This window comes from Pandoraea sp. XY-2 (assembly GCF_004193915.1).
In the GTDB taxonomy this organism is placed as follows: Bacteria; Pseudomonadota; Gammaproteobacteria; order Burkholderiales; family Burkholderiaceae; genus Pandoraea; species Pandoraea cepalis.
Genome location: NZ_CP030849.1, coordinates 4,837,452 through 4,952,794, shown reverse-complemented (window position 1 = coordinate 4,952,794; position 115,343 = coordinate 4,837,452). Strand labels below are relative to the sequence as shown.

The 115,343-nt window shown below is 65.0% G+C and carries 95 protein-coding genes, 1 tRNA gene, 11 pseudogenes and 2 riboswitches (2 of these 109 cut by a window edge); of the genes and pseudogenes, 54 read left to right on the top strand and 53 right to left on the bottom strand.

Annotated elements, in window-relative coordinates:
* The 13 genes and pseudogenes from DRB87_RS24055 to DRB87_RS22440 all read left to right on the top strand — a co-directional run.
* Positions 1-553: the final stretch of a methyl-accepting chemotaxis protein gene (locus DRB87_RS24055; RefSeq protein WP_130027580.1), read on the top strand. Its footprint begins 1,787 nt before the window's first position; the window shows 553 of its 2,340 coding nt (coding positions 1,788-2,340); its start codon lies off the left edge, out of view; its stop codon occupies positions 551-553.
* A gap of 71 nt (positions 554-624) precedes the next feature.
* Complete coding sequence (locus DRB87_RS24050; protein WP_130027579.1) at positions 625-2,397, top strand: methyl-accepting chemotaxis protein; 1,773 nt, start codon at positions 625-627, stop codon at positions 2,395-2,397.
* A 94-nt stretch (positions 2,398-2,491) separates the two neighbouring features.
* Entirely contained in the window at positions 2,492-4,114 is a 1,623-nt protein-coding gene (locus DRB87_RS22490) for a methyl-accepting chemotaxis protein (RefSeq protein ID WP_240756111.1), read from the top strand.
* A gap of 35 nt (positions 4,115-4,149) precedes the next feature.
* Complete coding sequence (locus DRB87_RS22485) at positions 4,150-5,091, top strand: CheR family methyltransferase (protein WP_130027577.1); 942 nt, start codon at positions 4,150-4,152, stop codon at positions 5,089-5,091.
* A 1-nt stretch (position 5,092) separates the two neighbouring features.
* A complete protein-coding gene (cheD, locus tag DRB87_RS22480) occupies positions 5,093-5,767 on the top strand; it encodes a chemoreceptor glutamine deamidase CheD (RefSeq protein WP_017233618.1) in 675 nt (224 codons plus the stop codon).
* Positions 5,768-5,820: 53 nt separating this feature from the next.
* On the top strand, positions 5,821-6,843 hold the full coding sequence (locus DRB87_RS22475; protein WP_240756346.1) for a chemotaxis response regulator protein-glutamate methylesterase: 1,023 nt from the start codon (positions 5,821-5,823) through the stop codon (positions 6,841-6,843).
* Between the two features lie 134 nt (positions 6,844-6,977).
* Entirely contained in the window at positions 6,978-7,376 is a 399-nt protein-coding gene (cheY, locus tag DRB87_RS22470; RefSeq protein ID WP_017233620.1) for a chemotaxis response regulator CheY, read from the top strand.
* A gap of 83 nt (positions 7,377-7,459) precedes the next feature.
* The gene (gene cheZ / locus DRB87_RS22465; RefSeq protein WP_051060153.1) at positions 7,460-8,053 is read left to right on the top strand and encodes a protein phosphatase CheZ; all 594 of its coding nucleotides are present in this window, start codon (positions 7,460-7,462) and stop codon (positions 8,051-8,053) included.
* Positions 8,054-8,239: 186 nt separating this feature from the next.
* A pseudogene (gene flhB, locus DRB87_RS22460) lies at positions 8,240-9,216 on the top strand (flagellar type III secretion system protein FlhB); the annotation flags it as partial.
* A gap of 177 nt (positions 9,217-9,393) precedes the next feature.
* Positions 9,394-11,501 (top strand): annotated as a pseudogene (gene flhA, locus DRB87_RS22455) (flagellar biosynthesis protein FlhA).
* The gene (flhF, locus tag DRB87_RS22450; RefSeq protein WP_130027575.1) at positions 11,498-12,772 is read left to right on the top strand and encodes a flagellar biosynthesis protein FlhF; all 1,275 of its coding nucleotides are present in this window, start codon (positions 11,498-11,500) and stop codon (positions 12,770-12,772) included. Before flhA ends, flhF begins: the two are co-directional and overlap by 4 nt.
* The gene (locus DRB87_RS22445; protein WP_130027574.1) at positions 12,765-13,640 is read left to right on the top strand and encodes a hypothetical protein; all 876 of its coding nucleotides are present in this window, start codon (positions 12,765-12,767) and stop codon (positions 13,638-13,640) included. The genes flhF and DRB87_RS22445 overlap by 8 nt, the downstream gene beginning before the upstream one ends.
* Before the next feature lie 37 nt (positions 13,641-13,677).
* Positions 13,678-14,406 carry an RNA polymerase sigma factor FliA gene (locus tag DRB87_RS22440; protein ID WP_017233626.1) on the top strand — a complete coding sequence of 243 codons (729 nt, stop codon included), beginning with the start codon at positions 13,678-13,680 and terminating at the stop codon, positions 14,404-14,406.
* A gap of 73 nt (positions 14,407-14,479) precedes the next feature.
* On the opposite strand, the gene DRB87_RS22435 is transcribed toward DRB87_RS22440, so the two are convergent.
* Together DRB87_RS22435 and DRB87_RS23320 are read right to left on the bottom strand one after the other, a co-directional pair.
* On the bottom strand, positions 14,480-14,758 hold the full coding sequence (locus tag DRB87_RS22435; protein ID WP_130027573.1) for a hypothetical protein: 279 nt from the start codon (positions 14,756-14,758) through the stop codon (positions 14,480-14,482).
* A 414-nt stretch (positions 14,759-15,172) separates the two neighbouring features.
* Positions 15,173-15,409, bottom strand: coding sequence for a hypothetical protein (locus tag DRB87_RS23320; protein WP_206100045.1), 237 nt, complete (start codon positions 15,407-15,409; stop codon positions 15,173-15,175).
* On the opposite strand from DRB87_RS23320, the gene DRB87_RS22425 reads away from it, so the two are divergent.
* The gene (locus tag DRB87_RS22425; RefSeq protein WP_130027572.1) at positions 15,408-15,734 is read left to right on the top strand and encodes a type II toxin-antitoxin system HicB family antitoxin; all 327 of its coding nucleotides are present in this window, start codon (positions 15,408-15,410) and stop codon (positions 15,732-15,734) included. The genes DRB87_RS23320 and DRB87_RS22425 overlap by 2 nt on opposite strands.
* A 17-nt stretch (positions 15,735-15,751) precedes the next feature.
* On the opposite strand, the gene DRB87_RS22420 is transcribed toward DRB87_RS22425, so the two are convergent.
* The 3 genes from DRB87_RS22420 to flgA all read right to left on the bottom strand — a co-directional run bounded on the left by DRB87_RS22420 (position 15,752) and on the right by flgA (position 17,700).
* Positions 15,752-16,210 (bottom strand): flagella synthesis protein FlgN, encoded by a 459-nt coding sequence (locus DRB87_RS22420; RefSeq protein ID WP_130027571.1) that lies wholly within the window; start codon positions 16,208-16,210, stop codon positions 15,752-15,754.
* Entirely contained in the window at positions 16,207-16,545 is a 339-nt protein-coding gene (gene flgM / locus DRB87_RS22415) for a flagellar biosynthesis anti-sigma factor FlgM (RefSeq protein WP_017233630.1), read from the bottom strand. Before flgM ends, DRB87_RS22420 begins: the two co-directional genes overlap by 4 nt.
* A gap of 126 nt (positions 16,546-16,671) precedes the next feature.
* Positions 16,672-17,700 carry a flagellar basal body P-ring formation chaperone FlgA gene (flgA, locus tag DRB87_RS22410; RefSeq protein ID WP_165385393.1) on the bottom strand — a complete coding sequence of 343 codons (1,029 nt, stop codon included), beginning with the start codon at positions 17,698-17,700 and terminating at the stop codon, positions 16,672-16,674.
* 399 nt (positions 17,701-18,099) lie between these two features.
* Here flgA and flgB point away from each other — a divergent pair, with 399 nt between their 5' ends.
* From flgB to flgL, 11 genes and pseudogenes are all read left to right on the top strand, one after another.
* The gene (gene flgB, locus DRB87_RS22405; protein WP_165385461.1) at positions 18,100-18,540 is read left to right on the top strand and encodes a flagellar basal body rod protein FlgB; all 441 of its coding nucleotides are present in this window, start codon (positions 18,100-18,102) and stop codon (positions 18,538-18,540) included.
* A gap of 5 nt (positions 18,541-18,545) precedes the next feature.
* Positions 18,546-18,950, top strand: a complete 405-nt coding sequence (gene flgC / locus DRB87_RS22400; RefSeq protein ID WP_017233633.1) for a flagellar basal body rod protein FlgC — start codon at positions 18,546-18,548, stop codon at positions 18,948-18,950.
* A 22-nt stretch (positions 18,951-18,972) separates the two neighbouring features.
* Positions 18,973-19,698 (top strand): flagellar hook assembly protein FlgD, encoded by a 726-nt coding sequence (gene flgD / locus DRB87_RS22395; protein ID WP_130027568.1) that lies wholly within the window; start codon positions 18,973-18,975, stop codon positions 19,696-19,698.
* A gap of 88 nt (positions 19,699-19,786) precedes the next feature.
* Entirely contained in the window at positions 19,787-21,043 is a 1,257-nt protein-coding gene (gene flgE, locus DRB87_RS22390; protein ID WP_130027567.1) for a flagellar hook protein FlgE, read from the top strand.
* Between the two features lie 41 nt (positions 21,044-21,084).
* Entirely contained in the window at positions 21,085-21,828 is a 744-nt protein-coding gene (locus DRB87_RS22385) for a flagellar basal body rod protein FlgF (protein WP_130027566.1), read from the top strand.
* 67 nt (positions 21,829-21,895) lie between these two features.
* Entirely contained in the window at positions 21,896-22,678 is a 783-nt protein-coding gene (gene flgG / locus DRB87_RS22380; protein ID WP_017233637.1) for a flagellar basal-body rod protein FlgG, read from the top strand.
* A 39-nt stretch (positions 22,679-22,717) separates the two neighbouring features.
* Positions 22,718-23,430 (top strand): annotated as a pseudogene (locus DRB87_RS22375) (flagellar basal body L-ring protein FlgH).
* Positions 23,430-24,605, top strand: a complete 1,176-nt coding sequence (locus DRB87_RS22370; protein WP_130027565.1) for a flagellar basal body P-ring protein FlgI — start codon at positions 23,430-23,432, stop codon at positions 24,603-24,605. The pseudogene DRB87_RS22375 and the gene DRB87_RS22370 overlap by 1 nt, the downstream one beginning before the upstream one ends.
* Before the next feature lies 1 nt (position 24,606).
* The gene (gene flgJ, locus DRB87_RS22365; protein WP_130027564.1) at positions 24,607-25,491 is read left to right on the top strand and encodes a flagellar assembly peptidoglycan hydrolase FlgJ; all 885 of its coding nucleotides are present in this window, start codon (positions 24,607-24,609) and stop codon (positions 25,489-25,491) included.
* A 136-nt stretch (positions 25,492-25,627) separates the two neighbouring features.
* Positions 25,628-27,616: a flagellar hook-associated protein FlgK gene (flgK, locus tag DRB87_RS22360; protein WP_130027563.1), complete on the top strand. Its 1,989-nt coding sequence runs from the start codon at positions 25,628-25,630 to the stop codon at positions 27,614-27,616.
* Positions 27,617-27,650: 34 nt separating this feature from the next.
* The gene (gene flgL / locus DRB87_RS22355) at positions 27,651-28,868 is read left to right on the top strand and encodes a flagellar hook-associated protein FlgL (RefSeq protein ID WP_165385392.1); all 1,218 of its coding nucleotides are present in this window, start codon (positions 27,651-27,653) and stop codon (positions 28,866-28,868) included.
* 126 nt (positions 28,869-28,994) lie between these two features.
* Here flgL and fliR read toward each other — a convergent pair whose 3' ends face one another.
* The 13 genes and pseudogenes from fliR to fliF form a co-directional block, all read right to left on the bottom strand.
* Positions 28,995-29,786, bottom strand: a complete 792-nt coding sequence (fliR, locus tag DRB87_RS22350; RefSeq protein WP_017233643.1) for a flagellar biosynthetic protein FliR — start codon at positions 29,784-29,786, stop codon at positions 28,995-28,997.
* A 12-nt stretch (positions 29,787-29,798) separates the two neighbouring features.
* On the bottom strand, positions 29,799-30,068 hold the full coding sequence (gene fliQ / locus DRB87_RS22345; protein ID WP_026131892.1) for a flagellar biosynthesis protein FliQ: 270 nt from the start codon (positions 30,066-30,068) through the stop codon (positions 29,799-29,801).
* Positions 30,069-30,082: 14 nt separating this feature from the next.
* Positions 30,083-30,877 carry a flagellar type III secretion system pore protein FliP gene (gene fliP, locus DRB87_RS22340; RefSeq protein ID WP_017233645.1) on the bottom strand — a complete coding sequence of 265 codons (795 nt, stop codon included), beginning with the start codon at positions 30,875-30,877 and terminating at the stop codon, positions 30,083-30,085.
* On the bottom strand, positions 30,877-31,368 hold the full coding sequence (gene fliO, locus DRB87_RS22335; RefSeq protein ID WP_130027561.1) for a flagellar biosynthetic protein FliO: 492 nt from the start codon (positions 31,366-31,368) through the stop codon (positions 30,877-30,879). The genes fliP and fliO overlap by 1 nt, the downstream gene beginning before the upstream one ends.
* Positions 31,365-31,793 (bottom strand): flagellar motor switch protein FliN, encoded by a 429-nt coding sequence (gene fliN / locus DRB87_RS22330; RefSeq protein ID WP_017233646.1) that lies wholly within the window; start codon positions 31,791-31,793, stop codon positions 31,365-31,367. The genes fliO and fliN overlap by 4 nt, the downstream gene beginning before the upstream one ends.
* Positions 31,793-32,791 (bottom strand): flagellar motor switch protein FliM, encoded by a 999-nt coding sequence (gene fliM / locus DRB87_RS22325; protein ID WP_017233647.1) that lies wholly within the window; start codon positions 32,789-32,791, stop codon positions 31,793-31,795. The genes fliN and fliM overlap by 1 nt, the downstream gene beginning before the upstream one ends.
* 7 nt (positions 32,792-32,798) lie before the next feature.
* Positions 32,799-33,233, bottom strand: a complete 435-nt coding sequence (fliL, locus tag DRB87_RS22320; protein WP_017233648.1) for a flagellar basal body-associated protein FliL — start codon at positions 33,231-33,233, stop codon at positions 32,799-32,801.
* Positions 33,234-33,445: 212 nt separating this feature from the next.
* Entirely contained in the window at positions 33,446-34,873 is a 1,428-nt protein-coding gene (locus tag DRB87_RS22315) for a flagellar hook-length control protein FliK (protein ID WP_130027560.1), read from the bottom strand.
* A gap of 19 nt (positions 34,874-34,892) precedes the next feature.
* The gene (gene fliJ / locus DRB87_RS22310; protein ID WP_017231687.1) at positions 34,893-35,345 is read right to left on the bottom strand and encodes a flagellar export protein FliJ; all 453 of its coding nucleotides are present in this window, start codon (positions 35,343-35,345) and stop codon (positions 34,893-34,895) included.
* Positions 35,346-35,357: 12 nt separating this feature from the next.
* Positions 35,358-37,115, bottom strand: a complete 1,758-nt coding sequence (gene fliI / locus DRB87_RS22305; protein WP_305037078.1) for a flagellar protein export ATPase FliI — start codon at positions 37,113-37,115, stop codon at positions 35,358-35,360.
* Positions 37,109-37,768 (bottom strand): flagellar assembly protein FliH, encoded by a 660-nt coding sequence (gene fliH / locus DRB87_RS22300; protein WP_130027559.1) that lies wholly within the window; start codon positions 37,766-37,768, stop codon positions 37,109-37,111. The genes fliI and fliH overlap by 7 nt, the downstream gene beginning before the upstream one ends.
* A gap of 21 nt (positions 37,769-37,789) precedes the next feature.
* On the bottom strand, positions 37,790-38,788 hold the full coding sequence (gene fliG, locus DRB87_RS22295; RefSeq protein ID WP_130027558.1) for a flagellar motor switch protein FliG: 999 nt from the start codon (positions 38,786-38,788) through the stop codon (positions 37,790-37,792).
* Positions 38,775-40,459 (bottom strand): annotated as a pseudogene (fliF, locus tag DRB87_RS22290) (flagellar basal-body MS-ring/collar protein FliF). Before fliF ends, fliG begins: the two are co-directional and overlap by 14 nt.
* A 350-nt stretch (positions 40,460-40,809) precedes the next feature.
* On the opposite strand from fliF, the gene fliE reads away from it, so the two are divergent.
* Positions 40,810-41,145, top strand: a complete 336-nt coding sequence (gene fliE, locus DRB87_RS22285; RefSeq protein WP_017235190.1) for a flagellar hook-basal body complex protein FliE — start codon at positions 40,810-40,812, stop codon at positions 41,143-41,145.
* 31 nt (positions 41,146-41,176) lie between these two features.
* Here fliE and DRB87_RS22280 read toward each other — a convergent pair whose 3' ends face one another.
* The 10 genes from DRB87_RS22280 to DRB87_RS22235 all read right to left on the bottom strand — a co-directional run bounded on the left by DRB87_RS22280 (position 41,177) and on the right by DRB87_RS22235 (position 53,430).
* Positions 41,177-42,376, bottom strand: coding sequence for an ATP-binding protein (locus DRB87_RS22280; protein ID WP_130027557.1), 1,200 nt, complete (start codon positions 42,374-42,376; stop codon positions 41,177-41,179).
* A gap of 239 nt (positions 42,377-42,615) precedes the next feature.
* Complete coding sequence (locus DRB87_RS22275; RefSeq protein ID WP_130027556.1) at positions 42,616-44,433, bottom strand: EscU/YscU/HrcU family type III secretion system export apparatus switch protein; 1,818 nt, start codon at positions 44,431-44,433, stop codon at positions 42,616-42,618.
* A 44-nt stretch (positions 44,434-44,477) separates the two neighbouring features.
* The gene (locus DRB87_RS22270) at positions 44,478-44,816 is read right to left on the bottom strand and encodes a flagellar protein FliT (protein ID WP_130027555.1); all 339 of its coding nucleotides are present in this window, start codon (positions 44,814-44,816) and stop codon (positions 44,478-44,480) included.
* Complete coding sequence (gene fliS, locus DRB87_RS22265) at positions 44,809-45,243, bottom strand: flagellar export chaperone FliS (protein ID WP_130027554.1); 435 nt, start codon at positions 45,241-45,243, stop codon at positions 44,809-44,811. Before fliS ends, DRB87_RS22270 begins: the two co-directional genes overlap by 8 nt.
* Before the next feature lie 39 nt (positions 45,244-45,282).
* Positions 45,283-47,388: a flagellar filament capping protein FliD gene (gene fliD / locus DRB87_RS22260; protein WP_130027553.1), complete on the bottom strand. Its 2,106-nt coding sequence runs from the start codon at positions 47,386-47,388 to the stop codon at positions 45,283-45,285.
* Between the two features lie 155 nt (positions 47,389-47,543).
* Positions 47,544-48,956: a flagellin gene (locus DRB87_RS22255; protein WP_130027552.1), complete on the bottom strand. Its 1,413-nt coding sequence runs from the start codon at positions 48,954-48,956 to the stop codon at positions 47,544-47,546.
* A 492-nt stretch (positions 48,957-49,448) separates the two neighbouring features.
* Entirely contained in the window at positions 49,449-50,108 is a 660-nt protein-coding gene (locus DRB87_RS22250; protein WP_017231583.1) for a response regulator transcription factor, read from the bottom strand.
* On the bottom strand, positions 50,105-50,956 hold the full coding sequence (locus tag DRB87_RS22245) for a sensor histidine kinase (RefSeq protein ID WP_165385391.1): 852 nt from the start codon (positions 50,954-50,956) through the stop codon (positions 50,105-50,107). Before DRB87_RS22245 ends, DRB87_RS22250 begins: the two co-directional genes overlap by 4 nt.
* 415 nt (positions 50,957-51,371) lie before the next feature.
* Positions 51,372-52,766: a sensor histidine kinase gene (locus DRB87_RS22240; RefSeq protein ID WP_240756110.1), complete on the bottom strand. Its 1,395-nt coding sequence runs from the start codon at positions 52,764-52,766 to the stop codon at positions 51,372-51,374.
* Positions 52,759-53,430 carry a response regulator gene (locus tag DRB87_RS22235; RefSeq protein ID WP_026131524.1) on the bottom strand — a complete coding sequence of 224 codons (672 nt, stop codon included), beginning with the start codon at positions 53,428-53,430 and terminating at the stop codon, positions 52,759-52,761. The genes DRB87_RS22240 and DRB87_RS22235 overlap by 8 nt, the downstream gene beginning before the upstream one ends.
* Before the next feature lie 284 nt (positions 53,431-53,714).
* Between DRB87_RS22235 and DRB87_RS22230 the strand changes: the two genes are divergently transcribed.
* From DRB87_RS22230 to DRB87_RS22220, 3 genes are all read left to right on the top strand, one after another.
* Positions 53,715-54,764 (top strand): ABC transporter substrate-binding protein, encoded by a 1,050-nt coding sequence (locus tag DRB87_RS22230; protein WP_130027550.1) that lies wholly within the window; start codon positions 53,715-53,717, stop codon positions 54,762-54,764.
* A 170-nt stretch (positions 54,765-54,934) separates the two neighbouring features.
* Positions 54,935-55,768 carry an ABC transporter ATP-binding protein gene (locus tag DRB87_RS22225; protein ID WP_130027549.1) on the top strand — a complete coding sequence of 278 codons (834 nt, stop codon included), beginning with the start codon at positions 54,935-54,937 and terminating at the stop codon, positions 55,766-55,768.
* Positions 55,769-55,850: 82 nt separating this feature from the next.
* On the top strand, positions 55,851-56,720 hold the full coding sequence (locus DRB87_RS22220; protein ID WP_017231589.1) for an ABC transporter permease: 870 nt from the start codon (positions 55,851-55,853) through the stop codon (positions 56,718-56,720).
* A 122-nt stretch (positions 56,721-56,842) separates the two neighbouring features.
* Here DRB87_RS22220 and DRB87_RS22215 read toward each other — a convergent pair whose 3' ends face one another.
* The 4 genes from DRB87_RS22215 to DRB87_RS22200 form a co-directional block, all read right to left on the bottom strand.
* A complete protein-coding gene (locus DRB87_RS22215; protein WP_130027548.1) occupies positions 56,843-57,445 on the bottom strand; it encodes a YSC84-related protein in 603 nt (200 codons plus the stop codon).
* A 282-nt stretch (positions 57,446-57,727) separates the two neighbouring features.
* Complete coding sequence (locus DRB87_RS22210; protein ID WP_130027547.1) at positions 57,728-58,120, bottom strand: hypothetical protein; 393 nt, start codon at positions 58,118-58,120, stop codon at positions 57,728-57,730.
* Positions 58,121-58,267: 147 nt separating this feature from the next.
* Positions 58,268-59,065 (bottom strand): response regulator, encoded by a 798-nt coding sequence (locus DRB87_RS22205; protein ID WP_240756343.1) that lies wholly within the window; start codon positions 59,063-59,065, stop codon positions 58,268-58,270.
* 104 nt (positions 59,066-59,169) lie between these two features.
* On the bottom strand, positions 59,170-60,297 hold the full coding sequence (locus DRB87_RS22200; protein ID WP_240756109.1) for an ATP-binding protein: 1,128 nt from the start codon (positions 60,295-60,297) through the stop codon (positions 59,170-59,172).
* A gap of 278 nt (positions 60,298-60,575) precedes the next feature.
* Between DRB87_RS22200 and DRB87_RS22195 the strand changes: the two genes are divergently transcribed.
* Positions 60,576-61,274 (top strand): flagellar basal body L-ring protein FlgH, encoded by a 699-nt coding sequence (locus DRB87_RS22195; protein WP_130027544.1) that lies wholly within the window; start codon positions 60,576-60,578, stop codon positions 61,272-61,274.
* Positions 61,274-61,807, top strand: a complete 534-nt coding sequence (locus DRB87_RS22190) for a hypothetical protein (RefSeq protein ID WP_130027543.1) — start codon at positions 61,274-61,276, stop codon at positions 61,805-61,807. The genes DRB87_RS22195 and DRB87_RS22190 overlap by 1 nt, the downstream gene beginning before the upstream one ends.
* Before the next feature lie 42 nt (positions 61,808-61,849).
* Here DRB87_RS22190 and DRB87_RS22185 read toward each other — a convergent pair whose 3' ends face one another.
* The 3 genes from DRB87_RS22185 to DRB87_RS22175 all read right to left on the bottom strand — a co-directional run bounded on the left by DRB87_RS22185 (position 61,850) and on the right by DRB87_RS22175 (position 65,991).
* Positions 61,850-62,812: an autotransporter outer membrane beta-barrel domain-containing protein gene (locus DRB87_RS22185; RefSeq protein WP_130027542.1), complete on the bottom strand. Its 963-nt coding sequence runs from the start codon at positions 62,810-62,812 to the stop codon at positions 61,850-61,852.
* A complete protein-coding gene (locus tag DRB87_RS22180; RefSeq protein ID WP_130027541.1) occupies positions 62,809-65,523 on the bottom strand; it encodes an autotransporter-associated beta strand repeat-containing protein in 2,715 nt (904 codons plus the stop codon). The genes DRB87_RS22185 and DRB87_RS22180 overlap by 4 nt, the downstream gene beginning before the upstream one ends.
* 393 nt (positions 65,524-65,916) lie before the next feature.
* Positions 65,917-65,991: transfer RNA gene (locus tag DRB87_RS22175), tRNA-Arg, on the bottom strand.
* Positions 65,992-66,372: 381 nt separating this feature from the next.
* Between DRB87_RS22175 and DRB87_RS22170 the strand changes: the two genes are divergently transcribed.
* Positions 66,373-67,266 (top strand): cytochrome c5 family protein, encoded by an 894-nt coding sequence (locus DRB87_RS22170; protein ID WP_130027540.1) that lies wholly within the window; start codon positions 66,373-66,375, stop codon positions 67,264-67,266.
* Between the two features lie 114 nt (positions 67,267-67,380).
* Here the strand turns inward: DRB87_RS22170 and DRB87_RS22165 are convergent, their stop codons facing one another.
* The gene (locus DRB87_RS22165; protein WP_130027539.1) at positions 67,381-68,157 is read right to left on the bottom strand and encodes a metallophosphoesterase; all 777 of its coding nucleotides are present in this window, start codon (positions 68,155-68,157) and stop codon (positions 67,381-67,383) included.
* Positions 68,158-68,635: 478 nt separating this feature from the next.
* Positions 68,636-70,739: pseudogene (locus tag DRB87_RS22160) on the bottom strand (UvrD-helicase domain-containing protein).
* A 72-nt stretch (positions 70,740-70,811) separates the two neighbouring features.
* Here DRB87_RS22160 and DRB87_RS24375 point away from each other — a divergent pair.
* From DRB87_RS24375 to DRB87_RS22115, 10 genes are all read left to right on the top strand, one after another.
* Positions 70,812-71,219 carry a zinc ribbon domain-containing protein gene (locus DRB87_RS24375; protein WP_130027538.1) on the top strand — a complete coding sequence of 136 codons (408 nt, stop codon included), beginning with the start codon at positions 70,812-70,814 and terminating at the stop codon, positions 71,217-71,219.
* Positions 71,216-71,830 carry a hypothetical protein gene (locus DRB87_RS22150; RefSeq protein ID WP_130027537.1) on the top strand — a complete coding sequence of 205 codons (615 nt, stop codon included), beginning with the start codon at positions 71,216-71,218 and terminating at the stop codon, positions 71,828-71,830. The genes DRB87_RS24375 and DRB87_RS22150 overlap by 4 nt, the downstream gene beginning before the upstream one ends.
* A 151-nt stretch (positions 71,831-71,981) precedes the next feature.
* Positions 71,982-72,078, top strand: a riboswitch (glycine riboswitch).
* Positions 72,079-72,086: 8 nt separating this feature from the next.
* Positions 72,087-72,223: riboswitch (glycine riboswitch) on the top strand.
* A gap of 137 nt (positions 72,224-72,360) precedes the next feature.
* Positions 72,361-73,467: a glycine cleavage system aminomethyltransferase GcvT gene (gene gcvT / locus DRB87_RS22145; RefSeq protein WP_017233614.1), complete on the top strand. Its 1,107-nt coding sequence runs from the start codon at positions 72,361-72,363 to the stop codon at positions 73,465-73,467.
* Between the two features lie 78 nt (positions 73,468-73,545).
* Positions 73,546-73,929 (top strand): glycine cleavage system protein GcvH, encoded by a 384-nt coding sequence (gcvH, locus tag DRB87_RS22140; protein ID WP_130027536.1) that lies wholly within the window; start codon positions 73,546-73,548, stop codon positions 73,927-73,929.
* 97 nt (positions 73,930-74,026) lie between these two features.
* A complete protein-coding gene (locus DRB87_RS24370; protein ID WP_370363200.1) occupies positions 74,027-74,176 on the top strand; it encodes a hypothetical protein in 150 nt (49 codons plus the stop codon).
* The gene (gene gcvP / locus DRB87_RS22135; RefSeq protein ID WP_370363198.1) at positions 74,137-76,953 is read left to right on the top strand and encodes an aminomethyl-transferring glycine dehydrogenase; all 2,817 of its coding nucleotides are present in this window, start codon (positions 74,137-74,139) and stop codon (positions 76,951-76,953) included. Before DRB87_RS24370 ends, gcvP begins: the two co-directional genes overlap by 40 nt.
* 138 nt (positions 76,954-77,091) lie before the next feature.
* Complete coding sequence (locus DRB87_RS22130) at positions 77,092-78,501, top strand: L-serine ammonia-lyase (RefSeq protein ID WP_130027535.1); 1,410 nt, start codon at positions 77,092-77,094, stop codon at positions 78,499-78,501.
* Positions 78,502-78,716: 215 nt separating this feature from the next.
* Complete coding sequence (locus DRB87_RS22125; protein WP_130027534.1) at positions 78,717-80,438, top strand: hypothetical protein; 1,722 nt, start codon at positions 78,717-78,719, stop codon at positions 80,436-80,438.
* A 349-nt stretch (positions 80,439-80,787) separates the two neighbouring features.
* Positions 80,788-82,410, top strand: a complete 1,623-nt coding sequence (locus DRB87_RS22120; protein ID WP_130027533.1) for a hypothetical protein — start codon at positions 80,788-80,790, stop codon at positions 82,408-82,410.
* A gap of 385 nt (positions 82,411-82,795) precedes the next feature.
* Positions 82,796-84,211, top strand: coding sequence for a sodium:alanine symporter family protein (locus DRB87_RS22115; protein ID WP_130027532.1), 1,416 nt, complete (start codon positions 82,796-82,798; stop codon positions 84,209-84,211).
* Between the two features lie 181 nt (positions 84,212-84,392).
* On the opposite strand, the gene DRB87_RS22110 is transcribed toward DRB87_RS22115, so the two are convergent.
* From DRB87_RS22110 to hemE, 7 genes and pseudogenes are all read right to left on the bottom strand, one after another.
* Positions 84,393-85,535 carry a branched-chain amino acid ABC transporter substrate-binding protein gene (locus DRB87_RS22110; RefSeq protein WP_130027531.1) on the bottom strand — a complete coding sequence of 381 codons (1,143 nt, stop codon included), beginning with the start codon at positions 85,533-85,535 and terminating at the stop codon, positions 84,393-84,395.
* A gap of 208 nt (positions 85,536-85,743) precedes the next feature.
* Positions 85,744-87,286: pseudogene (gene putP, locus DRB87_RS22105) on the bottom strand (sodium/proline symporter PutP).
* A 425-nt stretch (positions 87,287-87,711) separates the two neighbouring features.
* A pseudogene (gene putA, locus DRB87_RS22100) lies at positions 87,712-91,634 on the bottom strand (trifunctional transcriptional regulator/proline dehydrogenase/L-glutamate gamma-semialdehyde dehydrogenase).
* 173 nt (positions 91,635-91,807) lie between these two features.
* Entirely contained in the window at positions 91,808-92,146 is a 339-nt protein-coding gene (locus DRB87_RS22095) for a hypothetical protein (RefSeq protein ID WP_165385389.1), read from the bottom strand.
* Between the two features lie 14 nt (positions 92,147-92,160).
* Positions 92,161-93,474: a molybdopterin-dependent oxidoreductase gene (locus tag DRB87_RS22090; protein ID WP_017233605.1), complete on the bottom strand. Its 1,314-nt coding sequence runs from the start codon at positions 93,472-93,474 to the stop codon at positions 92,161-92,163.
* Positions 93,475-93,604: 130 nt separating this feature from the next.
* Positions 93,605-96,074: pseudogene (locus DRB87_RS22085) on the bottom strand (primosomal protein N').
* Between the two features lie 448 nt (positions 96,075-96,522).
* Positions 96,523-97,593, bottom strand: a complete 1,071-nt coding sequence (hemE, locus tag DRB87_RS22080; protein ID WP_305037077.1) for a uroporphyrinogen decarboxylase — start codon at positions 97,591-97,593, stop codon at positions 96,523-96,525.
* Between the two features lie 245 nt (positions 97,594-97,838).
* Here hemE and DRB87_RS22075 point away from each other — a divergent pair, with 245 nt between their 5' ends.
* A complete protein-coding gene (locus DRB87_RS22075; RefSeq protein ID WP_017233602.1) occupies positions 97,839-98,660 on the top strand; it encodes a transporter substrate-binding domain-containing protein in 822 nt (273 codons plus the stop codon).
* 20 nt (positions 98,661-98,680) lie between these two features.
* On the opposite strand, the gene DRB87_RS22070 is transcribed toward DRB87_RS22075, so the two are convergent.
* From DRB87_RS22070 to DRB87_RS22055, 4 genes and pseudogenes are all read right to left on the bottom strand, one after another.
* The gene (locus DRB87_RS22070) at positions 98,681-99,619 is read right to left on the bottom strand and encodes an alpha/beta hydrolase (protein WP_130027528.1); all 939 of its coding nucleotides are present in this window, start codon (positions 99,617-99,619) and stop codon (positions 98,681-98,683) included.
* A gap of 36 nt (positions 99,620-99,655) precedes the next feature.
* Positions 99,656-100,150: a CoA-binding protein gene (locus tag DRB87_RS22065; protein ID WP_240756108.1), complete on the bottom strand. Its 495-nt coding sequence runs from the start codon at positions 100,148-100,150 to the stop codon at positions 99,656-99,658.
* A gap of 730 nt (positions 100,151-100,880) precedes the next feature.
* A pseudogene (otnI, locus tag DRB87_RS22060) lies at positions 100,881-101,668 on the bottom strand (2-oxo-tetronate isomerase).
* Positions 101,669-101,725: 57 nt separating this feature from the next.
* Positions 101,726-102,232 carry an energy transducer TonB gene (locus DRB87_RS22055; RefSeq protein ID WP_130027527.1) on the bottom strand — a complete coding sequence of 169 codons (507 nt, stop codon included), beginning with the start codon at positions 102,230-102,232 and terminating at the stop codon, positions 101,726-101,728.
* A gap of 297 nt (positions 102,233-102,529) precedes the next feature.
* Between DRB87_RS22055 and arsC the strand changes: the two genes are divergently transcribed.
* Complete coding sequence (arsC, locus tag DRB87_RS22050; RefSeq protein WP_130027526.1) at positions 102,530-102,886, top strand: arsenate reductase (glutaredoxin); 357 nt, start codon at positions 102,530-102,532, stop codon at positions 102,884-102,886.
* Positions 102,887-102,956: 70 nt separating this feature from the next.
* On the opposite strand, the pseudogene DRB87_RS22045 reads toward arsC, so the two are convergent.
* Together DRB87_RS22045 and DRB87_RS22040 are read right to left on the bottom strand one after the other, a co-directional pair.
* Positions 102,957-103,717: pseudogene (locus DRB87_RS22045) on the bottom strand (exonuclease).
* Positions 103,714-104,370, bottom strand: a complete 657-nt coding sequence (locus DRB87_RS22040; protein WP_130027525.1) for an MBL fold metallo-hydrolase — start codon at positions 104,368-104,370, stop codon at positions 103,714-103,716. The pseudogene DRB87_RS22045 and the gene DRB87_RS22040 overlap by 4 nt, the downstream one beginning before the upstream one ends.
* Positions 104,371-104,605: 235 nt before the next feature.
* Here DRB87_RS22040 and DRB87_RS22035 point away from each other — a divergent pair, with 235 nt between their 5' ends.
* The 4 genes from DRB87_RS22035 to DRB87_RS22020 all read left to right on the top strand — a co-directional run bounded on the left by DRB87_RS22035 (position 104,606) and on the right by DRB87_RS22020 (position 108,593).
* On the top strand, positions 104,606-105,226 hold the full coding sequence (locus DRB87_RS22035) for a septal ring lytic transglycosylase RlpA family protein (RefSeq protein WP_130027524.1): 621 nt from the start codon (positions 104,606-104,608) through the stop codon (positions 105,224-105,226).
* A gap of 445 nt (positions 105,227-105,671) precedes the next feature.
* Positions 105,672-106,658 carry an ABC transporter substrate-binding protein gene (locus DRB87_RS22030; RefSeq protein WP_130027523.1) on the top strand — a complete coding sequence of 329 codons (987 nt, stop codon included), beginning with the start codon at positions 105,672-105,674 and terminating at the stop codon, positions 106,656-106,658.
* A gap of 232 nt (positions 106,659-106,890) precedes the next feature.
* Complete coding sequence (locus tag DRB87_RS22025) at positions 106,891-107,796, top strand: ABC transporter permease (protein ID WP_130027522.1); 906 nt, start codon at positions 106,891-106,893, stop codon at positions 107,794-107,796.
* Between the two features lie 2 nt (positions 107,797-107,798).
* A complete protein-coding gene (locus DRB87_RS22020) occupies positions 107,799-108,593 on the top strand; it encodes an ABC transporter ATP-binding protein (protein ID WP_130027521.1) in 795 nt (264 codons plus the stop codon).
* A gap of 84 nt (positions 108,594-108,677) precedes the next feature.
* Here DRB87_RS22020 and DRB87_RS22015 read toward each other — a convergent pair whose 3' ends face one another.
* From DRB87_RS22015 to rsmI, 3 genes and pseudogenes are all read right to left on the bottom strand, one after another.
* Positions 108,678-108,968: a type II toxin-antitoxin system RelE/ParE family toxin gene (locus DRB87_RS22015; protein ID WP_130027520.1), complete on the bottom strand. Its 291-nt coding sequence runs from the start codon at positions 108,966-108,968 to the stop codon at positions 108,678-108,680.
* On the bottom strand, positions 108,955-109,101 hold the full coding sequence (locus tag DRB87_RS22010) for a type II toxin-antitoxin system prevent-host-death family antitoxin (protein ID WP_240756342.1): 147 nt from the start codon (positions 109,099-109,101) through the stop codon (positions 108,955-108,957). The genes DRB87_RS22015 and DRB87_RS22010 overlap by 14 nt, the downstream gene beginning before the upstream one ends.
* Before the next feature lie 183 nt (positions 109,102-109,284).
* Positions 109,285-110,168 (bottom strand): annotated as a pseudogene (rsmI, locus tag DRB87_RS22005) (16S rRNA (cytidine(1402)-2'-O)-methyltransferase).
* Positions 110,169-110,263: 95 nt separating this feature from the next.
* Between rsmI and DRB87_RS22000 the strand changes: the two are divergent.
* The 6 genes from DRB87_RS22000 to DRB87_RS21975 all read left to right on the top strand — a co-directional run.
* The gene (locus DRB87_RS22000; protein ID WP_130027519.1) at positions 110,264-110,617 is read left to right on the top strand and encodes a YraN family protein; all 354 of its coding nucleotides are present in this window, start codon (positions 110,264-110,266) and stop codon (positions 110,615-110,617) included.
* A gap of 154 nt (positions 110,618-110,771) precedes the next feature.
* Entirely contained in the window at positions 110,772-111,359 is a 588-nt protein-coding gene (locus DRB87_RS21995; protein WP_017233586.1) for a phosphoheptose isomerase, read from the top strand.
* A gap of 118 nt (positions 111,360-111,477) precedes the next feature.
* Positions 111,478-112,245: a BON domain-containing protein gene (locus DRB87_RS21990; protein WP_130027518.1), complete on the top strand. Its 768-nt coding sequence runs from the start codon at positions 111,478-111,480 to the stop codon at positions 112,243-112,245.
* 33 nt (positions 112,246-112,278) lie between these two features.
* Positions 112,279-112,785: a hypothetical protein gene (locus DRB87_RS21985; RefSeq protein ID WP_130027517.1), complete on the top strand. Its 507-nt coding sequence runs from the start codon at positions 112,279-112,281 to the stop codon at positions 112,783-112,785.
* Positions 112,786-112,795: 10 nt separating this feature from the next.
* Positions 112,796-114,091, top strand: a complete 1,296-nt coding sequence (locus DRB87_RS21980; protein ID WP_130027516.1) for an NAD(P)/FAD-dependent oxidoreductase — start codon at positions 112,796-112,798, stop codon at positions 114,089-114,091.
* Between the two features lie 199 nt (positions 114,092-114,290).
* Positions 114,291-115,343: the 5' portion of a ShlB/FhaC/HecB family hemolysin secretion/activation protein gene (locus DRB87_RS21975; protein ID WP_130027515.1), read on the top strand. Its footprint extends 711 nt past the window's final position; 1,053 of the gene's 1,764 nt are visible here — the first part of the coding sequence; it begins with the start codon at positions 114,291-114,293; the stop codon falls past the right edge of the window.

Here is a 115,343-nt window from a genome sequence, read left to right as displayed (position 1 = left end):
GGAAATCGTGCAGGCGGTGCAGCGCGTGACCGACATCATGGGCGAGATCTCGGCGGCATCGAGCGAACAGTCGAGCGGCATCGAGCAGGTCAATCGCGCCGTGACGCAGATGGACGAAGTCACTCAGCAGAACGCGGCGCTCGTGGAAGAAGCCGCGGCGGCCGCGGGTTCGCTCGAAGATCAGGCGGGTCGCTTGCGCGACGCCGTGGCTGTGTTCCGTGTCGGCGACGCCTTCAAGGCAGCCGCGGCGCACAGCACCACCGTGCATCACAGCGCCTCCGCGCAAGGCCAGCCGGAGGCCGCTACGACGTCGGCCCCGTCGGTCTCGGCGACCCGCGCGGCACCGGCACGGGCCAGCGCAGGCGGCGCCACGCGCACCGTCACGCGACGCCCGCAGTCATCCGCGCCGCCGGCGCCCGCCGCCGCCGGCACGCCGGAGGACGCGCAGGTGCTGCAACTGGCCGCGCGTCGAGGCAAGCCACCGGCGGGCGGATCGGCCGGATCGACGTCGGGTGCAAACGCGAGTGATTCGGGCGAGTGGGAAGAATTTTGACGGGTCGGTAATTCGGATAGTTGAGATGGATACGCCGGCCGCAGGCCGGTCTTCACGAGGTAGAGATCGTTATGTTTAAGAATGTCACCATCCGGGCACGGCTGACGCTGGCGCTGGGACTCTTCATGGTGCTGCTGGCCGTCGGCGCCGCGGCGGGTCTCCTCTCGCTGCAACAAAGCAATGCGTCGCTGCGCGATATCTACAGGAACGACATGGCGTCGTCGCGCTCCCTCGCACAGACGACGATTTCCACCCTGTCGGCTCGCGTGACGCTCTCGCGCATCGAGTTCATTGCCGATCCGACCGAGATCAAGACGGCCATCGACCGCGTGCGTCAGAACCTCAAGGCGGCAGACGACGCGTGGGGCGCTTACGCGGCGAAGCCGATGTCCGACAGCGAAAAGCCATTGGCCGATGCAGTGATCTCCGCCCGTGGCAAGGTGGTCAACGAGGGCATCGTGCCCGCGCTCAAGGCCATTGAGTCGGGCGATATCCCGGACTTTCACGCCAAGACGGTCATGGACGTGCCGCGCCTGTTCTCCGATTACACCAAGGCGATGGTGGCGTTGGCCGACTTCCAGAACAAGATTGCCGAGAACCGTTACCTGGCCGCCCAGGCCCGCTACACGCTGGTGATGTGGCTGGTCGGTATCGGCCTGGTCATCGGCCTGCTCGTGGGCATCATCACGCAGATCACGCTCACGCGCGCCGTCGTCGGCCCCATCGACGACGCCATCAAGCATTTCGAGCGGATCGCGGGCGGCGACCTGACGCAGCGCATCGAAGTGTGGAACGACACCGAAACCGGGCGTCTGTTCAAGGGCGTGAAGCATATGCAGGACAGCCTCGTGCGCACTGTGACGGAGGTCCGCTCGGGCACCGAGTCGATCACCTCGGCCGCGCAGCAGATTGCCGCGGGCAATACCGATCTGTCGGCACGCACCGAACAGCAGGCCGCGTCGCTCGAAGAGACGGCGTCGTCGATGGAGCAGCTCACCGCCACCGTCAAGCAGAACGCGGACAACGCGCGCCAGGCGAGCCAGCTTGCCGTGACCGCCTCGGACATCGCCGCACGCGGTGGCGAAGTGGTGGGCCGCGTGGTCGGCACGATGCAGGGCATCTCGACCAGCTCGAACAAGATCGTCGACATCATCAGCGTGATCGACGGGATTGCCTTTCAGACCAACATTCTGGCGCTGAATGCGGCGGTGGAAGCCGCGCGCGCCGGCGAACAGGGCCGTGGTTTCGCGGTGGTAGCGGGCGAAGTGCGCACACTGGCGCAGCGCAGTGCGGCGGCGGCCAAGGAGATCAAGGAACTGATCGAAGACTCCTCCCACAAGGTCCAGGACGGCTCCTCGCTCGTCGAGCAAGCCGGTCAGACAATGGAAGAGATCGTGCAGGCGGTCAAGCGCGTGACCGACATCATGGGTGAGATCTCGGCGGCATCGAGCGAGCAATCGGGCGGCATCGAACAGGTCAATCGCGCCGTCACGCAGATGGACGAAGTCACGCAGCAGAACGCGGCGCTCGTGGAAGAAGCGGCAGCCGCGGCCGGCTCCCTCGAAGAGCAGGCCAATCGTTTGAAGACGGTCGTCTCGGTGTTCCGTCTGGACGCCAGTCAGGCGGCGCCCAGCCACACGGCGCCGACGCTCGCGGCCGCACCGGTGGCCCGTCCCGTTGCGAAGAAGGTGAAGGCGACGGCGCCCGCTGCGTCCGCACCGACGTCAGCCGTGGCCCCGAAGGCCGCGACCGCCGCACCGCGCAGACCGGCACCGGCGGCGGCTCCGGCGGTAAGCACCCGCACCGGCACAGATGACGCCGGCGGCGACTGGGAGACCTTCTGATCGCGCGCCGCGCGCGCACTCTGGCAGCAATCGGCAAGACGAAAACCGTCGCGCGCATCGCGCACGCGACGTGCAGGTAGTGGAGGGTCACATCATGAAGCAATTGAGTCTCAAGGCAAAACTCTGGTCCGCGCTTGCGCTGATGTGGCTAGGTCTTTTGATTTTCGGCGGCTGGGCCGCCTGGCATGAACGCAGCACGATGGTGTCCGAGCGGCGTGCGGCGGTGCAAAGCGTCGTCACGAGTGCCGACGGTATCGTGCGCGACTACGCGGCACAAGCGGCGGCGGGCAAGATCAGCGTCGACGAAGCGAAGCAACAGGCCATGGCTCGCCTGAAGACAATGCGCTATGGCGACAGCGGCTACCTGGTCGTGTTCGACTCGAAGCCGGTCGTGCTCATGCATCCGACGCTGGCCGATCTGGTGAACAAGGACGTCTCGAACTACAAGGATTCGAACGGCAAGCTGCTGTTCGTCGAGATGGCTCGCGTCGCCAAGGAGAAGGGCTCGGGCTTCGTCGAATACCACGGTCGTGTCGCGGGCAGCGACAAGCGCCTGGAAAAGCTCTCGTTCGTGAAGTACTTCGCGCCGTGGGACTGGAGTGTGATGAGCGGCATGTACATGCAGGACGTCGACGAAGCGTTCTACAGTGCGTTGATTCGCTACGGCATTGCCCTGTTGCTCATCGGTGCCATCGTAACGGCCGCCATGATCGCGATCATTCGCAACGTGCAGCGCAGTCTCGGCGGCGAGCCGGAATACGCGGCCGACATCGCCCATCGCATCGCGAGTGGCGATCTGCAAAGCCACGTGATGCTGGCGCCGGGCGACAACAGCAGCCTGCTCCATGCGATGCAACGCATGCAGCGCACGCTGGCCGAGACCATCGGGCAGATCCGCGAGGGCACCGAATCGATCACGACGGCGGCGCAGGAAATTGCGGCGGGCAACACGGATCTGTCGGCACGCACCGAACAGCAGGCCGCGTCGCTCGAAGAAACGGCGTCGTCGATGGAGCAACTCACCGCCACCGTCAAGCAGAACGCGGACAACGCCCGCCAGGCGAGCCAGCTTGCCGTGAACGCGTCGGAGATCGCGACCCGTGGCGGTCAGGTCTCCGGAAAGGTGGGCGAGACGATGGACGGCATATCGACCAGCTCGAGCAAGATCGTCGACATTATCGGTGTGATCGACGGGATCGCGTTCCAGACCAACATTCTGGCGCTGAACGCCGCCGTGGAAGCCGCCCGTGCGGGCGAGCAGGGCCGTGGCTTTGCCGTGGTGGCGGGCGAAGTACGCACGCTGGCGCAGCGCAGTGCGGCGGCGGCGAAGGAAATCAAGGCGCTGATCGAAGAGTCGGCGCGCCGCGTGCAGGACGGTACGGCGCTCGTCGCGCAGCAGCGGCAGACCATGGGTGAGATCGTGCAGGCGGTCAAGCGCGTGACGGACATCATGGGGGAGATCTCGGCCGCATCGAACGAGCAGTCGAGCGGTATCGAGCAGGTCAACCGCGCCGTGACGCAGATGGACGAGGTGACGCAGCAGAATGCGGCGCTCGTGGAAGAAGCGGCAGCCGCGGCGGGATCGCTGGAATCGCAGGCGCACGATCTGCGCGCGGCGGTGGCGGTGTTCCAGACGAGCGGTACCGGCGTGGCCGTTCACGCGATGGGCGCGCCGCGTCGCGGGCCGGCGCCGCAACCCCTGGCTCGCGCGGCATAGCGCGAACGATTGCCGCGGTGGCAAAGTGAGACGACATGACTGATTCGCGCACGACCTCACCTACGACACGTCGGGGCGCCGCGGGCATCGACGGCGACGTCGGCTCGCGCAGCGCGGAGTTCGCGCGCGCCAGCGGTGCCGCCCTCTCCGGCGAGCGCGACTTCGCTTTCTCGCTGACCGATTTCGGCCGCATCCGCAATCTGATCTATCAGCGCGCCGGGATCGCCCTGGCGGAGCACAAACGCGAGATGGTGTACAGCCGCATCGCGCGGCGCCTGCGCGCGCTCGGCATGACGAGCTTCACCGAATACCTCGACATGCTCGAGGCCGACACCGGCGAGACCGAATGGGAGTCGTTCACCAATGCGTTGACGACCAACCTGACGTCGTTCTTCCGCGAGTCGCATCATTTCCCGCTGCTGGCCGACTTCGTGCGTCAGCGGGCCAAACCGATCTCGATCTGGTGCTGCGCGGCGTCGACCGGCGAAGAGCCGTATTCGATTGCGATGACGCTCGTCGACACGCTCGGCACGCGGCCCAGCGCGAGCGTGCTCGCCACCGATCTCGATACGCAGGTGCTCGCGCGGGCATCGAGCGCGGTCTACAGCGGCGAGCAGACCGGCAAGCTCTCGCAAGAGCAGTTGCGCCGCCACTTCCTGCGGGGCACGGGGGCCAACGAGGGCAAGATCAAGGTGCGTCCGGAGCTGCAGCAACTGGTGACGTTCGCGCCGCTCAACCTGCTCGCGCCGTCGTGGCAAATCGGCGGGCCGTTCGACGTCATCTTCTGCCGCAATGTGATGATCTATTTCGACAAGGCCACGCAAGCGCGCATTCTCGAGCGCTTCGTGCCTTTGCTCAAGCCGGACGGCTTGCTCTTCGCCGGGCATTCCGAGAACTTCACGTACGTGAGTCAGGCGTTCCGGCTGCGCGGACAGACGGTGTACGAGCTGGCGGGCTCGAGCGCGCGAGGGGCCTGACATGACGCAGCCACTGGCCGAGGCGCTCGCCACCAACCACTACTTCGACAATGCGTTCGACACGCAGGCGGTGAAGCTGCTGCCGTCCGAGTACTACGTCACGACCGAAGACATCATGCTCGTGACGGTGCTCGGGTCGTGCGTGGCCGCGTGTGTGCGCGATACCGTCACGGGTATCGGCGGCATGAATCATTTCATGTTGCCCGACGATGGCGAGAGCGAGCGCAACCGAATACTCTCGGCGTCGATGCGCTACGGCGCTTACGCCATGGAAATGCTCATCAACGAGCTGATCAAGCTCGGCGCACGGCGCGAACGGCTCGAGGCGAAGGTCTTCGGCGGCGGCGCGGTGCTCGCGGGCATGACCACGCTGAACATCGGCGATCGCAATGCGAACTTCGTGTTGCGCTATCTGGAGATGGAGCAGATTCGCGTCACGGCGCAGGATCTTCTCGGACCGCATCCGCGCAAGGTATGCTTCTTGCCGCGCACCGGGCGGGTGATGGTCAGAAAGCTGGGCGACCGGGGCGACCCGGCCATTGCCCAGCGCGAACAGGCGTACGCGCAGCGACTGCGTGCTCGCGAAGTCCGGGGTTCCGTAGAACTCTTTGCGCCACCGGCCAGAAACGCCAAGCCTCGGCCGGGGCCTGACAACCGACAAATGGAGGAGGCTTGAGCGAACCTATCAAAGTCCTGTGCGTGGACGATTCCGCACTCGTGCGCAGCCTGATGACCGAGATCATCAATGCGCAACCGGACATGACCGTTGTGGCGACCGCCCCCGACCCGATCGTGGCGCGCGACCTGATCAAGCAGCACAACCCGGACGTGCTCACGCTCGACGTCGAAATGCCGCGCATGGACGGGCTCGACTTCCTCGAGAAGCTCATGCGTTTGCGTCCGATGCCGGTGCTCATGGTGTCGTCGCTGACCGAGCGCGGCTCGGAAGTCACGCTGCGCGCGCTAGAACTCGGCGCCGTGGACTTCGTGACGAAGCCGCGCCTGGGCATTCGCGACGGCATGCTCGAGTACGGCGAGATGATTGCCGACAAGATTCGTGGCGCCGCGCGTGCCCGCGTGCGCAGCGCCCCGCCCAAGAGCGCGACGCCCGTGCCGGTCGAAGCGGCGCCGCTGCTGCGTAACCCGCTGGTGTCGACGGAGAAGCTGATCATCATCGGCGCGTCGACGGGCGGCACGGAGGCGATCCGTGAGGTGCTCGTGCCGATGCCGCCGGACGCCCCGGCGATTCTGATTACCCAGCATATGCCGGCGGGCTTCACCAAGTCGTTCGCGCAGCGCCTGAACGGCCTGTGCCGCATTACGGTGAAGGAAGCCGAGCATGGCGAGCGGGTGCTGCCGGGCCACGCGTACATCGCGCCGGGCGGCGACACCCACTTGCAGCTCTCGCGCAGCGGCGCGAACTATGTGGCCTTGCTCGACGCGGCGCCGCCGGTGAATCGACATCGTCCGTCAGTCGATGTATTGTTCCGCTCCGCGGCGGTTCACGCCGGCCGCAATGCGATCGGCGTGATTCTCACGGGCATGGGCCGCGACGGCGCGGCCGGACTCGTGGAAATGCGCCGGGCCGGCGCGTACACCTTCGCGCAGGACGAGGCGAGTTGCATCGTGTTCGGCATGCCGCGCGAGGCCATTGCGATGGGTGGGGCGGAAGAAGTGGTGCCGTTGCACGAAATGGCCCGCAAAGTGCTGCATCAGGTTGCGAAATTTGGCGATCGCACCCAGCGGGTATAGTAGGGCGCTTTTTTGGCGTTTTTTCGCCGTATGCGTCGCGTCGATTTGCGGACACACTTGGGGCACCGAGTGGTGGCGAAATCTGCCCATGAATATCGCCGGCCCCGCGGGGCGCCGGCTGAATTGGAGTAATGATGGTAGACAAGAACTTGAAATTCCTGGTCGTCGACGATTTTCCGACGATGCGCCGGATTGTGAGAAACCTGCTCAAGGAGCTAGGCTTCTCCAATGTCGACGAGGCGGAAGACGGTGCGGCGGCGCTGGCCAAGCTGCGTGGCGGCAGCTTCGAATTCGTGGTCTCGGATTGGAACATGCCGAACATGGATGGCCTGACGATGCTTCAGCAGATCCGAGCCGATCCGAACCTCGCAAAGCTGCCGGTGCTCATGGTCACGGCCGAAGCGAAGAAGGAAAACATTATCGCGGCCGCCCAGGCCGGGGCGAGCGGGTATGTGGTCAAGCCGTTTACGGCCGCGACGCTCGATGAAAAGCTGGGCAAGATCTTCGAGAAAATGGTTAAGACAGGGGCGTGAGCGTGACCCACGAGGCGAGCACTGAATGGCCGGGTGAGCCCAACGGCGCTTACGTGACCGGCGAAGCGGACCCGTCCGCGCGCATGCTCATGCGCGTTGGGCAGCTGACGCGCATGCTGCGTGACAACCTGCGCGAACTCGGGCTGGACAAGCAACTCGAGCAGGCGGCCGAGGCGATTCCCGATGCGCGCGACCGCCTGAACTATGTCGCCACCCTGACCGAGCAGGCGGCGGTGCGGGCGCTCACGGCCATCGAGCTGGCCAAGCCCCTTCAGGATCGTCTCGAAGCGGACGCCAACGCACTCGACGAACGCTGGGCCAAGTGGTTCGACGAGCCGCTCGAACTCGACGATGCCCGCAAGCTGGTCGTGGAGACGCGCACGTATCTGCGCCGGGTGCCGGACGACACGCGCGCGACCAACCACCATCTGATGGAAATCATGATGGCGCAGGACTTCCAGGATCTGACCGGGCAGGTCATCAAGAAGATCATGGATGTCGTGCAGGAGATCGAGAAGCACCTGTTGCAGACGCTGCTCGAAAACATGCCGCCCGAGAAGCGCAAGGAAGCCGAAGACTCGCTGCTCAACGGGCCGCAGGTCAAGACCGACGGCCGCACCGATATCGTGTCCGATCAAGGGCAGGTCGACGACCTGCTCGCCAGCCTCGGCTTCTGAGGATTCGCCCCGCCGGCCCGTCGACGGGCTGCCGGGGCGTCGCTTTTTGACGGCGTTTCCGACCTTTGCCGGACGCCGGCGCGAAATACCGCCCAATCCCGCCTCTATTCCCCCCTTTGTGACTTGACGGTTACGGCCATAATCGGTCGCGATAGGGTGGCTTCGTCCGCCCGCAGTGGATAAGGCATGGCTGAGGATAGCGATCTCGAAAAGACGGAACCTGCGTCTCCCCGGCGCCTTGAAAAGGCGCGCGAGGAAGGACAGGTTGCGCGTTCGCGGGAACTGTCCACGTTCGCCTTGCTGGCGGCCGGGGTGGCCGGCCTGTGGATGACGGCTGACCGCATCTCGCAAGGCTTCGCCCAACTGATGCGCCACGGGATGCAGTTCGAGCCGGGCACCGCCCTCGACACCCACCGCATGCTCTCCTATGCCGCCCGCTCGGGCGCCGACGCGCTCATCGCCATTGCCCCGCTGCTCGGTGTGCTGGTGCTCGCGGCGATCGTCGCCCCGATGGCACTGGGCGGTTGGCTCTTCACCACCCAGTCGCTCGCGCCCAACTTCGGCCGCCTGAACCCGCTCAAGGGCTGGGCCGCATGTTTTCCGTGCAGGGGCTGGTCGAACTCGTCAAGGCGGTGGCCAAGACGCTGCTCGTCGGCGCCGTGGCCTACTGGGCGATTGCGCGCGACCGCGACGCAGTCATGGGGCTGATGACGCAGTCGCCCCGCGCGGCCTTGCCGTATGTGGGCGAGTTGATCGCGGTGTGCTGTGCGTTCATCGTGGCATCGCTGATGCTGGTGGCGGCCATCGACGTTCCCTTCCAGCTCTGGCAGCACTACAAGAAGCTGCGCATGACCAAAGAGGAAGTGCGGCAGGAAAACAAGGAAAGCGAAGGCGATCCGCATCTCAAGGCGCACATCCGCCAGTTGCAGCGCCAGACGGCGCGCCGTCGCATGATGCAGGACGTGCCCAAGGCCGACGTGATCGTGACCAACCCGACGCACTTTGCCGTCGCGCTCGAATACAAGGAAAACATGACCGCGCCGCGCGTGCTGGCCAAGGGCACGGATCTCGTCGCGCAGCGCATCCGCGAGATGGGCGCCGAGCACCACATTCCGATTCTCGAAGCTCCGCCGCTGGCACGGGCTCTGCACGCGCACGTGGATATCGGTCAGGAAATTCCAGCGACGCTTTACACGGCCGTGGCCGAAGTGCTGGCGTGGGTCTTCCAGCTTCGCCGCTGGCGCACCGAGGGGGGCGCCGCGCCCGTCACCCCGTCGGATCTGCCGGTGCCGGCCGAACTCGACGCGCCGCGGCGCGCCGGGTCGAAACGAGTGTAACGAATGAACCTCAATCCTCGCGCGAACCAGCTACTGCGCTCGTCGCAACTGCTCCTCGGCGGCAATCTGAAGTCACTCGCCGCGCCGGTGCTGATCATCATGATTCTGGGCATGATGATCCTGCCGTTGCCGCCGTTCATCCTGGATCTGCTCTTCACGTTCAACATCGCGTTGGCGGTGATGGTGCTGCTCGTGAGCATGTACACGCAAAAGCCGCTCGACTTCGCGGCGTTCCCGAGGAGCGTGCTGCTGTTCTCCACGTTGCTGCGTCTGTCGCTGAACGTGGCGTCCACCCGCGTGGTGCTGCTCGAAGGCCATACCGGGCCGGACGCCGCCGGCAAGGTGATCGAGGCGTTCGGCCACTTCCTGGTGGGGGGTAACTACGCGGTCGGTATCGTGGTGTTCATCATCCTCGTGGTCATCAACTTCATGGTGATCACGAAGGGCGCCGGGCGCATCGCCGAAGTCGGCGCGCGCTTCACCCTCGACGCGATGCCGGGCAAGCAAATGGCCATCGACGCCGACCTGAACGCCGGACTGATCGGCGAGGAGGAGGCGCGCAAGCGTCGCTCGGTGATCGCCCAGGAAGCCGACTTCTACGGCTCGATGGACGGCGCATCGAAGTTCGTGCGCGGCGATGCGGTCGCCGGTCTGCTCATCATGATCATCAACATCGTCGGCGGGCTGATCGTCGGCGTGGCCCAGCACGGGCTGGATATCGGCATGGCGGCGAAGAACTACACGCTGCTGACCATTGGCGACGGTCTCGTCGCGCAGATCCCCGCGCTGGTGATCTCGACGGCCGCCGGTGTGGTCGTCTCGCGCGTGGCCACCGATGAAGACATCGGCCAGCAGGTCGTCTCGCAACTGTTCAGCAATCCGCGCGTGCTGGGGATCACGGCGGCGATTCTCGGTCTGATGGGCTTGATTCCGGGCATGCCGCACTTCGCCTTTCTGCTGCTGGCCTTGGGGCTGGGGCGCTCGCTCGCTATCAGTTCCGCCGCGCCGAGGCCGAGAAGCAACAGGCCGCGCGTCCGACCCCCGTGGCGTCCAGCGCGCCGGCCGAAGTGGCCGAAGCGTCGTGGGACGACGTGGCGCTCGTCGACCCGCTCGGACTGGAAGTCGGCTATCGGCTGATTCCGCTCGTCGACCGCAATCAGGACGGCGAATTGCTCAAGCGCATCAAGGGCATCCGCAAGAAATTCGCTCAGGAAATCGGCTTTCTCGCACCGGTGGTGCACATTCGCGACAACCTGGAGCTGCGTCCGAACCAGTACCGCATCACGCTCAAGGGCGTGGTCATCGGCGAAGGCGAAGCGTATCCGGGACAACTGCTCGCCATCGATCCGGGGCAGGTCAGCGCGCCACTGCAGGGCACGCCCACGCGCGATCCGGCCTTCGGCTTGCCGGCGACGTGGATCGATGTCGGTCAGCGCGATCAGGCCCAGGCGTATGGCTACACGGTGGTCGATGCCGGGACGGTGGTCGCCACCCATCTGAACCACCTGATCAACGCCCACGCGCATGAGTTGCTGGGCCGTCAGGAAGTGCAGCAGCTCATCGAGCGCATCGGCAAGGACGCGCCCAAGCTCATCGAAGATCTGGTTCCGAAGACGATCGCGCTCACCACGTTGCAGAAAGTCTTGCAGAACCTGCTCGAGGAGCAGGTGCCGATTCGCGACATGCGCACGATCATCGATACGCTCGCCGAACACGGCGCGCGCGTACAGGACGCCCACGACCTCACGGCGCTGGTGCGCCTGGCGCTCGGCCGCGCGATCACGCAAAGCGTGTTCCCGGGAAGTGGCGATCTCGAGGTGGTGGGGCTCGACGCCAATCTCGAACGAATTCTTACGCAGGCGTTGTCGGCAGGCGGTGGCACGGGGCTGGAGCCGGGTCTCGCGGACACGTTGCTGCGGGAAACGCAGGCCGCCGTGGCACGTCAGGAGCGTCAGGGCCTGCCGTCGGTACTGCTGGTCCAACATCCGCTGCGTTCGCTGCTCTCGCGCTTCTTGCGCCGCAGCCTGCCGCAGCTCAAGGTTTTGTCGTATGCGGAAGTGCCTGATACACGGAATGTGAAAATGACGGCACTCATCGGAGGTCAAGGGTGAAGATTCGGAAATTCTTTGCGGGCACGTGCCGCGATGCACTGCGCCAGATTCGCGAGGAAATCGGACCCGATGCGGTCGTGTTGTCCAATCGCTCGGTCGCCAATGGCGTGGAAATCGTCGCGTTGGCGGAAGAGGATCTTGACGCGCTCGCGGGCGGCGACATGCCGACCCACCGGCCGCGTCCACGCCCGGCGGTGCCTGTCGCCCCGGTCGCTGCCGTCACTGGCGCGCCGATCGCGGCGGCCCACGATGCCGGGGCAACGAGCGCGTTTGCTCAAACCATGATGGATGAACTTCAGAGCATGCGCGGCTTGCTGGAAGAGCAGGTCGCCGGGCTGGTCTGGAACGACAAGCAACGTCGTTCCCCGGCGCAGGGCGAGATTCTGCGCACGCTGCTCGCCGCCGGGTTCTCGGCGCAACTGGGCCGGGCGCTGCTCGAACATCTGCCGGAGGGCGGCGATCTGGAGAGCGGCTTGGCATGGGTGAGGCGCGCGCTGACGCGCAATCTGCCCGTCATGCCGAACGAAGACGAACTGATGGACCGCGGCGGCGTGTATGCGCTGATGGGGCCGACCGGGGTGGGCAAGACCACCACGACGGCCAAGCTTGCGGCGCGCTGCGTGATGCGGCACGGCGCGGAGAAGCTCGCGCTGCTCACGACCGACAGCTATCGTATCGGCGGGCATGAGCAACTGCGCATTTACGGCAAGATTCTCGGCGTGACGGTGCATGCGGTAAAAGATGCCACGGACCTGCGTCTGGCGCTGACCGAATTGCGCAACAAGCACATGGTGCTGATCGACACGGTGGGCATGAGCCAGCGAGACCGTACGGTGCCGGAGCAGGTGGCGATGTTGTGCGGCGCCGAGACGCCGGTGCAGCGTCTGTTGCTGCTCAACGCCACGAGCCATGGCGATACGCTCAACGAGGTGGTACACGCCTACCGCAGCGCGAGCGCGCAAGGCGGTGGCGATCTGGCAGGGTGCATTCTCACGAAACTCGACGAATCGACCAATCTCGGGTCGGTGCTCGATACGGTGATTCGCCACCGATTGCCGGTGCATTATGTGTCCACGGGACAGCGTGTGCCGGAGAACCTGCACGTGGCCGACAAGCCGTTCCTGATCGACACCGCACTTTCCGCGCCGGTCACAGGCTCGCCGTTCGTGCCGGCCGAAGAAGACCTGCCGGCCGTGGTGCGCGGCGTCGACCCCCAATACAGCGGGCTGTTCGCGCCCGCACAACCCTCAGGCGAGGCTTGCTTTGGTTAAGCTCGTACTCGATCAAGCGGAAGGTCTGCGCCGACTCGTGGCGCGTCACGCCACGCGCATCGTCGCGGTGGTGGGGAGTGCGCCTGAAGCGGGTCAGACGAGTGCCGCGCTGAATCTGGCCAGCGCCCTGGCGCATCACGGTCAGGATGTCGTGCTGGCCGACGAGAGTGGCCATGCGGCGCCGGCGCTCGGTCTGCCGCTGCGCGGCGACATTCACGACGTGCTGGCCGGACGCGTGTCGCCCGAAGCGATTCGCGTGCACACGCGCGACAACGTGGTGGTGGTGTCCGTGGCGCATCGGCATCCCGAACGCATTGATCCGTTGCGTGCGCTGCCGCTGTTGACGACCGGCGAGCCCGACGTCGTGGTGATCGATTGCACGCACGCCGGGGCGGTGCTCAGTCCGCTCGCGGCGCACGCGCACGATGTACTGGTGGTGCTGGGGTGCGAGCCGGCGTCGATCACGGGGGCGTATTCGTGGATCAAGCAGGCGCATTTCGAGTATGCGTTGGCGCAGTTCCGGGTGCTGGTGAATCGCGCGGAGGATGTGGAGGCGCGCGTGGTGTGCCGCAATCTGGCCACGACGGCGAGCCGTTATCTGGCGGTGTCGCTGGAGCTGGCGGGCCATGTGCCGATGGATCGGCAGGTCGTGCGCGCGCGGCAATTGACGCGCACCGTGGTCGATGCGTTCCCGATGGCGCCGGCGGCGGTGGCGTATCGGCAATTGGCGGCGCAGGTGATGCATTGGCCATTGGCCGTGCGAGAGACGGGGCTGGCCGCGCTGGGCGCCGGGGTGGGTGACATCGGCGGCGAGCGCGGCAACGACATAACGCTTGGCGTGGGCGCGGTGAGCGCACACACGGCCTGAGCGACACGGCACGCGTCGAGAGGAAGCGGAGGGAAACATGTATACCGCGAGCGGGAAGGTCGACACGAACGACACGCTGACGCAATACGCGCCGTTGGTGCGTCGTTTGGCGCTGCAACTGATGGCGAAGCTGCCGGCGAGCGTGGAATTGGAAGATCTGATTCAGGCGGGCATGCTCGGGCTGCTCGATGCGGCGAACCGGTATCAGGAGACGCAGGGCGCGCAGTTCGAAACCTACGCGAGCCAGCGCATTCGTGGTGCGATGCTCGACGAGTTGCGCGAGCTGGATTGGGCGTCGCGCGGCATTCGCAAGACGGCGCGTCAGATCGAGAAGGCGGTGCAACGACTGGAGCAACGGTTGGGCCGGGGGCCGTCGGAGAGCGAGATCGCGGGCGAGCTGTCGATCGGTCTGGCCGAATATCAGCAGATGCTGCAGGACGTGCATGGTTGCCAGCTGGTCTATTACGAGGATTTCGATTCGGCGGACGAAGAGCCGTTTATCGACCGGATCTGTGCGAATCCGGGCGCCGATCCGCTGACGATGTTGCTCGACGAAGGCCTGCGCGGCGGCGTGATCGATGCGATCGATCGGCTGCCGGAGCGCGAGAAGTTGCTCATGAGCCTGTATTACGACCAGGGCTTGAATCTGCGCGAGATCGGCGCGGTGCTGGAAGTGAGCGAATCGCGCGTCTGCCAGTTGCATAGCCAGGCGATCTCGCGCCTGCGCACAACGTTGCGTGAGAAGGCTTGGACGTCGGCGAGTTAAGGTGCCGGGCGGGTGTCCGATGGGCGGAAGGGGTGCGCTCGACCGACTCGGCTGTGGCTCAATGGCCTCTGGCTTAGCCATTGCGGTGGGCTCGAAGGGCTCGTCGGCGTTCTCTCAATGACTTGAGCAAGCCATAAAGACTGATGGAGACCCAGAAGACCTCGATGAGCAGCGAGGCCGGATTCGGGTTGTACGCGAGCGAGTAGACGATCATCGCCGATCCGCACAGATTCAAGACGGAATAACGATAATCGTTGGTGGGGAGCGTTCCGAGAAGATTCAGGAAATAGGCCGCGACGACGAGGAGCGCACCGGCGATGCCGACCCCATCCGCCATGGCTGCTGTCGTCATGTCAGGCGCCCACGGCGATAGGCTTTCCGACAAATTCGTGGTCTGGGTTCATGGAGTCTCCCTGTTGGATGCGTTGCCAAGACAGGGAAGTGTGACCCGATGAGCCGCGATATTTGGGGAGGTGACGATGGCATCTTCTGCACGGAGCAGCGAGAAAGCGTTCGGCGTGCGACCTTTTCTCGCCGTTTGACGAGACGGGGCGACTCACCGTCTTTCGGATAAGGCCCAGGCAATCTGGCCGTTGTGTGCGACGGTGCGGACTTCGAAGCGTTAAGCCACACTCATTTAGCCAAGCCCTCGGGAGTTCGTTTTCGAGGGCTTTTTTGCATTTGGGCGCGGCAAGGTTCCAACTTTTCAGACAAATCGGCCTTGAATGAATGGTGCTATTATTGGCACCGTTCTGGCATGCCGTCCTCATCCAAACTTCTCGCCAAGATAGCTCGCGAACCCGCCAATGTGTGATTTGTCGAGTTGGTGTTTCTCTGCGAAGCCTACTTTGGTGCGCCGCGTCGGTCGGGCAGTCACACCCTCTTCAAAACGCCATGGCATGGGAATCCTCGCATCAATTTGCAGAATTCGGGAGGCATGGCGAAGGTTTATCAGGTGCGCCAGGTCTTGAATGCCATCTGCAAATTCGAGGGCCGAGATCATGAACATTAATCATTACACCTACCGTCTGACCTGGTCGCCGGAAGATGGTGAACACGTCGGGCTGTGTGCCGAATTCCCATCGTTGTCCTGGCTCGATGCGACGCCGGAAGGGGCGTTGGACGGTATCCGGAAGGTGGTGACGGAGGTAGTCGCCGATTTGCAGGCGAATGGGGAAACGGTGCCGGAACCACTGGCCGAGCATCGTTACAGCGGTGAATTTCGCGTGCGCATCCCGCCAACGCTACATCGCGCATTGGTCATCGAAGCGGCAGAACTGGGGGTCAGCCTGAATCGGCTGGCGAGTCTTAAGCTTGCGGCGAATTAGATCGCGTCAAGCCGTAGTCAGGCCGTAACGCTGCCGCCGCTCGATCGCGGGGCGGTGCGGCCATCGGGGCCGTAGAGCGGGGCGTTCTGTTGCGGACCATACAACACGTTCAGCGCCTGCTGCGTGTAGGTCAGACGTGTGCGAATCAGCACGCCATTCGTTTCATTGGCACGCTTGGCTTCGATCGCCGCGTCCAGCAGCGCCTTCCACGCGGCGTCGATGCCGGTGTCGGCAGCGGCCGCCGCCGTGGCGCCCGACTCGTCCGGACGATAGCCCAAGGCTTCCAGCTCGGTGTCGCGTTCGCGCCCAAGGGCCGCGAGGTCGGTCACGGCTTGCGTCTTGCGCTCGGTCAACTCCGGCAGCGCGTCGAGCATGCCATTGACCAATGCCTGCTGTTCCTCGAGAAGCAGCGTCGAAAACGCGCGAATGGCGTTCGTTTCGGCGGCGAGAGTTTTCAGCAGGGCGTCAGTGGTCATGACTTCGATTGCGTGGAAAGCAGATCGCGCGCGGTCGCAATGAGGCCGTCCGCAATCTTGCTGGGATCAATGACGAGCTTTCCTTCGGAGATGGCCTGCTTGATCGCGGCCACCTTGGCCACGTCAATATCGGCAGACCCCGTCTTCGCCAGCGCTGCCTGTAAGGCGCGCATCTCCGACGACAGCGCGCTCGCGCTCACGTTCGCGCCGCTGCCCGTGCTGGCGACAGACGCGTTCGTGCCTTCGGCGCTCGCCGTGGCGGCAGTCGTCCGGTCGGTCGGCGCCTTGCCCGGACCGACACCAGTCAACGGATTGGCGGGTGGTTCGATTTTCATATGCTTTCCCCTGAAACCTGCCTGTGTAACGGCATCGCCGGGCGCAACTTTAGGTAAGTTACATCCTGTTACCCGATCCTGCGACCGACCGATTTCAGTGAATTCTAACCCGTAGTGAGTGTTTGCTTACAGGGCAACTTCCACTTCAACGCTCCCATTCTTGCCGGTCTTGACGGTCCCACTGACGAGCTGACCGGCGCGGGTGCGCACCTGAACGGGATCGCCGGCGCTGGCACGCGACAGCACCTGTCCTTCGGTACTCACCTCGAAGCCCGAGCCGCGCGAGACGACGCGCACGGTTTGTCCCTGCTGGACGGCGATCGCGCTGCGCAGCAGATCCGAACGGATCGGCAGGCCAGACGTGATCCGGTTCACCGCCACCGTGCCGATGATCTGACCGGCATCGGTCGCCACCGTGCGCGGCAGCAAGGTGAGATCGCCCTGACGCGGTGACAGATCGTTTGGCCCGATGGCTTCGCCCGGGTTGATCTGACGCGCGGCAACGAAATACGTGGCGGTGATGCTCACGCGGGCCTGAAGGTAGAGCGTCCAGGGACGCTCGCCCGCGCAGCGCACGCCGACGGTCGTCGACCCCCACAGGCGCGCGCCCGGCGGCAGAAAGGGTTCGAGGGCGGCGCAGGCCGGCATCCGATTTGAAACGGCGTCACCCACCGTCAAGCTCACACGTCCCGGCAACCCTGTCGTCTGCTCGCGCAGGAAACGTTCGGCCGTCTGACGGATGACTTCGGTGTTCTGGAACTGGGACTGAACGGCGGCGCCGGCGGCCTCGGGGACTTGCGCCGCGGCCGCCACCCCGACATTCGAATTGGCATTCGCCGTTGTGACCGTCGCCGCCACATTCCGGGCCGCGTTCGACACATTCGACACGTTCGAGGCGATACCGCCCGCTGCGGCATTGTTGCCGGGAATGACCACGGCGCCGGGGCCGAGTGTGTTGCCCAGATGCTGCGCGGCCGGGTCGGTGGCGACACCTGCGGCAGGCGAGGCAGCCCGCGCAAGACCCGGTAAAGCGAGACTCGTCAGACTCAGGGCGACGGCGAGCAGGCCGGATCGCACGCACGTGCGAACGCCCTGCCGCAGCGCGCTGCGCGCGCGAGGGGCACTGGCGAGACCGCCGCCGAATTTGCCTGCCATGCTCACTCTCCTTCGTACGCGGCACCCGAGCGGTGTGCCGGGTGGCTGGCGCACGCCCTGCGCCGCGCCGTGAAGCCGACGGCACCGGGCAGCGTTCCGATGCCTGGGGGGCGAACCCCGCCCGATGCCGTCAGGAAGCCATTCTAGAGATGTCGCCAACCGGGGCATGGCCCGAAATGGCGGTCAATGTCCTGCCTATTCCCCGATTGAATCCCGAGGGGTACGCATACGATGCAAAGCATGCCAAAAGGTCCGCGCTTTTTCCGGACCCCGGCAGGACATGCCGTCTGCGAACCGCTGCGAGACCCGCCATCAGTGCTGAGCGGACGTCCCCTGGTGACGAGACGGCCAGGCTTCTTGTGCACTACCCGCATCAAGGCAAGCATCGGGCGAGACGAGATCATGGACAAACTGGACGCGGCATTGCGATTTTCTCAGCAGGCGCTGGCCATGCGCGCCTACCGCCAGGAGGTGATCTCGTCGAACATCGCCAACGCGGACACGCCGGGATACAAGGCGCGCGATGTCGATTTCAACAACGCGTTGAACCAGGCGGTCGAGCGCGGCGCACAGCAACAACTGGCGGCCGAATCGAGTGTTTCGCTCTCGCGCACCTCGTCGCGCCACATCGCCGGGCGCGGCGTGAGCATGGCCCCGCCGATGGGCGGTCCCGAGCTGCTGTATCGCGTGCCGTACCAACAAAGTATCGACGGCAACACCGTCGAACTCGATGCCGAGCGTGTGAACTTCGCCGACAACGCCGTGCATTACCAAACGGGCCTCACGGTCCTGTCCAGCCAGATCAAGACGATGCTGGCCGCCATTACAAGTCAAGGGTAAGCGCCATGCCGCTGATGAGCATCTTCGATGTCGCCGGATCGGCCATGACTGCGCAGTCGCAGCGCATGAACGTGACGGCGAGCAATCTCGCCAACGCCGAGTCGGTGACGGGGCCGGACGGTCAGCCGTATCGCGCCAAGCAGGTCGTGTTCCAGGTCAACCCGGTCGAGGGCAGCAACGTCGGCGGCGTGAAAGTGGCCGGCGTGGTCGAGGATTCGTCGCCGCTCAAGACGGTGTACGACCCGAAGAACCCAGCGGCCAATGCCCAGGGCTACGTCACCATGCCCAACGTGAATCCGGTGGAGGAGATGGTCAACATGATCTCCGCTTCCCGCTCTTATCAGGCCAACGTCGAGGCGCTCAACACCGCCAAGACGCTGATGCTCAAAACCCTCACGGTCGGCCAGTAAGGGGCCGCGCGGAGACCAGAAGATGGCAAGTATCAATACGTCGAACGCCGCGAACTTATCCCAGACGTTCCTCGACTCGATCAACGGCACCGCCAGCAGCAGCTCCAGTTCGTCCGCCGGGAGCGCAAACGACCTGCAAGGCAGTTTCCTGAAGCTGCTCGTTGCGCAGATGAACAATCAGGATCCGCTCAATCCGATGGACAACTCGCAGGTGACTTCGCAGCTCGCGCAGATCAGCACGGTCTCGGGCATCACCCAGTTGAATACCACGCTCTCTTCGGTGACCTCGCAGCTCAACTCGACGCAAAGCCTGCAAGCCTCGGCGCTCGTGGGCAAGGGCGTGCTGATTCCGGGCAGCAGCGTCGGGGTAGGCAGCACCACGGCCACGGACGGCACGGTCACGAAGACCGCCACCCCGTTCGGCTTCGAACTGCCGAGCGACGCCGACACGGTGACGATCCAGATCAAGGACAGCACGGGCAAGGTCGTACGTACGGTCAACGCGGGCGCGCTCGACGCTGGCGTGCAGGCCCTTACGTGGGACGCCAAGGATGACGCGGGCACCGCCGTGGCCGATGGCAAGTACACGGTCGCGGTGACTGCCGCGGCTAACGGCAAGGCCGTGACGCCGACGCTGCTCTCGTACGCGCAGGTGCAAAGCGTGGTGGCCAGCACGACCGGCGCGCCGCTGCTCAACGTGGGGACGGGCTCGAACGTCAAGCTCTCCGATGTGCGCGAAATCCTGTAACTGGCCCCATCGACCCCGCACGGCTTAAGCCTTTAACCGTTTCCATTGCGACAGACGTCGTCGACCACCGAATTTCAGGAGTATCCACATGGCCTTTTCGACCGGACTGAGCGGCCTGAACGCCGCCTCCAAAGACCTGGACGTCATCGGCAACAACGTTGCCAACGCGGCCACCGTCGGTTTCAAGCAGGGTGAGGCACAGTTTGCCGACATCTACGCCAACTCGCTGTACGGCGCGGGCAACAACACGGTGGGCATCGGCACGCGTGTGGCGGGCATTGCCCAGCAGTTCACGCAGGGCGACATCACCGTCACGAATCGTCAGCTCGATCTGGCCGTGTCGGGTAACGGCTTCTTCCGCATGTCGAACAATGGCGCCATTGCCTACACGCGCAACGGTCAGTTTTCACTCGACAAGAACGGCTACATCGTCGACACCAACGGCGACCGCTTGACCGGCTATCTGGCCGGCCCGACCGGCATCATCAACAGCGTCTCGCCGGTCGATCTGCGCATCCCGACGGGCGACCTGTCGCCGACGGCCACATCCAAGATCACCGCTCAGTTCAACCTCGACTCGCGCAGCGCTGTCAATACGACGGCGTTCTCGATTACCGACCCGAACTCATACACGAACGCCACGTCGCTCAAGGTCTACGACTCGCTGGGCAATTCCCACGACGTGAACCTGTACTTCGTGAAGTCGAGCGTGAACGCCGTGACCAACAATGCCACGTGGTCGGTGTACGCTTCGACCGACGGCACGACCCAGGTGGGTGCCGGTCCGATCGGCACGCTGACGTTCAACTCGGCCGGCAGCCTCGTGTCGCAGACCGACTCGACCGGCGCCGCCGTGACGGGCCCGATCACGCTGCCGACGATCAACTACGGTAACGGTGCGTCGAGCGCCAGCATGACGCTCGACATGTCGGGCACCACGCAATACGGAAACACCTACTCGCCGAACAACCTGACGCAGAACGGCTACACGTCGGGCCGACTGACCGGGTTCACGTTCAGCGCCGACGGCACGATCGTCGGCACGTACTCGAACACCCAGTCGATGGCGCTGGGACAGGTGGCGTTGGCGAACTTCAACAACGTGCAGGGGCTGATCCCGCAGGGCAACAACCTCTGGCAAGAGTCGGCCGCGTCGGGCATTCCGATCGTCGGCGTGCCGGGCGGCACCAACCTCGGCAAGCTGCAGTCGGGCGCCGTCGAAGCGTCGAACGTCGACCTGACGGCGGAACTGGTTCACATGATCACCGCGCAGCGCAACTACCAGGCCAGCGCGCAGACGATCAAGACGGAAGACCAGTTGATGCAGACCATGGTCAACCTGTAAGGCGGAACCGAGGACATGCATAACTTGCACGGGGGCCGTCGATGGATCGTCTGATCTATATCGCCATGACTGGCGCGAAGCAGGCGATGGAGCAGCAGTCGACCACCGCCAACAATCTCGCGAACGTCTCGACGCCGGGCTTTCGCGCCCAGCTCGCGGCGTTTCGTCAGGCGCCGGTGCGCGCGCCAGACGGCACGACCGGCACGCGGACCTTTGTCGCCACGTCCACGCCGGGTACCGACTTCACGCCCGGCGCGATGCAGCAAACGGGCCGCCCGCTCGACGTGGCCATCCAGGGTCAGGGCTGGCTCGCCGTGCGCGATGCGCAGGGCCGCGAAGCCTACACGCGCGGCGGCAACCTCGAGATGACGGCCGACGGGCAACTCACGCTGCACGGGCTGCCGGTCATGACCGACGCCGGGCCGGCCGCCGTGCCGCCGGGCGCGGCGGTGAGCATCGGCACCGACGGCACGATCTCGGCGCTGGGGCAGGGCGATCCGCCCAACTCCATTGCCGTGATGGGCCAACTGAAGTTGGTCAATCCGCCCGAGAACAATCTGGTGCGAGGCGACGACGGGCTGTTCCGCACGGCGAACAACGCGCCGGCGCAGGTCGATCCGAACGTCGTCGTCGTGGCGGGAGCGATCGAGAACAGCAACGTCAATCCGGTCACTGGCCTGGTGAACATGATTTCGCAGTCGCGGGCCTTCGAGATGCAGATGAAGATGCTGCAGACGGCCGACACCAACGAACAATCCGCCAACCAGTTGCTGAACTTCAGCTAACGGCCGTGTGGCGCGCCGGATCCGAGGGGACCCGCGCGCCGCGACCGTACACGGGGAGAAACACCACATGATCCGTTCGCTCTACATCGCTGCTACCGGCATGAACGCCCAGCAGACGAACATGGACGTGATTTCGAACAACCTCGCCAACACCAGCACGAACGGCTTCAAGAAGGGCCGTGCGGTGTTCGAGGATCTGCTGTACCAGACGCTGCGCCAGCCCGGCGCCCAGTCGTCGCAGCAGACGTTGCTGCCGTCGGGCCTGCAATTGGGCACGGGTGTGCGCCCGGCCGCGACCGAGCGCATCTTCACGCAGGGCAACCTGACGCAGACGAGCAACGCCAAGGACGTCGCCATCAACGGCGACGGTTTCTTCCAGGTGCTCATGCCGGACGGCACGACCGCCTACACGCGCGACGGCTCGTTCCAGGTCGACAACAACGGCCAGCTCGTGACGGCGTCGGGCTATCCGGTGCAGCCGGCCATCACGATTCCGGCGAACGCGCTCTCGCTGACCATCGCGCGCGACGGTACGGTCTCGGTCACGCAGCCGGGCAACACGGCCAACGTGCAGATCGGTACGTTCCAGCTCGCCACGTTCATCAACAACGCCGGTTTGCAAAGCCTGGGCGAGAACCTGTACGCCGAGACGGCCGCCTCCGGCGCGCCGAACGTCGCACAGCCGGGCACCAACGGCGCGGGCGTGCTCAACCAGAACTACGTCGAAACGTCGAACGTGAACGTGGTCGAAGAGCTGGTGAACATGATTCAGGCGCAGCGCGCCTATGAAATCAATTCGAAGGCGGTCACGGCATCCGACCAGATGCTGCAGCGCCTGACGCAGATGTAAGCGGTGCGCCGCAGAAAGCCCCAAAGAATGAACGTCGAAATGTCAGCTCAAACGACCGTTAAGCATCGCGGCGCAGGCCTCGCCCGGTTTCTGGCGCTGGCGGCCGTCGCCGCGTTGAGCGGTCTGGCGGGCTGCGCTTACATCCCACAGGAACCGGTAGTGAACGGGCCGACGACCACGCGCCCGCCGCCCCGCCGATGTCGGCCGATCCTGAAGGGTCGATCTACCGCCCGCTTTACTCGAACCGTCCGCTGTTCGAAGACCGTCGTCCGCGCAACGTCGGCGACATTCTCACGATCGTCATCAACGAAAACACGGCGGCGAGCAAGAACTCGGCGGCCAACACCACCCGCGCGGGCAGCGGTTCGCTCACGCTCACCCAGGTGCCTGGGGTGATCGGTGGCGTGCTCAACAATCAGGGCCTGAACGCGAGCGGTGGCAACAAGTTCGACGCCAAGGGCGCGGCCAATGCGAACAACGTGTTCTCGGGCCAGATCACCGTGACCGTGATGGAAGTGCTTTCGAACGGCAACCTGGCGGTGGCCGGCGAGAAGCAGATCGCGATCAACCAGGGCACGGAGTACATCAAGTTCTCGGGCGTGGTCAGCCCACAGACGATCTCGGGCGCGAATACCGTGCCTTCGACGCAGGTGGCCGATGCGCGCATCGAATACCGTGGCAAGGGCTACATCAACGAAGCCGAAACCATGGGCTGGCTGCAGCGCTTCTTCCTTAATATTTCGCCATTCTGATGTCGATCATGCCGTCCCCGTCGCGCCGCGCGCCGTCCTTGCGCCACTTTCGCCAGGGCCTTCACCGCTTTGTCACCACGCTGGTCGTGGCGGGCGCGGCCGCCATGCTGCTGTGTCCGGGCGTGGCTCGCGCCGAACGTCTCAAGGAGCTGGCCTCGATTCAGGGCGTGCGCGACAACCAGCTGATCGGCTACGGTCTGGTCGCGGGCCTCGACAATTCAGGCGACCAGACCACGCAAACCCCGTTTACCGTGCAGAGCATGACCAACATGCTCTCGCAGTTGGGCATTACCGTCGCGCCAGGCACCAACATGCAGTTGAAGAACGTGGCCGCGGTGATGGTGACGGCCACGCTGCCCGCGTTCACGCGTCCCGGGCAGGCCATCGACGTGGTGGTCTCCTCGATGGGCAATGCCAAGAGCCTGCGGGGTGGCACGTTGCTCATGACCCCCCTCAAGGGGCCGGACGGGCAGGTCTACGCGCTGGCGCAGGGCAACCTGCTCGTGGGCGGCGCGGGCGCGTCGGCCAATGGGTCGAGCGTGACGGTCAACCAGTTGGCCTCGGGCCGGATTCCGAGCGGCGCCATCGTCGAGCGCGCCGTGCCGACCGCGATGGGCGGTCAACAGGGCACGGTGCAGATGGAATTGAACGTGACCGATTTCTCGACCGCGCAACGCGTGGTCGATGCCGTGAACCGCCGCTTCGGCTACGGCACCGCGCAGGCGCTGGACGGCCGCGTGATTCTGTTGCGCACGCCGAGCGATCCGTCGGGCCGTGTGCAGTTCCTCGCCCAGCTCGAAAGTGTGGACGTGCACCCCGACAACACGGCCGCGCGCGTGATCATCAACGCGCGCACCGGTTCCGTCGTGATGAACCAGAACGTGACGATCCAGCAGTGCGCGATCGCCCACGGCAATCTGTCGGTCGTCATCGACACGCAAAACAACGTGAGCCAGCCCGCGCCATTCTCGGGCGGTCAGACGGTGGTGGCGCCGAATTCGCAAATCTCCGTTCAACAGGAGAACAACGCGCTCAGGATGCTCAAGGCGGGCGCGAACCTGGCCGACGTCGTCAAGGCGCTCAACTCGCTCGGCGCAACCCCGGCCGACCTGATGTCGATTCTGCAGGCCATGAAGGCCGCGGGCGCGCTGCGCGCCGATCTGGAGATCATCTGATATGGCCGACGGCTCTCGACTCACGGGCGCGGGCAATGCCTTGCCCGACCTGACGCAACGCGCCACTTACGACATGCAGGGCCTCTCGGCCTTGCGTGCGGCCGCGCACCAGCAAACGCCGCAGGCCACGCAGCAGGCGGCCAAGCAGTTCGAGGCGGTGTTCACGCAGATGATGATGAAGAGCATGCGCGACGCCACGATGTCCGGCGGCCTGCTCGGCAGCGATCAGGAAAAGATGTTCACCGGCATGCTCGACAGCCAGCTCGCGCAGCAGCTCACGTCGAACAAGGGCATCGGCTTGGCCGACCTGATGCTCAAGCAGCTTGCCCAGACCGGCACCACGCTGCCACCCGCGGCGATGGGGCGCCAGCAGCCGCTGCAGGGCCGCGCCTACAACGCCGCGGATGCCATCGGCGTGGCCGAAGGGGCTCCCGCCGCTGCGGGCGATTTCGTCGAGCGCATGGCCACGGCCGCCCAGAGCGCCAGCGCCAGCAGCGGTATTCCGGCGCGCTTCATGCTCGGCCAGGCGGCGCTCGAATCCGGCTGGGGCAAGCGCGAGATCCGTCGCAGCGACGGCAGCACGAGCTTCAACGTCTTCGGCATCAAGGCGGGCAAGCACTGGACCGGTCCGACGGTGGAGGTCGCCACGACCGAGTATGTGAACGGCCAGCCGCGCAAGGTGATGGCCAAGTTCCGCGCCTATCGCTCGTATGACGAGGCGTTCGCCGACTACGCCAACCTGATTTCGAACAATCCGCGCTACGCGTCGGTCGTGGCGAGCGCCAACGACGCCGCGAGCTTCGCCACCAATCTTCAGCGCGCGGGCTATGCGACCGATCCGCAGTACGCCAGCAAACTGATGAAGATCATGAAGCACTTCGCCTGACCGGCGCGGGCGTCGACGGGACATCCTCGGGCGCGTCGGCCTCAATTTTGCCGGCGGGCTGCCGTAAACACATGGGTAACGGTGCGCGAACGGGCTTTCCGCCGTGGGGCGCACCCTCCCTTCAAGCCGCGAGATCATGAGCCTAATCAATATTGGCATGAGCGGGCTGAACGCCTCCCAGTTCGCCCTGAACACCACCGGCAACAACATCTCCAACTCGGGGACGGCCGGATACAACCGCCAGGTTGTCGACTACACCCAGGCGGACAGCCAGTTCGCCGGTGTGGGCTACATCGGCCAGGGCGTGCTGGTGAGCGATGTGTCGCGCGTGTATGACCAGTTCCTGTCGAACCAGGTCAACCAGGCGCAGACACAGTACAGCCAGCTCAACACCTACTACCAGCAGATCTCGCAGATCAACAATGCGCTGGGTAGCTCCACGACCGGCCTGTCGGCCTCGATGTCCACGTTCTTCACGAACCTGCAGACGATCGTGACCGCGCCGAACAACTCGGCCACGCGGGCGACGGTGATTTCGTCGGCGCAGACCCTCACGAGCATGTTCCAGTCGCTCTCGGGCACGCTGTCGTCGCTGCGCACCGCCGTGAACGGCAACATCACCCAGGCGACCACGCAGATCAACACCTACGCCAAGCAGATCGCCAGCCTTAACGACGCGATTCTGCAGGCGCAGGGCAATGGCACCCATACGATGCCGAACGACTTGCTCGACCAGCGCGATCAGGCCGTCGCAAGCCTGAACGCCATCGTGCAGACGAACGTCGTCAAGGACACCAACGGGTCGTACAACGTCTTCGTCGGCAATGGCCAGTCGCTGGTATCGGGCAACTCGGCCTATCAGATGACGACGGTGCCTTCGACCAGCGATCCGTCGCAAATGACCGTGGCCTACGTCTCCGGCAACGGCACGAAGGTCGCGATTCCGGAGTCGTCGATCAGCGGCGGCTCGCTCGCCGGCCTGTTGTCGTTCCGCAGCGGCGCGCTCACGCAGGCGCAAAACTCGCTCGGCCAGATCGCCATGTCGCTGGCCGGCACGTTCAACGCGCAGAACCAGTTGGGGATGGATCTTTACGGTCAGATGGGCGGCAACTTCTTCACGGTGCCCAATCCGACGATCATCGCGAATACCGGCAATTCGAACGCGGCCACGCTCAACGCCGGCATCACCGACGCCTCGAAGGTGACCGCAAGCGACTACTCGGTGAGCTTCGACGGCACCACCTATACACTCACGCGCCAGAGCGACGGTGCCAAGTGGACGGCGGGGGCGCCCGCCACGCCGAGCACCCCGCTGAACTTTCAGGACACCAGCGGCGCGGCATTCGGCGACGGCTTCTCGGTCACCACCTCCGGTATGGTCGCCGGCGACAGCTTCGCGATCCAGCCTACGCGCAACGCCGCGCAGAACATCGGTGTGTCCATCACCGATCCGGGCAAGATCGCCCTGGCCGCGCCGATCCTCGCTTCGACCCCCAGCACCAATAGCGGCTCGCTCAAAGTCGATCAGGGCAGCGTGGACGCCAACTATCTGTCGAACGTGCTGAGCGCACCGGTCAACTTCACGTTCACCAAGGACCCTGTGACCGGCGCACTGACGCTCGTCGCCCCGTCGCCGATGACGGTTTCGGTCAACGGCGTGACGACCTCGTATGCCGCCGGCGCCACCGTGCCGTACAACGCCGCCACGGGGGCGAAGATCACGATGAGCGGCATGACGGTCAACCTGAGCGGCACGCCGTCCAATGGCGACACGTTTACCATTTCGCCGAATACGTCTGGCGCGGTGACCGACAACCGCAACGGTCTGGCGCTGTCGGCGCTGCAGAACGACACGACCAAGGTGGGGGGCGCGCAGAGCTATGCGACCGCCTACGCGAGCCTGGTCTCGTTTGTCGGCTCGACCACGAATACTTACAAGTCGACCAGCGCGGCGCAGCAGACACTGTTGCAACAGACGCAGACGGCACAGCAGTCCAACTCTGGCGTGAACCTCGACGAAGAAGCGGCGAACCTGATCAAGTACCAACAGCTCTACCAGGCCAATTCGAAGGTGATTCAGACCGCGTCGACGTTGTTCAGCACCATCCTCCAGATCGTCAATTAAGCGCAGGGGCATCGCGATGCGGATCAGCACCAACATGATTTACGATCAGGGGATGCGCTCGATGAGCCAGAACACCTCCGATCTGCTCAACGTTCAGGCGCAACTCTCGTCGGGCAAGCGCGTGACCACGCCGAGCGACGACCCGATTGCCTCGGCGCAGGCGGTGGCCGTGTCGCAGGACAACGCCATGAACACGCAGTACGCGGCGAACCGCCAGTCCGCGAACACTCAGTTGCAGCTCGAGGACTCGACCTTCGGCAGCGTCATCAACGCGTTGCAGCACGTGATGTCGCAAGTCGTGTCGGCGGGCGACGCCTCGCTCAACGACAAGGACCGATCGACCATCGCGAGCGACCTGCAATCGAGCTTTCAGCAATTGCTTTCGCTGGCGAACACCACCGATGCCAACGGCCAGTATCTGTTCTCGGGCTTCAAGGGCAACACCGCGGCGTACATGACATCGGCCACGGGGGCGTCATACACGGGCGACTCCGGCGTGCGCTACGTGCAGGTGAGTCCGAACCGTCAGATCGCAATCAACGACGTGGGATCGAGCGTCTTCGAAAGTGTGCAGAGCGGTACGTCGGGCACGCTGATCAGCGGAAACGCCGCCAATCAGGGCACCGCCACGTATTCCACTGTCTCCACGACCAACGTGGCAGCGGCGGGCGCGAACCATCAGTATCAGATCAGCTTCGCGATAGACAACACGACCACGCCGCCCACGACCAACTACACGGTCAAGGATCAGACGGATACGACCGTGCCGGACGTGACGGGCGTCTACACCGCCGGCCAGCCGATCTCGTTCGGCGGCAAGGCGGTGACGTTCTCCGGCGCGCCGGCCACGGGCGACACCTACACCGTGCAACCGGCCACCATGGGCAGCACGAACATGTTCGACAACCTGCAGGCGCTGATCAACACGCTCAAGACGCCGGTCAGCAGCACGAACGGCACGGGCCAGGCGAACCTGGACAACGCGCTGACCACGTTCGGCCAGATGTTCAGCAACACATACGACAACGTCACGACGATTCGCACGACTACGGGCTCCCGCATGAACGAACTCTCGGCGCTCAACAACATCGGCGACACCAATTCGCTGAATTATCAGTCGCAGTTGGGCGATCTGCTCGACGTGGACTGGAACTCATCGGTAACCAAGTTCTCGCAGTTGCAGGCCGCGTTGCAGGCATCGCAGCAGAGCTTCCTGCAGACGCAGAAGCTCTCGCTGTTCAGTCTGCTCTGAGCGGTTGCGCGGGACATTGCCCGCGCCGCACAAGTCAGGACCGCAGGAAAGACATTGGGCCGCCCGGGATTGCCGGGCGGCCCAATGTCATTTTGGGGGCGTTGCGACGTCGCTCGCGCGCGGTGTTCAGGGTTTCGGGACGAAGGCCGCGGTCGTGCGGATCATCATGTCGATGCCGATGGCGATGAAGTGGTCCATCACCGGCGCAATACGCGGCATCATCAGCTCGATCACCACCAGCCCCACGCCCAGCGTGAGCGGAAAGCCGACGGCGAAGATGTTGAGCTGCGGCGCCGCGCGATTCAGAATGCCCAGCGCCAGGTTGCAGATGAGCAGCGCGGCCACGAGCGGCAGCGACAGCATGAGCGCGAGCATGAAGAGCTGGCCGCCCAGCATGGCGAGATAGTGCCAGCCCACGCTGGAGAGCGGTACGGCGGAAACCGGCAATACCGTGAAGCTCTGCACCAGCGTGGCGAACATCACCAGATGCCCATTGGTGGCGAGGAACACGAGCATGGCCACGACATTGAGCAGCATGCCGAGCACGGCGGTGCTGCCGTCGCTGTTCGGCGTGAGCAGCGTGGCGAACGACAGCCCCATCTGCAAGCCGACGAAGTCGCCCGCCATGCTGATGGCGGAGAACACGATCTGCATGCACCACCCCAGCGCCGCGCCGATCATCACCTGCTGCACGAGAATCCAGAGTCCCTCCCACGAGAACGGCGAGGCGGCGGGCATGGGGCCGAGCACCGGGGCGAGCGCCAGCGCGACAATGCCCGCGAGGCCGATCTTGACCGTGCCGGGCACGGCGGCGTCGCCGAACAGGGGGGCGCTCATCGAGAGCGCCAGCAGGCGCACGAATGGAAACAGGAACGCCGCAATGACGCCCGAGAGTTGTTCGTAAGTGAAGCTGATCAACGCGGGCGCGGCTTACCCGACGAGGCCGGGAATGCCGGTGAGCAACTGGCGCATGTAGTCGACCATCAGGTTGAGCATCCAGGGGCCGGCGATCACCAGGGTGGCGAACACGGCCAGCAGCTTCGGAATGAACGACAGCGTCATTTCATTGATCTGCGTGGCGGCCTGGAACAGGCTCACGAGCAGACCCGAGACGAGCGCGACGAGCAGCAGCGGCGCGGCGAGCAGCAGGGTGACCTGCATTGCCTGATGGGCCAGCGCCATGACGGTTTCCGGGGTCATCTCGCGTTCCTGCGCTACATGGTGAAGCTCTGGGCGAGCGAGCCCAGCAGCAGTTGCCAGCCATCGACCACCACGAACAGCATCAGCTTGAACGGCAGCGATACCGTGGAGGGCGACACCATCATCATGCCCATCGACATCAACACGCTCGCGACCACCAGGTCGATGATCAGGAACGGGATGAAGATCGTGAAGCCGATCTGAAAGGCCGTCTTCAGTTCGCTTGTGGCGAAGGCGGGTACGAGAATGCGCATCGGCACGTCTTCGGGGCCGTTCATCGGCGGGGTCTTGGCGAGCTTGGCGAAGAGTGCGAGGTCGGCTTCACGCGTCTGCTTGAGCATGAACGCGTGGAACGGCTTGGCGCCGGTGTCGATGGCCTGCTCGAAGCTGATCTTGTTCGCGGCGAACGGCTGGTAGGCGTCGGTGTAAGCCTTGTCGAACACCGGCGACATGACGAAGAAGGTCAGAAACAGCGCCAGGCCGATCAGAATCTGGTTCGGCGGCGACGTGGTGACGCCGATGGCATGGCGCAGCAGCGAGAGCACGATGATGATGCGCGTGAAGGCGGTCATCATCAGCAGCATCGCGGGCAGGAAGCCCAGCGATGTGAGCAGCAACATCGTCTGCACGGACAGCGAGTAGGTCTGTCCGCCGCCGGGCGCCGGGGTCGTGGTGAACGCGGGCAGCGTGGCCTGTGCCAGGGCGGTGCCCGGCAGGGCGAGGCAGGCGAGCGCCAGTCCCAGCGTGATGCCGAGTGCCCAACCCGCTTGGCGAGGCGATGGCCCGGTCAACCGCAAACCGCGCGCCATCAGGAATCCTTTTTCATCGTTTCGCGCAATTTTTGCGCAAACGCTTGTGCGGCGCGGTTGGCCTGCGCGCCCGGATGGGCAACGGTGGGCGCGGCGGGCATATCGGCGACACGATACGCATCGATCACATGCAGGCTGCGCACCTGACCGGGCGCAACCCCCAGCACGATCCAGTCGCCCGCGACCTCGACCACGACCACGCGTTCACGCTGGCCCACGGCGGCGCTGCCGACCACGCGCACGTTGCCGCCCCCCAGCGGGCGTTGCAGCCCGAAACGCTTGGCAAGCCAGGCCAACCCGAAGAGCAGCGCCAGCACCAGCGCGAGGCCCAGCCCCGTTTGCACGATGCCCGCGCCGCCAAGGCTCGGTACGGCCGCGGCCTGCGAGGCCGTGCCCTGGGCGTGCGCGGTGGCGATCGTCAGGCAGGCCAACAGGGCGGCCGCTGCCGCGGCACGCCCCACGGGGGTGCCGCGGACTTTTGTTGCATTCATCGGTTGAGCTTTCTGATGCGTTCGGATGGCGTGATGATATCAGTCAGGCGAATGCCGAACTTGTCGTTCACGACCACGACTTCGCCCTGGGCGATGAGGCAACCGTTGACCAGCACGTCCATCGGCTCACCGGCCATGCCGTCGAGTTCCACCACGGAGCCCTGCGCCAGTTGCAGCAGGTTCTTGATGGCGATCTTCGTGCGGCCCAGCTCCACGGTCATCTGGACTGGGATGTCGAGAATCAGGTCGATGTCGTTGTGCGTCGCGTTCGGCGGATTGCCGGCGGTGGCCGCCAGGGGCTGAAACACGGGGGCGGCGGCCGGTGGTGCCGCGGCTTCGGTCGCCGTCTGCTCCGCCATGGCACTGGCCCACTCGTCCGCCATGGCCTGGGCGTCGTCACCAAGCGTTTGAGGGGTATCGCTCATCACTCGTTGTCCTTCGTGTAATCGCTGTGCGAATGGTTGATCATCTGGTTCACGCGCAGCGCATATTGACCGTTGAACACGCCGTAATTGCATTGCATCACGGGCACGCCGTCGACCTTGGCCTCGAGCACCTCGGGCACGTCGAGCGGAATCACGTCGCCCACGCGCATGTTGAGCAACTGCGAGAGCGTCATGTCGAACTGCGCGAGGTTGGTCACGATTTCGACGTCGGCCGCTTGCACCTGTTGCGAGAGCAGACGCACCCAGCGCTTGTCGACTTCGAGCGTCTCGCCTTGCAGGGGGCTCGAGAGCTGGTCGCGCATCGGCTCGATCATCGAGTACGGCATGCAGATATGGAATTCGCCGCCGACCGAGCCGAACTCGATGTCGAACGTGGTCGTGACCACGACCTCGTTAGGCGTGGCGACGTTGGCGAACTGGGTGTGCATTTCGGCGCGCACGTACTCGAACTCGACCGGATACACCGGTTTCCACGACGCACCGTAGTTCTCGAACACCAGATCGAGCAGGCGCGCGATGATGCGCTGCTCGGTCTGCGTGAAGTCGCGTCCTTCGACGCGCGTGTGGAACCGGCCGTCGCCGCCGAACAGGTTGTCCACCACGAGGAACACGAGGTTCGGGTCGAACACGAACAGCGCCGTGCCGCGCAGCGGCTTGATGTGGACCAGATTGAGGTTGGTCGGAACCGGCAGGTTGCGGATGAACTCGCTGTACTTCTGCACGCGCACCGGGCTGACCGAGATTTCGGCGCTGCGGCGCATGAAATTGAACAGGGCAATGCGGAACAAGCGCGAGAAGCGGTCGTTGATGATCTCGAGTGTAGGCATGCGCCCACGCACGATACGCTCTTGCGTCGCGATGTTGTATGGCCGGATGCCGGAATGCTCTTCCGACTCCGACCGGTCATCCTGTTCGCCGGTGACACCCTTCAGAAGGGCGTCGACCTCTTCCTGCGACAGGAACTCCTCATGCGCCATGTATCACTCACTGAATTACAAACGCGGTGAACAGCACTTCGCCCACGGCCTGCTGCGGCATGTTGGCCGCGAACGGCTGCGCGACCAGTGTGCGGATTTCGCTCGCCAGACGGCGCTTGCCGTCGATCGTGGCGAGATCCTGCGGCTGCTTGGACGACAACAGCAGCAACACACGGCTGCGCACTTCGGGCATGTGCTGCGTGATGCGGGCTTGCGTCTCGGCGTCTGCCACCTTGAGCGAGAGGCCGATATGCAGATAGCGCTCGCCGTCTTCGCCCGTCAGATTCACCGTGAACGGGTCCATGCTGACGAACACGGGGGGCGGCGGGGGCGGTGGCGCCTTCGCGGCTTCCTGGCGTCCGGTCAGCAAATACACGGCCGTTGCCGCGCCGGCAGCGGCCATGAGGGCTACCGCAACGATCAACAGAATCCATTTGCGCATGCTCCCTCCGGAGGGAGCCGCGGCTTGCGTCGATGCGGGATTTGCCATGTGTTCGCCTGCTATTGGGTAATGATTGTCGGCCAACCCGCCAACGGGTGATCGGCCGAAAAGAAGGGACAATCGCGTCTAACTCGCGTCTTTGTCTTAACGGCAGAAAAACCGGCTGGCTTTAGGGCGGTGCGACGCCCGGTCGCGCGGATCCCGAGGGGAGATCAGGCGAACGTGTCGACGAGACCGTTGCTCACGCGCACCGGAACGCTCACGGTCGTGGCGATCGCCGCGTCGTCGCCCTGGCCGAAGCCCGGGGTGCCGCGTGCGCTGCCGTTGCCGCTTCCATTACCGCTTCCGTTGCCATTCGCCCCTTGCTGGGCAAAGGCCTGTTGCTGCGAACTGTCGCTACTCACGGTGGCGTTGCCCAGCGCAATGCCATTGTTGGCGAGGCTTTCGCGCAGTTGCGGCAAGGCCGCCTGCACGGCGTCTCGCACGGCGGCGTGTTGCGAGACGAACATCGCCTGCGCCGAGTCGTTCGCCACGTTCAGCACCACGTGCAGCGGGCCGAGATCGGGCGGATTCAGGCTCAATTGCGCCGTCTGCGCATGCGCGGACGAGAGCCACACCACTTGCTGCGAGAGCTGGTTGTTCCAGTCCTGCGTGCCCACGCGCGCGTTCAGGGCGAGCGCGGCGGGCAGATTGGCCTGGACCGGCAACTGCGGTTGGGCGTCCAGGGCTGGCGCGGCCGTTTGCGCGAGCTGTGCAGCCGCCTGCGTGGCGGTGGCTGTCGCCGCTTGCGCGGCGGTGTCGCGATGTCCCTGCGCTTGCGCCAGCGCGTCGGCCATGCGTTGGGCCTGCGCGTCTGCACTGACCGGTGTCGCTGCGGTCTTGGCATCCGCCGCCGCCGGTTGTGCGGACGTATTGGTCTGCGTTGTCGTACCGTTTCTGGCCAGGGCGTCGAGCGGGAGGCCGCCAGTCTTGTCGGTGTTCGATGCCGCTGCGCCATTGACCGGTGCGCCCGCGTTGGCGGTCGGGGTCGCGGCCTTGGCGTCGGCCGGCGCCTGGCCGGTCAGTTGCGCGGCGCCGGTGGCCTGCAGCGCGCCGTTCACCGCGGCGGCGATGGCTGCGCCGGTGCCGGACTTTGCGTCGGCCGAACCCGCGTCGGCCGGGACAGGGGTCTGGGGCGGCAGCGGCGCGTTGTTCATGGCGGCAAGGGCGACGGCAAGTGCGGCTGCCGGATCGCCGGGCGCCGCTGTGGCCGCCGCGTCGTCGGCGGTAGCGTCGTTCTTGTCGTTGTCGGCCGTCGTCGATTTCGAGGATTTCGTCGAAGCGTTCGTTTGGCCCGTCTGGCCCGTTTGCCCGGTCTGGTTCGCCTGATCGGCTCGCGAGCTGTTGTCGGCGGTGTTCTGCGTCGGCGTTGCGCTGCCGCCCGAGGCGTTCCCGGACGACGCGTTCGTCTGACTCGCTTGCGCGGCCGTATTGTTCGCGCTGCTCGCGGCGGGCTGAACAGTCTGGCGGGTCTGCTGCGAGAGCACGGCGGAGAAGGGCAGCGCGTTGCTGTCGTCGCTGCTCGACGATCCGGCGCGGTGGCCCGTCACGGCTTGCAGGGCGGCGCCTGCGGAATCGGTCAGGAAGCTAAGAATCGACATAGTGAGCGCCTTGGGTCCTTCAAATCGGGGAGTCGGCACGACGGCGCAGGCTGCGCGCGGCGTACTCGTCGTTTTCCTTCTGCTCGCGGCGCGCGACACGCAGCGCAGTGCGGGCTTGCTCACGCGAAGCGAGCGTACCGAAGGAGTTCAGGCGGCGCTGCTGCGCCTGCCATTCGCGGCGTGCGGCCGCGAGACGCTCGTCGGCTTGCTCGAGCAGCATGGCTTGCTGTCCGATGGCCGTGTCGAGCGTATCGATGAATTGCTGGAAGTTGCGCCAGTCGCAGCCTGCCATGCCCTGAATCGTCGCCGTCTGCATACGCGTGCGGTACTCGTGACGGTATTGGCGCAGTGCTTCGAGCTGACGCTCGACCTCGGCGCGTTGCGTCTGGCGTTCGCCGAGCAGGCGCGCGGCTTCGTCCACGTCCTTCTGGGCGAGTTCGATGAGCAGCTTGAGGGGCAGGGTGGAATTCATGGCCGCCGCCGGTTAGTGGAACAGACCGTGCATCTGGTGCACGGCATCTGGATAACTGGCCCGCTCGCGCATTCCCTGTTGCAGGAAGTTTTCGAGTCGGGGATACAGCTCGATCGCCTGATCGAGCATCGGGTCGCTGCCCGGCGCGTACGCGCCCACATTGATGAGGTCGCGGTTGCGCTGATAGCGCGAGAGCATCTGCTTGAAGCGCCGCACCTTGTCGAACTGCCCATCGTCGATGAGCGCGGTCATCGCACGGCTGATCGACTGTTCGATGTCGATCGCCGGATAGTGCCCCGACTCCGCCAATTGACGCGAGAGCACGATGTGGCCGTCGAGAATGGCGCGGGCCGAATCGGCGATCGGATCCTGCTGATCATCGCCCTCGGTGAGCACGGTGTAGAACGCGGTGATCGAGCCGCCGCCGTCCGGACCGTTGCCAGCACGCTCGACCAGCGCCGGGAGCTTGGCGAACACGGAAGGCGGATAGCCCTTCGTGGCCGGCGGCTCACCGATCGCCAGTGCGATTTCGCGCTGGGCCATGGCGTAACGGGTGAGCGAGTCCATGATCAGCAGCACGTCCTTGCCCTGGTCGCGGAAGTACTCGGCCAGCGTTGTGGCGTACGCCGCGCCTTGCAGGCGCAGCAGTGGCGAGACGTCGGCCGGCGCCGCCACGACGACGGAGCGCGCCAGGCCGTCCGGCCCGAGAATGTTTTCGATGAAGTCCTTCACTTCGCGGCCGCGCTCGCCGATCAGGCCCACGACGATGACTTCGGCCTGCGTGAAGCGGGCCATCATCCCCAGCAGCACGCTCTTGCCGACGCCCGATCCGGCGAAGAGACCCATGCGTTGGCCGCGCCCGACGGTGAGCAACGCATTGATGGCGCGCACCCCCACGTCGAGCACCGAGTCGATGGGCGCGCGACCCAGCGGATTGACCGGCACCGACGCGAGCGAGGCGCTGTCGGTCATGCCCAGCGGGCCGAAATCGTCGAGCGGACGGCCGGCGGCGTCGACCACCCGGCCGAGTAGCGCTTCGCCCACGGGCAGACGCTTGCCGTTGTGACGTTGATTCGGCAGCGGACCGTCGGCGGCGGGCTCCATCGGGTACACGCGAGCGCCCGGCAGCAGGCCGGCGACCTCCGTTTGCGGCATGAGAAACAGGCGGTCGCCACCGAAGCCGACGACTTCCGCTTCGGCCGTGGCCGGTTCGCGCGAGGCATCGTGCACCGGCAGCTCGATCAGGCAGCCCGCGCCGACCGGCAGGCGCAGACCGACGGCTTCGAGCACGAGACCGGCGGCGCGGGTGAGGCGGCCGCAGCGGCGCGTCGGTTCGACGGCGTGAACGTGCGCGATGCGCTCGCGCAGCGTGTTCTGCCAGCGGCGAAGATGCGAGTCGCGGGCGATCTCGCGGGCGTCCAGAACGTGCGTGGCGGCTTTCGGTGCGGCGGATTCGATGGCAACGCTCGGATCGGGACTGCCGGGTTCGGAGTCGGCGCTTCGCCATTGAGCCGGACGGTCGCTTTGATCGGCGTGGTCGTTGAGGTCGTCGGGTTGCAGCGCGCCGGCCTGCGCGGTCGGTGTGGCCGTATCGAAGCCCGAGCCGACGCCAGTGTCGATTTCATCCCACAGGCGCACCGAGGGCTTCGTGCCGTCGTTCGCGGGGGTGGGCGTGGCGGGCGTGGAGGGCGTGGCGGCATCGTGCGTGTTCTCGGTGCTGGGCAGCACCGGCGCATGCGCGGAAAGCGGGGTGAGGTCGGCGTTCACCATGGCAGATCCTTGCCCAGCGCGGCCATCACACGCTGCCAGCGCGTGGCGACGGTGGCATCGACTTCGCCGCTCGCGGCTTCGGCCTTGCAGCCGCCGCGTTCGATGGTGGGGTCGGCGCGCACGGTCCAGCCCGCAGCGCGCAGTTCCGCGCCCACATGCGCGTCGACGAGCGCGACGTCTTCGGGATGCAGGAGCAGACGCGGCGAGCCGGTCAGCGGATCGTTGGAGAGCAGCTCACGCACGAGCGGCAGCAGCGTTTCGGGGTGAATCGTGAGGGTCTGGCCCAGTGCCTGGCGTGCGATGTCGAGCGCCAGTCCGAGCAGCGGCTCGGCCACTTCGCGATCGATGGCGTTCACCGCGTTGCCGAACCCATGGGCGATATCGGCGAGTTGTGCGGCGCGCGTGTCGACTTCCTGTCGTCCAGCAGCCTGCCCGGCGGCGTAGCCCTCGGCGTGCCCGGTGGCGTAGCCTTGCGCATGGCCCTCGGCGCGCGCCGCCTCACGCCACGCAGCGATCTGTTCCGCGAGCGCGGGATCGTCGAGCGGGTTGGGCGGCAACGGTTGCGGCGGGGACGGCGGCGGCGGCGGGTCGAACGACGCCATCTCCCAGCGCTGCCAGGCGGAAAGGCGTTCTTTCGGAATGATGGTCGACATGCGCGCGCGGTCCCTGGTCGGTTACACGTAAGCGTCTTCGCCGCGGCCGCCCACCATGATGGCGCCCTGATCGGCGAGGCGCCGCACCACTTGCAGCACCTTCTTCTGTTCGGCTTCGACTTCCGAAACGCGCACCGGACCGCGAGATTCGAGATCTTCGCGCAGCAGCTCGGCCGCACGCGCGGACATGTTCTTGAAGAACTTCTCGCGCAGCTCGACCGGCGCGCCCTTGAGCGCGATGATGAGCGACTCCGACTCGATCTCCTTGAGCAGCACCTGGATGCTGCGGTCTTCCACGTCGAGCAGGTTCTCGAACACGAACATCTCTTCGACGATCTTCGCCGCGAGGTCCGAGTCGTAGTTGCGCACGGCTTCGATGACCGACTCTTCGTGCACCCCGCCGAGGTAATTGAGAATTTCCGCCGCGGTGCGTACACCGCCCATCGGGCTGCGCTTGATGTTCTCGCTGCCCGAAAGCAGCTTCGTCAACACGTCGTTGAGCTCACGTAGCGCGGCAGGCTGAATGCCGTCGAGCGTGGCAATGCGCAGAACGACGTCGTTGCGCAGACGCTCCGTGAACAGCGCGAGCACTTCGGACGCTTGATCGCGGTCGAGGTGTACGAGGATCGTGGCGATGATCTGCGGATGCTCGTGGCGGATCAGCTCGGCGACCGCCGTCGAGTCCATCCACTTCAGGCCCTCGATGCCGCTGGTGTCGCCGCCTTGCAGAATGCGCTCGATCAGGCCCGCGGCCTTGTCGTTGCCCAGCGCCTTGTTGAGCACCGAGCGGATGTATTCGGAAGAATCGAGCGAAAGCGCCGAGTGCTGTTCGGCTTCGAGCACGAAGTCCTGCAACACATCGGCGATCTGGTCGCGCGTGACCTGCCGCAGCGAGGCCATGGCCGCGCCGAGCTTTTGCACTTCGCGCGGCGCGAGGTACTTGAAGACCTCCGCCGCTTCGTCTTCACCCAGCGACATCAGGAGGATGGCGCTGCGTTCGAGTCCCTCAGCCGCGCTCATCGCCACCACCCACCCATGATTTGACTACCGTTGCCACGATCTTCGGATCCTGTCGCGCGACTTGGCGCGCGTACTGCAAATTGCGCTCGTAGGCGCTGACTTCGGCCCGCTTGCCGGCCTCGCCGTCGGCATTCTCGCCCTCGACGCCTTCTCCCCCTGCGGCACCGGTCGCACCGGCCAGCGTGGGCTCGGCCGGCGGCGGCGGGGTCAGATGCTTGCGAATGGCCGGGCGAATGACGCCGAACCACAGATAGAGGCCGACCAGGCCAATCAAGACCCACTTGCCGACTTGCTTGGCGAGTTCGATGTTCTGGCGCTGACGCCACCACGGCAGGTTGGCTTCCGGATCGGCCTCGACCGTGAACGGGCTGTTGACGATGTTGAGCGTGTCGCCACGCTGGGTCGAGTAGCCGATGGCTTCCTTCGCCAGGTTCTGTATCTGGTCGAGCTGCGCTTGCGTGAGCGCCACCATCGCGGCCTTGCCCTTCGCGTCGGTACCCGGGCGATAGTTCACCACTACGGCGGCCGACAGACGTTTCAAGCCGCCCGTCGCTTGCTGAACATGGCGAATCGTGCGGTCGACTTCGTAGTTGACCGTGGCGTCCTTGCGGTCGCTGCGCGGGCCCTGCGGCGCGCTGGCGGCGCTTGCCGCGTTTGCGGCGTTTTGCTGGATGAACTGCTGCTGCGTTTGCGTGATGGGCGCGGTGGCTTGACCCGGCGGCTGGTTCGACAACGCGCCGGGCACCCCGCCGGCGGGGTTGATGCCGATTTGCGAGGCTTCGCTGTTCTGCTGACTGCGCACCGCCTGCTCGCCCGAATTCGGCTTGTAGTTCTCGGACGTCTGCTCGACCTGGTTGAAGTCGACGTCCGCCGTCACCTGTGCGTGCACGTTGCCCGGCCCGACGATCGGGTTCAGGATGGCCTCGATGCGGCGCGCATATGATTGTTCGAGTTCGCGAACGTACTTGAGCTGGCTGGCGTCCAGACCCAGCGCATTGGCGCTCTGTGCGGAGAGTAGATTGCCGTTCTGATCGAGCACCGTCACGTTCTTGACCGGCAGCTCGGGCACACCCGATGCGACCATGTGGACAATGGCGCTGACCTGGCCGTCGTCGAGCACGCGGCCCGGATACAGCGTGACGAGCACCGAGGCGCTGGGCTTTTGCTGCTCACGCACGAAGACCGAGGGCTTGGGGATCGCGAGATGCACGCGCGCGGCCTGCACGGCCGACAGCGACTCGATCGAGCGGGCGAGTTCGCCTTCGAGGGCGCGCTGGTAATTGACCTGCTCGGCAAACTGGCTGATGCCAAACTTCTGGTTGTCCATCAATTCGAAGCCGACCAGCCCGCCCTTGGGCAGCCCTTGCGAGGCCAGACGCAGCCGCACCTCGTGCACCTGCTCGGACGGCACCAGGATGGCACCGCCGCCCTCGGCAAACTTGTACGGCACGTTCATCTGCTGCAACGAGGTGATGATGGCACCCCCGTCGCGATCCCCAGGTTGCTGTACAGCACCTTGTAGTCGGGGGCACGGCTCCACAGGAAAACGGCGATCAGCAAGGCGATGAGGGCCGCGCCACCGATGAGCAGCGGCAGGCGCTCGCGCGAGCGCAACTGCGCCAGCAGGGGCGGCTTGGCGGCGACGTCCGCCGGCTGGGTGGCGGCGTTCATGCGCGGCTCCACGCCAGCGGCGTTAACACAACGTTCTTCGCGGTGGAAGTGCTCACTAACATGCGACAGAATTCTCCGGGGGTACGCTTGGCATCGCGCTCACGTGCGACGGACGCTAAGGATTGGAAAGGTCCGGTACCCGGTGCGCACGATGCCGATGGTCCTGATTATTCGTTGCCGAATATGGAATCGTTTTAAGGATTAGGCGGGTGTTTTGCCGCCAATTAGGGTCTTGGGGGCTTGCCAGGCGGTGGTAAGCTCCGACGTAACTGATAAAAGGCAAACCGGTGAGCGCGACGCGGTGTCGCGGCGCTGCCGGTGCCCATCGAAGACAAGCGAGGACGAGCATCATGGCCATTCCGGGGATCGAGTCGGTATTGCAGAAGCTGGGCAGTGTGGCGTCGCAGGCGGCGGGCTCGATCCTGGGCACCTCGACCGCTGGCACCGGCGCGGCCTCGGCGACGGGGGGTTTCGCGTCCGAATTGGAAAACTCGCTCAAGCGCGTCTCGTCGGCGCAGAACGGCGCGGAGTCACAGGCCCGCGCGTTCGAAATGGGGCAGCCGGGCGTGGCGCTCAACGACGTCATGGTCGATCTGCAGAAAGCCAACATCGGCTTCCAGATGAGCTTGCAAGTGCGCAACAAACTCGTGTCGGCTTATACGACCGTGATGAACATGCAGGTGTAATGCCCATGTAGGGCATGGGAGGGCGCACCGGTTACGCCGCCCCCGCACATACGGGTTGCGCCGGCATGATGCGCTTCAGAAATGCGTGAAAGCGCGGCACGGTGAAGGCCGCATCGTCCAACGGGGTGCTGTAGAGCATGCCCTTGTTGACGAGTGCGTGTCGAACCCGTTCAAGCGCTTCGGCAGGTTTGCCAAATTCCGCGGCGACGGCGTGCAGATCGTGCGGACCTTCTCCCAACTCTGCCATCGCCCGCAGGTAGCGCTTTTCCGTCGGGGTCAGCCGCTCCAAGCGGAGGCGGTAAAAGTTGTTATCCAGCGCTTCGATGGCCGCCCTCGACGCAAGTCTGACGTGTTCCGAAGTGATGGGGCTTTCGTGCGCCACTTTCCAGACGAGCTTTCCCCATTGTTGGAGGAAATACGGGTAGGCGCCCGTGCGCTCGACGATCTCGTCAAGCGCATCCGGCGTGATGGCGACGCCGGCTTGTGCGGCGGGGACGGCGATCGCATCGCGTGCCCCGGCATTCGAGAGCGGTCCGATCGTGGCGATTTCGAACATTCGCTCCGCATAGGACTTGGCGTCACCCACCTGCCGGATCAGTGGCGGCAAGCCCGCGCCGATCAGAATGACGGGCAGCTGGTATTGCGCGCATCGGTGAAGGGCGTAAAGCAACGCAGACAACTCCCGCTTCGGCATGTCCTGAAGTTCGTCGATAAAAATGGCGAGCACGGTTTGCGCCGATCGGGCCGCGCGCCCCACCTCAACGAGCAGTGCACAAAGATCCAGGTCGAGAATGCCGCAATCCGCCAGACCCGGCTCGGGCGCGTAATCCAGACCGACTTCGATGCCGTCATAGGTGACTTTCAATCCGGAGGCGAAGCCGGCGAGCGCGCGCAACCCTCGAACGACGGTGTCCTTCGCCGACTGTGTTCGACTCATGCGCAATAACGCGACGCGCAACGCCGGGGCGATCGAGGCCGGCAGCGACTTCACTTCCGGGGCTTCGAGATGCACAGTGATCGCGCCTTGCTGTTCGGTGTCGTAAAGCAGACGTTCGAGCAGTACCGTCTTGCCGACACCACGCAGGCCGATCAGCAGTTGACCATTGGCGTGGCGTCCGATGCGAAGGCGTTCGATGCAGACACGTACTTCCTCGCGAATGTCATCGCGACCGGACAAGGCGGGCGGCGGTGTTCCCGCGCCGGGATTGAAAGGGTTCTGAATGGCTTCCATGGCAGACACGCAAGGTTGGGTTGGCGAGCGAATGCTCATGCCCGGCACGCGGTGCCGCGACACACAGAGAAAATCCTAGTGAGATCGCTTGTGCTGCGCGGATGGCAAAACGTCTGCCCATCGCGAGGAAGCCGGGGAAGCCTTTGCCCGCAGCGGTGCGCCGCTGGTCGGCGGTTAAGGGGCAGGGCAGGAATTCAGACACTTCATCGCATTCTCGCCCGATGTGCGAACGGCGCGACTTAGCGCGTGCGGTGGTCGGCGGACGGATTGTCGAATACGTTGGACGGTGACGTGGGCGCGGCGGCCGGCACGTCGGCCGAGGACTCCGGGGCAGCGACGCCCGGCGGAAGCGGCGGCGGGTTGCCACCCCGTCCCGCTTCTAGCTTGTAGAGCCACGCCAGCAACTCCGCGACCGCCTGATAGAGCTGCGCCGGAATCCGCTGATCGAGGTCGACCTGCATGAGCAGGCTCACCAGCTCAGGTGATTCATGCACATACAGGCCATGCTCGTGCGCGGTGCGCACGATCGTTTCGGCGAGCAGGCCGTAGCCCTTCGCCACCACGCGAGGTGCAGTGTCGTTCGCCCCGTAGGCGAGCGCGATCGCGGTGCGACGTTCCGGTGGCAGCGTCATGCCGCACCTCCGGTCGCTGCGTCTGGCGAAACATCGCCCACCGATGGCCCCCGCCCGGTTTCGGGGGCGCGGCGGCAACGTGCGCTGGGCGCGCAGGGTCGGCCGGGTTGGCACCTGCCGATGACCCGCCGACGCTTGCCCCGCGTCCGTCAGCGCGCCGAACGACAATTGGCTCGCGATGAGTCCGACGGCCGCGAGTCGCTGGCGCAATGCCTCACCCTCTTGCGACAGCACATCGGCCGACACGGACGAATCGGTCAGCAGGCGCGCCTGTAACTGCTGCCCGGACAACCCGAGCGTGACGTCGACCGTGCCCAGCAACGGCAACGTGAGACGCAAATGGGTATGCCATGTCGAGGGCGTGGCCGCCTCGCCGGGCATCGGTTGCCCGGCCCGTTCTTCGACCTGCCATGCCATCGGCGCTCCCGGCCACGCCATGCCGTTCCACTGGAATTGCGGATTCACCAGCATGTCGAGCTGCTGACGCACCAGCGTGACACTTTCCGCGGGCGCATTCGCCACGGCGGCCATCGCCCCGGCCGGGCCGTGCGGCGCAGCATTCGGCGGTGAGCCGTTGCTCAGCGCAGCGAGCGTGGCGTCAGCCCCCTGCGTGCCTGGTAATACGCTGCTCGTTGTGTGCGCCACACTTGCGGCATGCGCCAGCGCATTGGCCGTGTTGGGCAGATTGGCGCTCGCATGCAGACCGCCATCGGTTGCCTCGCCCACCGCCGGCGGCGCAACGACGCCGGGCGGCGCGGCACCGGAGGCGGCTGCGACGGGCAGGGTCGACGGGCTGAGCGTCGGCCAACCGGTGGCCAGCACGGCGTCGGCGCCCGCGGGGCCCAGCAGTCGGGTAAGCGGGCCGGGACCGGGCAGCGTGGCGTCGGCACCGGCCGCACGCAACTGCGCGGCCAGATTCGCCGACGCGGGCCAGCGTAATTGCGGCTCGGCCTGTAGTTGCTCGAACGAGCGGCTGCCAGAGGCCCACTGCGACAGATGCGACTCGTAAAAGAGCCCGCTCGCGGACAACGCCTCCTTCAACGCCGCCGCGAGCAGCGGCGCGAGCGCGGGCGCGCCGGTGCCGGGGGCGGCAGGCCACACGGGCGTGCTCGCCTGCACGGGGCCGGGCGAGTCGGGCGCAAGCCGCAGAATCGTATCGATGGTGCGCGCGGCGGCCGAGAGGGTCGCTTGCTGAACCGGGGAGGGAAGCCGGGCACCGGCCTGCGGCGGCGCGTTACCGAGTCCGACGGCCGTCGCCGATGTGCGGGTGGCAAGGTCGCCGAGGGCGGACGTGGCGTCGCCGGTGGGCGGCAAGCCCGTTACGGCGCCTGGCGCCGTGGTCGAGGCCGCCCCTTGCCCGACGCCGAGCAAAGTGTCGAGCCGTCGTGCGAGCGTTGTGGCCAGCACCGAATCGAGACCGGCCATACCTGACTGACTCCGAAGAATGGGCGACGCGACGCGCTGGCGCGTCAGGCGCCCAGGTTCAGGCCGTAGACTTCGTGCAGGGCACGTTGACGGCGTGTGCTGTTGATCATGGCATCCAGATGCGCCAGACGCGGTACCACGAGATCGCGAATCGCGGCGTCGTCGGCCAGAATGCGACGGATGACGGCGTGCTTTCGCGCCCGCTCGTCCTCGTTGAGCGGCAGTGACGCGTCGAGCTGCTTGATCGAATCGACCTGAGCACGATACTGCATCTCGAGGTCGATGAGGGCATCCCAATCGCCATCACGCGCTACGCAGAGCATGCGTTCCGTGAGGCCGGCAATGCTCTCGTAGCAGTTCAGCAACGTCTTGGCTTCACTCATAGCGCACTCCGGTGCCCGCCTGTGCGGCGGGGGCCCCCGTGCCGACCGCCGGCGTGATGGCTCGCCAGGCCGATGCAATCGTATCGAGCAGGGTGTCGACTTCCTGTACCTTGATAACGTCGTTCTCGAGATTCGCTTCGAGCAGGCGTTGGCCCATGTAGTCGTAGAGATCGCGCAGGTTGCGCGACAGTTCTCCGCCGGCGTCCATGTCCAGGCCGTCGCGCAGACCGCCAATGATGCCGATGGCTTTCGAGAGCGCAAGTCCGCGATCGGCGATGCGGCCGTCTTCGAAATGGACGCGGGCCTTCGTGAGGGCTGCCTTGGCACCGTCGAACAGCATCATGATGAGCTGGTGCGGGCTCGCGGCGATGACGCCCGTCTCGAGTCCGACTTTGCGATAAGCGTTGGCGGCGTTTTGACCGTACATGACTTTCTCCGAAGCGCGCGGCGTGAGTGCGTCGCGGGCTTACTTCGAGGACGACGACGAAGACGACGAACCGCCAAGCACCTGCTTGAGGTAGTCGCTCGTGTTCTGCAACTTGGCCATCGTCGCGTCCAGCGCCGTGAACTGGGCGAGGTAGCGGTTCTGCATCTGCGTCATCTGGTCCTGCCAGTCGCTTTCCTGCTGCTGCACCTGCTTGATGCTGGCATTCAGGTTCGACGTGGCCGTGCTGATGGCGCCCTTGGCACCCAGGAAGTTGCTGACCTGGTTCGACAGCAGCGACGCATAGCCTTGCGAAAAATTGATGGTGCCACGATTGCCGAGGTTGGTGCCCGTGACCTGGATCTTCAGGCCGTCGGTCAGCGAACCCGCGGCGCCCGTCAGCGACTGGCCGCTGCCCGTGGCGATCACGCCGCCGATCGAGCCGCCGACGTCCACGCCATCGGTGCTGGGCGACACCCCCGTGCCGAACAGCGTGGTCTGGGCATTGCCCGACGTCACACGGATGTTCGAGGCGGAGCCGTAACGGTTCGACGTAATCGACAGCACCCCGGCGGTCTGCTTGACGGTCACTGTCGAGCCGTTGGCCACGAACTGCGAGTTGCCATTGATCGCGGCCTGCAAGGCCGCGGCCATCTTGTCGGGTGTGTACGTGCCGTTCGGGATGGTGATGGTCGTGCTCGTGCCGTCGACCTGCACCGTCAGCGTATTGTCGGTGCCGTTGATGACGGTGCTCGCGCCAAGCGTGGCGTTCGACGTGAGCGTGCCTTGCGTCGCCAGTCGCGTGATGACCACGTCGTACTGGCCCGGCTGGGTATTGGTGGTCGAGCCCTGATAGCTGATCAGGCTATCGCTGGTCGTGCCGTTGGTGGCAAGCAGCGACGCGAGTTGGGCGAAGCCGCCCGAGGCGATGGCCTTCTGCAGCTTGGTAGAATCGACCGCCAGCTGGCCCGACGTATCGGTGGCGCTGCCGGAGCCGTCGCCGGCCTGGAACGTCACGCCGATGTCCGCGAGCGAGGTCAGCACCGATCCCGAGACCCCCGGCAGCTTGCCGTTCAGGATCTGCTGGATCTGGGTCGTGATCATCTGCGTGGTCGTGTCGCCGATCAGCGGACCGTTGTTGTTCGAGGTGCTGCCGGGCGTGGCGCCCGACTTGTCGAAGTACGTCAGCTGGCCGATCGCGGAATGCAGGGTGTTGTACGCGGTGACGAAATCGTTGACCGACTTGGTGACGCCGTCGCTGTTGTTGCTGACGCTGACGGTGGTCGTGCCGGTCTTGAGCAGGGTCATCGACAGACCCTGCACGGCGCTCTTGACGGTGTTCGTCTGGCTCGACACGGCCAGGCCGTTGATGGTCAGGTTCGCGTTCTGGCCCGCGGCCGTCTGCGTCAGGTTCTGCGTGGCGGTGGGGTCGTACGCCAGCATGTTCGTGAGCGTGGCGTCGCCGCCGGCGGCGACGTCCACCTTCATGCTCATCGCCTGGCCGGTCTGCGTCGAGGTCAGCACCAGACGGTTCGGCGTGGCGCTGCCGTCGTTGACGATCGTGGCCGTTACCCCGCCCTTGGCGGCGTTGATGGCGTCGCGAATACCTTGCAGCGAATTATTGTTGTTCGTGATCGTGATACTGAACGGCGCCTGCTGGGCATTCGGCGAAAAGCTGGCACCAGTGTACGTGCCGTTCGCGAGCGTGCCGCCCGATATCGTGCCGAAGCTGAAGGTCAACTGGGTGGACGCGCCACTGCCGATCGAGGCGGCGGGATCCGACACGCCGGACGTCGACAGGCTTTGCGCCTGCGCCAGTTGCGTCGTGTTGATCGTATAGCTGCCGGCCTTCGCCGTGGTGTCCGCCGACGCCGTCAGGAAGGTCGCGTCGCCCGGGGTGGCCGTCATCTGCAGGAACGACGACGCCGACGACAGGGCCGACAGCGACGACTGGAACGAACTCAGCGCCGATTGCAGGCTGCCGAGCGCGGAAACCTTGGTTTGATAGCTGGCTTCTTGTGACTTGAGCAAGCTGAGCTTTTGCGTGGCCGGCTGCATCAGACTGGTCACGAGGGCGTTGACGTCCAGCCCGGAGCCGATGCCCGGTGACGAAATGGAGCCCGTAGTGCTACTGCCGGTAGTCGCCATAAATTGCTCGCTCTCTCAAATGGTTGCTCAACTCACAAAACGCCGGCAGGAAAAAGACTGCCTTTGTAATGTTTGCGGCGGCGCCCCCGTGAAGGTGGCGCCGCCGGCGGCCCGGCCACGTTGCCGCCGGGCGTCAAACCCTACCCAACAGGCGCTTACTGGAGAAGCTTCAGCACTTGTTGCGGCAGTTGGTTGGCCTGGGCCAGCATCGAAATGCCGGCTTGTTGCAGGATCTGCGACTTGGTCAGGTTGGCCGTTTCCGCAGCGTAGTCGGTGTCTTGCACACCCGAACGCGCCGTGGTCAGGTTCTGCGTCGTGGTCGACAGGCTCGAAATCGTCGACTGGAAGCGGTTTTGAATAGCGCCCAGGGTCGATTGCAGCGTGTCGACGGTGCCGATGGCCGAGTCGATCTGCGACAGCATCAGCGTGGCGCTGTTCACCGACTTGACGTCGGCTTGTGCCAGGCTACCGCTCGTGGCGTAGGTCGTGGCAGTCGTCGGCAGACCCAGCTTGGTCAGCGTTGCCGCCGTGCCGCCGCTGATCTGGAACGCCGAACCCGAGCTGAGGTGCATCTTGCCCGTGGTGTCGACATACGCGTTCACGCCGCTGTTCGACGAGTTGATCGCGTTGGCCAGGTCGCTGGCGCTGTTCATCTTGCCGGTGATGTTCGTGGCCTTGCCGTTGACGGTCAGGACCAGGTCGCCTGCGGCCAGCGTTTGCGAGAACGTCGAGGCGACGGCGGTCGACGTGGTCGTCGTACCGGAGGTAGCAGCGGCGACGGCCATGCCCAGCGTGGTGGCGTCGGCACCCGCGATCGTCATCGTTTGTGCCGCGTCGGTGTTGGTGATGGCGATTTCACCGGCCGAGTTGACCGAGGCGACGTTACCCGTGAACCCGGCGGACTGTGCGGCGGTGTTGATGGCCGTGGCCAGGTCGGCCGAGCTGTTGTACGTGCCAGCCTTGACGTTGACGGCGGCGCCCGCGCCCATCTGCACGGTCAGTGCGGCAACCGTGAAGCTCAGCGGATTGGCGGCCGACGTCGTTTGCGCGACCGAACCGATGCTCGAGATGGTCATGCTTTGTTGCAGGTTGACCGAAATGGTCTGGCCTGCGTTGGCGCCGACCTGGAAGTTCGCCGTGCCCATCGAGCCGTCGAGCACGTTCAGGCCGTTGAACGACGTTTGCGTGGCCAGGCGGTTCACTTCCGCCAGACGCTGCTGGACTTCCTGGTCCAGTGCGGCGCGGTCCGAAGCCGAGTTCGTCGAGTTGGTCGACTGAACGGCCAGCGTGCGGATGCGCTGCAGGTTGTCGGTGATCGCCGACAGGGCGCCCGCGGCGGTCTGCACCAGCGAGATACCGTCGTTGGCGTTGCGCTGCGCTTGCTGCGTGCCGTTGATCTGGGCCGACATGCGGTCCGTGATCGCCAGGCCGGCGGCGTCGTCGGCGGCGCTGTTGATGCGCATACCCGAGGACAGGCGCGTGATCGAGGTTTGCAGGCCCGACTGCGACGTGCTCAGGTTACGTTGTGCAACCAGCGAGAAGATATTGGTATTGATGACAGATGACATTTAGCCACTCCTTTCCCAAAATTTTTGGCTCCGGCTTAAGCGCCGTAACTTCGGCTCTACAGCCATTCGCCGAAAGCCGCCGTTGTAGGGGATATCGGACGGCCATTGGGAAAATTTAGGGTGATTTCACAAAATGATGTGTCACCCCCCATCGACGGGCCCTGTCGATGTAGGAAAAACGCTAGCGGATCAGTCTACAAAATTCTTCCCCGATCGATCCCGCAAGGAAAGGGGCAATCTGCCGCTTATTCAATCCCTGTAAGGCTTGGAGAGGCGCAGGCGATTGCCTGGCCCCCGCGGCGCGACCGCCAATTCTCGGCAGGTGGCAACGCTTTGAAGGCGCACGAGAAAATTTTTCGCCTGGGTGAGAAAGCGTTGCCGGACGCAACGCTGTCGACGACGGAGGTCGGTTCGGCGGTCCGAAATGCACGTGGCCCGCATTCTCGGGCCACGTAGTGATCGCTTACTTCTGATGGGGTGGTGCCGGAACGCTCAGGCGCAGAGCGGTCCCATCTCGGCGCTGACCAGGCCGTGTTGCATCACGTAATAGGTGAGTTCGGCGTTGTTGTTCAGGCGCATCTTTTCCAGCAGGCGTGTGCGATACACGCTCACCGTCTTGACCGAGAGCGAGAGCGCATTGGCGATGTCGGTCAGGCGCTTGCCCGAGCCGATCATGCAAAGCGTTTGATATTCCCGGTCGGACAGGCGCTCGTGCGGCGGCTGGTCGGCGTCCGGGCCGAGGTAGTCGGCGAGCGTCTCGGCGACCATCGGGCTGACATACTTGCGGCCCGCGGCGACCTGCCGCACGGCCGACACCAACTGCTGCGCGTTCGAGCGTTTGCTCAGATACCCGGCCGCGCCGGCCTTGAGGGCCCGAAGCGCGAACTGGCCTTCACCGTACATGCTGAAGATCATGATCGGCAGACGCGGATGTTTGCGCCGCAGGGTCTTGAGAATTTCGAGACCGTTCGTGTCGGGCAGCGAAATGTCGAGCAGGACGATGTCCCACTGGGCGGCGTCGGTCATCTCCAGCGCTTCCGCGCCGCAGTCGGCTTCGCCGACGACCGAGATGCTCCCGCTGTCGGAGAGCAACTGTCGCACGCCCTGACGCACAATGGCGTGGTCGTCGACGATGAGCACTCTGAGCGTCATGATGCGTATCCGTGAAGAGCAAGCGATTCCGGGGCATGATGGCCGGTCGCGGGTGCCGCGGCCGGGGACGACAGAATCTGGTGCCAGGGAAGACGCGCGCTCACGAGCGTCCCCGATCCTTGCGCACTGCCAATACGTATCGTGCCGCCAAGCGCCGTGCAGCGCTCGCGCATCCCAACCAATCCGAAATGTCCCTGCTTGCGACGCGCGCCGCGGACCAAGCCGCAACCGTCGTCGGAAATCGTGAGTTTGAGTGAACGATGACCGCCGTCGAGCGCCACCACTACGCGAGAGGCGTGTGCGTGTCGGGCAACGTTGGTCAAGGCTTCCTGCGCAATTCGATATAACGCCAGCACCGCGTCGGGCGTGAGCTTGGCGACGCGCTCGCGCGTCACGTCGTCGCAGCGCCAAATGCAGGTGAGACCGCTTTGTTCGCCAAAGCGACGCAGCCAGGCGCGCAACGACGCGACGAGACCGGCGTCGAGCGCGGGCGGGCGTTGGCGGCAGACGAGGTCGTCCGCCGCGTCTTGAGCCGCGTTTGCTGCCTGCTGAATCTGGGTGCAGAGGGACTGCCATTCGGCGGCGTTGGCCGGGGCGCGCGTGGCAAGACGCGCCACCACCAACTGCAGTGCCGTGAGGTGCGCCCCAAGTCCGTCGTGTATCTCCCTGGCCAGGCGCGTGCGCTCGGCTTCGCGAGCGGCGTCTATCGAGCCTGCCTCGGACAGTGCCGGCGCGCGCGCCGCTGCCGCGCGCGAGGCGGACTCGGCGGGCAACGCCGTGTCGCACGCAGCCGCCGGACCCGATGTCGGCGTCGCGGCGCGCGTGTGCAACGCGTCGTCAAGTGACACGCGACGTCTCGCAGCCTGTGCGGCACGATCGACGAGAAACGGCATGGAGGCAGATCCCTGAGAGAAAAAGTCCCGTGCCGCAACTTGCGCGCCGAGACCCCACCGAATTTAACAAACTTTACATTTCGTCACAATTACACGTGGCAAACAAGCACATGACGGACGTCGAAGCATAACTCTTTGATTTGGATCAAAAAGTATTGGCGTGCTTAAGGGAAATTCTGCGAAGACCCCAAAATATATCAGGGTTTGTCCTAGCGCATGGAGTCGAGCCAGTGTTTCAAACGATTTTTTCAATCTAACCAACGGTAATGACTGAGTTTTTCCTGCGACTTCATACGGCTGCGATTTTCTATCACGCGGCGGTGCAGGCATGCGGTGTGAGGTATCGGAGACGTGACGCCGGCAACGTCTTCTAAAGGGCGTTGCGTTCAGCCTCTACCGCGAGCGGTAGCGTCACGGTCACAATCAGGCCGCGACCGTCGTCGCCCGACGCCAGCGTCACGGTGCCGTAACTGGCCGCCACGATTTCCTTGACGATGGCCAGCCCCAACCCGGTGCCGGGCTGACCCGGCGGCGCATTGCGATAGAAGCGCTCGAACACACGCTGCCGCGCCTCGGCCTGGATGCCCGGCCCATCGTCGATCACGCGCAGGCGGGCCATGTCTTGAGGGCTGTCGATGGCGACGGTCACACGACCACCCTCGTGGATATAGCGGATCGCATTGTCGACAAGATTCATGACCATGGCGTGAAACAGCTCGCCATTGCCCTCGACCCACACGTGCGCTTCGGTCGTCTCCAATCCCAGATCGATATGGCGTCGTTGCGCAAGGGCGACGAGTTCCTCAAGCACGGCGGCGGCCACCGCCACCAGATCGACGCGCGAGCGCGAGAAAGCGGGCGTGTCGGCCGCCTCCGCCTGCGAGAGCAGCAACAGCTTGTTGGTGAGATCGGCCAGCCCTCGACTGCTCGTCTGCATGGCGGCGAGTACGTCGGCCAGCGCCGCGCGGTCATCGAGCTGCGCGGCGAACTGCAACTGGGTATCGAGCAGCGTGAGCGGGGTGCGTAGCTGGTGCGCGGCGTCGGCCACGAAGCGCCGCTGTTGCTGCGCCTGTGCCGAGAGCCGCTGGATGCATAGGTTGATGGCGTCGACGATAGGTCGCAGTTCGGTTTGGAGTTGTCCGGCGCGAATGGGCACCAGTTCCTGCGGCGCGCGCCCGGCGACCTCGTCCTTGAGGCGAATGAGCGGATGCAGCTCCACCGTCAGCCCGATGAGCACCAGCAAGGCGGCCAGCGCGGCCATGGCGATCTGGCGGTGCAGCGACGGTTCCCACAACTGCGAGAGCATCGCGTCGTGCGCGTGCATCGTCTCGGCCACCACGACCGCGACCTGATAGGGTGTGCCGGCGTTGTACATCGTGCGCACATAATTGACGGCCCGAAGCGGCTCGCCATTCACGGTGACGCTGAAGTACGCCGGGGTCGTGCCGGAAAAGAGCGGCGGGCGCGGGAAATCCGGCGGCCCGGCGAGCAATTGGCCGTCTTCGGTGACGACCTGATAGAACACCCGGTCCCGCGCCGGCGACGCGAACAGTTCGAGTGCGGAGGGCGGCACGCTCGCGCGCAGGGCCCCATCGACCCAGGTGAGTTCTCCGGCGATCACTTGTGCCGACGTGAGCAAGGCCCGGTCCTGCACGAGCGCGGCGGTGTCGCGAGCACTGCGATAGGCTTGCCATCCACTCGCGCCGATGTAGAGCGTGAGTGGCAGCATCAGCCACATCAGCAGCCGTACGCGAAGGCTAAGCATCTTTGGCGCGCAGCAGATAGCCCAGACCGCGCAGCGTCATGATGGCCGCGTGGCTCGTCTCGAGTTTCTTGCGCAGACGATGGATGTAGATCTCGATGGCATCGGCGCTCGGTTCGTCGTCGAGACCGAAGACGCCGTCGACGAGGGCGCTTTTGGCAACGGTCTTTCCCTGCTTGCGCATGAGGATTTCGAGCACGGCATGCTCGCGCGACGGCAGCGCGAGCGGCGCGCCCGCGATCGTGAACTGTCGCGTACCCGCGTGATAGGCCAGATCGGCACACACCAGATCCGCGCTCTGCTCGGGCGCATGCCGGCGGGCGAGCGCCTTGACGCGCGCGATCAGCTCGCGCACTTCGAACGGCTTCACCAGATAGTCGTCGGCCCCCGCGCCGAGACAGTCGACCTTCTCGTCGACGGAACCGCTGGCCGTGAGAATGATCACCGGCACATTGTTGCGACGCTCACGCAGCCGTCGCAGCACATGCTTGCCGCCGAGCTTGGGCAGCATGAGATCGAGCAGCACCACGTCGTACGTCTCGGTTTGCAGCAGACGGTCGGCGGCGTCGCCGTCGCGCGCGGCGTCGACCGTGAAGTTGTCGTCGCGCAGCATGCGGGCGAGCCAGTGGGCGAGGGTGTCGTTGTCTTCGATCAGCAGCAGTTTCATGACGGCAAAGGCGTAGGGCGACGGAGGCAGTGACGCAGACAGCGACGGCGAGTGTGCCCGCCGAACCGGCGCAAGCCAACAGCGGGTAAACACCCATCGGTTGCGCGAGAAAACCTGCATGGGACGAAAGCTCGATGAAAGCTTCGGTTTTCTACAATTCGCATCAAGGCAAAGGAAACGATTCAGAGGACCGCTGCCTGGGCCCTGTGGCCAACCACGGAGGTCGGCCGGCGCCGCAACGCGACGCTTGAGCCATTATCCCTAAAAACGATGGAGACACCATAATGCGAGCAAGCCATGGCGTGCGTACGCCGAAAGCCTTCGTGAAACCCGTTCTGGCCGCCGTGTTCGGCGCATCGCTGGCGCTGGCCGCCGTGCCGAGTTTCGCCGCCGACAGCGGCAAGATCACGATCATGGTAGGCGGCATCACCAAGATGATCTACCTGCCGGCCAAGCTTGCCGAGCAACTCGGTTACTTCAAGGACGAAGGGCTGAACGTCGAGCTGCTCTCGCAGCCGGCCGGTGTCGACGCCGAAAACGAATTGCTCGCCGGTGCCGTGCAGGCCGTGGTTGGCTTCTACGATCACTCCATCGACCTGCAAAGCAAGGGCAAGGAAGTGGAGGCCATTACGGTCTTCGGTCAAGTGCCCGGTGAAGTCGAGCTGGTCAATGCCAAGAGCCGCGATACCATCAAGAGCATGGCCGACATCAAGGGCAAGACCCTGGGTGTGACCGGCCTGGGTGCGTCGACCAACTTCCTCACGCAGTACCTCGCGGCCAAGCACGGCATCACGTCGTCGCAATTCTCGGTGCTGCCCGTCGGCGCCGACAACACGTTCATCGCCGCCATCAAGCAGAACCGGATCGACGCCGGCATGACGACCGAGCCGACCGCCTCGCGCCTGATCAACACGGGCGATGCGGCGGTGCTCGTCGACATGCGCACGATGAAGGGCACGGTGGACGCGCTGGGCGGCGCTTACCCGGCGTCGAGCCTGTACGTGCAGCGCGCGTGGGCCGACACGCACAAGGAAGAGGCGACCAAGCTGGCGCGTGCGTTCGTGAAGACGCTCAAGTACATCAACACGCACACGGCCGCCGAGATCACCGAGAAGATGCCGAAGGACTACTACGCCAACAACAAGGCGCTGTACCTGCAGGCGCTGCAGAACTCGCTGCCGATGTACTCGCCGGACGGCCGCATGCCGAAGGATGGTCCGGAGACGGTGCTCAAGGTGCTCGCCGCGTTCAATCCGAACGTCAAGGGCAAGCACATCGACCTCTCGAAGACCTACACCAACGCGTTTGTCGACGCGGCGAACGTGCCTAAGTAAGCGTTCGATTCGCGTATCACCCTTTGACCCTGTAGTTCAGGCGCGCGCGTCGCTCGACGCGCCGCCACCCGAGCCGCCCGCACCCGACGACCGTCCGGTGTGTGGGCAGACTCACCCCTGAAAAACCGCAACGACACCGTTTGCCCTTCGACGTTACTGAGGAACCGGGCATGACCCAGACCATCACCCCCACTGCGCCGGCGCGCGCCGCGAGCCCTGTCTCGCGCGATACCCCGGCCATCGAATTCGACAACGTGTCGTGCCGCTTCATCTCGGCGGACGGCCACGCCACCATCGCGCTGCGCAACTTCAGCATGTCGGTCGCCCGCGGCGAGTTCGTCGCCATTGTCGGGCCGACCGGCTGCGGCAAGTCGACCACGCTGTCGATGATCACCGGCCTGCTGCGCCCGACCGCCGGCAGCGTGCGCGTGATGGGGCAGCCGGTCAGCGGCATCGACCCGCGCATTGGCTTCGTGTTCCAGAACGACGCGGTGTTCCCGTGGCGCAGCGTGCGCGAGAACGTGGCCGCCGGCCCGCTCTTTCGCGGTCAGTCCAAAGACGCCGCTTACGCACTGGCCGACCAATGGATCAAACGCGTGGGCCTGGACAAGTTCGGTGATCACTACCCGCACCAGCTCTCGGGCGGCATGCGCAAGCGCGTGGCGCTGGCACAGACCTTCATCAACAACCCCGAAATCCTGTTGATGGATGAGCCGTTCTCTGCGCTGGACATGCAAACGCGCACGCTCATGCAGGACGAGTTGCTGCAACTGTGGTCGTCGACGTCCGGCTCGGTGGTGTTCGTCACCCACGATCTGGAAGAGGCCATCGCACTGGCCGATCGCGTGTTCGTGCTCACGGCGCGTCCGGCCACGTTGAAGAATGTGTACACGATCGACCTGCCGCGTCCGCGCGTGATGTCCGAAGTGCGCTACGAGCAGCGCTTCATCGACATTTCGCGCGAGATCTGGGCGGATCTGCGTGAAGAAGTGAAGATCGGTTGAAGGCGACGCCCCCCGAGGGGCATCGACAATGATATTGCGGGCCGCGCATCGACGCGCGTGCCCACGCCGTCTGGAGGAGGGCATGAACATGAGTGAACAGGCCATGGTGGCAGGATTCAGTGACGCCGATCTCGCGCGCGAGGAAGCCAGCGCGCAGCGTCGCATCAAACAACGTCGCGCGCTGGTGATTTTTCTGCGCGTGGCCATTCTGGTGATCGGGTTGGGTGGCTGGGAAGTGGGCGCGCGGGTGGGGTGGATCGACCCGTTCTTCTTCTCGCAACCGACTCAGATCGTTGCGCAGATCTATGAATGGTGTGTGGAAGGCACCTCGCAGGGCCCGCTCTGGACGCAGGTGTTCGTCACGCTCGAAGAGACCGTGCTGGGCTTTCTGATCGGCGGCGTGGCGGGTGTGATCTGCGGCATCGTGCTCGGCCGCAACAAGCTGCTCTCGGATGTCTTCAGTCTCTACATCCAGATCGCCAACTCGATTCCGCGCGTGGTGCTCGGGTCGATCTTCGTGATTTCGCTGGGTCTGGGCATGGCCTCGAAGGTGGCGCTTGCCGTGGTGATGGTGTTCTTCGTCGTGTTCGCCAACGCCTTCCAGGGCGTGCGTGAGGCGGATCGCTACATGATCGCGAATGCGCAGATCCTGGGGGCGTCGCGCCGTCAGGTGACGATGTCGGTGGTGATTCCGTCGGCGTTGTCGTGGATTCTCGCCAGCCTGCACGTCAGCTTCGGCTTTGCCCTGGTGGGTGCGGTGGTCGGTGAGTTCCTCGGCTCGAAGCAGGGCATTGGCCTGCTGATCTCGACCGCGCAGGGCGCGTTCAATGCGAGTGGCGTGTTTGCCGCGATGATCGTGCTTGCCGTGGTGGCGCTGGCGGCGGACTATCTGCTGACGTCGCTCGAGAAACGTTTGCTGAAGTGGCGTCCGGCGGCGTTCAGCACCGAGTAATACCGACGGTCATCGGCTGCGCATAAAACAACGGCGCCATCCGCTGCGGATGGCGCCGTTGTCGTTTGGCGTGGGACGCGAGGTCGCCAGGTTCCTGAGCGCCTCGCCGTGTCCGGGCCTCGTCAGATGTTGAGCTTGCTGACCTTCGTGCCTTCGACGTTCAGGTTGGCCATGAGACCGGCGTTGGTCATCACGATCACTTCGACCGGCGAAGTCGCGGTGTTCAGATCGACCGCGCCGTTCGCGCCGATCTTGACCAGGGCCACGGAGGCGTCGGCCCCCGCCGTCCAGCCGTCGGTGCGCTGGAATTTGTCCAGGGCGTCCTGCGTCATGAACAGGAAGATAATGGCCTTCGACTGCGCACCGATCTGCAGACCGAACGAGGCCGTCACCGTGTTGTAGTAGCCCTTCGTGGTGCCGCCCACGCGCAGCGCGCCTTCGCCGTATTGGCCGCCCACAACGAAACCGGCTTGCAGCACCGACGGGAACACGAGCATGCCGCGCGACTTGTTCACCAGTTCGCGCGAGCCCGGTACGGACGCATACATCCTGTCGAGCGCGCCATTCACGGACGCATCGATCTCACGGCGCTTGTTCGCGTTGGCGCCGGGTGAGTTGTCGCTCTTGCTGGCCTGCGACGGGCTGGTCGTGGTGCAGCCCGACAGCGCGAATGCAGCGGCGGCAACAGCGACGGAAGTCTTCATCAGGAATTCGCGTTTTTGCATTTTCTCCCTCCAGGTAGCGTGTGCCGCGTGCTGAGCACGGCGGCATGGATCCGGATAAAACGTCGGGCCGATGACGCATTCCACGCGGCACGCGTCGTGTCGGCCATGAAGCGGATGATGAGAACGATAATTCGGCATCCGACGGATGCGTCTGCATGAAATCGTGGCAGACAACCCGTCGGCGTGACGACGATTATGCGGCCTCTGACGTTATTGTCAAGAAAATAGGGCAACAAGTTCCGTTAACTTGCAGACATCTCTCGTCAACGTGTAGGTGTCCACCTACGTGCACTTGCGCTTGTATTCCTCGATGAGGGCTTTGCGCGGGCGGGTGCGTGTAGGAATGTCGACGCGATCGCCGGCGGGTGACTCCACGCGTCGTCCGCGCTGGTAGACCGGCTTGTCCGGCGTGTTGGCGATCTTGTCGGCGAGCGCGCGACACTCGTCGCGCAGTGAGGGTGATCGCGCGCCGGAAGCGCTGGCCTGCGACGCGGCCTGATCGCGCGCGGCTTGCGAGCATTGCTCTGGCGGCAGGGCGCGGCCGACGCTATCGAAACACACGGGCGTCTGCGCCAACGCGCCGCCGCTCACACCGAGCAGTGCGACGACAGTGGAAGCTTGCAGAAAGCGTTTGATCGGCGAGTAAGACCGCGCAAGCCCGGCAATGCCGAGCATCGACGCTGCGACGCCGTTTGGCGTGAATGAAGCGGATGAGGCGGATGAGGCGAAGGCTGTGCGGGCAGTGGACATCGGGGACAGCGTAGCGGCGCGGCGTGGCATCGTCGATCTCCTCAAGGGAACCGCGCTGCGGCGCGGGTGCGCCTATTCTGGCATCGCCCCGGCGGGATTGTCGATACCCGCGACGCCATGCCGCGCCGCGCCCAAGCCGGGGCGGTCCGTGCGCAATTCGAGCCGATAGCCGACGCCATAGATCGAGCGCACGATTTCCTCGTCGGGCCGGATCGCCTGCAACTTGCGACGCAGGTTCTTGATATGGCTATCGACCGTGCGATCGGCCACCACGCGGTGATCGTCGTACATGCGATCGAGCAGGTGGGCACGAGGGAAGGTCTTGTCGGGATGGCTCGCGAGCGTCGCCAGCAACCGCAACTCCACCGGCGTGAGCGGCAGTTCGTGTCCGTCGAGCCGTGCGTGATGACGCATCGCGTCGATGACGAGCGCGCGCGGCGGTGCCGCATTCGCAAGACTGGCGGTTCCTTGGGGGCCGGAGGGGGTACCGGCGCCTCTCACCCGGCGCAGAATCGCCTTGACGCGCGCCACGACTTCGCGCGGACTGAAGGGCTTGCAGATGTAGTCGTCGGCGCCGAGTTCGAGGCCCAGCAGCCGGTCGGTTTCTGCCGCGCGCGCCGTCAGCATGACGACCGGCACCTCGGAGAATTCGCGCACGGCGCGGCAGACTTCGAGGCCGTCCATGCCCGGGAGCATGAGATCGAGCAGCACCAGGCGCGGTTGTGTCGCGCGCACGGCCGCAACCACGTCGCGGCCGTCCGAGAGAATGCGGCAAGGCATGCCCGCCACCCGCAGGTATTCCGCGAGCAAGGCGGCGAGCTTGGGCTCGTCTTCGACGATCAGAATCGGGGCAGTGTCGGAGAGGGGCATCGCGTCGGTCGGTGAACTTGGGGTGGAAAGCGGCGTCGGGGTCAATGCGTGCGACGCGCCCGGCGACGGGGTCGGCGAGGTCGAAGCCATGGGCGAAGGGTTCATCACGAGCTCGCAAGGGCGGGGTCGTCGAGCCGCGCGGGCCCGGGTCGGCGCGGCCCGCCGGGTGACCTGTCGCATCCGCCGCCGCACGCCCGGCCTGCGGCCGCCGGCGCAGGGCGGTGACACGGCAGAGTGATCGTGAGTGCGAGACCGCCCAGCGGGGAGTGTCGCGCGGTGATCTGGCCGCCATGGGCTTCGACGATATGTTTGCACAGCGTCAGCCCCAGTCCGGCGCCACCGCTTCGCCGGCTGCGCGACGCTTCCACGCGGAACAGGCGCTCGAACAGACGCGGCAGCGCGTCGTCCGGCACGCCCGGCGCAGAATCTTCGATCTCCAGACGCAACTGCGTGGCCGTGGCCGACAGGTACACGCGCACGGCGCCGCCGCCGTCGGTGTACCGCAGCGAGTTTTCGAGCAGATTGCCCAGCAGTTGCGTCACGCGGTGGAGATCGCCGTTGATGATGAGCGTGTCGTCGGGCAGGTGCACGTTCAGCGCGATGCCCTTGGCATCGAACCAGTCGCCGAACGCGGCCACGGACGTGGCGACGCGCTCGGTCATGTCGACGGGGGCGAACGTGTAGGTCAGTGCGCCAACGTCCGAGAGCGAGAGTTCGTACAGATCGTCGATCAGTTTGGAAAGCTGCGAGATTTCAACGCGCAGCGAGGCGAGGGCGTCTTGCGTGAGCGGGCGTACGCCGTCTTCCATCGCTTCGATTTCCCCGCGCAGGATCGACAGCGGCGTGCGCAGCTCGTGGGAAATGTCCGCGAGCAGGTCGCGGCGCGAGCGGTCGTTGCGGGCGAGCGTGTCGGCCAGGCGATTCAGATCGACGGCGAGACGGGCGAGCTCGTCGGCACCGGCCGTCGGTGCGCGTACGCTGTAGTCGCCCATCGCCATGCGGTGGGTGGCCTCGAGCAGCGGGGTGACGGGCACGAGCAGACGCCGGGCGAGGTGCAGCGCCACGACACCGAGCAGCGCGACGCCGAGGACCGTCAGATACATCAGGTTGTCGCCGCACAGCCAGCGATGCCCGCCGAGCGCGGCGCGCACGGCGAGTGCCGTGGCCGTCATGGTGATCAGGCCCGTCGCGAAGAGCGCGAGGAAAAGCTTTCGGGTGATGCCGGAGTTCATGCGCTGCGTGGTTGGGCGAACGGTGACGGCGGGAAAGAGCGCCTGACGGGGCGAACCAATGGGCTCTGCCGGCGTTGGCGCGCCATTTTCTCAGCATCGGTGTGGCGCGCGGCGGGCCTCCACAAATTTTCCTCTATTTGTGCTTAGTGCCTGCACCTGCACTCCTTACTATCCCTCTCGACGCTGGCCGCCGGGTCGGCTGCGTCATCGATCAACCGTTCACACTATTCCAAGACGACCGGATCCGGCATCCGGGGTCGGCGCGGGGGCGCCTCACCATGTCGAAGCTGTCGATGCTACCGCGCGTTGCGGCGCGCGGTGTTCTCCGGACGCTTGCGCTGCTGGCCGCCACGGGCGCCATGTTGGGGGCCTGTTCCAGCTCGGCGCCGGCGCCCACGCCGATGGGCATGATGCCCATGCCGCGCGTGGCGAACGTGCAGACGGGCGGATCCATCTACCAGTCGACCACCGCCACGAACTGGTTCGAGACACCGGTCGCGCATCGCATCGGTGATCTGCTTACGATCGCGGTGTCCGAAAACTCGTCGGGTGGAAACAAGTCGCAGAGCGACATCTCGCGCAACGCGAGCGTGACGGCCAAGACCGCCAAGGCCAATGGGGCGGATTCTGTGCTGGAGCGCTGGTTCAACATCGGTCAATCGGCCAGTGCCTTCAAGGGCAACGGCAACAACAGTTCGAGCACCGCGCTGGCCGGCACGATTGCGGTGGCGATCGTGGACGTATTGCCGAACGGCGCTTATGTCGTGGGTGGGGAAAAGCAGGTCCTGCAAGGGCGCAATATGGAGACGTTCCGCTTCACCGGCGTGGTCAACAAGTTCGACATCTCGCCGGGCAATGTGGTCGCGTCGAGCAAGGTGGGGCAGGCGAAGGTGGCGCGGGTGGAGGAGGGGCAGGTTGCCGACGGGAGCAGCGGTGGCTGGCTGCAGGGCATTCTGCTCGGCGTGTCGCCGTTCTGATGAAACGACTGGCGATAGTGCTGATGCTGGCGGCGGCCGCCAGTGCCACTCTGGGCGGGTGCCTCTTCACGACACCGGTGCCGGTGCTCGCCGCGCAAGTGGCCTCCAGCATGGTGTCGACGGGGGTGATGTTGTCGGATCAACTGCCGTCCATCGTGCCGCCGACGACGCCCGCCGCGCCGGAGTTGCTCTCGCACAATGTGTGTATCGAGCTGGCGCCGGATGGCATTTCCGATCTGCTGCCGGCGATACAGGGTCGCCTGCGCGCCTATGGCATCGTGAGCACGATCTACAGCCCGGGCACCTGGCCGACGGGCTGCGTGGTGCTCAATTACTCGGTGCGCCGCGCCTGGCGCGATGCTCTGTGGGGCAACACACCGAGCGAATATCTGGCCTATGCAACGCTGACGCTCAGCCGCAACGGGACAGTGATCAATACGGTGTACTTCGACGGTCGATCGCGCACGGTCGAATCGTCGTCGGCGTCAAACTCGCGCATCGCGCAACTGGTTGACCGGCTGGTGGTGTTTTGAGCGAACAAGGGGCGGCGACAAGCGCCACCCGCGAAAGGGCGTTCAGAACCGGTAACTCACCTTCAGACTCCCCGCCTGCGACGATGCGCGTGCCGTATTGACGAGCGCATCGTAAGCGAGCGAGATATCCAGGTGCTTGGCCAGTGTCACGCCGACGCTGGCGCCGAGCGTCAGGAAGCCGCGCGGCAAATCCGCACCCGGTGCGACGAAGGCCGTCCCGTCCTGCGAGGCCACGGTGATCACGCGGGCGACATCGAGCAGTTCGTGTGCGTACGCCACGCGGAACTGGACGTTCACGGGGCGCGTTGCGTCGCCGAACGCCTTGTCGAGCGTCACACCGACAAACGGTTGCAGGCTCTGCGTGTTATCCGTGCCAATGCGCAGATTCTGCCCGCCCGCACCGCTCTCTTCGAAGCCGTTCGCGTGAAAGTAGGCGTAACGCAGGCCGGCACGAGGCGTGACGACAATGCCCGCGATCGCCATCGGTGCACTCACCTGTGCCGCCGCCGTCAATTCCTGCCCGATATGATCGCCCTCGGCCGTGCCGATGCCCGCGAACGGGCGTTTCTGCGACAGGAAGTGAAGGCCGTAACCGAGAGTGGCGGCAACATCGACCGCGCCCATCTCACGGCTTGCATACGCGGCAAGGCGCAGCGTGTCCCGTGTGCCCGAGCTCGCCGTGCCCTGTTCCGAAAGATCGGCATGGGAATAGCCGCCCGCAAGCCCAAACATGACGCGTTCTTCGTGCCGTTCCGCGCCGGCAAGGAAGCCGTATTGATTCTCCTGGAAGCCAGACTGAGCGCCCGAGCCGTTCACACGGGCATGCAATCCGGTGGCCGTGGCCCAGACGGGCGAGGTGCGCGGCACTGCGTCGCCCGTGGCAAGCCCTGTATCCACGGCGCGTCGCGTGGCTTGATCGAGAAGCGCTGCGGCCGTTGACTGCGCATTCGCCAGCGCCGCCGTGCCCAGCGCGGTGTAGACGCTCGTGTTTTTCGGCGCAATCACGACTGCCCCCCGTTCCCCGGATCACTGACGGACGGATCGGCCAGTGACAGGATGACATCGTTCGCGCCATAGGCGACCGACGATTGCAGGCTGCCAAGATTGGCGCCTGCCGCCTGCGCGCCGGTGACCGAAGAGAAGCGACCGCTTACGCCATTCGCCGCGGTAACCACCGTATAGCGTGTTGCCTGGTACGTGCCGGGATCGTACGTAATCGCCAGCACCCCGTTCAGCGTCGCGCTTCCCGATACCTTGAGCTGCGACGCCGCCGTCGGACTCACCTCGATCGCCAACGTCGCATTGGACGCCTGTGTGTAGTTTCCACTGATGCGCAACGTGCCGATGGAGCCTCCCGGCGCCACGATGCCGCCGTTGGTCACGCTGCCGATAATCGTGCCGTGCCCGCGCAAGGTCCCTTGTGCACCGACGGCCACGTCGCCGCCCAGTGAGGCGGTGTCGTGGTTGGCATCGCCGACTTCGAGCGTGCCCGCCGCAACGCTCGTCGTCCCCGTGAAGGCCGTGCTCGCGCCATTGAGAACGAGCATGCCGCTGCCGAGCTTGGTGAAGGTCCCGCTGCCGGCAAGGTCGCCGGCATACGTACTGTTGCCTGCGGCGTCGACGCTCAGCGAATTCGCCCCCATGAGCAGATGTGTGCCCGCCACGCCGCTTAATCCGGAGACCGCTTGCGCACCCGCGGCAGACATATCGAACGTCGCGCCGCTGCCCAGCATGGCAAGGCTCGTCACCGAAGACAATTGGCCGGCGCCCGTCAATGCCAGCGTGCCTCCATTGATCGTGGTCGCGCCGGTGTAGACGTTTGTGCCCGAGAGCGTCTGTGTGCCGCCATTCAATGTCAGCCCACCGGAGCCGCCGATGCTGCCGGAGAAGACGCCCGAGGCGCTCGTGAGCGTAAGGGTACGGGCCCCGAGCGCGACCGACCCACTGCCGGCGATGCCCGTCAGCGACGCGCCGTTTGTCGTTGCCGAAATGTCGAGCGCGCCGTTATTGGTCAAGCCACTCGATGCTGCGACACTGCCGCCGCCGCTGAGCTCGAGGGTCGCACCGCTGTCGACCACGGTCGCGCCGGTGTAGGTGCTGGTGCCTGTCAGCGTCTGGGTGCCGCCGGCCAGGCGAACGCCGCCCGTGCCGTCGATGACGCCGTCGAACGTGCCGGCCGCGTTGGTGAGCGAAAGTGACTGTGCGCCAAGCCGCACCGTACCCGCGCCTGAAAGCGCCTTGATCGACGTCCCCGCCGTGACGGCGGATATATCTAGCACCGAATTGAGCACGACGCCGGACGACGCCGCGATGCTGCCGCTTCCCGCCAGGGCGAGTGTGCCATTGCTGATCGTGGTCGCGCCCGCATAGGTGTTGGCGCCCGAAATCGTCAACGTGTTGCCGCCTACGGCACTGAGCGAGCCAGCCCCGGAAATCACGCCGGACATCGTCAAGCCGGTCGACGCGGTGGAGACGGTCACGCGCGACGCCGCGTCGCTCAGGATGACGTCGTTGTTCAGTGTCAGCCCCGTGTTGCTTGCGGTAATGGTGGCCGTCGCTCCCGCGTCGAAGAGCAGCGTTCCGAGGATCGAGGAGCCTGTCAGCAGATTCAGCGAATTGTCCGTGCCGCCAAACTCGATCGCCGCCGCTCGGGTCCCACCTGCGCCGGTCAGCGCACCCATGATGAGACCTGCGTTCGTGATCGAATCCGTGCCGCGCGTCACCACGCCGACCCCGCCCCCGATGCCCATACCGCCCGAGATCGTTCCGATATTGGTGAGGGAATTGTGGGTTTGGGCAAGATCGACGCCAGTGCCCCCGGCGCCGCCTGCAGCGGACCCCGAGGCGCCCGCGCCCGCGGCGGCGCCTGCGCCGCCCGTGATCGTGCCGGTATTTACGATGGACGCGCTGCCGCCGAGCGAGAGCAGGCCGTCGCCGCCAGCGCCGCCGCCGCCGCTGAACCCACCGGAACCCCCGATGCCGCCGACGCCCCCGGTAATCGTCCCGTTGTTGGTGATCGTTGCTGCGACCCCAGCTGAGGTGAGTCCGCTACCACCTCCGCCACCGCCCCCGCCGTTGCCGCTCACGCCGTTGGTGGCATTTCCCCCGTTGCCCCCGGCCCCGCCCGTGACCGCTGCCGCGCCTGTGACGGTGATGTTGCTGCCAAGGTAATACAGCCCGGTGTTGCCGCCGTTCCCACCGTTTCCGAAGTTGGTTCCGTCCGGTCCCGCGTTGCCGGCGTCGCCCGTCAAAGGTCCGTTGACAGTGATATTGCTGGAGGCGATCACTTGCGCGGGACCGTTGGCTGACGCGCCAGCGATATCTCCGATGGCGCCTGCGCCGCCGGTACCGAGGGCCCCCCAGCTTCCCGGGTCCTGTACGGTCACGGTGCTGGCGTCGATGTGGCTGGAGCCGCCGCCCTGGCCGTTTCCGGCGCCGCCCGCGCCGCTTCGACCCGGGAAACCGTCGCCGCCCGGTGCACCGCAGCCGCTGGTGTCGCTGGGGGTGCAGGCCCCAGCCCAGACAGGGGCTGCAGCCCCGGCGAGGGCCAGCGCAATGGCTGTGCTCCCGACCGTTCGAATGAACCCCTTACCCGTCGGTCCTCGGGCTGGACCTCGCGCCGGCACAAAGCCGAAATCGGGAGCCGAAGACGTCACCGACGTCGTTGTGGCGAGCTGCGCCTGACGGGCTGCGAGCCCAAGTTTGCGTTGGACCACGAATATTCTCTCGTATCACGCCGTGCATGGCGACCGGTGACCGAGAAGATACGGCCTTTCCCCCGCACTACGGCAGTCATGGGACGCCAACGCTCAGGGAGACCGCGCATATTTCGATTGATGAGCATCGGTGCGTGCGCTATTTGAATGCGCATAGGACACCGAATGTAATACAAAGTAAGGTAACTCGCTATAAGGGTGACGTTTCCCTGCGACGGTGTTCCGCGGTGAAGTGGGCGGTGGGGCTTCAGGCGGCCAGATTGCGGTTCGCGCCTAGTCGGCCATTCTTGCCCTCTTAGCCGGCGCTTCCAAGGCGTTCAATTCCGGCGACGCCGCAAATTCCGGATGCCCGCCGAATGCGGAGTGAGAGCGGATGTAAGTGCTTGATTTGTTTGGCGCGCCCGACTGGAATCGAACCAGTGACCCTCGGCTTCGGAGGCCGATACTCTATCCCTGAGCTACGGGCGCTATGCTGACCACCGGAGAAGAAGGCGCGAACGCGCGACCGGTAGGCAAAGAGGTAGAAGCATAGCGGTTTTGCCGCGCGCCGTCCATGCCCCGTGCATCGTCTTGCCACACAATGCGGCAATTCGTTGCCAAGTGCCGCGTGAGCGCGGATTTACTGTGCATGCAGAGCCCCCACACTTCGCGCACGAAGCACGCGGAACACCGCTTTGGCTTTCGCGTAAGCTAGGGAAAACACGGGACTTTTGCGGCGTCTGCGCACCGCCTTCGCGTGTCATCGGTCAAGGGTTTGTTGCTACAATGGCTCGATATTTTGACCGGATGGCGCCAGCCACCCGGGGTGATGCACTCGGTTTCCACAAAAATACTATTGAGAGATCCCGCATGAGTGAAGCACATAACGAGCATGAGTCTCTGATCAAAACACCCAAGCAGCTCATCGCCGCCGTCGTTGCGGGTTTCCTGGTTCCGATCGTCATCATCGTCCTGCTGGTCAATTACGTCGGCAATAACGCCCTGACCGGCGCGGGCAGTTCCGCCATGACCGAACAGGCTATCGCCGAGCGCATCGCGCCCGTCGCCAAGGTCGATATCAAGGACGCCAACGCACCACGCGTCTATCAGACCGGCGAACAACTCTACAAGGCCGTCTGTGCCGCCTGCCACGCCTCGGGCGCCGCCGGCGCGCCGAAGGTCGGCACGGCCGACTGGGCGCCGCGCATCGCGCAGGGCTACGACGGCATGCTCAAGATCGCTCTCGCCGGCAAAGGCGCCATGCCCGCGCGTGGCGGCACCAGCCCCGACGACGTGACGGACTACGAAATCGGCCGGGCGATCGTCTACATGGCCAACGCCTCCGGCGGCAAGCTGCAGGAACCGGCTGCTCCGGCACAGCCCGCCTCGGGCGCCGCAGCACCCGCCCCGGGATCGGCGGCACCCGCTGCAGCCTCCGGCGCCGACGCCAGCACAGCCGCCGCTGCCGCTGCCGCGATGGCCTCGCTCAAGACCGCAGCCCCCGCCGCCGCCGGCAGTAATCTCGAAGCGGGCAAGAAGCTCTACAACACCGTTTGCATGGCCTGCCACGCGAGCGGCGTGATGAACGCCCCGAAGTTCGGCGACAAGGCCGCATGGGCCCCGCGCATCGCCACCGGCATCGATACGCTGCACAACGCCGCCCTCCATGGCCTGAACGCCATGCCGCCGAAGGGCGGTGCCGCCAACGCGTCCGACGACGACGTCAAGGCCGCCGTCGACTACATGGTGAGCGCGGCCAAGTAAGCCGCCAAGCGCTTAGCCCCGTCCGACGCGAGGCGCTCGCCACCCACAGGAATCCCCGCTTCGGCGGGGATTCCTGTTTCCGAGACCCAGCGTCCACCGGTGAACGACGCCGTATTACACGCGTACCGTCAACGTCGGATCGAACGCCGCGTTCTCGACGCGTCCCTCGAAGCAATAGCCACGCGGATTGCACAGCACCCGAGTCGGGCCGATGCGGTAATCAAACGAATCGTGCGTATGTCCGTGAATCCATAACACCGCCTCCGACGATTCGACGAATGAGGTCAAATCCGAAATAAAGGCCGGATTGACGAGCGACCCTGCGAAACGGGGATGGATGCTCTGCGGCGTTGGCGCATGATGCGTGACCACGATGGTCGGGCCGTCGTGGGGTGCAGCGAGCACGCGCGCAAGCCAGGCGACGTTTTCGCGGCACAGCGCCGCGCAGTCGTCCGGCGAGAAGCACGGCAGTTCCGCCCACGGCACCGCCGGATCGCCTACGCGAATGCGTGTGAAGTCGCGTACGAATTTGCGTGACTCCTCCACGACGTCGTCGTGCTTGCCGTCGGCATCGTACAGCGCGAAGTCCGTCCATAACGTTGTGCCGACAAAGCGCACGCCGCCAATCACCACCGATCGTCGCTCAAGCAGATGCACGTTCGTGCCCGCGCTCAGGTGCCGCAAGTCGGCCAGCGTGCCCGCCAGTGTCGCGCCGTAGAACTCGTGATTTCCGGGAACGTAGATGACGGGGCGCCCCAACGCTTTCGCCCACTCGATGGCTTGCGCCGGTCGGCCGATGTCGCCGGCGAGAATCGTGACGTCGGCGTCCACCTCGGGAATGGCCAACGGCGCCACGGACAAATGCAGGTCGGACAGGATATGCAGTCTCACGCACCAGCTCCAGAAAGTCTCGGGATCGGTGCCGCACACGCGCCGCCGCCGTGTGCGCCGAGCGCATCACGTGAGCGCGGGCGGTGTGGGCATTGGGTCGAAATCAAGGCAATTCACGTTTTGTTTCGCCCGTTTTCTACCGACTATCGCCCGCGTCACGCCGATGGTCAAGATGTCTTTGTCATCGGCAGGATGCGCTTCTATAGTGAAACTTCACCTGACGAGTGGAGGCGAGCCTATGCGGAAACTGTTGGTTGCTGTTCTGCTTTGTTTGACCGGTCTGGTCGGGATGGTCGTGGCGTCGAGCCCGGCAGCCGCTTGCGATCAGACGTCTTCGGGTAGTGGCAAATAGCAGCAAGCATTGACTTATCGGTACGCCGTGCCGCCGCCGACAGTCCCGGTACGATGTCGCCGTTCCTCAAGCCAGCCCCCGCTCGCGGGGCTATTCATAGGTAGGGCGTGGTCGGCGCGTGTCAAGTCAGGCACCCGAGGACGACGGCGTCTTGTTCGCCCCGCCCGCGAGCATGGCCTTGAGGCTGGCGAGCCGGTCCTTCGGCGACATGGGCGCGTCTTCGGGCGGCGGGGGCGGCGCTTCGTCGAGTTGCATCTCGGGCACGAAGCGCGAGACCTCGCACGAATAGGTTTCGCGTGCCCGCTTGCGCTTCTTGCACCACGACAGTTGCAGCGAGCGCTGCGCCCGCGTGATGCCGACATACATCAACCGGCGCTCTTCCTCGATCTTTTCGGCGGTGACCTCTTCGTCCTCGCGAAGGTGCGGCAGGATACCTTCTTCCACGCCGACGAGAAACACGTGGGGATACTCCAGCCCCTTCGAGGCGTGCAGCGTCGACAGGCGCACGGCATCGGGATCGTCGCCGTCGCGGCCTTCGAGCATCGACATCAGGGCAATGGTCTGTGTGAGTTCCATCAGGCTCTTGCCATCGTCGTCGAGGGCATCGGCCTTGTCGAAGCCGGTGGGCTGCGCCTCGTCGCCACGCGTGCCCTTGCGCTTCATCCATTCGAGGAATTCGAGCACGGTGGTCCAGCGCGATTGCGCCTGGCGCTCGTCGAATGTGTCGTACAGATACGCCTCGTAGTGAATCCCTTCCATCAGATCGTCGATGACTTCATTGGCCGGGTCGCGCGCCGCGCGCGCTGCAATACGCTGGATGAAGTCGCAAAACGCACGCAGCGGTTCGAGCTGGCGCGGCGGCAGCCGCGCCTCGACCGCCCCCATGTAGACGGCCTCGAACAGCGACACCTTGGCCTGTCCCGCGAAGCTGCCGAGCACTTCGAGCGTGGTGCTGCCGACCCCCGGCGCGGCGTGGTCACGGCGCGAATGAAGGCGGGATCGTCGTCGGGGTTTGCCAACAGCCGCAGGTACGCGCACAGGTCCTTGATTTCCGCCTTGTCGAAAAACGACTGGCCGCCGGAGAGCACGTACGGAATGCGTTCGCGCCGCAGCACTTGCTCGAAGATACGCGCCTGATGGTTGCCGCGATAGAGAATGGCGTAGTCGCGAAACTCGGCGCGCCGCTCGAACTTGTGTGCCGACAAGCGAAAAACGACCGACTCGGCTTCATGCTCTTCGTCGTTCATCGCCGTGACCGTGATCGGATCGCCCAGGCCGTGCTCACTCCACAGCTTCTTCTCGAAGAGTTTCGGATTCTTTGCGATGACGTTGTTCGCCGCCGTCAGAATGCGCGACGTCGAGCGGTAATTCTGTTCCAGCTTGACGACCTTGAGCGTCGGGAAGTCGACCTGCAACTGCTTGAGGTTCTCCAGCGTGGCGCCGCGCCAGCCGTAGATCGCCTGATCGTCGTCGCCCACGGCGGTGAACGCCGCGCGTGGACCCGCGAGCAGCTTGAGCAGCAGGTATTGGCAGGTGTTGGTGTCCTGGTACTCGTCGATGAGCAGATAGCGCAGCTTGTTCTGCCAACGCTCGCGCACGTCCTCGTCGCGTTCGAAGAGTTGGGCGGGTAGCCGGATCAGGTCGTCGAAGTCGACGGCCTGATAAGCCTGCAACGTGGCCATGTAATTGCGATAGACGAGTGCGGCCTGATGTTCGTCGGCGGTTTCGGCGGCGGCCAGCGCTGTCTCGGGTGTGACCAGTCCGTTCTTCCAGAGCGAGATGGCGGTCTGCACGCCGCGAATCATCGCCTTGTCGGTCGTGCCCAACTGCTCCTGAATCAGCCCGAAGCAGTCGTCGGCGTCGAGAATCGAGAACTGCGGCTTCAACCCGACGTTCGCCGCCTCGCGCCGCAGGATTTGCACGCCCAGCGAGTGGAACGTACAAATGGTGAGCTGGTTGACAGGCACCTTTCGGCCTTCCTTGCCCGGCGTGGTCAGCAGCTTGCCTTCGAGCTGCTTGGCCACGCGCTCGCGCATTTCGGCGGCGGCCTTGTTCGTGAAGGTCACGGCGGCGATGTGCTTCGGCTCGAACCCCTTCGTCTCGATGAGCCACGCGATCTTTTGCGTGATGACGCGCGTCTTGCCGCTGCCCGCCCGGCCAGCACGAGACATGGGCCGTCGAAATAGCGTGTGGCTTCGTTCTGAGCGGGATTGAGCGGGAAGGAGGACATGGTGTGACGCGAAGGAGATGAAGACGGCGGCCGGCAAGGGTGCGCGCACGGCGAGGGCTGTGACGGCGATGCGTGGCCGCCCGCCGGGGCGATGCATCGGCAAGCGCCGGGCGGTGGGCAAGTCTATCATGCGAGCGCCACGCGGCCGTGCGCGCCCGACAGGCGTTGTGCGAACGCCAACTGTGGGGCGGGCGCGACGCCGAAGGCTGGCGTCGACGCAGACCGGATGCCTATAATGGGCAACGTTGCCATCGTGGTGGGGTCGCCGTGCAATGTCCAACCTGTGGGACGAACAATGCGCCGCGTGCGCGGCACTGTGCGCAGTGTGGCGCAAGACTCGCGGATGCCGAATCTTCCGGCTGGGTCACCGGCGCGCTCGTGTTCGGCACGGCGGTTTTCGCCGCCGTCGCGCTGCTCGGCATCTGGTGGAATCTGCGCGCCCCTACGTCGACCCGGTGCCCAAGTCATCCGACGCAATGACCGTCACCCCTTTCAACTCCGGTAACGATGCGCCGCCAGCCGTCGCGTCGGCCGCGCTGGCGGCGGCGGGGGGCAATCCTGCGTCAGGCGAGGCATCTGCCGCGCTGGCCCGGGCGCAGGCGTTGGCGGCGGTCGATGCGGCCGCGTCCGGTGCGGCGGCCGACGTCGCTTCGGCCAGCCAGCCCGCGCCGCTCACCGCCTCGGCGGCCACCGCAGCGTTGACTGCCGCTGTCACGGCGCCCACATCGCCCCCGACCCGCAACAACGCGCCGGACGACATGATGCAACTGCTCAGCCGCCGCGCGGGGGCAGGCGCGGCCGGCAATACGGCGCGTGCGCCGGCCAATGTCGATCTTCCCGCGCATTTCGACAACAACGATATTGGCTCGATCGCCGCCGAAGCCCAGCCGGGCGCGGCACCGGCGGCACCGGTGGCATCACCGGCAGTGGCGCCGTCGGCGGCCAGTGCCGTGGCCGCAGCACTGGCGCAGTGCGACCGCTATCGCTGGTATGAGGTGATACCGAAGCAGCGCTGCGTGTGGGCCGTGTGTAACGGACGCTGGGGCAAGAATGGCTGTCCGGCGGGCACGAATCCCGGCGAGTCGCACTAATCGGCTCACGCGATCTGCGCGATCAAAAATGCGCCCGTTTCCCCATGCACGACGAATGACGGGGAATGCCCGTCCGACGGCGTTCGACGCGGATTCGCGCTCGGGCAATCTGCATCAAATTGACAGTCTTCGCCTTTCGCCGTAAAGTGCGCGAGCGTGGTCGGGAGAGCGCACCGGGAAGCACATGCCGGGGCCGCCGAAGGGGTAATACCCACAAACTCTCAGGCATCAAGGACCGTCCGCGCCGAAGGCATCGCCTTCGATCTCTGGAGAGCGGTTGCGGCGTGCGTGGCACGCGGACAACCCACCGAAGGGGCCGGCACGAGCGGCTTGGCGCACAGCGCGCCGCACGCACCGGGCAATCTCTCAGGTACCAAGGACAGAGGGGTCATCTCGCCAACTGGCATTGCGCCGGGCACGTGCACACGCACGCGCCGGACGCGGAAAGTGCCGGTCGTCGAGATGACCCCTTTTTGCATTGTCGGACGCCGTATTCCGAAATGCCTGACCCTTGATGCCTTGACGCCCCGATGACCGAACTCAAACGCACTCCGCTCAACGATACGCACCGCGCCGCGGGCGCCCGCATGGTCGATTTCGGCGGCTGGGACATGCCCGTGAACTACGGCTCCCAGATTGAAGAGCACAACGCCGTGCGCACCGACGCCGGCATGTTCGACGTCTCGCACATGTGCGTGGTCGATCTGCATGGCCCGAGCTGCCGCGAATTCCTGCGCTACGCCGTCGCCAACAACGTCGACAAGCTGCAAACCCCGGGCAAGGCGCTCTACACCTGCATGCTCAACCCGAGCGGCGGCGTGATCGACGACCTCATCATCTATTTCATCGCCGAAGACTGGTTCCGCGTGGTGGTCAATGCCGGCACGGCCGACAAGGACCTCGCCTGGATCGGCCAGCTCAATGCGCACGGCGATTACAGCCTGACGATCATTCCGCGCCGCGATCTGTCGATCGTCGCGGTCCAGGGGCCGAACGCCCGCGCCAAGGTGTGGCAGGCGGTGCCGGGCAGCCAGGCCGCGAGCGAAGCGCTCAAGCCGTTCAATGCCGCTTTCGCCAAGGACACGGCGTTCGGCGAGTTGATGATCGCGCGCACGGGTTACACCGGCGAAGACGGCTTCGAAGTGATCGTGAACGCCGATCACGTGGCCGCGCTGTGGAATGCACTGGTCGCGGCGGGCGTGCGTCCGGCCGGGCTGGGCGCGCGTGACACGTTGCGTCTGGAAGCCGGCATGAACCTGTACGGCCAAGACATGGACGACGACGTGTCGCCGCTGGACGCCGGCCTGGGCTGGACCGTCGAGAAGGAGAGCGACCGCACGTTCGTCGGCAAGGATTCGCTGCTCTCGCGCGGCCAGACGTGGCGCTTCGCGGGCCTTGTGCTCGACGGCAAGGGCGGCGTGTTGCGCGCGCACCAGGTCGTGGTGACCGAGGCGGGCGACGGCGAAATCACCAGCGGCACGTTCAGTCCGAGCCTGCAGCAATCGATCGCGTTCGCCCGTTTGCCGAAGGGCGTGCCGGACGGCGCGACTGTCCAGGTGCAAATTCGTGACAAGCAATTACCCGCACGTGTGGTCAAATTACCGTTCGTGCGTCACGGCAAGGCCGTGGTGGCCTGAGTAACATCGGCGCCACGGTGCGGCGACACGAATTACCGATAACCGAATACCCCAAACACTGAATCCCGGAGCGTCAACATGGCGAATATCCCCGATAACCTGAAGTACACCGAGTCCGACGAATGGGCCCGCCTCGAAGCCGACGGCACCGTGACCGTGGGCATTACCGATTTCGCGCAGGAATCCCTGGGCGACATCGTGTTCGTCGAACTGCCGGACACCGGCCGCACCGTGGCGGCGGACGAAGCCTCGGCCGTGATCGAATCGGTCAAGGCAGCGGCCGACGTGCACTCGCCGGTAAGCGGCGAGATCCTCGAGACCAACACCGAAGTGTCCGGCTCGCCCGACCTGGTCAACACCGACGCTTACGGCAACTGGCTGTTCCGTGTGAAGCCGTCGAACACGGCCGAGCTGGACAAGCTGCTGGGCGCTGAACAATACGCCAAGAAAATCGGCGGCTGATGCCCCGGACGGTGCCGCGAGACCTTCGGTTCGCGCGGCACCGTCCCGGCTGCCGCCCCCGCCGTCACTTGCCGTGATCGAACGAGAGATCTGACCCATGAATGCCTTGACTGACCTGCAAGCGCCGCGCCGCTCGCTCTCCGAGCTGGAGCAGCGCGACAACTTCTCCGCGCGCCACATCGGCCCGGATACCCCGAACAACAGGCGATGCTCGCCGAGCTGGGCTACGCGTCGCGTGCCGCGTTGATCGACGCCGTGGTGCCCGCGTCGATCCGTCGCGACGGCGCGCGCTTCGCCCAGTCGCTCGGCCCGTTCGCCGCCGCGCAAACCGAATCGCAGGCGCTGGCGCAACTGCGCGCGCTGGCCAGCCAGAACCAGGTGTTCAAGTCGTTCATCGGTCAGGGCTACGCCAATACGTTCACGCCGGGCGTGATCCTGCGCAACGTGCTGGAAAATCCGGCCTGGTACACGGCCTATACGCCGTATCAGCCGGAAATCTCGCAAGGCCGTCTCGAAGCGCTGCTCAACTACCAGCAGATGATCATTGACATGACGGGGCTGGCGATCGCCAACGCGTCGATGCTCGACGAGGCGACCGCTGCCGCCGAAGCGATGACGCTGGTCAAGCGTACCGGCAAGTCGAAGTCGAACACGTTCTTCGTGGCCGACGACGTGCTGCCGCAAACCATCGAAGTCGTGCAAACGCGCGCCAAGCCGCTGGGCTTCGAAGTGCAGGTCGGCCCGGTGGCCGCCGCGGCCGATGTCGATGCGTTCGGCGTGCTCGTGCAATACCCCGGCGTGGGCGGCGACGTGCGCGACTATCGCGCGCTGGCCGACGCGATCCACGCCAAGGGCGGCATGCTGATCGCCGCCGCCGATCTGCTCTCGCTCACGCTGCTCACGCCGCCGGGCGAGTGGGGTGCTGACGTTGCCGTTGGTAACAGCCAGCGCTTTGGCGTGCCGATGGGCTTTGGTGGCCCGCACGCCGCGTACCTGGCGACGCGCGACGAACTCAAGCGCTCGATGCCGGGCCGCCTGGTCGGCGTGTCGATCGATGCGCAAGGCAAGCCGGCGCTGCGTCTGGCGCTGCAAACGCGCGAACAGCACATCCGCCGCGAAAAGGCGACGTCGAACATCTGTACCGCGCAGGCGCTGCTCGCCATCATGGCCAGCATGTACGCCGCGTACCATGGCCCGCAGGGGCTGCGCACCATCGCCGAGCGCACGCATCGCCTGACGGCCGTGCTGGCCGCCGGTCTCACCGCACTGGGCGCCGCGCCGCGCAACGCCACGTTCTTCGACACGCTGACGGTGCCCGTGGCCGGTCGTGCCGATGCCGTGCACACGGTGGCCGCTGCACGCCGTTTCAATTTGCGTCGCGAAGACGCCGACACCGTCGGCATCTCGCTCGACGAGACGAGCACGCGCGACGACGTGATCGCCCTGTGGGAAGTGGTGGCCGAGGGCCTCGGCAAGAGCGCCGTCTCGCTGGACTTCGACGCCATCGAGACCACTGTCTCGAACGGCTACCCGGTGGCACTGGCACGCCAAAGCGCGTATCTCACGCACCCGGTGTTCAACCGCTACCACTCCGAACACGAAATGCTGCGCTATCTGCGCAGCCTGTCCGACAAGGATCTGGCGCTCGACCGAACGATGATCCCGCTCGGTTCGTGCACGATGAAGCTCAACGCCACCTCGGAAATGCTGCCGGTGACGTGGCCCGAGTTCGGTCAGATTCACCCGTTCGCACCGACGGAACAGACCGTTGGCTACCGTACGATGATCGACCAGCTCGAGCAGATGCTCGTGGCCGCGACCGGCTACGCCGCCGTCTCGCTGCAACCGAACGCCGGCTCGCAAGGCGAGTACGCGGGTCTGCTCATCATTCAGGCGTATCACGCGTCGCGCGGCGAAGCGCATCGCGACATCTGCCTGATTCCGGCGTCGGCGCACGGCACGAACCCGGCGTCGGCCCAGATGGCCGGCATGCAGGTCGTGGTGGTCGCTTGCGACGCCAACGGCAACGTCGATCTGGCCGATCTGCAGGCGAAGGCCGAGCAGCATCGCGATCGTCTGGCCGCGATCATGATGACGTACCCGTCCACACACGGCGTGTTCGAAGCCGGTGCGCGTCAGATCTGCGAGATCGTGCACGCGAACGGCGGTCAGGTGTATGTCGACGGCGCCAACATGAACGCCATGGTCGGCCTGTGCGCACCGGGCGAATTCGGCGGCGACGTCTCGCACTTGAATCTGCACAAGACGTTCTGTATTCCGCACGGCGGCGGCGGCCCGGGCGTAGGTCCGGTGGCGGTGGGCGCGCATCTGGCGCAGTTCCTGCCGAACCAGCGCTCGACGGGCTACTCACGCGATGCCAACGGCATCGGTGCCGTGTCGGCCGCGCCGTATGGTTCCGCCTCGATTCTGCCGATCTCGTGGATGTACATCGCCATGATGGGCGCGCAGGGCCTGACGGCCGCCACCGAGACGGCTATCCTGAATGCGAACTACCTCGCGAAGAAGCTCGCGCCGCATTATCCGGTGCTGTACAGCGGCCCCGGCGGGTTGATCGCGCACGAGTGCATTCTGGATCTGCGCCCGCTCAAGGACACCAGCGGCATCACGGTCGACGACGTGGCGAAGCGCCTGATGGACTTCGGTTTCCACGCTCCGACGATGAGCTTCCCGGTGCCGGGTACGCTGATGATCGAGCCGACGGAATCGGAATCGAAGCATGAACTCGACCGCTTCATCGAGGCGATGGTCGCGATTCGCGAGGAAATCCGTGCCGTGGAAGAGGGTCGCGCCGATCGCGAGGACAACCCGCTCAAGCACGCGCCGCACACGGCGGACGTGGTGACGGCGGACGAATGGCCGCACGCCTACGCGCGCAGCCAGGCGGCGTACCCGGTGAAGGCGTTGCGCGAGCGCAAGTATTGGCCGCCGGTGGGACGTGCCGATAACGTCTACGGCGACCGGAATCTGTTCTGCGCCTGCGTGCCGATGAGCGACTACGAATAAGCGTCGCAAAAGCTTGGCAGACAGGGGCTGGCAGACACATTGCCGGCCCCTTTTTGTCACTATGGATGTCACGCGAATGCGCCGGGCCGGCGGCATTCGTCACGTCCTCCCAATGTTTCAGCACTTCAGGACAGCCCCATGGCCGTTTCAGTTTTCGATTTGTTCAAGGTGGGTATCGGACCGTCGAGTTCGCATACCGTGGGGCCGATGCGCGCGGCGCTGATGTTCGTGCAAGGTCTGGAGCGCGACGGCCTGCTGCCGCAGGTCGCAGCGCTGCGCGCCGAGCTGTACGGCTCGCTCGGCGCCACGGGCAAGGGCCACGGCACCGACAAGGGGGTGCTGCTCGGTTTCATGGGCGAGGCGCCCGACACGGTCGATCCGGCGACGATTGCGGGGCGTCTGGCCACGCTGCGTCAGACGAAGGTGCTGTCGATTCTCGGCAAGTACGAGGTGCCGTTCGTCGAGAAGGAACACATGGTGTTCTACCGCCGCGAGGCGATGGCCGAGCATCCGAACGGCATGAAATTCCACGCGTTCGATGCCGAGGGCAACAAGCTGCGCGAGGGGCGCTATCTGTCGGTCGGCGGCGGTTTCGTCGTGACGGCCGGCGCGTCGAACGCACAGGTGCTCGCCGCGCACGATCAATTGCCGTATCCATTCCGCACGGGCAAGGAACTGCTCGAGATGTGCCGCGCGAGCGGCAAGACCATCGCGCAACTGATGTGGGAGAACGAGAAGGTCTGGCACCACGGCGATGCGGCCACGGCGGAAGCGGATATTCGTCGCGGGTTGCTCAACATCTGGAATGTGATGCAGTCGTGCGTGACGCGCGGTTGCGGCATCGGTAACGACGACGCCGACGGCGAACTGCCAGGGCCGCTGCATGTGCGACGCCGTGCGCCGGAGTTGTATCGTCAGCTAACGCAACGCGCCGAGCGCACACTGTCCGATCCGTTGTCGGTGATGGATTGGGTGAATCTTTACGCGATTGCCGTCAACGAAGAGAACGCCGCGGGCGGACGTGTGGTGACCGCGCCGACGAATGGCGCTGCCGGCATCATCCCGTCGGTGCTGCACTACTACGATCGCTTCGTACACGGTGCGAACGAGCAGGGGGTAATCGACTTCCTGCTCACGGCCGGGGCCATCGGCATTCTGTACAAGCTCAACGCGTCGATTTCCGGCGCGGAAGTGGGGTGCCAGGGTGAAGTCGGTGTGGCGTGCTCGATGGCCGCTGGGGCGCTCGCTGCGGTGCAGGGCGGCACGGTCGAGCAAGTCGAGAATGCGGCCGAGATCGGCATGGAGCACAACCTTGGGCTCACGTGCGATCCGGTCGGCGGTCTGGTGCAGATTCCGTGCATCGAGCGCAATGCGATGGCGTCGGTGAAGGCGGTGAACGCGGCGCGCATGGCGTTGCGTGGCGACGGTGCGCACTATGTGTCGCTCGACTCCGTTATCAAGACGATGCGTGAGACCGGTGCCGACATGAAGACGAAATACAAGGAGACGGCGCGCGGCGGCCTCGCGGTAAATATCGTGGAGTGCTGATTTTTCGGATGGCGATGCGTAAGCTGCGTGGCGAAAGTCACGCAGCTTTTTTCTTTTTGCGGCTTGGCTTCCGTATCTGCGACTGGCGACCTTGTTTATCGGCCAATTCCCACCCCCTAAAAAAGTGGCACCACTCAGAATGTCACCTTTTAACGCTGCTGCAACCGCCGATACACGACTCGACGCGTTTGCCAGCCGTTTCGAGGGGCATGTCAATGCGAAGAAAACAGTCCGGCATCTTTTTGATCTCAGCAGCCATCGCCGTGGCGGTGACCGGCATGCTGATTACATTCTGGGGCGTCAATTACACGCGGCAGTTGCGCGTTGAGCGCGCGGAGCGCATCGGTGAGTCGTTGAAGATCATGGGTGACGCGACGCAGAGTTTCGCGGTGACGTATCACGACCGGCTGAACAAGCTGTTCGAGAACGACGTGCCCTTCACCATCGACGGCGTTCAATTCACGAGGGAGGGAACCGCGCCGCGAGTGGTGAGCAATCTGACGGCGGAGAGCCTGATCAAGGTCATGAACGTTCGCGGTGTGGCAAGCAAACCGCCGAATGGCATGGGGGAATATGCGATTCGTGTGTATGAAGATTGCGTCGACAAAAAGTGCGATATCAAGACGCTGGTGTACCTGACTCAGCCCATCAAGCGCGCCTATTCGGACGCCCCCGATTACGATGCGGCGACCACCGCGATGCGAAAAATCGGTGCGTTGGGCGGCATGTCGCTCCAAGATGCGCCCGACCAATTCCGCTTTATCGAAAGCGATGGGTCAGCACGCACGGTGATGAATCCGACTGCGCAGCCGGGCCTGCTCGCCGTGCGCGGCGGGCACCAGACGAGCGCGATGGATACTTTGCTCAGTCTCGATGGACGCAAGTCGATGACGGGGAATCTTAATCTGGAGGATAAGAACGGCGCTGGGAAAAACGGGCCGACCCATCACAACATTGTCGGCGCGGGGAATATCGAGGGGAAAGGGAACTTGCGGATGACGAGCCTTGAAGTGTCGTCCGCGCGTATCGCCGGCACGTTGGATCTCAGCAAGGGCACGCCGAACAACGGCCAGAACAATGGCAACAATATCATCGGTGCGCGTGACATTACCGGAAGTGGAACGCTTAGCATGCGGGGCGTCGAGGCGGATAGCGTGAAAGTTGGATCAACGCTAAGCCTGAATGCGAACGACATAACGGGGGCGCGAACCGTAGGGGCAAAGACCGTCGATGCGACTAATGTGGATGCGACCAATGTGGACGCAACCCGCGTCAATGCCAAACGAGTGGAATCGGGCGCACTGAAGTCGACCGAAGGTGTGGTCGAGTTGGGCACCAGCATTTCGGGCGGCTCGTGCACGGGAATGGGGATCGGCGTTGATGCCCAGGGCCGGGTGATGTCGTGCCAGGCCGAGGATCCCGACCGCAAGGGCCGGGGAGGGCGCGTCTGGAAGCTGTCTAGCCCGACGATTACCCGGGAGAATGTCCCTGACGACGTGGTGAACCAGATCACATCCGAGGCGCAACGTGACGCGTCGTGGTGGATGTCGAAGTTCGACCTGCGTTGGGGAAAGAGCAAACTGCTTAACCGCAGCGCCGCAAGTGTTCTCTATGAAGTGGGTTTTGCGAGTGCCTGTGTGCTGGACGCGGAGGCGAAGAATGCTGGCGGCATTCTCGAATACAACCACCGCCTGAGCCGGTTCGTCGTGCGCGGCATGGCGCGTCCCGGAGGCGCCTTGTATTGCTTCTCGTACGGCGGGAGATCAGGGGGCATGAGCACGACCTTCTGGGATTGGGGGAAGAACAACGTCGGGCACGGCATTATGGAAAGCCCGACCTGGTATCGTGGTGACACGCCGGAGTTTCGTAACCTTTTCAGCGCAACGATGACGCAGAACGTCGGCGCCCTCAACGAGGGCGGACCTTGGCACCACTGATGTGTGTCACGCAAGGATATCGATGAGGCGACCGTTCCACGTGACCGCGGCATACGCCCGGTCATCAACCTCTCGATGTCGCGTTGCCTTGCCTTGTCTTTGCGCCGTGCGGCATTTGCCAGGGAAGCTTTGTCGATAATCGAAATGTGAAGAAGCCGCGTGACGAAAGTCTCGCGGCTTTTCATTTCGGGTTTTCGCTTCGGAATTTGCCGTCACCGATCAGACGTTAACGGGCATTTCCCAAGCTTCTCGCGAGTGACGTCACTGACAATGCCCTATTTCAACGATCTGACGATCACCGGCGCCTGTTGTCGCGTGTTTGCCAGACGATTCAAGTGAGGGCGCGTCAATGCGAAGAAACCAGTCGGGGATCTTTCTCGTCTCAGCCGCCATTGCGATTGCGGTGGTCGGCATGTTGATTACATTTTGGGGCGTGAATCAGATGCGGCAGATGCGCATCGAGCGGGCAGAGCGCGTTGGGCATGGACTCAAGATCGTCGGTAACGCGGCCGATACGTTCGTCGCGAAGTATTACAAGCAGCTCTCGGAGCTGTTATCGGCACCGGGAAACACATTTCCGATCAAGGGGCACACGTTGACCAACGTGCCCGCTTCTTCGTCGTTCGGTTACGCGCACGTAGGCAACCTGAACGCCGCCGCGCTCATCAAGGTGCTCGATATTTCCGGCGTGGGCAGCAAGCCGCCGCATGGCCTGGGCGACTACGAGATCCGGATTTACCGGAAATGCGATCGGGAGAACCCGCCCAATTGCCAAATCAACTCGCTGACTTATCTCACCGAACCGGCGAAGCGGGCGTATTCCTCGGAGCCCGATTACGCGTTCGCTGCCATTGTCGCAAAGACGGTGGGTGCTTACGGTGGGACATCCACGATGGATAAGCCGCAGGAATTTCGATTCGTCGACGAGAACATGCAGCCGATTCCGGACGCCGTTCCCAATCCGCTGGGGAAACCGGGACTGGTTGCCATGCGCGGCGGATACCTGACGCACAGTCTCGACGTCAATGTTCGGCGCGACGGATCGCGCAACATCACGGGCGATCTGGACTTCGAGAACGGCAATACGCATCAGAGTATCAAAGGGATCAAGAACATTGTCGGCGTTGGAAAGCTCAGCATGGGCGAGCTTGAGATCGGGGGCAAGGCGACGGTGAAAGGCCCGCTTCATCTGAGCGACGACAAGGGTCGGAACCGGCAAGACATCATTGGGGCGGGGAACATCGAGGGCGACGGCATGCTGACAATGCGGGGCCTCGAGGTGCAAGGTGCGACGGTGGCGGGCAACGCAACCATTCACGGCGACCTGAAAGCACAACGCGGGGCAACCGTCGGTGGCGCCCTGAGAATGCAACGCAACGACATCGAGCACGCGGGGCAGGTAACAGCGGACAGACTTCAATCCGAATCAGGCGTTATCCGACTGGATCGATCCAATCAGCAAGATGCGTCGTGCCAGCCCGGCGAGATCGGGCGTGACGGTAACGGCAAAATGCTCTCGTGCCAGAACTCCGGTGGCGGCTGGACATGGCAACTCGCTCGCACCACCGAGTACATCACAAAGGTCGAGTACAAAGAGGTCGAGCGAATCGTCGAAAAGGACAAGCCACTCGTCATGGCGAAGTGGACCCAAACATGGGGTGGTTGCAACGGCTACAAAAAAATCGGAGGAGGTAGTTGGCGGTGGAGCGGATGGTTCGGGACAATTCCCGGCGCGCAGTCCTGCACCATTGTCTCGAGAGGGTGGTGTAACTCAGTGGGTTATTCCGACAAGGCGCGCGTTTACAACGTCAACGAAAGGGGCCAAATGATCACCGTTGGCGGTACACCCTACGCCGAATTCGGGAACACGTACGGTGAGTTGATCTGTGCCTTCAGATCAAAGGAGGATGCGCGCGCGCGAGGCTTTACACTTTGCGACCCCCACACACAGAATTGCTCGCTGAATTTCTAATTACGGCCGTTGAGCCGGCCTCGCACGTCACACCCGTCGCGCTTTCTTGCGCCGGGCTGCTCGCCGTGCACTGAGCCGACATATCGCTTCGTGTTTCGCGGCATCCTGTGGCCAAAAAAGTCGCCTGCTCTTGCTTTCAGGCAAGCGCATGACCGTCACATGATCGTCACATTGACTGGCTAACCTACGTCCCGATGTCTCCTTGCCTTGTCTTTGAGTCGCGCGGCGTTTGCCGGGCGGCTTTTTTTCTTGTTGCGCACTTGCGTATGGGAATCGACGTAAAGTCCTGGCGGCTGCTATCGCACCGGGGCAATTCTTGAGATTCTTCGTCGCTTGCCCCTGGCTTTTCGGGGTCGATAGGTGGTTGCGACAGGAGAGATGTGACATGGAGCGTTGGCTCAAGCCGTTGGTCGATACCGTCGGCGGGGTGCTGTCGGGATACCCCCTTGTGATCGCCTTGCTGGGCGCGGGACTTTACTTCACCGTCCGCTTCGGCGGGATTCAGATTCGGGCGCTTTGGCACAGCATCTGTCTGCTGCGCACCTCGGGGAGCACCTCGGGCATTTCACCGTTCCAGGCGTTCGCCACGGGATTGGCGAGTCGCGTGGGTACCGGCAATATCGCCGGGGTGGCCGTCGCACTGACCATCGGCGGGCCGGGCGCCATCTTCTGGATGTGGGTCACCGCGCTGCTGGGTATGGCGTCGGCGTTCGTCGAATCGACGCTGGCGCAGATATTCAAGGTGCCACGTCACGACAACACGTTTCGCGGCGGTCCCGCCTACTACATCCAGATCGGCCTGGGCTCGCGCAAATTTGGCATTGTCTTTGCGCTGGCACTCCTCTTCACCTTCGGGTTCGCACTCAACTCGGTGCAGTCGCACTCGATTGCCGAGGCACTGGAAGCGTCGTTCGGCTGGGAGCGGATCTGGATCGGCGTTGCGCTGGTGCTGATGACCGCGCCCATCATCTACGGCGGCGTGCGGCGTGTCGCCCGCTTCGCGCAATGGATCGTGCCGGTCATGGCGCTCGCCTATGTCGGGCTCGCCGTGTATGTGTGCATTGTGAATCTCGACCAGATCCCCGCCATGATTTCGATGATCATGCGTCACGCGCTCGGGCTTGAACCGGCCGCCGGCGGCATCGCAGGGTATGCCGTGAGTCAAGCGGTGTTGATGGGCGTGAAGCGTGGTCTTTTCTCCAACGAAGCGGGCATGGGCAGCGCGCCGAATGCCGCCGCCGTGGCCACGACCCAGCATCCGGTACAGCAAGGCTTGATGCAGATGCTCGGCGTGTTCTTCGACACCGTCGTCGTGTGTTCGGCCACGGCGTTCATGATCCTGCTCTCAGGCGAGTTTATGCCGGGTGCCGCGCCTGAAGGTGCCGTGCTCACCCAGCGTGCCCTGGCCGCTCACGTAGGCAACTGGGCCGTCGTCTTCACGGGCATCACCGTGTTCTTCCTCGCTTATTCGAGCGTGCTCGGCAACTATGCCTATGCGGAAGTCAACATGGACTACCTGACGCAACGTCCATGGCTGCTCCATGTCTTCCGTGCGCTGGTGTTGCTGGCCGTGATGCTCGGATCGGTCGCCAGCCTGCCGCTGGTGTGGAGCTTCGCGGATGTCGGCACTGCGCTGATGGCGTTCATCAATCTGGTCGCCATCGGCTTGTTGATGAAGTATGCGTTGGTCGCGTGGCGCGACTATCAGGCCCAGCGCCGTGCGGGCATCGCCGAGCCGGTCTTCACGCGCGATGCGCTGCCGCCGGAGATGCGTGAGCGTTTGCCAAAGGATGTCTGGTGACGGGGTCGTGCCATCGAAAGTGCCGCACTGACGTTGCGCTTTAGCGCCTTGACGCCATAACGTCGTAACGTCCTAGGGCCGGAGCGGCGCAATGCCCCGACGGCACGCACCAAGCACAAGGGCCGGTGAGTCATCCTCACCGGCCCTTGTCGTTGAGCGCTATCGGCCCATCGTCAGGCGCTTACTTGCCGCCGACGGTTTCCAGCACGGTCCACTTACCATCGACCACCTTGTACAGCGTGATCGAACCGTACTTCAGATCGCCTGCCTTGTCGTACGCCAGCTCACGCGTGGTCACGCCGGGCATGCTGGTCTTCGCGAGCGTCGGCAGGTACTTTGCCGGATCGGTCGAGTTGGCCTTCTTCATGGCCGACATCATGGCCATGGCACCGTCGTAGGCGTACGGCGAGTACGTTTCCGGGCCACTGCCGAACTTGGCCTTGTAGCGCGACTCGTACGCGGCGCCGCCGGGCATCTTGTCGAGCGGCAGGCCGGCGAGCGACACCACCGAGCCGTTGGCGGCGTCGCCGGCGATCTTCAGGAACGCATCGGACTTGACCATTTCACCGGCCATCAGCGTGCTCTTCATGCCCAGTTCGCGCATTTGTTTGGCGAGCGGGCCGGCTTGCGCGTCGGCGCCACCGTAGAACACCATGTCCGGATTGGCGCGCTTGAGGTTGGTCAGAATGGCGCGGAAGTCCACGGCCTTGTCGTTGGCGAATTCGCGGCGAACAATCTTGCCACCCGCGGCCTTCGCCGCCTTCTCGAACTCGTCGGCCAGACCTTGGCCATAGGCCGTGCGGTCGTCAACGATGGCGATGTTCTTGAAACCCAGCTTCTTGACGGCGAACGTACCGACGACCGACCCTTGCTGAATGTCCGAGGTCATCATGCGGAACGTCGTCTTGAAGCCCTGCTTCGTGTATTCCGGGGCCGTCGCCATGGCGATTTCCGGAATCCCGGCTTGCGCGTAGATGCGCGAAGCGGGAATCGTCGTGCCGGAGTTGAAGTGGCCGAGCATGCCCTTGATGCCCGAGTCGACCAGCTTCTGTGCGACCAGCGAACCCTGACGCGGGTCGGCCTGATCGTCTTCCGACTGCAACACGAACTTCACCGGCTTGCCCTCGATGGTCGGCTTCGTGGCGTTGTACTCGTCGACGGCGAGCTGAATGCCGTTCTGCATGTCTTTGCCGTAGTGCGCCTGGGCGCCCGTGAGCGGTGCGGCAAAACCCAGCTTCACTTCCTGCGCCTGTTGCGCGTTGGCCGTACCGAACGCGAGCAGTCCCGCGACGGCGACCGCGCTGAGCGTAAGCTTCGATTGCATCAACCCTCTCCTTGCATGTGTATGTCGTTGAGTGGCATGCCTGCGGGATCGCCGTGGCATGCCTTTCTTGGATCGCCGTCTGCACAAGGCCGGTCGGCCCAGGACGGCTTCAATCGCAATCAAACGCAATATGCGTCCGACGCGGCAGTATTGGTTGGCTGCGCGCGCCGGTCAAGAGGGAGAAGTTCCGATGGAAGGTGCTACCGGATTATGGGGAGGGTTGCGCCGTCGGGGCACCGGTGCTACCGGATTCGCCCGTCGCGCCTTGCTGGATTGCGCGCAGCGTCGCTTCGGCGCTCGCGTAGCGGGCGAGCACGTCGGCGCTCGGGGCCTTGTCGAAGCGACTCACCACGATGAGCGCCAAACCGCCCAGCACAAAGCCCGGCAGGATTTCGTACAGGTCGAACCAGCCAAATTGCTTCCAGATCAGGACGGTGGCCGCCCCAACGACAATGCCCGCGAGCGCCCCGTTACGGGTGACGCGCGGCCACAGCAGCGTGGCCAGCACCAGCGGACCGAAGGCCGCCCGAAACCCGCCCAGGCGTAACTCACCATGCCGAGCACGCGGCTCTGCGGATCGAGGGCCAGCACCACGGCGATCACCGCCACGCTCAACACCATCGCCCGGCCGATCCAAACGAGGCGGGCTTGGCTGACCGGCCCGCGCGCAAACGTCTTGTAGAGGTCTTCCGTCAGTGCACTGGCGCACACGAGCAACTGGCACGACAAGGTGCTCATCACGGCCGCGAGAATCGCCGCCAGCAGCACACCCGTGAGCCACGGGGTGAAGAGCTGGGTCGTGAGCGCCATGAAGATGGTCTCCGGGTTTGCCGCCACACCGGCGCCAAGATCGGGCCGCGCGCTGTAGAACGCCAGGCCGAAGAAGCCCACGGCGACCGCACCGGTCAGGCATAGCACCATCCAGGTCATACAGATACGACGCGCCTGCGGAATCGCTGCCGCCGAACGCGCGGCCATGAATCGCACGAGGATGTGCGGCTGGCCGAAATAGCCCAGACCCCAGGCGAGCATCGAAATGACGCCGATCGGTGCGAGATCGCCGAACCAATCGGTGTGGGCGGGATGCACAGCGGTGACCGCGTCTACGGCCGCCGCGGGGCTGCCGTCGAGCGCAATCACGGCAATCGGGGTGACGACCAGCGCGGCGAACATCAGCGAGGCCTGCACCGTATCGGTCCAGCTCACCGCAAGAAATCCGCCGATGAAGACGTAGGCAATGGTGGCCACGGCGCCGATCCACAGCGCCGTGCGGTATTCCAGGCCGAACATCGTTTCGAACAGCCGGGCACCGGCGACGACTCCCGACGCGCAATAGATCGTGAAGAAGATGAGGATCACGAGCGCCGTGACGATGCGCAGCACGTGGCTGCGGTCACCGAAGCGCTGTGTGAGGTACTCGGGCAGGGTCAGCGCGTTGCCGCACACCTCCGTATGCACACGCAAGCGCGCGGCCACGAGATGCCAGTTGGCCCACGCGCCGATCGCCAGGCCGATGGCGATCCAGACGCCCGACAGGCCGCCCATGTAGATCGCCCCAGGCAGGCCGAGCAAGAGCCAGCCGCTCATGTCCGAGGCCCGGCGGAAAGCGCGGTGACGAAGCTGCCGAGACGACGTCCCCCGAGAATGTAGTCGGAAAGATCGTGGGTGGCGCGATAGCCGAGCCATCCGATGACCAGCATCAATAGCAAATACACGGTGAATGACACCGCAGTGGGATTCCAAAGGGACATGTAGCCTCCTCGAGCGTCGGTGTCACGTGCGTTGCGCGCCTCTGCCGGCATGACGAAAGAGGCGACGACGCGGGACGACGACCGCTATGGCCAGCGATACGTGTCGCTGGCACGGGTTGACCGCGCAATGGCGGTGAGACGCGTGATATGTCGGGGGCGGGCGCGAAGATACCGCGAATGCGCGCGGCGTGCGTGGCTACGGGATGTGCGGTGGGGCGCTAATTGCGGCTTGGCGGGCTGGGAGGGGGGCGGGAAGATGGCTGGCGGTTAACGCATCGCGGCCGCCAGCGTCCCGAAATGCAGGGCGTTGGCGACCGCTGGGGACCACGCGATCGGGGCGACGGTGCGACCGGGCGTCGAATCTGGCCGCCAGCTTTCGGACGAATCCGACGGGATTCGTCGCGAAACCTGACGGTCCGCCGCGATCAGCCGATGGTCATGAGGTTGGCGTTGCCGCCTGCGGCAGCCGTGTTGACCGATACCGAGCGTTCGCACAGCAGACGCTCCAGTGCGTAGTCGTCACCGGCGGCCAGCGCCTCGGGCGCGAGGCCCTGCATCGACAGGATCGGACCGTTGCGGGTAGCAATGCGGCGGTTCAGGGCGCGCAACTCGTCGCTGTCGCCTTCGAACAGTACCGCGGCGAGCGACGGCTCTGCGGCGGCGTCCGCCCCTGCCGCCAACACCGACGCACGGCCCTTGAGCGCGGCCGGCAAGGCGCTCACCAGTTCGCGGGCGGCAACGCTCTCCGTGAAGACGGCGTTGTTGCCCGTCGCCAGCGCGGCAGCCAGTTGCGTGCGCGCACCGAGCGGGGTGGCGGCCACGCACAGGACCGGGCCGCGCGGCTCCAGACCGTAAGTGTTGCGCTCACCGGTCGGTCCCGGCAGCACGGCGGTGGCGTCGAGTGCCGACGTGGCCAGATATCGATCGACGCGATGGACCGCGGCGGCGCTATCGGCCGAGTGGCCCTGAGCATGCAGCCAGTCGCGGTAGCTCACCAACGGCGAGAGCGCGGCTTCGTTGCGGTTCAGCTCGGCGGGCAGCGAAGCCGGACGCGTCGCCAGCAGACGTGGCAGATACATCGGACCGCCGGCTTTCGGACCCGTCCCAGACAGACCTTCGCCGCCGAAAGGTTGCACGCCGACCACGGCGCCAATCACGTTCCGGTTCACGTAGACGTTGCCGACATGGGCGCGCTCAGTCACATAGGCAATGGTTTCGTCGATACGCGTATGCACGCCGAACGTCAGGCCGTAGCCGGTGCCGTTGATCTGATCGAGCAGCTTGTCGAGTTGCGCGCGCTTGAAGCGGATCACGTGCAGTACCGGGCCGAAGACTTCACGTTGCAGCGCCTTCAGATCGGTCAGCTCGATGAGCGTTGGCGGCACGAACGTGCCGTGACGGGCGGCGTCGGGCAGCGGCAGTTGTTCGACCGGGAAGCCCTTGTCGCGCATATGCTCGATGTGGCGGTTGATGCCGCTTTGCGCTTCGGCGTCGATCACCGGGCCGACGTCGATGGACAGCCGATCCGGATTGCCGATGGCCAGTTCCTGCATCGCGCCCTTGAGCATATGCAGCGTCTTGTCGGCGATGTCGTCCTGCAGGCACAGCACGCGCAGCGCCGAGCAGCGCTGACCGGCCGAATCGAAGGCCGACGCGAGCACGTCGTACACGACCTGTTCGGGCAGCGCCGACGAATCGACGATCATGGCGTTCTGACCGCCGGTCTCGGCGATCAGCGGGATCGGACGGCCATTGGCGTCGAGGCGCTCGGCCAGCGTGCGCGCGATGATGCGCGCCACTTCGGTCGAGCCGGTGAACATGACGGCCTTCGTGCGGGCGTCGGCCACGAGCGCGGCCCCGACCGTTTCCCCTGTACCCGGCAGCAATTGCAGCGCGCCGGCCGGCACGCCGGCGGCGTGTATCAGGCGGACCGCTTCGGCGGCGATGAGCGGCGTCTGCTCGGCAGGTTTGGCGATGACCGGGTTACCGGCGGCCAGCGCAGCGGCGACCTGACCGACGAAGATCGCGAGCGGGAAATTCCACGGGCTGATACACAGCACCGGGCCCAACGGGCGGTGCGTGTCGTTGGAGAAGCCCTGACGGATCTGCGCGGCGTAGTAGCGCAGGAAGTCGACGGCCTCACGCACTTCAGCCACGGCGTTGGGCAGCGATTTGCCGGCTTCGCGTACGCACAGGCCCATGAGCGTGGGCATGTGGGCTTCAAGCAGATCGGCCGAGCGCATCAGGCTGTCGGCGCGTTCCTCGACCGGCGTGGCTTGCCAGATCGGGGCGGCGGCCACGGCGTGCGCGAGCGCTGCGTCTACGTCGGCGGCGGTGGCCTCGATGACCTGACCCACGGTATCTCGCAAATCGGCCGGGTTGCGCACGGCACGCGGCGTGCCCGTGGTGCGCTCACCGTCGGCCAGCATGGGGGCGGCGCGCCACGGCGTGCCCGCGCTGGCAAGCAGTGCCGACGACAGCGACGCGAGGCGGTGTTCGTTCGACAGGTCGAAGCCCGACGAGTTGGCGCGCGCCACACCATACAGTTCGCGCGGCAGCGGAATCTTGGCATGCGGTGCGCCGAGCGGTTGCACCTTTTCGGATTCCGAGATCGGATCGGCGATCAATTCGTCGACGCTGACGGTCTCATCCGCAATCCGGTTCACGAACGAGGTATTCGCGCCATTTTCGAGCAGACGGCGCACGAGGTAGGCCAGCAGCGTTTCGTGCGTGCCGACCGGGGCGTATACGCGGCAGGGGCGCGCGAGCTTGCCTGCCGCGATGGGGCCGACGACTTCTTCGTAGAGCGGCTCGCCCATGCCGTGCAGGCATTGGAATTCGTACTGGCCCGGGTAGTAGTTGTTGCCCGCGAGGTGATAGATCGCCGAGAGCGTGTAGGCGTTGTGCGTGGCGAACTGCGGGTAGATGGCGTCCGGCACGGCGAGCAGCTTCTTCGCGCAGGCGAGGTACGACACGTCCGTGTAGATCTTGCGGGTATAGACCGGATAGCCTTCGAGCCCGTCGACCTGCGCGCGCTTGATTTCCGTGTCCCAGTACGCACCCTTGACCAGACGCACCATGATGCGGTGACGGCTGCGACGCGCCAGATCGATGATGAAGTCGATCACGAACGGGCAACGCTTCTGATAGGCCTGCACCACGAAACCGATACCATTCCAGCCGGCCAGTTCGGGATCGAAGCACAGCGCTTCGAGCAGGTCGAGCGAGATTTCGAGGCGATCGGCTTCTTCGGCATCGATATTCAGGCCGATGTCATACGCGCGCGCCAGCTTGGCGAGCGCCTGCACGCGCGGCAGCAGTTCCGCGACCGTACGCTCGTGCTGGCTGCGTGAGTAGCGCGGATGCAGGGCCGAGAGCTTGATCGAGATGCCCGGGCCTTCATAGATGCCGCGGCCGGCCGAGGCCTTGCCGATGGCCTGAATGGCTTGCTCGTAGCTCGCGTAGTAGCGCTGAGCGTCTTCTTCGGTCGTCGCGGCTTCGCCGAGCATGTCGTACGAATAGCGGAAGCCCTGGGCTTCGTATTTGCGGCTGTTGGCAAGGGCTTCGGAGATGGTTTCCCCGGTTACGAACTGCTCGCCCATCAGGCGCATGGCCATGTCCACGCCCTTGCGGATGAGCGGCTCGCCGCCGCGGCCGATCAAGCGCGTGAGGGCCTTGGTGAGACCGGCTTCGCTGGTGGTGGTCACGAGCTTGCCGGTGATCATCAGGCCCAGGTGGCGGCGTTGACGAACATCGACGGCGAATTGCCCATGTGGGCGTGCCAGTCACCCTTGCTGATCTTGTCGCGGATGAGCGCGTCGCGCGTGGCCTTGTCGGGAATGCGCAGCAGGGCTTCGGCCAGGCACATCAGCGCCACGCCTTCCTGGCTGGACAACGAGAATTCGTGGATCAGGCCTTCCACGCCACCGCCGGTGCTCTTGCCGCGCAGGGCGACGACGAGCTTGCGGGCGAGGTCGGAGGCCGACGTTGCGGTCGCCGGGGCCAGCTTGGCCTGACCGACGAGCACGGGCACGCATTCCGGCTCGGGACGGCGGTAGGCCGCCGTGATCGCCGCCCGCAGCACCGATTGCGGTTGCACGTTCTGGGCGAATTCGAGGAACGGATGCGGCACGGTGTCGTCGCCCGCGTGGCCGTCGATCACCTCGGTGCCCGATTGGGTCGCGCCGCTCAATTCGGGCGGAAGCGCGCCACTCTCGATGCGCTCCAGGTAAGCGAAGATGGCCTGTTTGATGAGCCAGTGCGGGGTGCGCTCGATTTGCTGGGCGGCGCTTTTGAGCCGGGTACGCAGTACGTCGTCGACCTTGACGCCGAGGGTGGTGTTAGCCATGGAAGGGTTACCTGATGACGCGAAAACGTGACACCCATAGCGGGTGAATTTCGGCATCGTAACCGGGTTTCAAAAGAGGTGCAACCTGAGTCGATATTAGGGTTGCACCTAGGTGTGAGGCCGACACGCGAAACATCGTGTGGCGCCCCGGCCCGCGGGCCGGGGGAAAGGCGTTACTTCTGGTCGGTGCCGTACGTTTTTCCCAAATACTCCGAAATCAGCTTGACCTGATCTTCCGGGATGGGCGCGCCATACACTTTCACCATCTTCGTGACTTCCGCGCTCCAGAAGGCGGCCGACATAGGCGGTTGGGTGTTGACATAGTCGAGCGAGTGGCACATGACGCACCACGAGTTGGCCGATTGATAACCGGCGAGCGTCGAGGCTTTCAACTGCGACGTTTCCTGCGGCAGCTTGATCTCAAGTGCATGGACGGGGGCGGCGAAGGTGCCGAACAGACCCAACAGGCCCGACAGCAAGGCCGCGCGGCGCGCAATCTTCGAAAGGTTCATGATCGTTCCCCGTCTCAAGCCGCGATCACACGCACGGTTTCGACCCCGTTGCGCAGATAGCCGGCCGGATTCCACAGCGATTGCAGCGGTTGCGACACCCCTGCACGATTCGTCGCCCGCACTTGGAGCGCGTACTCGCCGGGCTTGGGGGGCGTGAACGACGCCGTCCATTCGCGGAACGAATACTTCGACAGTTCGTGGCCGAGCTGGGCCGCCTGCCAAGTCTGGCCGCCGTCGGCCGAGAACTGCACGTCGCGAATGCCTTCGCCGCCGTCGAACGCAATGCCGCGCACGCGCACCGCCTTGCCCGCCGCCACGTGCTCGCCGTCGGCAAGACTCGTGACGAACGAGCGCACGGTGAAGCGTTCGATCGGCTTTGTCTTCTCGGGCGCCTTGCCGGGCGTGACGCAATTGCAGTCGTTATCCGGAATGCGATACGCCGTGGCCATCCAGAAGCCGTCGAACACCTTGTCGATAACGTTGATGTCCGCCAGATGCTTCACCCAATACGTGCCGTAGTAGCCCGGCACGACCAGCCGCACCGGAAAGCCGTTGAGCATCGGCAGATCCTTGCCGTTCATGGCGAACGCGATCATCACTTCGCCATCCATCGCGTGATCGAGGTCGAGTGCCTTCACGAACTCGGGTGTCGTGGGGACGATCGGCCGGTCAAGACCTTCGAACGTCACTTGCTTTGCGCTGGCCGACACGCCCGCCCGTTCAAGAATCCGCTTGAGCGGAATGCCACGCCAGCGCGCGTTGCCCATCGCACCATTGGCAATCTGTCCGCCGGCGACGCGGGGCTCGAAAAAGCCACGGCTATTGCCCGAGCATTGGTGGACGGCGACGATCTCGACCGGGGCGCCATAGTCCTTCTTGAGCGACGCGAGCGAGATATCGAGCGGTTTGGCGACGCTGCCGCGCACATGAATCCGATGCTTCGCCGGATCGATGTCGGTCGGAATGCCCGCGAGGTGATAGCGCACGAAGAACGCATCGTTCGGTGTGATGAGCCCGTCGTTGAAGATCGCGAACGGCGTTTCCAGTTGCGGGGGGCGCGCCGTCAAGCGGATCAGCGGGCGCTTCTGCGGATACGCGACGAGTTCGCGTTCCCCATTGGCAAAGGGCAGCGTCACCATCTGCGGTGCGGTGGTGGCGGCGAGGACGTCAAGTGCGCGCCCCGCAAGGCTGGCGCCAACGCCCAGTGCACCCGCGCGTCGCAAGAAGCGGCGCCGGGAGGCCTCGGCCAAAGGCGATTCGGTGGGCGGGAGGGGCGGTGTGGCGATGTGTGGCGCCGTAGGGGCGGCGCGCCGGTCGTGCGATTTCATCGGGATGTCTCCTGTAGGACCTCTTATCGTGCAGATGACGTGAACCGTTCGACGTGCGGTGATCGACTGCTATCGGCATCGTCGGAGATTCGGGCGATGTTGTCAAATTTCCGGAACGCTATATACCGATTTATATTTCGAGGGGGTCGACTTCGAGGTGCCAACGCACGGGCGCCTTGAGTGCGCGCAGCTCGCTCATCCAGTGCGTGAGGAAGCGTTGGAGCGCGCCGCGATGCGGACTCTCGACCACGAGCTGGGCGCGTTCGGTGCCCGCGATCCGGACCATCGTCATCGGCACCGGATCCCACAGGGAGATGCGCGCGTCGTGCAGCGCGGGCGTGGCGGCGATCTCGCGGGCCTGTTTGAGGAACGTCATGGCGTCGTCCAGGCGCCGGGCTTCGGCGCGCAGGAGCGCCTGATGCGTGAATGGCGGCAGCAGGGCGACACGCCGCTCCTCCAGTTGTTGCGCCGCGAAGCCCGCGTAGTCGTGACGCATGAGCGACGCGAACAACGGGTGCGAGGCGTAGCGCGTCTGAATCAGCACGTCGCCGGGGCCGTCGGCACGGGCAGCGCGCCCGGCGCGCCCGGCCACCTGCATCAGCTGTGCAAACAGGCGTTCGGCCGCCCGGAAGTCGTGAGAGAAGAGGGCGCTGTCGGCGTTGACCACCCCCACGAGCGTGACATTACGGAAGTCGTGGCCCTTGGCGACCATCTGCGTGCCGATCAGGATGTCGACTTCGCCCGCATGGACCTGCGCGAACAGCGCTTGCGCGCTGCCTTTGCGGCGCGTGCTGTCGGCGTCGATGCGCGCGAGCCGGGCCTGCGGGAACTGTTCGGCCAGCGCCTCCTCGATGCGCTGCGTGCCGCGCCCCAGCGGCGCGAGATCGAGATTGCCGCAATCGGGGCACGCATGAGGAATGCGCGACTCGGCGCCGCAGTGATGGCAGCGCAGCCGCCGCTCGGGCTTGTGCAACACCATGTGGGCGCTGCACCGGCGGCAGTCGCTGATCCAGCCACAGGCATCGCAGTTGAGCACCGGGGCGTAACCGCGGCGGTTCAGGAACAGCAGGCTTTGCTCGCCCGCTTCGAGCCGGGCGCGAATGGCGGCGAGCAGCGATTGCGACAAGCCCTCGTGCACCGTGCGCTGACGTTTGCGCTCGATGTCCATGTCGATGAGCGAGACGCGCGGCAGCACCGCATCGGGCGAGGCGCGCTCGGGCATCGCGAGGCGCACGTAGCGGCCTTGTTCGGCGCGCCGCCAGCTATCGAGCGACGGGGTGGCCGAGCCGAGGACGACGGGGATGCGCAACCGGTTCGCGCGCCAGATGGCGAGGTCGCGCGCCGAGTAGCGCAACCCTTCCTGTTGCTTGTAGGACGGGTCGTGCTCTTCGTCGACGACGATGAGGCGCAGGTGCGGTAGCGACGCCATCACCGCGAGTCGGGTGCCGAGCACGATGCGCGCTTCGCCGCGATGGGCGGCCAGCCAGTGCCGGGCTCGCTCGCCTTCGGCCAGTCCGCTATGCAGTGTGACAAGCGTCTCGCCGGGGAATCGCGCACGGAAGACGCCTTCGAGTTGGGGCGTCAGGTTGATTTCCGGCACAAGCACGAGGACCTGGGCGTCGCGCTCGCGAAGCGCCTCGGCCACGGCGCGCAAATAGACTTCCGTCTTGCCGCTGCCGGTCACGCCATAGAGCAGGAAGGGGGGCAGGGGGGGGATCGCCCGCGTCCCCCGCGCCGCCGGCGTCGAGCTTGCCCGACGGCGCTGTGGCGTCGAGGCATTGGGCGCCGGCGGCTTCGAGCGCGTCGTGAATGGCCGCGACGGCGTCGGCTTGCCCGACAGTCAACGTTCTGGCGGCGCGCGGCGTGCCCTGTGTGCCGAGGTCGATATTGGCCGAGGCATCGGCGAGTGCGGAATGGGTGGGATCGTTGGCGTCAGCGGCGCACGATTCGCCATCCTCATCGTCAGCCTCGTCGGCCTCGTCGGCCTCGTCGGCATGGCGTGCGGCTTCATGGCGCGGCACGGTGTCGACGACGACCCAACCGGCGGCCGCCCACTGCTTGAGCACGTCGGCGGCCTTCGCGCACAAGGCGCGCGCCTCGTCCGCATCGAGCGTGCCGGCTTGCGCCAGGCCCTCGGCCAGGCGGCGCTGGGCGCGCAGCCTGGCGGGCACGTTCTCCAGGAGCGCGGCGAGGGCGCCGTCGGCCAGCCGGTAACGTTGCACGCCCCGCTGGGCGAGCAGCCGCGGCCAGCGCATCGGTGTGCGCAGATGCGCCGGGACGCCCGGCAGGGCCACCTCACCGACACCGCGCTGGTAATACCGCGAGGCGAACTGCATCAGCTCGCGCCAATCCTCGCCGAGCGGCGGTAATTCATGCCAGACGGCGGTGACGTCACGCAGCTTGCCCGGGGCGACTTCGCTGCGGTGCGTCAATTCCCAGACGACGCCCACGACCTGTCGGCGTCCGAACGGCACCTGCACCAGTTGCCCAGGGCTCGCGGCCTGATCGAGCCGATAGTCGAACAGCGTGAGCAGCGGCGTATCGAGCGCCACGCGGGCGATAGCAGGCGCACCGAGGCGCGGCTGGGCGACCGGGGGCAGGGCATCCGCAGTCGATGCAAGAGACGGGGCGGGCAGGTCGTCGGCGCAGGTCAAACTTAAAGTGAATCCTGAGAAGTGTCGGTAAACCCCGGATTTAAGTCGGGTTTCCGGTGGACTTGAAGTGCTTGTGGATAACTATGTTGAGAACTGTGGGGATTATCTCTCGTCAGCCTCACCGGGCGGCCCTCACGTGGTGTCGTGCCTCGACTTTGCCCGAATCAAAAATGCTTTTTGATCAATAGCTTATGAGCGGCGTCGACGCGTACTCCCCGTTGCCCCTCACTTGCGGCGGCGCAGCGAGAATTTGTGCATAAGTCTTCGGGACAACTCCGTAAATTGGAGGGGTTACTCGACAGGTTTACGCTTGACATTCGGTGCTTGAAACGGCGGTTGGGTCTGCAAGGCAAATGGCCCCGCGAGCCGCACCGCCGCTGGTGCGTCTCGCCAATTACGCCGTTTGGCGCAGCTTTCGGCTGTAGCGGTGGACTTCGTCAACGAGTGCCGCAACGTGATCGGATTGCGTGAACTGCGAAATACCGTGCCCCAGGTTGAACACGTGGCCTGGTGCGTTGCCATAAGCGTCGAGCAGGCGGCGAACCTCGGCGCGAATGGCCTCGGGCGCCGCAAAGAGGGCGGTGGGATCGAAGTTGCCTTGCAGCGCACAACGATCGCCGACGCGACGGCGCGCGGCCGCGAGATCCACGGTCCAATCGAGTCCGATGGCGTCGGGCCCCGTGTCGGCGATGGCTTCGAGCCACTGACCGCCGCCCTTGGTGAAGACGATGTGGGGAATGCGTGCGCCATCCCATTCGCGATGCACGCCCGCGAGTGCCTGCTGCATGTAGGCGAGCGAGAACCGTTGGTAGAGGCCGTCGGCCAGCGCCCCGCCCCACGTGTCGAACACCATGACCGCCTGCGCGCCCGCTTCGATCTGGGCGTTCAGGTAGGCCGAAACGGCGCGGGCATTGGTCTCCAGAATATGCGTCATCAAGTCGGGACGCTCGTACATCATCGTCTTGACGGTGCGGAAGTCGGCCGACCCGGCCCCTTCGACCATGTAGCACGCGAGCGTCCACGGGCTGCCGGAGAAGCCGATGAGCGGTACACGTCCGTTCAGGGCGCGACGGATCTCGGCGACGGCGTCGAAGACGTAGCGCAGACTGTCGAGGTCCGGCGCCCGCAGGCGGCGCACATCGTCCTCGGTGCGCAACGGGTGGGCGAAACGCGGCCCTTCACCCGCCTCGAACGACAGGCCGAGGCCCATGGCGTCGGGAATGGTGAGGATGTCCGAGAACAGGATGGCGGCATCGAGCGGGAAGCGCTCGAGCGGCTGCAGCGTGACCTCGGTGGCGTAGGCGGGGTTCTTGGCCAGCGCCAGGAAGCTACCGGCTTTGGCGCGGGTGGCGTTGTATTCGGGCAGGTACCGGCCCGCCTGGCGCATCAGCCAGATCGGCGTGTACTCGGTCGGCTGGCGCAGCAGTGCGCGCAGGAAAGTATCGTTTTGCAGAGCTTGGGACACGTCGCGGCGGTGGGTAGGAGGGTTGGGGCAAGCGGTCATTTTACTCGCGTATCCTCGGCCCGGACGCATGGCGGGCTGTTATGCCGCACATCAGCCATCGGCGGCCCGTCGGCGTGGCGCGCGCGGAACAGTGGCGTCATTCCGATTGGCGTGGGCCGGGAGTGTCTTTAGTATTGAGCCCCACGCGCTGCGTCAGACAGTTCGGGAGCGCAGTGCGCCAACACGTCAAACCTCAGGAGACAAGCATGAAAGTCATGTTGACGGCCGCCAGCGCGGCCTTCGTGGCCGGGGCGGTGCTCGCCGGCGCTGCGGCCCACGCGCAATCGGCCGCTGTCGTGAGCCCTTCCGCGACCCCCGCCATCCACTCCCGGCTGGACGACATCGTCAAATCGGGCACGCTGCGCGCCTGCGCGACGGGTGACTACAAGCCTTACTCGTATCGACGCCCGGATGGCCAGGTCGAGGGCATCGACGTGGACCTGGTCGCCTCGCTGGCGAAGTCGCTCGGCGTGAAGCCGGTGATCGTTCCGACGACGTGGAAGGGGCTGATGGACGACTTCACCGCCGGCAAATGCGATATCGCCGTCGGCGGCGTGTCGGTCACGCTGGATCGCGCGGCGCGCGCATATTACAGCAACGTGGTCATGGTCGACGGCAAATCGCCGATCGTGCGCTGCGCCGACGTGGCGAAGTACCAGACGCTCGCCGATCTGAACAAACCGAGCACGCGCGTCATCGCCAACCCGGGCGGCACGAACGAACGTTTCGCCCGCCAGTACCTGCCGAACGCTACGCTCACGATCTATCCGGACAATGTCACGATCTTCAAGCAGATCGTCGACGGCAAAGCCGACGTGATGGTGACCGACGCCTCGGAAACGCTGTTGCAGCACAAGCTGAATCCGTCACTGTGCCCGGTCAACCCCGACAAGCCGTTGCAGTTCGGTGAGAAGGCCTACCTGCTGCCGCGCGGCGACGACATCTTCAAGCAATACGTCGACCAGTGGCTGAATCTTGCGCAGAAGACCGGGGAATATCAGAAGGTCGTCGACAAGTGGCTGAAGTGACGGCGCGGGTCCCGCGCGGTTCATCCCAGCCAGTCACGCAGACGCTGCGCCGCGTCGTGCATGACCAGCCGCGCCTGCGGCACGAACGGTTGTAACCTCGCGAAACTATGCGTCAGGCCGGGCGCCTCGATGACCTCCGCCCGGCCGCCCGAACTCGCCACGAACTGGGCGTACGATACCGCTTCGTCGTGCAACGGATCGTATTCCGCCGCAATCACCAAGGCATGCGGCAAGGCGTGCCGCGGCGCTTGTGCGGTCAGATTGACCCGCACGTCGTCCGCCGACGGCGTCACGTTGCCCAGAAATTCCTTCCAGTACCAGCGCATTTCGTCGCGTGTCAGGCCCACGCCGTTCGCCAGACGCTCGTAGCTCGGCGTATCGAACCGGCACTGCACCACTGGATAGATCAGCAACTGTGCCCCCACAATCCCCGGGTGTCGGTCGTTGAACCACGCCGCCGCCTGCGCCGCCAAGTGGCCGCCGGCGCTGTCGCCCGCCACGGCCAGACGGTCGACGCGCACGCCGAGCCGCGCGCGCTGCTCGGCCGCCCAGGCCAAGGCATCGCGCGCGTCGTCGATCGGCGCCGGGAACGGATGCTCAGGCGCCAACCGGTAATCGACGCTCAACACCGCCAAGTCGCCGTCCTGCGCCAGGAAGGCGGCCAACGTCCCATGGGTGTCGACATCTCCCACGACCCAGCCGCCGCCGTGGAAGAACACCACCAGCGGCACTTCGCGTTCGACCGGGCGATAGAGCCTTGCGCGCAGGGTGCGGCCCGGCAGCGCAATGTCGAAGGTCTCGCTGCGCAGTCCCGCCGGCAACGGGCGCAAGGCCTCGTTGGCGACGGCGGCGAACCGGGCGCGCACGTCTTGCGCGCTTGGCGCGCCGTTGTCGGCATTGGCGGGGTACTTGCGCGCCATTTGGTCGTAATAGGCAAGTAGATCGGCGTCGATGGTCATATCAGCGGGTCATTGGCGGCGTTGGAGGTCGGCGGTTCAGCGTTTCGGAAGCGGCTGTCTCGGCGGGCGGGCGTCCGCGCTGGTGCGGGGGTGGCCGGCTTGCATCTGCCAGCGCTGGTGTTCGATCTTGACGCATCGGTCCATCACGACGTCCAGCCCTGCCGCCAGCGCGACGGCTGCGGCGTCGTCGTTTTCGATGCCCAACTGCATCCATAGGCTGGTCGCGCCAATGGCGACGGCTTCATCCGCGATGGGCGGAATGTCGCCGCTGCGACGGAAGCAGTCGACCATCTGGATCCGCAGGCCCTCGGCGCGCAAGGCGTTGGCCGCCTCGGTCAGGCTCGCATAAACGGGCTCGCCCAGAATCGTCGCGCCGGCCGCTTGCGGGTTGATGGGGACGATCCGGTATCCGTGCTGTTGCATGTAGCGCGATGTGGTGTAGCTCGGCCGGTCCGGCCGCGGCGACAGGCCCACCACCCCGATCACGCGGTCGCGCGCCAGTATCTGCCCCAAACGTTCCATGGTTTGCATGCGAGTGTGGCCCGATGGGGCCGGTGCGGTCGTTGACGGAATTACTGCTCTCGGTGCGCTGCCGATCCGCGGCGTTGACGTGTCTTCGGATGTCAGATGCCCACTTTGTTGCCACGCACAAGGAATGAACTTAGCACATTGACGACGCGCACGTGAAACGGGGGCGCCGCCGATGCCGCCATCGATGTGATGGGCCGGCTCGTGCGGGCATCGTCCGTGTCGATGCTTCGCCTGACGAGTTACTCAGGATGGCGAACTAAATGACGCATCGGTCAGTGCGCCAGAAACCCATGCCAGAGAAGGCGAAGCGGCAACGTGGAGGGACGCGCAAAGGTCTCAGGTGTTACAACCTGAAACACTTTGTTACCCCTCCCCTTATACGTTTCCACCAAAATGCTTCTCAACGCTGCTGTGCTTATCCCCCGGTAACACAGCAGCGCGACTGTATCGGCGCAACGCGTCCCCCGGCGCGATCTGCAAGGTAGTTCGATGCAGTGCTCTGAATCTGGTCTCCTCGCGCTAACCCCGTAGCGTGTGGTTTTGGCGGGCCTACGTGTCCCGCCATTTTTTTTGCCTGCGCAGACCTACATCTTTCCTACACCTTTCGTCATCATCCCAAAAGATTATTTCGCCCTCCGATTTAGTTTTCGGAAATCGATTTATCCCTGCGTAAATGGATGAGCGACATGCCGACCGGTGGTCGGCATTGTCGGCGCGGCGATTCGACAGCTTATCGGGTGGCCCTGAGCCACGGCTTGAGCCAGCCCAGTCCGGCGCGCGTTGCGCCCTGCGGGCGATATTCACACCCGACCCATCCCGTGTACCCGAGTTCGTCGAGCAGACTAAAGAGGAACGGATAGTTGACTTCGCCGGTGTCGGGCTCGTGACGCGCTGGCACGCCTGCCACCTGCACGTGGCCGATATTGTCGATGTGCTGGCGTAGCTTGACCGCCAGGTCACCCTCGACGATCTGGCAGTGATACACGTCGAACTGCACCTTGAGATGGCTCGCGCCGACCTCCTGGCGAATGGCCTGAGCCTGATCCTGTCGTGTCAGGAAATAGCGCGGAAAGTCGCGCGGATTGATCGGTTCGATGAGAATCGTGACGCCATGCGCGGCAGCCTGTCCGGCCGCGTAGGCGAGATTGTCGAGATAAACGTCGCGGCAGCGCTCAAGCGACGCGGCGAGGTCGGGGCATCCGGCCATCACGTGCAGTTGGCGGCAGCCCAGCGTATCGGCGTAGTCGAGCGCGCGTTCGAGGCCGTCCCGAAACTGCGCTTCGCGCCCTGGCAGCGCTGCCAGCCCGCGCTCGCCGTTGGCCCAGTCGCCGGCGGGGTGTTGAACAGCACCTGCGTGAGCCCCGCGTCGTCCAGACGCGCCCGCACCTCTTGTGCGGGATGATCGTAAGGGAACAGGCATTCCACGCCCCGGAAGCCGTCGCTTGCGGCCTCGCGGAAACGCTCCAGAAACGGCACTTCCTGATAGAGCAGGGTCAGGTTCGCGGCAAATCGCGGCATGAGCATCTCCGTCGCCCGGCGCGGGCCGGGCAGGGTGGATCGATGCCTGTCACGATATCACTGCCCGTCGATCTGGGGCGCTGCCACGCTGCGCAACTGGAAGCGCCCGTCATCGTTGAAGAGCCAGGTTTCGACGGCGCGTACGCGTCCGCTGCTGTCGACCAGCGCGCGGCTCGGCATCGGCAGCGGGCTGGCCCGTCGCAGGCTCGACACCGCGATGCGCTCCGCTTCCTGGTCGCCATTGCTGCGATACAGCGCCACGCCCGTGATGTTTCCGTTGCGGTCCACCCAGTACTCTAGCGACACCACCGAGCGCAGCATCGGCTGGGGATTGCCCGGCGTGATCTGGCGGGCGTTGACCGCCGTCACGCGTTGCGCCGCGGCGATCTTGTACTGATCGAGCGCCGTGTACGGGACCCGGGCGGGCGTCAAGTTGAGGATGAGCGGCTGTTTGGGCTCGAAATCCGGATTGGCGCAGCCCGACACCGCCAGAACGCAGGCGATGACGGTGAAGCCTCCGGCGGCATGCAGTGCCCGCCGGCATTGAGAAGGTTGCGCATACATACATCGTCTCCCGCAACATTCGCGACACTTGTCTTCTTGTACATCTAACGGGCGGGCGCGGTTTCGCGGATCGCGAATTCGTTCGCGCGAAGCGTCTTTCACCACAACGCGACGCCCTCATTGCCTATCTTAGGTGGCCCACGCGCGCCGCGCAGCGCGGTTAACACGTAGCCGTCGGTGCTGGCCCGGATGTCTGCAAGTGGCGGTATCCGGCGATACGATGCATACTCGCCAGCGCCCATTCAGGCGCGCATGACAACGTCGCGCGCGACGCCTTTCGATCGCATTGGAGGAACCATGATTACCGTGTATCACAACCCGCGCTGCTCGAAGTCGCGCGAAGCGCTGGCCCTGGTGGAAGGTTCGCCGGCGGTGGGCGGGGGCGATCTGCAGATCATCGAGTATCTGAAGACCCCGCCGACGCTCGCCGATCTCAAGCGTTTGCACAATCTACTGGGCGTGCCGGTGCGCGAGATGATCCGAAGCAACGAAACCGAGTACACCGAGCTGGGATTGGCCGACATGGCAATGACCGACGACGCCTTGCTCGCCGCCGTGGCGGCGCACCCGAAATTGTTGCAGCGGCCCATCGTGGTCAACGGCGACAAGGCAGTGATCGCGCGTCCGCCCGAGTTGGCGAGCCAGGTGCTGTAATCCGCCGACGGCTGACGCGGTCCCCGCGCGCGTGTCGAGCCCCTCGCGCATGGCACCGCGAGGTCCTGGCTCAGCCGTGCGCCGCGCTGTCCTTGCCGGGGCCGGTGTCTGGCGATTCGGCGTGCGCCACCGCCTCGGCCGCCGCTTGAGCTGCGGGCGACCTGAACACCGGCGCGTCGGCATTCGCCGTGAGTCCGGCGCCGCGCCAACCGGGGAGTTCGGTCAACGTTTTCTGCTGCTCGCGCAGCTCGGCGAGCATGTTGCAAAAGAGCGCGCCTTGTTCGAGCGCGTCGTCGAGTGCCACGTGCGTGTGCGGCAGCGGGTCGAGCCAGACTGACGGCAGCCGCGGCTTGATGCACTTGCGGTAGGGCATGCCGGTCATGGCGAACGCGAGCGTCTTGATGTCGAGCGCCGACCATGAAAACGGACAACGGCCGACGAAACGCATCATGTACCAGAACATGAACGTGAAATCGAACCCTGCCGGATAGGCGACGAACACCGGCTTGCCCGGTAGCTTCTCCACCCACTTCACATACGCCTTGAGCGCCTTGGTCGGGTCTTCCTGATCGACGCGGCAGGCCGCCCACGCGTCTGGCTCGGTCTTCCACCATTTCATCGTCAGCGGATGCCCTTCGCGTCCGGCAGGCACTCGAGATTGGCGCTGAACGTGCCGATCAACTCCTTGTCGGCCGTGTAGGCCGCCGACGCGAAACTCAGCATCGAATGCGGGCCGGGGATCGGGCCGTCGGCCTCGACGTCGGTGCTGACGAAAATTTCCTCGTCGGCAGGGATGATGCGCGAGGGGGTACGCGACACGGCCTCGCTCATGCGGCGCTCCCGGCGAGCAAGGCATCGGCCACGTACGGATTGGTCTGACGCTCCTGACCGAACGTGGAGACAGGACCGTGTCCGGGAATGAAGGTCACGTCGTTGCCGAGCGGCCAGAGTTTGTTACGGATCGACGCGATCAGGTCGGCGTGGTTGCCGCGCGGAAAATCGGTGCGGCCAATGGAGCCGGCGAAGAGAACGTCGCCCACGCTGGCCAGACGCTCGTCCGCAGAGAAGAACACAACATGACCCGGCGTATGCCCCGGGCAATGCAGCACGTCGAGGGTGACCTCGCCGAACGTGACCGTGTCGCCGTCACCCAGCCAGCGGTCGGGCGTGAACGGCTGTGGTTCGGGAAAGCCGAAGCGGGCGCTTTGCGTCTGAAGCTGGTCGATCCAGAACGCGTCGTCGGGATGCGGGCCTTCGATGGGTACGTCGTATTTCTCAGCAAGCGCGCCCGCGCCGCCGCAATGGTCAAGGTGGCCGTGCGTCAGGAAGATTTTCTCGAGCGTCACACCCTGGCGTTCGATCTCGCCGACGATCCGGTCGATGTCGCCACCGGGGTCGACCACCGCGGCGCGCTTCGTCGCATCGCAGACGAGCAGGGTGCAGTTTTGCTGGAAAGGCGTGACAGGAATCAGAGTGACGTTCATGGGATATCGGGGACGCAGTTTTCCCCTATTGTAATTCGGGTGCGAGGGGACCCGCCGGGCGCGTCGCAATCGACGACATGCCTGAGCGCTGCTCGCCCAGCGGGTCGGAGCGCTTGAGCGAGCCGTGTTCGATGAGACTGACCTCCCCCTGTGTGATGCTTATTCAGCGAGTCTCAGCGCGTAAGTGAACGCTCGCTGATAGGTTGCATTTTGCGTCGTGTTAAACTTGCGCGCTATGCGAACACGCGAGATCCTCACACGGTTCGCGGTCGGCTGCGCCTTCGCCCTGACGTTGACAGCCTGCACAACGCCGCTCGAACCCCTCAGCCCCACGGCTGCCGCCGCTTCGGCGACAGGCGGCGCGCGCGCTCGTGCGCGCGAAGCCAACGCGCCCGTCGGGTCGAACTTCGATCTGCAGTGGCCCGGCAAGTCGTATCGTACCGAAGGTCTCAGTCCGGGCGATCCCGAAGCGCCGGATCGCGACGGCGAAGCGCATCTGCGCGCCGACGCCGGCACGTTTTACCAGACTGGCATGGCCTCCTGGTATGGCAAGAAGTTTCATGGGCGTCGCACGGCCACCGGCGAAACGTTCGACATGAACGAGCCGACCGCCGCGCATCCGACCTTGCCGCTGGGCAGCTTTGCGCTCGTGCGCAATATCGCCAACAACAAGACTGTCGTCGTCAAAATCAACGATCGCGGGCCCTACGCGCGCAATCGCATCATCGACCTTTCCTACGGGGCGGCCAAGCAGCTCGGCTTTATTCGCGCCGGCCACGCCAAGGTTGAAATCCGCCGGCTCTCCCGCACCGAAGTCGCTGCCCTCGGCCTGGACGACAGCAAGAACGCGCCCTGACGCCACCCGGCGTACGCGTGTTGTCGCTGCGTCTCGTTTCCCTATGGTCGATTCTGAAATCGTGTTGACGGCTTCCCGAGCAGCGGGATGCTCGCCGCCCATTTGTTGTGCAAAATCCATCCATTCTGTGTAAAAAATCGCGCATTATTCCGATTTTCGCTGAATCTGATAGGGCGAATGCCGCGCATGAATGTGCGCACATCGGAAATTTAACGACCAAATCGACTAATTTTTTTCCGATTGCCGCATCAATCTGCCGGCGATTCGGCGCAACCTGATATTCCACGGGCCTTCCGGGCGGTTGCGTTGGCAACCGTTGTTCGCTCAGGGGGATGTGGGTAGACTGTGCCCCACGCGCCGGTGCACGTTTTGTGTGCATCCGAATGAGACCCGGCGAGACACGGGCTCAGCGCACCTATCAAAGAGCATTCCTGGAGGAGTTTTGATGTCGACGATGGGCAAATTCGCCAAGCGCACCCTGCTGTGCGCCGTGGCCGCAACGTTGTTGGGCACGACCGGCGCGGCCTTCGCGCAGGGGACAAAATCGGTGGCCGTGTTGGCGATCGTGGAGCACCCGGCGCTGGACGCCATCCGCGATGGCGCACGCGATGAACTCAAGGCGGAAGGGTATGAGGTCGGCAAGAACCTCAAGTGGGAATATCAGAGCGCGCAGGGCAACGTCGGGACGGCCGCGCAGATCGCCCGCAAATTCGTGGGCGACCAGCCGGACGTGATCATCGGCATTGCCACGCCCACGGCGCAGGCCGTGGCGGCCGCGACCAAGTCCGTGCCGCTGGTCTACTCGGCCGTGACCGATCCGGTCGCGGCGCAGCTGGTCAAGAATTGGGCGCCGTCGGGCACCAATGTGACCGGTGTGTCCGACAAGCTGCCGCTGGACAAGCAGGTCGCGCTGATCAAGCGTGTCGTGCCGAACGCCAAGCGTGTCGGCATGGTGTACAACCCGGGTGAAGCGAACTCGGTCGTGGTCGTCAACGAGTTGAAGAAGTTGCTGCCCGCTGCCGGACTGACGCTGGTCGAAGCGGCCGCGCCGCGCACCGTCGACATCAGCTCGGCGGCCAACAGCCTGGTCGGCAAGGTCGATGTGATCTACACGAACACGGACAACAACGTCGTGTCGGCATATGAATCGCTGGTGAAGGTGGCCAACGACCGCAAGATCCCGTTGGTCGCGTCGGATACCGATAGCGTAAAGCGCGGCGCCATTGCGGCACTGGGCGTGAACTACTACGACCTGGGTCGTCAGACCGGGAAGGTGGTCGGGCGCATCCTGAAGGGAGAGAAGCCGGGGGCGATTGCCTCGCAGACCAGCTCGAATCTGGAACTGTTCGTCAACACGGCGGCGGCGGCCAAGCAAGGCGTGACGCTGTCGGACGATCTGGTGAAGGAAGCCAAGACGGTCATCAAGCAGTAAAGCGTGCGTGAGCGCGGTAAGGCGGGGTGACGTCCCTGCCTCACCGCAGCGCGACAGGGCGGCGCCCGGACACCCTCTGTCCCCGCCGCTCTTTTCCTATCGAATGGGTGGGACGGCTCCCCCGACAGCGGTCGCACAACGACCGGCGATGCCCCGAACTGGCCGACGTCGGCCGTGTGAGCGCTGATGCCGAGACCCGGCATGGGCCGTCTTGCGCAGTGGAATTACGACAATGTCTCTTTTTTCTATGATGGGCGCCCTGGAGATCGGTCTGATCTTCAGTCTCGTGGCGCTCGGGGTGCTGATTTCCTTCCGCATCCTCAATTTCCCTGATTTGACCGTCGACGGCAGCTTCGCCCTGGGCGGCGCGGTCGCGGCTACGCTGATCGCCGGCGGCACCAATCCGTTCGCCGCGACTGTGGCGGCGATGGCGGCGGGCGCGCTGGCGGGCTTCATCACCGGCTGGCTCAATGTGCGCCTGAAGATCATGGATCTGCTTGCCAGTATCCTGATGATGATCGCGCTCTATTCCGTGAACCTGCGGGTGATGGGGGCGCCGAACGTGCCGCTGATCACGTCGCCGACCGTCTTCACGATGCTCCTGCCGGACAACGTGTCCTGGTTGCCTGACTATGTGACGCGTCCGTTGCTGCTGTTGGCGGTGGTCGTCGTGGTGAAGCTTGGGCTGGATTACTTCTTCCTGTCGCAACAGGGTCTGGCGATGCGCTCGACAGGCGCGAATTCGCGCATGGCGCGGGCGCAAGGCGTGAATACCGGTCACGAGATTCTGGCGGGCATGGCGCTCTCGAATGCGCTGGTGGCGCTTGCGGGCGCGTTGTTCGCGCAATCGCAGGGCGGCGCGGACATCTCGATGGGGATCGGTACCATCGTGATCGGCTTGGCGGCGGTCATCATTGGCGAGACGATTCTGCCGGCCCGACGCCTCATTCTCACAACGTTGGCGGTGGTCGTCGGTGCGGTGCTTTACCGCTTTTTCATCGCGCTCGCGCTCAACAGCGATTTCATCGGTCTGAAGGCGCAGGATCTGAATTTGGTGACGGCATTGCTCGTGGCGGTGGCGTTGGTGCTGCCGGCAACGCGCCGCAAGCTGTTCCCCCGCAAGAACGGAGGTGCCTGATCATGTTGAGCGCAAAAGACCTCAAGATCACTTTCAATCCGGGCACGCCCATCGAGAACCGTGCGCTGCGCGGCATGTCGCTGGACATCCCGACGGGTCAGTTCGTCACCGTGATCGGTTCGAACGGTGCGGGCAAGTCCACGTTCCTGAATGCCATCAGCGGCGACTTGCGAGTCGATTCGGGCACGATTTCCATCGACGGTAACGACGTCACGAAGAAGACGGCGTGGCAGCGGGCGAGTCAGGTGGCGCGCGTGTTCCAGGATCCGATGGCCGGCACCTGCGAGGCGCTGACCATCGAGGAAAACATGGCGTTGGCGGTCAAGCGGGGCGAACGCCGGAGTTTCGGGTTCGCGCTGAATCGGGAGCTGCGTGAGCGGTTCCGCGAGAAGCTGAGCCTGCTCAACCTTGGGCTGGAAAACCGGCTCTCGGACCGTATCGGGCTGCTCTCCGGCGGTCAGCGTCAGGCGGTGAGCCTGTTGATGGCGTCGTTGCAGCCGTCGCGGATCTTGCTGCTCGACGAACATACGGCCGCGCTGGACCCGAAGACGGCGGCGTTTGTGCTGGAGTTGACGGCGCGCATCGTGCAGGAGGGCAAGCTGACGGCGATGATGGTCACGCACAGCATGCGTCAGGCACTGGACTACGGCGACCGCACGGTTATGCTGCACCAGGGCAAGGTCGTGCTGGACGTGTCGGGCGACGAACGCAAGGGCCTCGACGTTCCCGATTTGCTGCAGATGTTCGAACGCACCCGCGGCGAGCAGCTCGACGACGACGCACTGCTGTTGAGCTGAGTCGTCGCCAGGCAAGGACTTCGGGCCTGCTTCAAGCCCGTCTCAAGCCCGCTTCGGCGGGCTTGTTGCATTTCATCGGCCGCGTCACTGGACCCGCCTCCGGGCCGTGCGACAGGTGGCGCGGTTCTCTCGTTTGCCGACAGCGACCACCAACACGATGACGGCAGTCTCGTCGACCCGGTAGACGAGCCGGTATCCCAAGGGCGCGAGTTTGATCTTGTAGCAGTCCGGCATCGCCCTCAGCCGACTGCCGGACACCTGCGGTCTTTGCAGCCGTTGGCGCAATTTCGCTTTGAATTGGCGCTGGACCGTGGGATCAAGCGCCCGCCACTCTTTGAGGGCGGAGGGAAGGAATCGCAGGTCATAGGTCGTCAAGCTGGGTACTCACCGGCGTTTCGCTGGCGCGTGAACGGATGAGGTCGGCGAGTTCGGCGTCATCCAGGCGTTCGCAGATCGCCTCCCAATCCGCTGCCGGAACGAGATAGGCGACCGGCGTGTTCCGGTTCAGGATGGCGACGGGGCCGTCGGCCCGGGGGAGGCGACCGATTCGTTGACGCGTATCGGCCGAGACCCTGAGATCGAGCCAATCATAGGGGGAATATCGATGCGAGAGTTTGGGGAGTCGCTGAGAATTTCTCCAGAAACGTCCGATTCCTTACCCCCCCAAAGCACCGCATCCCGCGCAGGGCACTCAAGCGTTCTTAAGCGCCAGTGCCCGCTCGTAGAGCGCATTTTTGGGTGCCCCGGTGATCGCGGCGGCGAGCTTCGCGGCGCTTTTCGTCGGCAGTTCAGCCACCAGCAACGCAAGGATGCGTTGCGCTTCGGCATCGACACCGTCGGTGCTTGCGCTCGCTGCGGCGCCCGATACCGCCAGCACGAATTCGCCGCGCTGACGGTTCGCGTCCGCTTTCAGCCAGGCCAAGCCTTCGCTCAGCGCACATTCGTGAATGTCCTCGAAGCGCTTGGTCAACTCGCGTCCGATCAACAGTCGGCGCGTGCCGCCCAATCCTTCGGCCAGTGCCGCGACCGTCTCCACGATCCGATGTGGCGCTTCGTAGAAGACCTGCGCCGAGGTCGCCCCTGCTAGCGCGGCAATCGCCTGGGCACGTTGCTGCGCCTTCGACGGCAGGAAACCCACGAACGTAAATGTCTCCACCCACGCGCCCGCCACCGAGAGCAGCGTAATCACGGCGCTCGCGCCCGGTACCGGCATCACGCCGAGCCCCGCGGCACGCACCGCATCGACCAGTCGCGCGCCGGGATCCGAGATGCCCGGGTACCAGCGTCTGAAATGTAAGCGATGCGCTCGCCACCCCGCAGACGCTCGACCAACCGCGTCGCCCCTTCGTTTTCGTTGTGTTGGTGGACCGCAATCAACGGCTTGTCGATGCCATACCGCTGCAGCAACTGCGCGCTGTTGCGCGTATCTTCACAGGCGATAGCGTCAACCATCCCAAGGATGTACAGCGCTCGCACCGTGATGTCGGCGGTATTGCCCAACGGCGTGGCGACGACATACAGCGTGCCCACCGGGTAATGCTGGCCCTCGGCCAGGGACATCAGGCGCTCATCCATGGCGTCGCACTCCCGCAAACGGCGTCGTTGCCGCGCGGGGCACGCAGGCGTGGGTCACACCGGCAGCGCCGGCAACGGTAAACATCGGAACAACCATGTCGAATCAGTTAGGAGAATCGTTCGAGGGCCACGCTCAGACGCTGCTGGAGCGACGCGGCTGGCGGCTCGTCGCGCGCAATTATCGGTGTCGCGGCGGCGAAATCGACCTCATTATGCGGGATTGCGCGGGTGTACTGGTATTCGTCGAGGTGCGCGCCCGCGCGCGCAGCGACTTCGGCGGGGCCGCCGAGAGCATTACGCGCGCCAAACGCCGCCGCCTGGCCTTGGCCGCGCGTCACTATCTGCTGCGGCGTCCCGCGGGGCGTTGTCGTTTCGACGTGGTGACGTTCGACGGGCGTCCGCCCGTGGTGCGCTGGCTGCCCGACGCTTTCCGAGCCGACGACCTCTGACGAAACCCGCGTCCGCCGGCCTGTTACACTTGCGAACGCGCCGTTTTCAAGATTTTCAAGACTGATACGGCCTTTGAACGCCGGCCGATGCAGGTGAGTGCCCCGGGGCACCCATGCAAGGCCGGCCGCTTTTGCGACACCCTGGCAAACGACCATGTCGATCGAACGAATTCAGCAACACTTCACGGATAGCGTCGAGACCAAGCTGGCGGCGCGCGACGCACTGCCCGAATATATCGCTGCCGCAGCGGACGTCATGTTCGAAGCGCTGTCCAACGGTAACAAGATTCTCGCTTGCGGCAACGGCGGCTCGGCCGCCGACTGCCAGCACTTCGCGGCCGAACTCGTCGGCCGCTTCGAGCGCGAGCGCCCCGAATTGCCGGCCATCGCGCTGACCACGGACTCGTCGATCCTGACGGCCATCGGCAACGATTACAACTTCGACGCCATCTTCTCGAAGCAGGTGCGCGCGCTCGGGCACGAGGGTGATGTCCTGCTCGCCATCACCACGTCGGGTAATTCCGGCAACGTGCTCGCCGCCATTGAAGCGGCGCACGAACGCGGCATGCACGTGATCGCGCTGACCGGCAAGGGCGGGGGCAAGGTCAATGCGGCGCTGGGTGAGCTGGACGTGCACATCTGCGTGCCGGCCGATCGTACCGCGCGCATTCAGGAAGTTCACCTGCTCACGATCCACTGCCTGTGCGACCTGGTCGACGCGATGCTGTTCGGCGAAGCGTGAACCTATTGCCGTCATTCGGCGTCAAGAGCATGACAGGTACTGCGCCGCGGGGGCGGGCGGTGCCGGCTGGGCGCGGCGGGGGCCGTCCCGTTCGATCATCCAACAAGGAGAATGCCCGATGAATTTCCAACGCGTGGTCAAGCCGCTCGCCGCGGCGGCGTTGATTGCTGCAACCCTGGCCGGTTGTGCCCCCATCATTCTCGGCGGTGCCGCGACCGGCGCACTCGTCGCCACCGACCGCCGTTCCGTCGGCGCGCAGACGGAAGACCGTGAAATTCAGATCAAGGCCGAAGCCAATACCGCGAATAACCTGCCAGACGCCGCCCACGTCAACGTAACGGTCTTCAACCGTCGCGTGCTGCTCACCGGCGAGGTTCCGAACGACGCCAGCAAGCAGCGCGCCGTCGAAATCGTCAAGCAGATCAGCAACGTTCGCGGCATTGTCGACGAACTTGCCATCGGACCGGCCAGCTCCTTTGGTTCGCGCTCGAACGACGCGTGGATCACCAGCAAGGTCAAGGCCAACCTGATCAACACGAAGGAAATCTCGGCCAACGTCTTCAAGGTGGTCACCGAGCGTGGCGACGTGTATCTGCTGGGCCTCGTCTCGGAAGAGGAGGGCCGCATCGCCGCCAACGTGACCAGCCGTATCGACGGGGTGCAGAAGGTCATCAAGCTGTACGAATACATCAAGCCGGAAGAGGCGCAGCGCCTGTCGACCGAGGCCTCGAAGAACCCGGCCCCGGTGACTGACGATTCGAGCGCCGCGACCGTCACGACCACGCCGATCGACACCGACACCGTGACGGCCAAGCCGTTGTCCTCGCCCGCGCCGATCAGCGACGCACCGATCAAGCCCGGCCCGTCGAACAAGACCGGTAACTGACGCGTGCCGCCCGAGCGCTTCGGGATACCTTGCATGCGCACGCGTGCCGTCACCGGCGCTGCATCCAACCGCCGCGATCGTCTGCCTTGTCCATCTGCACGATGGGCGGCGCAGGCGTTCGCGGCGGCGCTCGTTCTGACCACCGGAACCGGCGTTGTCGCCACCGGGACGGCGTTGGCTGCACCGGCCTCCGGCGTACGTGCCGCTTCCCCCATCTATGTCGAGCCGATGGCCCCGCCGGCGTCTCAGCCCGACTGGCAAGCCCGCGACTGGGCGATGGCATGCATGACGTGTCATAACGCGTCGGCGCCGGTGAGCGCGGGCAAGGCAACGCTGCCCGCGCTGGACGGGCGCCCGGCGACGGAACTCATGACAGCGTTGCAGGCCATGCGCGATGGTCGGCGTGCCGCCACGCTGATGCCCCAGCTTCTCAAAGGCTATCGCGACGACGAATTGCGTCGCATCGCCGCGTATTTCGCATCGCAGCCGGCAGACACGAGCGCGCCCGCGTCACCGCGCACGTCTCAAACGTCTCGATAGGGCCGAAACGATGCGTCGCCGCGACTTTCTTCTTGGCATGGGCTCGACAGCCGCGCTGGGCGGCGCGTCTCACGCGTTGGCAGCGCCGCTCTGGCCCACGCCGCTCAAGACGCGTGCCCGTGTCGTCGTGATCGGCGGGGGATTCGGCGGTGCGACGGCCGCCAAGGCACTGCGCGTGCTCTCGGGCAACACGATCGATGTCACCCTCGTTGAGCCGAACCCCGCCTTTGTCTCCGCCCCGTTATCGAACCTCGTGGTTGGCGGGAATTTGCGGGTGAGCGACCTGACGGTGCCCTACGACCGGCTCGTCGAACGGCATGGCGTGGTCTGGCGGCGTACGCGTGCCCATGCCATCGACGCGGCCGCCAAGCAGGTGCGGCTTGCCGACGGTGGCCGACTTGCCTACGACAAACTCATCGTTGCCCCGGGCGTGTCGTTGCGCAGGGAAGCGATTGCCGGACTCTCCGATCACGCGGTGCGCGACGCCCTGCCGGTGGGATGGACCGACGCCCGGGAAAGCGCCGCGTTGCACGCGCGTCTGCAGGCGATGCCCGACGGTGGAGTCGTCGCCATCACGATCCCCGAGGCGCCGTTTCGCTGTCCGCCCGCGCCGTATGAGCGCGCGTGTCAGGTGGCCGCCTGGCTCAAACGTCACAAGCCGCGTGCCAAAGTGCTCGTCTTTGACACCAACGATCAAGTGCTCGCGGAAGCGGAGCAGTTTCAGGCGATCTGGCGCACGCAATTTGCCGGAATCGTTGAGTATCACCCGCAGTTCAATTGCACGGAAGTCGCGGCCGATGGCGCGAAGTGGCTGGCGCGCTTCGAGTTGGGAGAGGAGATCAAGGCCGACGTGCTCAATGTCATCCCGCCGATGCGGGCGGGCGATATTGCGGTGGACAGTGGGCTGGCGACGGCCAACGGCCGTTGGTGCGACGTCGACTTTCTGACGTTTGCGTCGACGGCGCACCCCGACGTCCATGTGCTGGGCGACGCCATCCAGATTGCCCCGCAAATGCCCAAGTCCGGCCACATGGCCAACCAGCACGGCAAGGTGTGCGCCGCGGCGATCGTGGCGGCCCTGTCAGGGCGTCCGATCAACCCGGAGCCGCTCTACAGCAACACCTGTTACACGTTCGTCTCGGCGACCGAAGCGATGCACGTGGCCAGCGTGCACCGATACGACGCCGTGCAGCGCACCATGCTCCCGGTGCCGGGCACAGGCGGCGCATCGCCGCGCGCCACACCGGACGAATTCGCTTTGGGACTCGCATGGGCACAGGGCATCTGGGCCGACATGCTGGCGTGACGCGGGTTCCGGTGGCATTCGCCGTCGTTGAAGCGCGTTTGGAGGCGACTCTCTAAGCGGCGCAACGACCGTGCTGCCGTAGTGCGTGATCGCGTTGTTGTGTAGGCGCCGCATCGCTGCAAATTCCTTCGTTGACGGGGCCTCACGCCTCTCGGTTACACTGGCCGCACGAAAAAATAAGCATACAAGGGGCATAGGGATGGCGCATCGCCAGGGAGCAGCCCGTCTTGCGCCACGCGTCGCGCGTGGGAATTCGGTCAAGACGGTGCAAAGCCGCAAGGTCGTTCAAGTCGTCGCCGTATCGTTGTGTTCCATTGGTCTGCTAAGCGTGCACGACGCCTTGGCCGACGGCAGTCCCGTGCGTGGCGACCCGCTGCAAAGCATTCCAAAAATCGAGGTGCCGAAGGCGCCCGCCGCCACCTTTCGCATTCAGCCGCCGACGCAGGAAGACGCGCTCAAGTCGCTGCTCGCGCGCAAGATGACCCCACGGCGTTTCGGTATCGAAGGCGTCAAGTCGTTGCCGTTCGCTGACGTGGCCGGGGTCTTCGCGCCGCTGGCGGGCAAGGAAGTGACCATTGGCGATCTGGTCGAAAAGGCCAATCAGGTCACGAAGATGTATCAGGACGCGGGCTATCTGCTGTCCTTCGCCTTTGTCCCCGCGCAAGACTTCAAAGACGGCTTCGTGCGCGTGACGATCGTTGAAGGCTATATCTCGAGCACGAAGATCACCGGCAAGCCGGGGCCGTCGGAAGAGCGTCTGCGCGACATTGCCGCGCACATCGAGGCGGAGCGCCCGCTCAAGCGCGCCACGTTCGAGCGCTATCTGAACCTGCTCACGCTCGTGCCCGGCATGAAGATCAAGGCCGACGTGCAACCGCCGACGCAGACCGACGGCGCGACCGAACTCTCGCTCGACGTTACGCGTCAGCCCGTAGCGCTGGGCACGTCGCTCACCTATAACAACCCGGGCATTCGCGGCGTGTTCACGGTGACAAGCAACGCGCTCACCCCGCTCGGCGAACAGATTCAGCTTACGGCCATCGCCCCGAAGGGGCATAACGACGAAGAGTTCTATGCGGGGTCGTACATCCAGCCGCTCGGGTCGAACGGCTTGCAGGCGCGCGTGGACGCGTCGCACTATCGCGGACAACCAGACGATCAGGCGCTGGCTGGTCTGACGCGACACCTGGACACCAAGCGTGTCGCCGTGACCGTGTCGTACCCGATTCTGCTCAACAACCAGCGCAACCTG

Excerpts from the sequence above, each read along its gene's own strand:
- fliP (WP_017233645.1), bottom strand. The coding sequence starts at position 30,877 with ATGGCGCGCGGTTTGCGGTTGACCGGGCCATCGCCTCGCCAAGCGGGT.
- DRB87_RS22070 (WP_130027528.1), bottom strand. The coding sequence starts at position 99,619 with ATGACCATCGACGCCGATCTACTTGCCTATTACGACCAAATGGCGCGC.
- fliO (WP_130027561.1), bottom strand. The coding sequence starts at position 31,368 with ATGAATGCAACAAAAGTCCGCGGCACCCCCGTGGGGCGTGCCGCGGCA.
- flgG (WP_017233637.1), top strand. The coding sequence starts at position 21,896 with ATGATCCGTTCGCTCTACATCGCTGCTACCGGCATGAACGCCCAGCAG.
- flgL (WP_165385392.1), top strand. The coding sequence starts at position 27,651 with ATGATTTACGATCAGGGGATGCGCTCGATGAGCCAGAACACCTCCGAT.
- DRB87_RS22000 (WP_130027519.1), top strand. The coding sequence starts at position 110,264 with ATGTCGAATCAGTTAGGAGAATCGTTCGAGGGCCACGCTCAGACGCTG.
- DRB87_RS22065 (WP_240756108.1), bottom strand. The coding sequence starts at position 100,150 with ATGCAAACCATGGAACGTTTGGGGCAGATACTGGCGCGCGACCGCGTG.
- gcvT (WP_017233614.1), top strand. The coding sequence starts at position 72,361 with ATGACCGAACTCAAACGCACTCCGCTCAACGATACGCACCGCGCCGCG.
- DRB87_RS24050 (WP_130027579.1), top strand. The coding sequence starts at position 625 with ATGTTTAAGAATGTCACCATCCGGGCACGGCTGACGCTGGCGCTGGGA.
- DRB87_RS22225 (WP_130027549.1), top strand. The coding sequence starts at position 54,935 with ATGACCCAGACCATCACCCCCACTGCGCCGGCGCGCGCCGCGAGCCCT.
- DRB87_RS22055 (WP_130027527.1), bottom strand. The coding sequence starts at position 102,232 with ATGTATGCGCAACCTTCTCAATGCCGGCGGGCACTGCATGCCGCCGGA.
- flgM (WP_017233630.1), bottom strand. The coding sequence starts at position 16,545 with ATGAAAATCGAACCACCCGCCAATCCGTTGACTGGTGTCGGTCCGGGC.
- fliI (WP_305037078.1), bottom strand. The coding sequence starts at position 37,115 with ATGGTGAACGCCGACCTCACCCCGCTTTCCGCGCATGCGCCGGTGCTG.
- flgC (WP_017233633.1), top strand. The coding sequence starts at position 18,546 with ATGCCGCTGATGAGCATCTTCGATGTCGCCGGATCGGCCATGACTGCG.
- DRB87_RS22490 (WP_240756111.1), top strand. The coding sequence starts at position 2,492 with ATGAAGCAATTGAGTCTCAAGGCAAAACTCTGGTCCGCGCTTGCGCTG.
- cheD (WP_017233618.1), top strand. The coding sequence starts at position 5,093 with ATGACGCAGCCACTGGCCGAGGCGCTCGCCACCAACCACTACTTCGAC.
- fliL (WP_017233648.1), bottom strand. The coding sequence starts at position 33,233 with ATGCGCAAATGGATTCTGTTGATCGTTGCGGTAGCCCTCATGGCCGCT.
- DRB87_RS22195 (WP_130027544.1), top strand. The coding sequence starts at position 60,576 with ATGTCGAAGCTGTCGATGCTACCGCGCGTTGCGGCGCGCGGTGTTCTC.
- DRB87_RS22440 (WP_017233626.1), top strand. The coding sequence starts at position 13,678 with ATGTATACCGCGAGCGGGAAGGTCGACACGAACGACACGCTGACGCAA.
- DRB87_RS22385 (WP_130027566.1), top strand. The coding sequence starts at position 21,085 with ATGGATCGTCTGATCTATATCGCCATGACTGGCGCGAAGCAGGCGATG.
- DRB87_RS22255 (WP_130027552.1), bottom strand. The coding sequence starts at position 48,956 with ATGTCATCTGTCATCAATACCAATATCTTCTCGCTGGTTGCACAACGT.
- DRB87_RS22485 (WP_130027577.1), top strand. The coding sequence starts at position 4,150 with ATGACTGATTCGCGCACGACCTCACCTACGACACGTCGGGGCGCCGCG.
- DRB87_RS22250 (WP_017231583.1), bottom strand. The coding sequence starts at position 50,108 with ATGACGCTCAGAGTGCTCATCGTCGACGACCACGCCATTGTGCGTCAG.
- DRB87_RS22435 (WP_130027573.1), bottom strand. The coding sequence starts at position 14,758 with ATGACGACAGCAGCCATGGCGGATGGGGTCGGCATCGCCGGTGCGCTC.
- DRB87_RS22205 (WP_240756343.1), bottom strand. The coding sequence starts at position 59,065 with ATGCCCCTCTCCGACACTGCCCCGATTCTGATCGTCGAAGACGAGCCC.
- DRB87_RS22420 (WP_130027571.1), bottom strand. The coding sequence starts at position 16,210 with ATGACCACTGACGCCCTGCTGAAAACTCTCGCCGCCGAAACGAACGCC.
- flgA (WP_165385393.1), bottom strand. The coding sequence starts at position 17,700 with ATGGCAGGCAAATTCGGCGGCGGTCTCGCCAGTGCCCCTCGCGCGCGC.
- DRB87_RS22370 (WP_130027565.1), top strand. The coding sequence starts at position 23,430 with ATGTCGATCATGCCGTCCCCGTCGCGCCGCGCGCCGTCCTTGCGCCAC.
- fliE (WP_017235190.1), top strand. The coding sequence starts at position 40,810 with ATGGCCATTCCGGGGATCGAGTCGGTATTGCAGAAGCTGGGCAGTGTG.
- fliH (WP_130027559.1), bottom strand. The coding sequence starts at position 37,768 with ATGTCGACCATCATTCCGAAAGAACGCCTTTCCGCCTGGCAGCGCTGG.
- DRB87_RS22125 (WP_130027534.1), top strand. The coding sequence starts at position 78,717 with ATGCGAAGAAAACAGTCCGGCATCTTTTTGATCTCAGCAGCCATCGCC.
- fliD (WP_130027553.1), bottom strand. The coding sequence starts at position 47,388 with ATGGCGACTACCGGCAGTAGCACTACGGGCTCCATTTCGTCACCGGGC.
- DRB87_RS22075 (WP_017233602.1), top strand. The coding sequence starts at position 97,839 with ATGAAAGTCATGTTGACGGCCGCCAGCGCGGCCTTCGTGGCCGGGGCG.
- fliQ (WP_026131892.1), bottom strand. The coding sequence starts at position 30,068 with ATGACCCCGGAAACCGTCATGGCGCTGGCCCATCAGGCAATGCAGGTC.
- DRB87_RS22270 (WP_130027555.1), bottom strand. The coding sequence starts at position 44,816 with ATGAGTGAAGCCAAGACGTTGCTGAACTGCTACGAGAGCATTGCCGGC.
- fliG (WP_130027558.1), bottom strand. The coding sequence starts at position 38,788 with ATGAGCGCGGCTGAGGGACTCGAACGCAGCGCCATCCTCCTGATGTCG.
- DRB87_RS22275 (WP_130027556.1), bottom strand. The coding sequence starts at position 44,433 with ATGGCCGGTCTCGATTCGGTGCTGGCCACAACGCTCGCACGACGGCTC.
- DRB87_RS22235 (WP_026131524.1), bottom strand. The coding sequence starts at position 53,430 with ATGAAACTGCTGCTGATCGAAGACAACGACACCCTCGCCCACTGGCTC.
- DRB87_RS22110 (WP_130027531.1), bottom strand. The coding sequence starts at position 85,535 with ATGCAATCGAAGCTTACGCTCAGCGCGGTCGCCGTCGCGGGACTGCTC.
- DRB87_RS22020 (WP_130027521.1), top strand. The coding sequence starts at position 107,799 with ATGTTGAGCGCAAAAGACCTCAAGATCACTTTCAATCCGGGCACGCCC.
- gcvP (WP_370363198.1), top strand. The coding sequence starts at position 74,137 with ATGCTCGCCGAGCTGGGCTACGCGTCGCGTGCCGCGTTGATCGACGCC.
- DRB87_RS22220 (WP_017231589.1), top strand. The coding sequence starts at position 55,851 with ATGAACATGAGTGAACAGGCCATGGTGGCAGGATTCAGTGACGCCGAT.
- fliS (WP_130027554.1), bottom strand. The coding sequence starts at position 45,243 with ATGTACGGTCAAAACGCCGCCAACGCTTATCGCAAAGTCGGACTCGAG.
- DRB87_RS24370 (WP_370363200.1), top strand. The coding sequence starts at position 74,027 with ATGAATGCCTTGACTGACCTGCAAGCGCCGCGCCGCTCGCTCTCCGAG.
- DRB87_RS22025 (WP_130027522.1), top strand. The coding sequence starts at position 106,891 with ATGTCTCTTTTTTCTATGATGGGCGCCCTGGAGATCGGTCTGATCTTC.
- DRB87_RS22095 (WP_165385389.1), bottom strand. The coding sequence starts at position 92,146 with ATGAACCTTTCGAAGATTGCGCGCCGCGCGGCCTTGCTGTCGGGCCTG.
- DRB87_RS22130 (WP_130027535.1), top strand. The coding sequence starts at position 77,092 with ATGGCCGTTTCAGTTTTCGATTTGTTCAAGGTGGGTATCGGACCGTCG.
- DRB87_RS21995 (WP_017233586.1), top strand. The coding sequence starts at position 110,772 with ATGTCGATCGAACGAATTCAGCAACACTTCACGGATAGCGTCGAGACC.
- DRB87_RS22475 (WP_240756346.1), top strand. The coding sequence starts at position 5,821 with ATGACCGAGATCATCAATGCGCAACCGGACATGACCGTTGTGGCGACC.
- DRB87_RS22280 (WP_130027557.1), bottom strand. The coding sequence starts at position 42,376 with ATGGAAGCCATTCAGAACCCTTTCAATCCCGGCGCGGGAACACCGCCG.
- DRB87_RS21985 (WP_130027517.1), top strand. The coding sequence starts at position 112,279 with ATGCGCACGCGTGCCGTCACCGGCGCTGCATCCAACCGCCGCGATCGT.
- cheY (WP_017233620.1), top strand. The coding sequence starts at position 6,978 with ATGGTAGACAAGAACTTGAAATTCCTGGTCGTCGACGATTTTCCGACG.
- DRB87_RS22240 (WP_240756110.1), bottom strand. The coding sequence starts at position 52,766 with ATGCTTAGCCTTCGCGTACGGCTGCTGATGTGGCTGATGCTGCCACTC.
- fliJ (WP_017231687.1), bottom strand. The coding sequence starts at position 35,345 with ATGAATTCCACCCTGCCCCTCAAGCTGCTCATCGAACTCGCCCAGAAG.
- DRB87_RS21980 (WP_130027516.1), top strand. The coding sequence starts at position 112,796 with ATGCGTCGCCGCGACTTTCTTCTTGGCATGGGCTCGACAGCCGCGCTG.
- DRB87_RS22170 (WP_130027540.1), top strand. The coding sequence starts at position 66,373 with ATGAGTGAAGCACATAACGAGCATGAGTCTCTGATCAAAACACCCAAG.
- fliM (WP_017233647.1), bottom strand. The coding sequence starts at position 32,791 with ATGGCGCATGAGGAGTTCCTGTCGCAGGAAGAGGTCGACGCCCTTCTG.
- DRB87_RS22150 (WP_130027537.1), top strand. The coding sequence starts at position 71,216 with ATGACCGTCACCCCTTTCAACTCCGGTAACGATGCGCCGCCAGCCGTC.
- DRB87_RS22425 (WP_130027572.1), top strand. The coding sequence starts at position 15,408 with ATGAACATTAATCATTACACCTACCGTCTGACCTGGTCGCCGGAAGAT.
- DRB87_RS22120 (WP_130027533.1), top strand. The coding sequence starts at position 80,788 with ATGCGAAGAAACCAGTCGGGGATCTTTCTCGTCTCAGCCGCCATTGCG.
- DRB87_RS22210 (WP_130027547.1), bottom strand. The coding sequence starts at position 58,120 with ATGCTCGGCATTGCCGGGCTTGCGCGGTCTTACTCGCCGATCAAACGC.
- DRB87_RS22115 (WP_130027532.1), top strand. The coding sequence starts at position 82,796 with ATGGAGCGTTGGCTCAAGCCGTTGGTCGATACCGTCGGCGGGGTGCTG.
- DRB87_RS22315 (WP_130027560.1), bottom strand. The coding sequence starts at position 34,873 with ATGTCGATTCTTAGCTTCCTGACCGATTCCGCAGGCGCCGCCCTGCAA.
- DRB87_RS22230 (WP_130027550.1), top strand. The coding sequence starts at position 53,715 with ATGCGAGCAAGCCATGGCGTGCGTACGCCGAAAGCCTTCGTGAAACCC.
- DRB87_RS22200 (WP_240756109.1), bottom strand. The coding sequence starts at position 60,297 with ATGAACTCCGGCATCACCCGAAAGCTTTTCCTCGCGCTCTTCGCGACG.
- DRB87_RS21990 (WP_130027518.1), top strand. The coding sequence starts at position 111,478 with ATGAATTTCCAACGCGTGGTCAAGCCGCTCGCCGCGGCGGCGTTGATT.
- DRB87_RS22030 (WP_130027523.1), top strand. The coding sequence starts at position 105,672 with ATGTCGACGATGGGCAAATTCGCCAAGCGCACCCTGCTGTGCGCCGTG.
- DRB87_RS22215 (WP_130027548.1), bottom strand. The coding sequence starts at position 57,445 with ATGCAAAAACGCGAATTCCTGATGAAGACTTCCGTCGCTGTTGCCGCC.
- DRB87_RS22190 (WP_130027543.1), top strand. The coding sequence starts at position 61,274 with ATGAAACGACTGGCGATAGTGCTGATGCTGGCGGCGGCCGCCAGTGCC.
- cheZ (WP_051060153.1), top strand. The coding sequence starts at position 7,460 with ATGCTCATGCGCGTTGGGCAGCTGACGCGCATGCTGCGTGACAACCTG.
- DRB87_RS23320 (WP_206100045.1), bottom strand. The coding sequence starts at position 15,409 with ATGATCTCGGCCCTCGAATTTGCAGATGGCATTCAAGACCTGGCGCAC.
- fliN (WP_017233646.1), bottom strand. The coding sequence starts at position 31,793 with ATGAGCGATACCCCTCAAACGCTTGGTGACGACGCCCAGGCCATGGCG.
- flgD (WP_130027568.1), top strand. The coding sequence starts at position 18,973 with ATGGCAAGTATCAATACGTCGAACGCCGCGAACTTATCCCAGACGTTC.
- arsC (WP_130027526.1), top strand. The coding sequence starts at position 102,530 with ATGATTACCGTGTATCACAACCCGCGCTGCTCGAAGTCGCGCGAAGCG.
- flgE (WP_130027567.1), top strand. The coding sequence starts at position 19,787 with ATGGCCTTTTCGACCGGACTGAGCGGCCTGAACGCCGCCTCCAAAGAC.
- DRB87_RS22090 (WP_017233605.1), bottom strand. The coding sequence starts at position 93,474 with ATGAAATCGCACGACCGGCGCGCCGCCCCTACGGCGCCACACATCGCC.
- flgK (WP_130027563.1), top strand. The coding sequence starts at position 25,628 with ATGAGCCTAATCAATATTGGCATGAGCGGGCTGAACGCCTCCCAGTTC.
- DRB87_RS22040 (WP_130027525.1), bottom strand. The coding sequence starts at position 104,370 with ATGAACGTCACTCTGATTCCTGTCACGCCTTTCCAGCAAAACTGCACC.
- DRB87_RS22035 (WP_130027524.1), top strand. The coding sequence starts at position 104,606 with ATGCGAACACGCGAGATCCTCACACGGTTCGCGGTCGGCTGCGCCTTC.
- gcvH (WP_130027536.1), top strand. The coding sequence starts at position 73,546 with ATGGCGAATATCCCCGATAACCTGAAGTACACCGAGTCCGACGAATGG.
- flgJ (WP_130027564.1), top strand. The coding sequence starts at position 24,607 with ATGGCCGACGGCTCTCGACTCACGGGCGCGGGCAATGCCTTGCCCGAC.